The organism is Massilia eburnea (assembly GCF_050709955.1).
GTDB lineage: Bacteria > Pseudomonadota > Gammaproteobacteria > Burkholderiales > Burkholderiaceae_D > Rugamonas > Rugamonas eburnea_A.
In genome coordinates, this window is the sequence record NZ_JBNZFX010000030.1 from 171,374 (window position 1) to 283,944 (window position 112,571).

Sequence of the window (112,571 nt, forward strand, 5' to 3'; positions counted from 1 at the left end):
CGGTGGCGGTGTTCGTTGGCCACCTGTGGCCGGTGTTCTTCAAGTTCGTTGGCGGCAAGGGCGTGGCCACCGCGCTGGGCGTGCTGCTGGCACTGAACCTCTGGCTGGGCGTTGCAACACTGGTGACCTGGCTGGTGGTGGCGTACGCCTTCCGCTATTCCTCGCTGGCAGCCCTGATCGCTTCCGTGTTTGCGCCGTTCTATTACGGCCTGCTGTTCGGCGCCGAGCCGCAATTGGCTGCGGTGCTGGCAATGAGCGGTTTGCTGATTTGGCGCCATGCCAAAAATATTGCTAACCTTATTGCTGGCAAAGAAAGCCGTATCGGCAGCAAAGCCAAGAAAAAGGCCTAGAAAACCATGACTATCACCCCGATCCGCATCGACTTCGTCTCCGACGTTTCCTGTCCCTGGTGTGCGATCGGGCTGAATAGCCTGGAAGTGGCGCTGGGCCGGCTTGGCGACAGCGTCCAGGCACAAATCCACTTCCAGCCCTTCGAGCTGAATCCGCATATGGTTCCGGAAGGGCAGGACATCACCGAGCACCTGCGCCAGAAATACGGCGCCAGCCCCGCCCAGCAAGAACAAACCCGTGAAATGATCCGCCAGCGCGGCGCCGATGTCGGCTTCGACTTTGCCATGGGCATGCGTAGCCGTATTTACAACACTTTTGATGCCCACCGCCTGCTGCATTGGGCTGGCGAGCACGGCAAACAAAAGGAGCTGAAAAAGGCCTTGTTCGACGCCTATTTTACGCGTGGCCAGGATCCCAGCTCGCGCACCCTGTTGGTGCAGGTGGCTGGCAAGGTCGGCCTGGATGAAGCCGAGGCGGTCCAAATTCTGTCATCCGGCCGCTACGCGCAGGAAGTGCGCGATATGGAGCACTTCTACAACCGAAACGGCATCCAGTCGGTGCCGGCAGTCATCATCGATGAAAAGCACCTGATTTCCGGCGGGCAACCACCTGAAGCCTTCGAGCGGGCGCTGCGGCAGATAATGGCCGCCAAATAAAGACTATTATCTTGCTAACAACCTTGTTACACTTGGCATCGTAACAAGGAGAGAGCATGTCTGCCGCAGAAAAAATCACCACCCTGTACCCGCGGCAGTCGGACGACCAGCAGCGCCTGGCTGCATTGCACCGCTACGATGCCCTCGATGCCCCCGCCAGCGAGGATTTCAGCTTCCTGACCGAGCTGGCCGCCAAGGTCTGCGACGTCCCATATGCCTTCATCACGCTGGTCGATACCGAGCGCGCCTTCGTCAAATCCTGCACCGGGCTGGCGCTGGACTCGCTGCCGCGCAGCCAGTGCTATTGCGCGCTGGCGGTTCTGGGCGACAACGCTACCGAGATCTGCGACCTGAGCAAGGATGCCCGCACGGCGGCGATGCCGCTGACGACCGCAGCGCCATTCATGCGCATGTACAGCAGCGTGCCATTGACCAGCAGCGAAGGCTTCGCGATCGGCACCCTGTGCGTGATGGACAGCAAGCCCGGCTGCCTGTCGACATCGCAGCGCGACATGCTGCGCAAGCTGGCGCGCCAGGTCATGGCACTATTCGAACTGCGCGCCAATGACAGGGCGCTGAAGGCCTCGGTGGATGAGCTGGCAACCCTGGCCACCACCGATGAGCTGACCGGGCTGCATAACCGCCGCTCGCTGATGAACCGGCTGCGTTTTGAGGTGGCCCGCACGCGCCGCTTCCGTACGCCGCTGTCGGCGGTGATGGTGGACCTCGACCGCTTCAAGAACATCAATGATGAGTTCGGCCACCAGTTTGGCGACGAAGTGCTGGCCGCCATCGGCCGGCTGGTGCGCGAAAATGTGCGGGTGATCGACGTGGCTGGACGCTACGGCGGCGAGGAATTGTGTATCCTGTTGCCGAACACGCCGCTCGAAGGAGCGCGCAAGTTCGCAGAGACGTTGCGGTCGCGGATCGAAGCCCAGGTGCACAGCACCGGGGCCCGCGCGGTAACGGTGACGGCCAGCCTTGGCGTCGGTTCCTTCAATCATATGGATATTGATGATGCCGACATGCTGCTGAAGCAGGCCGACGCCGCGCTATACCGGGCCAAAGCCAATGGCCGCAACTGTGTTGAAGGTTGAACAGGACAGGAGTTTGCATGCCGAAGGCAATGTGGAATGGCGCCGTGATCGCGGAAGCCGATAGCAGCGAAGTCGAGATCGTCGAGAACAATATCTATTTCCCGCCAGCGCGGGTCAAGCAGGACTATCTCCAGCCGAGCCAGCACACGACGATGTGCCCGTGGAAGGGCGTGGCCAGCTATTACAACGTGGTGGTGGACGGCAAAGTGAACGCCAACGCCGCCTGGTACTACCCATCGCCGAAGGAAGCGGCAAACAACATCAAGGACCGCATCGCCTTTTGGCACGGCGTGGAAGTCCAGCATTAATTGGACAATATCACCCACTCGGTAGTTGGTCTCGGCATCGGCGAGCTGGTTCAGCGCTCGCTGCCGCCGGAGGCCGATCCGGCGCGGCATACAACGCGCCATCGTTTGCTGTTGACGGCGTGTGCAGTCGCCAGCAATTTCCCCGACCTTGACCTGATCTTCACACGCCTGGCGCCGGCGCCACTGGGCTATCTGCTGCACCATCGGGGCCACACGCATACCTTGCTTTTCCTGCTGCCGCAGGCTTTGCTGCTGCTCGCCCTGTTGTGGCTCTTGTGGCCGAATGCGCGCTCGCTGCTGCGCGAAAGCCGCGATGCACGGCGTGGCTTGCTGCTGGTGCTGGCTGCCGGCTTCCTGCTGCACATCGGCATGGACTTCATGAACAACTACGGCGTCCATCCTTTCTATCCATTCAGCGGGACCTGGTATTTCGGCGATATGGTCTACATCATCGAGCCTGTGTTCTGGGTAGCGTTCGGGGTGCCGCTGGCGATGGTGGCGCCTTCGCGGCGGATGCGCATCGTGCTGCTGTCCGTGCTGCCGGTAATCCTGCTGTACGTGACGCTGCACGGCTTCCTGTCGTGGGCTTCGTTGGCAGCCCTGGTCGCGCTGGGCGCGGCGGTGGCGGCGCTGCGCTTCATGCATATGCACAGTCGGCGCGCGCTGCTGCTGGCGCTTGGCGTCGCGCTGGCATTTGTCGGGGTCCAGATGTCGGCGTCGGACAAGGCGCGCCAGGCGGTGACGGCGGCACTGGTACTGCAAGACCCGCAGGCGCGCGTGCTGGATGTGGCGCTGACGGCCTTCCCGTCCCAGCCACTGTGCTGGAGCTTTACCTCGATCGAGTCGGATGGAAAAACTTACCAGCTGCGGCGCGGGCATCTGAGCCTGGCGCCTGCATTGCTGTCGCCGCGCGATTGCCCGGCGGCGCTGACGGCCGATGCTTCGCAGGAAATGGCCGGTACCGTGCCCGGCGTACTGGTCTCCGACTCGTGGCAGGGCGACGTGGCGGCTTTGCGCGCCCGCGCGGCGGCCGATTGCCAGCTCGCTGCGTGGCTGCGCTTCGCCCGCATGCCGGCGGTGGATGGGGCCCAGGCCACCGACCAGCGCTTCGCCAGCGCGCCGCGCGGCAACTTCACCACGCTGCTGCTGGCGGCGCGGCCGGCATGCCCGTTCGGCGTGCCGGCCTGGGGCATGCCGCGCGCCGATCTGCTGGGGCGCGCGCAATGAAGACCTACGATCCGCATCAACGGTTTGGCCGCCCGCAAGGGGGCTGGCGCGAGAAGCTCTATGCCGTGATCTTCGAGTCCGACACGCCGGCCGGCATGGCCTTCGACCTGGCGCTGATCGGTGCCATCCTGCTTAGCGTGACCACGGTGGTGCTGGCCAGCGTGTCCGAGGTGGCACGCGATTACGGCGATTGGCTGTTCGCGGCGGAGTGGTTCTTTACGGCGCTGTTCACTCTCGAATACGTGTGCCGCCTGCTGTGCGTGCGGCATCCGCTGCGCTATGCCCGCAGCTTCTTCGGCATGATCGATTTGCTGGCGGTGCTGCCAAGTTATATGGCGCTGATACTGCCGGGGGCACATGTGCTGCTGAATGTGCGAATCCTGCGCCTGCTGCGCATGTTCCGGATCCTCAAGCTCACACTGTATATCGAGGAGTACGGCATGCTGGGCCGCGCCCTGCTGGCCAGCCGCCGCAAGATCCTGATCTTCCTGTCGGTGGTGTTCATGATCGTGTTCCTGCTGGGGGACCATCATGTATGTGGTGGAAGGGCCGATGCATGGCTTCACCAGCATCCCGACTTCGGTCTACTGGGCGATCTCCGCGGTGACCACGGTGGGCTTCGGCGACCTGGTACCGAAGACCGACCTGGGGCGCGCCATTGCTTCCGTCATGATGCTGCTGGGGTGGGGCATTCTTGCGGTCCCGACCGGCATCATCAGCGCCGAAATCAGCCAGCAGCGCCGCTCGAGCCGTACCTGCGCCGGCTGCCTGGCCGGGGACCATGAGCAGTCGGCGCGCTTCTGCAAGAGCTGCGGCAGCAAGCTGCCGGGCACTTAAGCGGCCTGCCTGGGCGCTGCTTCGAAGTCGGTCGAGAGCGCCAGCTCCTTCCATTGCGCCAGCTCCTGTTCCACCTGCTGGTGCTTGGCGTAGGCGCGGGCCGCCGCATCGCTGCCCAGTTGCAGGCGCAGTGGCGGTTGCGCTGCGTCGGCCAGTTTCAGCAGGGCTTGCGACAGCTTGGCGGGATCACCCGGCTGCGCGTGATTGGCGCCGGCCGCGAAGCTGCGCATGGCGCCCACCGTGTCCTGGTAGTCATCGATGCGGGTTGCGGTCTGCACCAGCGAGGTGGCGTCGAGGAAGTCGGTGCGGAAGAAGCCCGGCTCCACCACGGTGACGTGCACGCCCAGCGGCGCCAGCTCCTGCGCCATCGCTTCACTCAAGCCTTCTATCGCGAACTTGGTGGAGCCGTAGACACCCCAGCCGTAATAAGCCTGGTAACCGCCCAGCGAGGAAATGTTGATCACATGGCCGCTGCGCTGCTGGCGCATGACCGGCAGCACGGCGCGGCTGACGTTCAGCAGGCCGAAGACATTGGTCTCGTAGTTGCGGCGCACTTCTTCCGCGGAAGTCTCTTCGACGGCGCCAAGGGATGCCGTAACCGGCATTATTCACCCAGCACGTCGATGCGGCCGAAGCGTGCGACTGCGGCCTGGGTGGCGGCGACGGCAGCGGCTTCCCTGGTGACGTCCAGCTGCACCGGCAGCAGCTTGGGATGCACGCCCAGGGCGTCGACGATCGCTTGCGGGTTGCGGGCGGCAGCCACCACCGAGTCGCCGCGCGCCAGGGCGTCGCGGGCAACCAGCAGGCCGAAGCCGCGCGACGCGCCAGTGATGAACCAGACTTTGTTTGCCATGATATTGCTCCTTCAGTTAGGTGGGTTGGTGAAGGCAATATTAGGCTTCGGGAAGCTGCTACACTAGACAGTGTAAAGATGATTGATCTTCAACCAATGGTTGTAAATGATGGATAAGGCGCGCGTCATCACATTGTTCATCGGCGTGGTGCACGCCGGCAGCTTCAGCCAGGCGGCGGTGGATGCCGGCCTGTCTGCGCAGGCGGTCAGCAAGGCGATCCGCCAGCTGGAAGACTATCTCGGCGTGCGCCTGTTTCACAGGACCACGCGCAGCCTGCGTTTGACCGACGAAGGCCAGCGCCTGTTCGAGCTGGCCAACCCCGGCCTGCGCCTGCTGGACGAAGCGCTGGACCATGTGCAGAACAGCCGCGAAGCGGTTGACGGCATGATCCGCGTCGCGGCGCCCACGTCGCTGGGCACGGTGATGCTGGCGCCGCTGCTGCGCGAGTTCCAGGAGCTGTACCCGAGCGCGCATTTCGACATGCTGTTCGACGACCATTTCACCGATCTGATCGAATCCAAGATCGACGTTGGCTTCCGGGCGGGGAATCCGCCGGAGCGCAACCTGGTGGCGCGCCAGTTGGGCAGGATTCCGCTGTATATCTGTGCCTCGCCCGGCTATATCGAACGCCATGGGGCGCCGCGCACGGTGGAGGAGCTGCAACAGCATCGCTGCACCGGTTTCCGCCAGCCCAATACTGGCCGCGTCATCCCGTGGGAGCTGAAAGGGCAGGGCGGCACGGTGTTCCAGGACGTGCCCTGCGTGGCGACCTTCAATACGGCTGAAGGCGAGGTGGAGGCGGTACGCGCCGGCGTCGGCATCGGCCAGCTGGCGCTGTACATGGTGGAGCGCGACCTGGCCGAAGGGCGGCTGGTGCACCTGCTGCCGACCCACGTGACGGCGAATGCGGCCGTTTACATGTACTATCCGCAGCGCAGCCGCATGCCGATGCGTGTGCGGCACTTTATCGACTTCATGGTGAAACGCAAATGGACCGCCTTTACCTGATGACCGTCTACGTTGCCGTCGCCGAGGAGCAGGGCTTCGCGGCAGGCGCGCGCCGTCTCGGCATGTCGCCGCCTGCCGTTACGCGTGCGGTGGCAGCGCTGGAAGAAAGGCTGGGCGTCAAGCTGCTGGACCGCACCACGCGCCATGTGCGGGTGACGGAGGCCGGCCAGCGCTACCTGGATGATGCGCGCCGCATCATCGCGGAAGTAGATGAGGCCGACGATGCCGTGGCCGGCATCAACGCCGAACCCCGCGGCCACCTGGCCGTGACGGCGCCGGTGCTGTTCGGCCGCATCTATGTCGTGCCGGGAATCGTCGATTACCTGCAGCGCTATCCGGCGATGGATGTTTCCACCGTCTTTGTCGACCGCGTGACCAACCTGCTGGAGGAGGGCATCGACGTCGGCATCCGCATTGGCGAACTGCCCGATTCGAGCATGCGCGCGCTTCCCGTCGGGCGGGTACGGCGCATGATCGTTGCCTCGCCCGCCTATCTGGCCGAGCATGGCGCCCCGCGCACGCCGCAGGAGCTGGAGCAGCACACCATCGTTGCTTCGTCCGGCTCGAGCGTGCCGCCGGACTGGCGCTTCCAGCATGGCGGCAGCACGCAATCGCTGCGCGTCAAGGCGCGCCTGGGCGTGAATAACAATGACTCGGCAATCGAGGCGGTGCGCAGCGGCTTTGGCATCGCACGCCTGTTGTCCTACCAGGCGGCCGCCTTGCTCGATAGCGGCGAACTGGTGGAAGTGCTGCAGGATTACGCCACACCGGCAGTGCCGGTCCATATCATTCACCGCGATAGCCGACAGGGCGCGGCCCGTATCCGCAGCTTCGTGGACTTGATGGCCGAGCGCTTGCGCACCGATCCGAGGCTCGCTCCGGTGCGTTGACGGCGCTAAGTTGGTGCGGCGCACAATCGCAGTGCTCCATTTTCACAGCCTTCCCCCCTGGAAGCGGGGTGGCACGGCGCTTGCAATATCCCCATTATTTACTCACCGGGGATCGAGATGGATGGCACGTTCAGCCTTACCCGCCGTCGCTTGCTTGCTGCAGGCGCTGCGACCGCGTTATCGAATTACGCCTGGGCTGCAGGCTCCGACAAGCCGGAGAAAGAGGAAGTCAAGGTCGGCTTCATTCCCCTTACCGATTGCGCCTCGGTCGTGATGGCGTCCGTGCTGGGCTTCGACAAGAAATACGGCATCAAGATCGTCTTGAGCAAGGAAGCCTCATGGCCCGCCGTGCGCGACAAACTGGTGAACGGTGAACTCGACGCGGCCCATGTGCTGTATGGCCTGGTGTACGGGGTGCACCTGGGCGCTGGCGGTCCGAAGAAGGACATGGCGGTGCTGATGAATCTTAATCACAACGGCCAGGCGATCACTTTGTCGAAGAAGCTTGCCGACAAGGGCGCTGTGGATGGCGCATCGCTGGCCAAGCTGATGCGCACCGACCGGCGCGAATACACCTTTGCGCAGACATTCCCAACCGGCACGCATGCAATGTGGCTGTATTACTGGCTGGCGTCGTACGGCATCAATCCAATGCAGGATGCGAAGATGATCACCGTGCCGCCGCCGCAAATGGTAGCAAATATGCGGATCGGGAATATGGATGGCTACTGCGTCGGCGAGCCGTGGAATCACCGCGCCATCGTGGACGGCATCGGCATCACGGCCACCACCACGCAGGATATCTGGCGCGACCATCCGGAGAAAGTGCTGGGTACCAGCGCGGAGTGGGTGAAGCAGCATCCGAATACTGCCCGCGCACTGATCGCAGCGGTGCTGGAAGCGGGGCGCTGGATCGATGCGTCGTTGTCGAACAAGGTGAAGATGGCCGAAGCCATTGCCGACAAATCCTACGTCAACACCACGGTTGACGTGATCGGCCAACGCATCATGGGACGCTACCAGAATGGGCTCGGCAAGACCTGGGACGACCCGAACTACATGAAGTTCTTCAATGACGGCGCGGTGAATTTCCCTTACCTGAGCGACGGCATGTGGTTCCTGACGCAGCAGAAGCGCTGGGGCTTGCTGAAGGCGGAGCCGGATTACCTGGCCGTGGCCACGCAGATAAACCAGATTGAGGCCTACCGGGACGCGGCCGGCATGGCGAAGGTAAGCCTGCCGAAGTCGCCGCTGCGCAGCGTGAAAATGATCGACGGCACGGTCTGGGATGGCAAGAATCCCAAGGCGTATGCCGATTCATTCAAGATCAAGGCGTGAAGGGAGGGCATATGAGTGCAGTCTACGAATCGATCGGGGCCGCGGGTGCTGCAGCGGACCAGGCGCGGGCACCTTCGCGCCGCGCGCGGCTGGAGGCAAAAGGCGTGCGCCTGGCGCCGGAGGGCGGCCGGCTGCGGCCCTTCGTGATGAAGGTTCTGCCGCCGCTGCTTGGCCTGGCGCTGTTGGTGCTGGCCTGGCAAATCCTGGCGGTACGCAACCCAGGTTTTCCGACGCCGCTTGAAACCTGGCATGAAGCAGTGAAGCTGTTTGCCGATCCGTTTTACCGCAGAGGCCCGAACGACCAGGGCATAGGCTGGAATATCCTCGCTTCGCTGCGCCGCGTAGCGCTGGGCTTTGGCCTGGCCGCGCTGGTCGGCATTCCGCTCGGCTTCCTGATCGGGCGATTCAGCTTTGTGTACGGTATGTTCAGCCCTTTGATCAGCCTGCTGAAGCCCGTATCGCCGCTGGCCTGGCTGCCGATCGGCCTGCTGGTCTTCAAGGCCGCCGACCCGGCCGCGATCTGGGCCATTTTCATCTGCTCGATCTGGCCGATGATCGTCAATACCGCCGTCGGCGTGCAGCGCGTGCCGCAGGACTACCTGAACGTGGCGCGTGTGCTGAACCTGTCCGAGTGGACGGTCGTGACGAAGATCCTGCTGCCCTCCGTGCTGCCCTACATGCTGACCGGCGTGCGGCTCGCCATCGGCACCGCATGGCTGGTGATCGTCGCCGCAGAGATGCTGACTGGCGGCGTGGGCATCGGCTTCTGGGTGTGGGACGAATGGAACAACCTGAACGTGCCGCACATCCTGATCGCGATTGGCGTGATCGGCGTGGTCGGCCTGCTGCTGGAGCTGGCGCTGGTCACATTGGCGAAAGCCTTCAGCTACGAGGAGAAATGAGATGGCATCGAAATTCATCGATATCAGCAAGGTCGACATGCGCTTCGGCCAGTTCCACGCGCTAAGCGACATCAACCTGGCGCTCGATCAGGGCGAATTCATTACCCTGATCGGTCACTCGGGCTGCGGCAAGTCTACGCTGCTCAACCTGATCGCTGGCCTGGACCGGCCCAGCAGCGGCGTACTGGTTTGCAGCGGACGCGAAATCGCCGGACCGGGCCCGGAGCGCGCGGTGGTGTTCCAGAACCATTCGCTGCTGCCCTGGCTGACCTGCTTCGAGAACGTCTACCTGGCGGTGCAGCGCGTGTTCGGCCGCAAGGAGACGCGCCCGCAGCTGGACGAACGCACCTGGGAGGCGCTGGAACTGGTCGGGTTGGCTGCGGCGGGCGGCAAGCGGCCCAACGAAATCTCGGGCGGCATGAAGCAGCGCGTCGGCATTGCCCGGGCGCTGTCGATGGAGCCCAAGGTGCTGCTGATGGACGAACCGTTCGGCGCCCTCGACGCGCTGACGCGTGCCCACCTGCAGGACGAACTGATGCGCATCGTTGGCGCCACGGGTGCCACAGTGGTGATGGTCACGCATGACGTGGACGAGGCGGTGTTGCTGTCCGATCGTATTATCATGATGACAAATGGCCCGGCCGCGACCATCGGCGGCATCGTCACGGTACGGCTGGAACGCCCGCGCGACCGGCTGGCATTGGCCCAGGACGCGCTTTACCTCGACTACCGGACCAGCGTGCTGGAATTCCTCTACCAGAGGCAAGGGCGTCCTGCACAACGTTTTGCTGCATAGCAATGTACAAAAGTGTGGCAGCAGAGCGGCTCTGCTGCTACATTTGTGGTCTATACAAATGGAGATGCCTGATGAGTACCGAAGTACAGCAGCACGAAGTTATCAAAGAAGCAAAGCGGGAAGATAAGCCGAACCGCCACGAACTGGTGCGCCAGCAGATGAATCACACCGGCCTTCGTACCGGTATTGCAGCCGGCCTGCTGGCCCTGGTAGGCCTGAGTGCCTGGCTGCTCGCCTGATCAAATGACCCGCAGTTCGTCCAGCGGCCAACGCGGACGGACATTGAAGGAATAATCCCGCTGCGCCGCCTGCGGATTGATCTGCAGGCGCATGGCGCCGGCGAAGGCAATCATTGCGCCGTTATCGGTGCAGAATTCCAGTTCCGGGTAGTAGACTTTGAAGTGCTTCTTCGCGGCTGCCGCGTTCAGCGACGCGCGCAGCTGCGCGTTTGCGCCTACACCACCGGCAATCACCAGGCGTTTCAGGCCGGTCTGCTTCAGCGCGGACAGGCATTTGGCCGTCAGCACGTCCACGATGGCATCGACGAAACCGCGCGCGATGTTCGCCTTGTCCTGCTCGCAGACGTTGGCGGCGCCGCCGTTGTTATTGACCACGGTCAGCACCGCAGTTTTCAGGCCGGAGAAGGAGAACATCAAATCCTTCGAATGCAGCATGGGGCGCGGCAGCTTGTAGGCTTCCGGATCGCCGAACTCGGCCATGCGCGAAATGGCGGGGCCGCCTGGGTAGCCCAGGCCGAGCAGCTTGGCGGATTTATCGAATGCTTCGCCTGCGGCGTCATCCAGTGTTTCGCCCAGCAGCTGGTACTGGCCGACGCCGTCCACCCGCATCAGTTGCGTATGGCCGCCCGAGACCAGCAGCGCCACGAAAGGGAATTCCGGCGGCTCGCTGGCCAGCAGTGGCGACAGCAAGTGGCCTTCCAGGTGGTGCACGCCCAGCACCGGCTTATCCAGCGCCAGGCCCAGCGAGCAGGCGATGGCCGAACCCACCAGCAAAGCGCCGGCCAGGCCGGGTCCTTGCGTGTAAGCGATGGCATCGATCGCGCTGGCCGGCATGTTGGCCTTGGCCAGCGCCTGCTCCAGCAAGGGAATCGCGCGGCGGATATGGTCGCGCGAGGCCAGTTCCGGCACGACGCCACCGTATTCCTCGTGCATCGCCACCTGCGAGTGCAGCGCATGCGACAGCAGGCCGCGCTGCGTGTCATACAGGGCCAGGCCGGTTTCGTCACAGGAGGATTCAACGCCGAGAACGATCATTGGAGTGCGCAAAGGGTAAAGTGCAATCCGCCATTGTAATTGAAAGCCTGCTTGCGATGATTGGTATGCGTGTATACAATTTATCGCATGAAGACACCCCCACCCCGTGCGCAAAGTGGTCCGGCCATCCTGGCGGCCCTGCGCGATGACATCAGCAGCGGCAAACTGGCGCCCGGCGCCGTGCTGCGCCAGGCCGAACTGGCCGAACAATTCGGCACCAGCCGCATTCCCGTGCGCGAGGCGCTCAACTCCCTGCAGGCGGAAGGCCTGGTGCAGATCGAGCCGAATCGCGGCGCCTTTGTCACCACCTTGAGCGCCGCAGAACTGCGTGAGCTTTTCGACCTGCGCGTGCTGCTGGAGACCGATGTGCTGCGGCGCGCGGTGCCCTTGCATACGGAGCGCAGCCTGCGCCGGCTGGAGGCGATCCAGCATGAACTGGATGGCGAGAGTGTGCCGCTGGAATGGCTGCGCCTTGACCGCGCCTTCCACGACGAGTTGTATGCACCCAGCGCGCGGCCGCGTAGCTTGCAGCTGGTGGGCAGCCTGCGGGCAGCGGTCGAACGCTTTTACCTGGCGCGGCTGGGGCCGGAGGCGCGCCGTCCCGAATGGAACGATGAGCACCAGCGTTTGATCGCACTGGTGAGGGCAGGGGATGCGGAGGGGGCTTGCGCCATGCTGGCCGGGCACCTGCGCGAAACTGAAAGGAGCATGGCATGAGTATTCATAGCGCGGAAGTCGCATGGCATCGGCACGATGCCAGATTCACCGATAACCGTTACAGCAGGCTGCACAAGTGGACCTTTGACGGCGGCATGGTGGTGCCTGGATCGTCGTCGCCGCATGTGGTGCGGGTGCCGCTGTCCGATCCTTCCGCGGTGGACCCGGAGGAGGCATTTGTGGCTGCGCTATCGAGCTGCCATATGCTGTGGTTCCTGAGCCTGGCGGCGCGCGACGGCTATGTGGTCGACAGCTATGTCGATGCGGCGCAAGGGAAGATGGAGGATGGCTGGATCAGCGTGGTGACACTAAAGCCGCTGGTCGCCTTCTCGGGCGAGAAGGCGCCGACGGATGCGGAGCTGGAGCGGCTGCACCATGAAGCACATGGAGAGTGCTTCCTGGCGCGTTCGGTCAAATCGGAGATTCGGGTCGAAGGTAGCTGGCGCTATTAAGGACGGGCGCGCAGTTCGCGATCCGCCTCTTTCAGCACGCGGACCGTGGTCTCCCAGTCGATGCAGGCATCGGTTACCGAGCAGCCGTATTTGAGTTCCGACAGGTTTGCCGGGATCTTCTGGTTGCCCGCCACAATGTTCGACTCGATCATAACGCCGACGACCGACTCGTTGCCGTGCACGATCTGGTTGACCACATCGGTCATCACCAGCGGTTGCAGTTCCGGCTTCTTGTAGGAGTTGGCGTGCGAGCAGTCGATCACGATATTGGCCGGCAGCTTGGCCTTCTGCAGCGATTGTTCCGCGATTGCCACCGATACGGAATCGTAGTTAGGGCGGCCGTCGCCCCCGCGCAGCACCACGTGGCCATGCGGATTGCCCCGCGTGCGCACCACAGACACAGTACCCTGGCTGTTGATGCCCAGGAAGGCGTGCGGATTTGCCGCCGACAGGATCGCGTTGATCGCAATGCCGATATCGCCGTCGGTGCCGTTCTTGAAGCCCACAGGGGTCGACAGGCCCGACGACATTTCGCGGTGGGTCTGCGATTCGGTGGTGCGCGCGCCGATGGCGGTCCAGGCGATCAGGTCGCCCAGGTATTGCGGCGAGATCGGGTCCAGCGCCTCGGTGGCGGTTGGCAGGCCCAGTTCGCAGACATCCAGCAGGAACTGGCGCGCTTTCAGCATGCCCTCGTCCACGCGGAACGAGTCGTCCATATACGGATCGTTGATATAACCCTTCCAGCCGGTGGTGGTGCGCGGCTTTTCGAAATACACGCGCATTACCAGCAGCATGGTGTCCTTGACTTCTTCCTGCAGCGCCTTCAGGCGGCGCGCATAGTCCAGGCCCGCGACCGGGTCATGGATGGAGCAAGGACCGACGACGACGAACAGGCGCTTGTCCTTGCGCTCCAGGATGGCGCGCAGGTCGGCGCGGCCCTTGGTGACGGTGTCGGAGGCCTTGTCGGTCAGCGGCAGTTTCGCATGCAGCTCCTCAGGGGTAGGCATGGATGCGAACGAGGTAACGTTAATGTTTTCGAGGTTTTGGGCAATCATGATCAGTCTGCTTTTCACTGTGTTTTTCTTGGGGGATCTAACAGTGTAGCCGAAATGCCGTAAACTGGCTGAATGACGACTAAACAACCTTTCCAGGCCGCTCCGTACATCAAGGAGATCGGCCGGGGCGCGAAGGGCGCCCGCAGCATGGACCGTGAGCAGGCGCGCGAATTGTGGGGCGCGATTCTTGACGGGCGCGTATCGGACCTGGAGCTGGGCGGCATCCTGCTGTCGATGCGCATCAAGGGCGAATCGGTGGAAGAGCTGGAAGGCTTCCTGGAAGCGTCTGAAGCTTCGTTCGACAAGCTGCGCGCACCGGCCGGCGGCTTCGCGCCGGTGGTGATCCCCAGCTATAACGGCGCCCGCAAGATGGCCAACCTGACCGCCTTGCTGGCGCTGTTGCTGGCGCGCGAAGGCGTGCCGGTGCTGGTGCACGGCGTGGCGCATGACGTGGGCCGCGTCGCCACCGCGGAAGTGTTCGAGGCGCTCGGCGTGCACGCTTCATCCGACCACGCGGCAGCCGAAGCGGCGCTGGCAAGTGGTCGCGTGGCCTTCATCACGATCGACGCACTGGCGCCGCGCCTGGCCTGGATGCTGTCGCTGCGCCGCATCCTCGGCGTGCGCAACTCGACGCATACGCTGGTGAAGATCATGCAGCCGTTCGAAGGCGCTGCGCTGCGGCTGGTCTCTTATACCCACCCCGAATACCTGGAATCGCTGGGCGAGTTCTTCACGCTGAACCAAGGCCACGCCTTCCTGATGCGCGGCACGGAAGGCGAGACCGTCGCCAACGCCAACAAGGCGCAGAAGATCGACTGGTTCCACGGAGGCGAGCGCACCGTGCTGGTCGAGAAGCAGACCCTGGTCGAAAAGCTGCCCGAACTGCCCGAAGACAAAAGCGCGGTAGCTACCGCCGCCTGGATCCAGGCCGTGCTGCGCGGCGAAATCCCGGTGCCGGACTCGATTGCCCAGCAGGTGGCTCACTGCAAAGATGTCGCCCGCGCTCTCGCTGCCGGCGCCTCCCTCCTGTAAAATGGTGGGTTTGGTCTCGAGGCAGGGCGGCAGGAAATGGCAAATCAGTACGATGTAGCGGTGATCGGCGCGGGCGCGGCGGGCATGATGTGTGCGGCGACGGCAGGCAAGCGTGGCAAACGCGTTGTGTTGCTTGATCACGCCGACAAACTGGCGGAGAAGATCCGCATCTCCGGTGGTGGCCGTTGTAACTTCACTAATATTAACGCCGGCCCCGCCAATTTCCTGTCCGACAACCCGCACTTCGCCAAGAGCGCGCTGTCGCGATTCACGCCGCATGATTTCCTGGCGATGGTGAAGAAGCACCGCATCGGTTTCCACGAAAAGCATAAGGGACAACTGTTCTGCGACGACTCCGCCGAGCAGATCATCCAGATGCTGAAGGATGAATGCTCCGACGGCAACGTGCACTGGCGGATGCCCGCGAAAGTGGACGAGCTGCAGCAGAACGGTGCCGGCTATATCCTGCAAACGGACGAAGGCGAAGCAATCCACGCGGCCTCGATTGTCGTCGCCACTGGCGGCCTGTCGATTCCCAAGATCGGCGCGACCGATTTCGGCTACCGGATTGCCAAGCAGTTCGGCCTCAAGCTGGTCGACCCGCGCCCCGCCCTGGTGCCGCTGACTTTCGACGCCGAGGAATGGGCGCCGTTCGTGCCGCTGTCCGGCGTATCGCTGGAGGTGGACGTGGAAACCGGCTCCCTGAAAGGCCGCAACCCGAGCGGCGCGCGCTTCCGGGAAGACCTGCTGTTCACCCATCGCGGCCTGAGCGGCCCGGCCATCCTGCAGATTTCCTCGTTCTGGCAGCCCGGCACCCCGATCACCATCAACCTGCTGCCGGAGATGGACCTGGCGCAGACGCTGATCGAAGGGAAGGGCACGCTGAAGAAGCAGCTCGGCAACCTGCTGTCGCAATGGCTGCCGGCCCGCCTGGCCGAAGGCTTGTTGCAAGTGCAAGGCCTGGACCCCGAAGCGCGCATTGCCGACATGAAGGACGATACCCTGCGCAAGCTGGGCCGCGCCGTCAACCAATGGACTATTACGCCGAACGGCTCGGAAGGCTACCGCAAGGCCGAAGTCACGCGCGGCGGGGTGGATACCCGCGAGCTGTCCCAGCAATCGATGGAATGCAAGAACGTGCCGGGGCTGTACTTCATTGGCGAAACGGTGGACGTGACCGGATGGTTGGGCGGCTACAACTTCCAATGGGCCTGGGCATCCGGGGTGGCTGCCGGCCTCGCAATCTGATATCATTCCACTTCCGGCAACGCATTTTTCGCCGGATTCATGATGTTAGCTCGGCTGAAATATTGCCCGTGAAAGACGTCGATATCCCCCTTCGGAACCGCCTGAGTGGCCGGTTTGGCGTCTATTGTCTCTTCCTTTTTTGAGCAAAACCTGCTAATATCGCTGTCTTTCCTGAACCCTAACGGTTTGAATTTTTACATGACTACTATCCGCCTTAAAGAAAACGAGCCGTTCGAAGTCGCAATGCGTCGCTTCAAGCGCACCATCGAAAAGACCGGTCTGCTGACCGAACTGCGCGCACGCGAGTTCTACGAAAAGCCAACCGCAGAGCGCAAGCGCAAGCTGGCAGCTGCCGTGAAGCGCCACTACAAGCGCATCCGCAGCCAGCAACTGCCTAAGAAGCTGTACTAATTCAGCTCTCGTCGGCATTCTTGCAGGCGCGTTGATCGCCACGGATGCCTACGCCAGAGTTCCAACCCGCTCCGGTCTCAACCGCAGCGGGTTTTCCTTTTTCCACGCACACTTTTGAGGTAGCTATGAGCTTGAAAGCCCAGATCACTGAAGACATGAAAGCCGCCATGCGCGCCAAGGAAGCCGGCAAGCTGGCCACCATCCGCCTGCTGCTGGCCGAAATCAAGCGCAAGGAAGTGGACGAGCAGATCGAAGTCAACGACGTGCAGACCGTGGCCATCGTTGAAAAGATGATCAAGCAGCGCAAGGACTCGATCACCCAGTTCGAAGCCGGCGGCCGTTCCGACCTGGCCGACATCGAGAAAGCCGAACTGGCCTTCCTGGTGGATTACATGCCAGCCGGCCTGTCCGACGAAGAGATCGCCGCCGAAGTGAAAGCCGCCGTAGCCGAGTCCGGCGCCGCCGGTCCGCAGGACATGGGCAAGGTCATGGCCATCGTCAAGCCAAAGCTGGCTGGCCGCGCCGACATGACCGTCGTCTCCGCACTGGTCAAGAAAGCACTGACCCCGGCATAATCTACAGCCGAGCAAAATGTCCGCTTTGGGGTCAGGAACGAAAGTGGACATTTCCAGGGGAAATGTCCGCATCTGTTCCTGACCCCAAGGTGGACATTTTGCTCGGCCATATCGTGGGCCGCGTGCGTTGAGGTGGATCAAATTCCCTTTGTGCGCGGCGGTATAGTCTGATTTATAACAAATACCGTCCAGCCTCGTGATTCCACAGTCATTTATTGCCGACCTGCTGAACCGCGTCGATATCGTCGATGTGGTGGGGCGCTACGTCCAGCTGAAAAAGGGCGGCGCCAATTTCCAGGGCTTGTGCCCTTTCCACAGCGAAAAATCCCCGAGCTTTACCGTCAGCCCGACCAAGCAGTTCTATCATTGCTTCGGCTGCGGCGCCCATGGCACCGCGATCGGTTTCCTGATCGAATACTCGGGAATGGGCTTTGTCGATGCGGTCAAGGATTTGGCCCAGAACGTCGGCATGGTGGTGCCTGAGCAGGATGACAAGATCCCGCCGGCCCAGCGCGCTGCCCAGCAGCAGCAATCCATGGCGCTGTCCGACGCCATGTCCAAGGCCAACGAGTTTTACCGGGCCCAGTTGCGCCTGGCGCCGCAGGCTATTGCTTACCTGAAAGGGCGTGGCCTGACCGGCGAAATCGCTGCCCGCTTCGCGCTGGGTTATTCGCCTAGCGGTTGGGATGGCCTGAAAGCCGTGTTCCACGACTATGAGAACCCGGTCCTGGTTGAAGCCGGCCTGATCATCCAGAACGTGGATGAGGACGGCAAACGCACCAAGCGTTACGACCGCTTCCGCGAGAGGGTAATGTTCCCTATCCGCAATACCAAGGGCCAGGTGATCGCCTTCGGCGGCCGCATCATGGACCAGGGCGAGCCAAAGTACTTGAATTCTCCGGAAACGCCTTTATTTTCAAAGGGCTCGGAGCTGTATGGCTTGTTCGAAGCGCGCCAGGCGATCCGCGATGCGGGCTATGTGCTGGTGACGGAAGGCTATATGGACGTGGTGGCGCTGGCCCAGATGGGCTTCCCCCAGGCAGTCGCGACGCTGGGAACCGCTTGCACCACGACCCACGTCCAGAAGTTGTTGCGTCAAACCGACACCGTGATCTTCAGTTTCGATGGCGACAAAGCCGGCCGCCGCGCAGCAAGGCGTGCACTGGAAGCCTGCCTGCCACACGTGTCGGACGACAAGACGATCAAGTTCCTGTTCTTGCCGGCCGAGCACGACCCGGACAGTTATATCCGCGAGTACGGCGCGCAGGCTTTCGAGCAGCAGGTGCACGAGGCGATGCCGCTGTCCCAGTTCCTGCTGCGCGAAGCTGCCGGCGAGCATGATTTAACATCGCCTGAAGGCCGGGCCCGCGTCCAGTTCGACGCCAAGCCGCTGCTGCAGGCAATGCCGCCAACCTCGCTGCGCCTTCAAATCGTGCGCGGCCTGGCGACCATGACGCAAAGCACGCCGGGCGAGATTGAGCAACTGTTCGAGCTGGCCAAGCCGGTGGCGGCGAATAAGGTGGCGCCGCCGAAGAGCAGGCGCGAACAGCCGGTTGGCTTGGAGTTGAAACTGATCCGCGTAGTGCTGACGCACCCGACGCTGGCGCTGGAACTGGATGACGAGGCATTGCTGGCCTTCAGTCATTTCGGCCAGGAAGCCGCCGAGCGCCTGGTATGGCTGATCGTGCAGGCGCAATCGCTGGGCGAGCACGGCAGTTTTGCCGCCCTCTGCCAGTTGGTCAAAGAAACCGGCAGCGATTATGATGCGCTCATCGGTGGCATCGCCGCCGCGCCGGAGCCGGATATTGAAGGCGAGCGCCTGTGGCTCTTAGCCACCGTGCGCCATCTGAAAATGGAGGCTGTAAAGCTTGAAATCGAGCATCTCACACAGCAATTCAGCTCAGGAATGCCGTCTGAGGAATTTGGCGTACGCTACCGCGAACTTACTGCTAGGCAAGATCAACTGCGGAAGGAAGCTGAAGCTGATTTAAGCGCGAGGTAATTGCCCGCACGCACGGAAACCTTCCCGTCTGGTAATTGTAAAGTGGCGTGCTATAATAAAATGCTAAATATTGCAATATTTAGCGGGTCTGTTTTTTCGTTTGTTTTCAGTAAGTTACAGTAGTAGTTGTTGCGGTTTGTAGTGGACTTAACTATTCCCGGAAAGCGCCTGTGCCAGCAAAGAAACCTGAAACCAAAGCGGCTGAAAAGCCTCGCAAAGTGACCGCCAAGCCTGCGACCAAATCGGCAGATAAACCGGCAACTCGCGTCGCGGCGCCGCCGGTGGTTAGTCAGACAACAGACGCAGCCGCCCTGGCTGCCATCGATACTTCCGGATATGTGCTGCCGTCCGTCAAGGTGCCGGGACGCCGTGGTCGCAAGCCGAAAGAATTCACACCGGAAAACGACGAGGTTGCAGCACTGAACGCTGTCGAGCGTGCCGAAATGAAGGCTGCGGACAAGGCGAAAGCCAAAGACCGCAAGGCCAAGGAAAAGGCTCTGCTGAAAGATGCGTTCTCGTCCGACACCGAGGCTACGGAAGAAGAACTCGAACGCCGCCGCCAGAAGCTCAAAACGCTGATCAAGTTCGGCAAGGAACGCGGCTTCCTCACGTACGCTGAAATCAACGACCACCTGCCCGAAAATATCGTCGATCCGGAAGCGATCGAAGGCATTATCGGCACCTTCAATGACATGGGCATCGCCGTGTATGAACACGCGCCCGATGCCGAGACCCTGCTGCTGTCGGATAACGTCGCCACTGTCACCAGCGACGACGAAGCCGAAGCCGCTGCGGAAGCCGCGCTGTCCACCGTCGATTCCGACTTCGGCCGCACCACCGACCCGGTCCGCATGTATATGCGTGAAATGGGTTCGGTCGAGCTGCTGACCCGCGAAGGCGAGATCGAAATCGCCAAGCGTATCGAGGACGGCCTGCGCGACATGATCCAGGCGATTTCCGCCTGCCCGGTGACGATCGCCGAGATCCTCGCCACCTCCGAACGCATCCGCATCGACGAGATCAAGATCGACGAGATCGTCGACGGCCTGGTTGATGAAGACGGCGAAAACATCGCCACGGCAGCCGCCGCTTCCGACGATGAAGAAACGGACGACGACGAGGAAGAAGAAGACCAGGAAGAAGAGGACGAAGCCGCCACGCCAGGTGGCGCCGCGGCCGGCTACACCGCCGAGCAGCTGGAAGCGATGAAGCAGCTTGCCCTCGAAAAGTTCGACAATATCGCCAACCAGTTCGACCGCATGCGCAAAGCATTCGAGAAGGATGGCTATAACTCGAAAGCTTACCTGAAAGCGCAGGAGTCGATTTCCGGCGAGCTGCTGGGCATCCGCTTCACCGCCAAAGTGGTGGAGAAGCTGTGCGACACCCTGCGCGGCCAGGTCGATGAAGTGCGTCATATCGAGAAGCAGATCCTCGACGTGGCAGTGAACAAGTGCGGCATGCCGCGCGCCCACTTCATCAAGGTCTTCCCGGGTAACGAAACCAACCTGGAATGGGTGGATGGCGAAGTCGCCGCAGGTCACGCTTACAGCGCGATCCTGGGCCGCAACATCCCGACCATCAAGGAACTGCAGCAGCGCCTGATCGACTTGCAAGCGCGCGTCGTGCTGCCGCTGCCGGACCTGCGCAACATCAACCGCCAGATGGCGGCCGGTGAAATGAAGGCGCGCAAGGCCAAGCGTGAAATGACCGAGGCCAACCTGCGCCTGGTGATCTCGATCGCGAAGAAGTACACCAATCGCGGCCTGCAATTCCTCGACCTGATCCAGGAAGGCAATATCGGCTTGATGAAGGCGGTCGACAAGTTCGAATACCGCCGCGGCTACAAGTTCTCGACGTACGCAACGTGGTGGATCCGCCAGGCGATTACCCGTTCCATCGCCGACCAGGCACGTACCATCCGTATTCCGGTGCACATGATCGAAACGATCAACAAGATGAACCGGATCTCGCGCCAGATCCTGCAGGAAACCGGCGCCGAGCCGGATCCGGCAACCCTGGCGATCAAGATGGAAATGCCAGAGGATAAGATCCGCAAGATCATGAAGATCGCGAAAGAGCCGATCTCGATGGAAACGCCGATCGGTGACGACGACGATTCCCATCTGGGTGACTTCATCGAGGACAACAACACGCTGGCGCCTTCGGACGCAGCGCTGCATGCCTCGATGCGCGGTGTCGTGAAGGACGTGCTGGATTCGCTGACGCCGCGTGAAGCGAAGGTGCTGCGCATGCGCTTCGGTATCGAAATGTCCACCGACCACACGCTGGAAGAGGTCGGTAAACAGTTCGACGTGACCCGTGAACGGATCCGCCAGATCGAAGCCAAGGCACTGCGCAAACTGCGCCACCCTTCGCGCTCCGACAAGCTGAAGAGTTTCCTGGAAGGTAACTAAACTTGACGAATAGGGCCGCTGGCCCTATCCTGCCGGGTTCTTAGGGCCCTTAGCTCATGCTTGGTTAGAGCAGAGGACTCATAATCCTTTGGTGCGCGGTTCGACTCCGCGAGGGCCTACCAATTCGCTTTATGCAGTGAAACAAGCCCCCACGAGCAATCGTCGGGGCTTTTTCTATTGGTGTCCCCCGATGCGCCTGATCGTGCATGAGGTTGGTTGCTTGTCTGGTAATATTTCCTTCATGCATATTTTTCGAATCTCTGGAACCATCCTCGCCGGCCTGGCGTTTTCCAGCGCCTTGGCCGCGCCGCTCCCTGTTGACGGCAAAAAGTTCTCTCCAACGCATATTGGGTTCGCTGCCGACAACGCGCGCGCTTGCCTTGTTGGGCAAAGCTTTGATCCCGATTTGGGCAACAGTACCGCCGAGCTGAAGCTGCTTGACCTGAAGCGCGACGCCGTCCTCGCCAAGGCGCAGATCCCGGTGCCAGATGATTACGCCGCCTTGCAGCCGGTGCAGTGCGCGATCGATGGCGACAATGTTTTCCTGCTGGCGAACGTGGATACGCAACTCCCGCGCTCGCTGAACCAGGGCATCGTCTACCTGTACCAGTTCAACGTGCAGGGCAAGCAGCTTGGCAAGAAGCAGCTCGTTGTGGAGGGCCGCAACAGCTACGGCCATGCGTTGGGCGTGTCCGCAACTGGTGTGCAAGTTGCCGGTTATATCAAGGATGAAGATGACTCCTCGGAGTATTACGCCTTCTTTACGCTTGCAGTAGACCGGCGCTTGAAGGAGGGCAAGCTGAATGTCCGGAAGACAGGGGCCTTTGTGAGCGGAGCAGAGGCGCGCTTTGTCGGCGACCACCTGCAGGTTGCGGGCCCATTTCGTCCCGCGAAACTGGCGAAGAACGATTGGGCCGATGACTATGCAAATTCACGTGTGATGGCGAATGGTGGTTATGCCTGGAGCATGCGTCCGTTCAAACAGGTGCCACGCAATGTGGTGGCCGGAATTTCCCAGCAAGGCGCAATCTACTCGCTGGCTTACGGAAAACCCGAGTCGACGCTGGCTGTGACCAGTGCCGAGGGCAAGCAGGTGTCGCTAAGCAGCTTCCAGAGCAAATTCTGCGAAACGAGTTCGCTTTCCGAATATGGCGTGAACGTGCTTGCCTTGCGTAAGCCTTGCGATGAAAAGCGCAAGGCGGCAGCGCTAACGCTCATTTCGCCTGCCACCGGAAAAGAGAGCTCCTTGCAACTGGCGCCGGGTGAGCCGGTGTTCGCGGCTACCAATTCGGGCCAGTGGTTCGTGATTTCCAAGGATGCTGCCGGCAAGATGGCCTGGTATTCAGGCGCGGTGGAAGGCGATACACGCTTCAGCCAGACTTCGGCGGGTGTAGAGCATTCCTTGAGCCTAGGCCGCATCAATATCGATAAGAAGGGTGAGCGCTCTTTCGACTACGTTTATGAGCAGCGTGCCGGCGAATGCCGTTTCAGCATGAATGGTCATGCGGTTGAAGTGGACGTCTTTAATCCTCAAGGAGATGATGGCAAGGAGCTGCCACAGATCGTGATGTACGAAAGTGGTGGCATCGCCCTTACGCTGCCACTGGACGGGCCGCCACGCAACGTTTCCTTTGCCGGGGCGCTGTCGCCGGAGCAGGCGAAGCGTAGCTGCGGTGGGAACAACGGCGGCAAGCTGTCCTTGACGTTCACTGCTGCAGGCGCTCGCCGCTAAAAGCCGTCCATCCGTTCAATCCTGCAGCCTGTCGGATAGTGCGAGCGCGCACGCGCGCGCGATCCTAGAATCGGCCTTCCTATCAACCGGCAGGGGAGTGCAATGGGCATGTGGAAAAAAGCGGTATGGGGGCTGGCTGCGGCGTCGCCATTGATGGCGCAAGCGCAGGTGGATTTGACCAAGCTCGATCGCGATATGGCGGGGCCGAAGTCGCAGGTACTGGTGCTTGGCACAGTCCATTTGAGCGAAATGCCGGCTGGCTTCAAGCCCGGTTCTCTAGATAGCGTCATTGGCCGTCTGGCTGCTTACAAGCCAGACATCATCACCATTGAGCACGAACCTGGCGAGGACTGCGACCTGGCGGCGCGGCATCCGGCGAAGTATGGGCCGGACTGGTGTCCCGCGACCGACGCTGCGAAGGCTGCGACAGGACTCGACATGCCGGCCGCGCTGGCGGAAGTCGATAAGACGCTGAAGGCCTGGCCCGCTCAGCCGTCGCCGTCACAGCGCCGACGGCTGAGCGCGGCGTTCCTGGCAGCCAACGATCCGGCATCCGCGCTCGTGCAGTGGCTGCAATTACCCGCAGCCGAGCGGCGCGCCGGCGATACGCTGGATGCGGTGCTTGTGGCTACGCTAGAGAAGCTCGAGAAGCGCAAGAACGAAGACAACCTGATCGCAGCCCCGCTGGCTGCGCGGCTTGGCCTGCAGCGGGTCTATCCTGTCGATAACCATACTGGCGACCGTATCGATGTGCCGGACATTAAAGCCTTCGTCAAGTCGATCGAAGCGGCTTGGGCGTCTGGAAACAGCGAGATGAAAACGCTGGAGAAGCGCAAGAACGAAATGGTGCTGGCAAACGATATGCTGCCGCTATACCGCTTCATCAACAGCCCGGAGAGCGTGCGTATTCACGCCGAGTCGAACATCGTCGGGCCGATGCGTGCGAAATCTGCGGAAGCTTATCCTCAGATCTGGGTGGGAGGCTGGGAGATTCGAAACCTGCGCATGGTGGCGAACATCCGAGAGACCTTCCGCGAGCGTCCAGGCGCTCGCGTACTTTCCATTGTCGGCGCATCGCACAAGCCCTGGTTCGACCAGTGGCTTGGGCAATTGCAGGGTGTCGAAATTGTCGACGTGGCCGAAGTGCTGAAGTAGTTCACTCGAAGGCGGCGCGTATTTCGACGCTGGTTTGATGCGCTGCTTGCAGGTGGGGGTAATGGCCAAGCTTGGGCAGGACGGTGATCTGGTTGCCTGACCTGGTTGCAAATTCTTCGCCCATCTTTTTGTCGATGTAGATGTCCTGCTCGCCCCACACAACCTGCACCGACGTTTTCAGGAGCGCCAGATTCGCTTCGAAGTATTGCTGGTCGCGTGTGAAGTGCGAGTAGTAGTGGTAGAAGGCGTCGCCGGTGCTTATGCTGCCCCGCGTCCAGCTGGTTTGCATGTCTTCCTTGAAATCTGCCGGCACATTGAATTGTTCGCTCGCTTCCAGGCCGCGGTGAAAGGTGTTTTCGATGATCTCGCGGCGGTTCTGGTTGAGTGCGTTGCGGGTTGCTTCGGCGGTCTGCGGTGCTTTCAGGCTGCGCAGGCGCTCGGACATGTATTGCGGCCGGTCGAACGGGGCGAAGTCGCCGACGATGACCTTCTTTGCGATATCCGGCTGCTCCAGTGCGAGCAACAGCGGCGGCAGGGCGCCGATGTCTGTGGCGTAGATCACGAGCTTTGATTTGTCGATGCCGGCCTGGTCGATGTAGGCCTTTACGACCTGCGCATAGTCGCGCGGCGCGTAGGCGAACTTGTCGACGGCAGGGCGGGATGATTGGCCATAGCCTGGCCAGTCGAATGCGTGGACTTCGTAATCGCGGCCAAGGTCCAGTGCGAGTGTGCGCCAGGTGAGCATCGTTTCAGGGAAGCCGTGCAGGAGCAATACCGTGCCATTGGAGGCGGCATTCTTGAGCACCATCCGGCGCAAGGTGATCTCGGGGCTGAGCTTTACGTAGCTGATTTCCTGGGCTGCGGCGCCCGATAATGCGAGGGTGCTTGCGGCGGCAGCGGCTAATTTCTTGAGCGTGGACATATTGAGGATCCTTGGCGGAGGGTTCGGGATGTCTTCAATATAGGTGTCTGCGCTTATGGCGTAAATGACGTATTTCCCTCCTTTTATGCCATTCGTGCTATGCGGCGGAGTGCTTGTGGCGGCTGTCCGTAGGCGCGCAGGAACGCGCGCCGCATGCGTTCTGTATCGATGAAGCCTGTCTCCGTGGCGATTTCTTCGATAGTGTGACGGCTTTGCTCGATCATCAGTCGCGCAGCTTCCAGGCGCAGGTGTTCGATCGCCTTGGCTGGGGATTGGCCGGTTTCGGTCGTGAAGGCGCGGCTGAATTGGCGCGGGCTGAGGTTGGCGACACCGGCCAGTTCCTGCACCGTTAGCGCTGAGTTCAGGTGATTGCGCGCGTATTCGAGCACGCGCTGGATGCGGTCCGATCTGGCGCCGAGTTCCAGCAGGGCGGAATGCTGGGACTGGCCACCGGCGCGGCGATGGTAGACCACCAGTTTTTTCGCCACTGCCGCAGCGAGTTCGCTGCCGTAATCGGCCTCGATCAGCCCGAGCGCAAGGTCGATGCCGGTGCTCATGCCGGCGGAAGTCCAGACCGGGCCGTCGTTGATGAAGATGCGATCCGCATCGACTCGTGCTGCGGGAAATTGCTGTTGCAGCGCGCGGGCGTACAGCCAATGTGTTGTTACGTGCCTGCCGTCGATCAAACCCGCTTCACCAAGCAGGAAGGTGCCGGTGCAGACGGAGGCGGTGCGGCGGGCGAGCCTGGAGGCGGCGCGCAGGCGATTTAATGTCAGACTGTCGGTCGGCGCGGGGGCGATCAGGCCGCACACGAGCAGGGTGTCCAGCCGGCGTCGGGCGAGCGGCTGGGTTTCCACTGACGCGCCGAACGAATTCACGACTGCGCCACCGTGTGCGGAATAGAAGCCGATGCCGTACAGGTGCTCGCGCGCTGTGGTGTTGGCCAGTTCGAAGGCGGAGGCGGCGGCCAGTCCCATGATCTGGAAGCCCGGCGGCAGCAGGAAGCCGATTTTCAGCAAAATGGAACCTTTGGCGTAAAAGGAGGTATATAGATCATACGCGCCATGCGCGGTCACTGCCTGCGACCAGTGTTATGCTCGTCAATCGCGCTACAACTCGTGAGCGCATTTCGTCATGCAAGTTTGAACAAGGAGATCGGAATGGCAATCAAGAAGATCCTGTTTTTGACGGGTGATTTTGCGGAAGACTATGAAACCATGGTGCCGTTCCAGGCGCTGCAGATGGTTGGGCACACGGTGCATGCGGTTTGCCCCGGCAAGAAGGCGGGCGAAAAGATCAAGACCGCGATCCACGATTTCGAAGGCGACCAGACCTATACCGAAAAACCCGGCCACCAGTTCGCGCTGAATGCGAGCTTCGACGATGCGCGTGCGTCGGCTTACGACGCGCTGATGATTGCCGGCGGGCGGGCGCCGGAATATTTGCGGCTCAATCCGCGCGTGCTGGAAACGGTGCAGGAATTTGCCAAAGCGGGCAAGCCGATTGCAGCGATTTGCCACGCTGCGCAGATCCTGACTGCGGCTGACGTCATCAAGGGCAAGCGCATCTCGGCGTATCCAGCGTGTGCGCCTGAAGTACGCTCGGCGGGTGGCGAATATGTTTCGGTTGAGATGGACCAGGCGGTCACTGATGGCAATTTCGTGACGGCGCCAGCGTGGCCGGCGCATCCGCAATGGATGGCGCAGTTCCTCAAGGTGCTCGGTACTGAGATCAAGCCTTAATTCGTACCCAGCAGCGCCAGTGCCGGATCGTCGGTGGTGCGGGCCAGCACCATGCCGCCGACGCATAGGGCTAAGCGCCGCCTCGGTGACCTGGAAGCATGGCTGTCAGGTAGCGAATATCTGGCTGGCACGTTCAGCGTTGCCGACATCATGATGTCGACGGTATTGCGCCTGCTGGACTCGAGCGGGCTGCTGGAGCAATTCCCGGCGGTCAGCGCCTACCAGGCGCGCTGCATGAATCGTCCAGCCTACGCGCGGGCAATGGCAGCACAGGTGGCGCTGTATGCACCGAAGCAGGCGGCGGCCTGAGGTTAGCCGCCCGCTCGCCGGATAAACCCTCATTCAGCGCGGCACAATGGCGAACTGCGGCCGCTCGCTGTAGTTCGGCTTGACGCTACGGTTGATGAAGCGCGTCCATGCCTCACGGGCGTTGGGGATGCCGGTAGCGGCGGCCATGGCCAAGGCCGGCTGCATATTCGAAGGATAGCCTTCCGGTGAGGAGGAGTAACCGGTCATCTCGCCGGCCAGCCATGGAGAGCGCCAGACTTTGGCATCCTTGTCGACCTGGGTGCGCCAGTTGGCCTGGGCCTGGCTGCCGCAGGGCTGGTCCAGGTAGCGTGCGCCGGTGCTGTTAACCATTGGTGAGCCGTCGTTATTGCGCATGGTGGCCTGGTAGGCTTCGGCGAAACTGGTGAAATAGCCGGAGGTGGCGCTGGGCCGCACCATGAGGGCGTAGACCGCACCGTCAATCCAGCAGTAACCGCTGGCCATCATGCGCCCGACCGGGAAGCGTGCTTTCCAGGTCAGGATCGGCTGCGCTGCGGTAAATCCCATTTCGTCCAGATGGCCGACCGTCGATGTGAAGAAGTCGTCCATCCAAGGGGCGACGCCGGTACTCGGCCCGGTTGGGCCGCTGTAGGCCACGGCGTAGCTGGTGGCAGTATTGTCGATGAAACCTAGTTGATTGGTGGCGCTGCCGGCGAAGGTGGTGTTGTAAAAGTCCAGGTTGTCTTTCAGGACCTGGTTGAAATAGGCCTTCATTGGATGTGCGTCTGGCGTGATGTAGGCGGCGTGTCCCAGCGTGCGCAGCGACCAGGCCTGGCCACGTACCTGGTTGCCCTTCACCAGGCCTTTGGAAAGCGAGCGGTAATGCGGATTCATCGTGACCAGGTTCCAGTTCGCCCAGAACTGCAATTCGTCCAGATAATAGGCATCCCCGGTGAGGAGATAGGGCAAGTAGGCGAACGAGGGCTGGTGGGCTGAATCGGGCGTATAAGGCGTGCTGCATGCGCCGGCCACGGTCGAAGTACAACGCGGCATATCTTCGTGCTTTTTGGTGAGCGGATTGTAGCTGTCGGAGCCGATGCGCTGGTCGCGCACGTAAGGATACTCAATGATCGATACCACCTGGTCCGTGTTCTTGTCGCGATAGTGGACCGGCCAGCTTCCCGCCAGGTCGCCTAGCCCGACTGTCACCTGCCTGGCGCGGGCATCCATGCTGAGAAGGTAGGTTGCGGCCCAAGCGTGCTGCAGTCCGATATCCGGGCGGCCGCCAGTCGACGGCATGTATTTGTTCACCAGCGGCATGGCCATCGGGCCACTGTCGGCCGCCTCCCAATCGGTCTTCATCCGGGCAAGGCCGGTTTGCGAGGGCACTACAGTCCGATCGTAATTGGGCAGGGCGCGTGTGCCAAGCAGATAGGCGATGTCGTGTTTGACGTGCACTTTCGGTTCGGCGCCGGACCAGAGCACCTTGCGCCAGCGCGCGTGATGGAAGTGGTTTAGCGCGGCTTTGGTATACACCACCTGGTTGTTTACCACGACTTCGGCATCGTAGGTCACATTCTTGGGATCGGGTTCATAAGCCCAGTTGTTCTCGACGGTCACGTCCACCCGTGTCGGGCCGGGGCTGCCGCTGCCTGGCAAGCGGTAGCTGCGGATTGCGAAGCGCACGGCAAGGTGCGGGTGCGCAGCTCCGTTGGCCAGCACGGGGCCGGTTACCTGCCATTCGTCGACCAATGGCCCGGCAAGCCAGATCTTATACGGCTTGCTGGCCAGTAGCTGTGCAGCGTCCGCACTGTAAATGACGCCTCCGACGTTGAGCCGCACCGCGGCTTGGAAGCCGCTGGCCAGCAGGGTTCCAGGGCCGGTGCCACCTGACGGAGCCTGGATGGGCACCGTCGCCAGCGCTACATCGGCAGTTTCGCCGCTGGCGAGTTGCGGCAGCACGGCAGTAAGCACGGCATGGCGCATCGAGCCATCGGCGTGCGTCGCCTTGACGTCGGCTTGCAGCGGTATTGCGACACCCCTGAACGTGGCGGCGATCGTTTCGCCTGGCCTCACATCCCCTTTTGCGAACACGTGGCCGACAGTGACTGGCAGGCCTGTTTGCGCTTGCGCCGAGGTGTCGCTCACTTGAAGGGGCGGCAGTTGCGCCGCCGCGGCGGCGCCTGAGGCCAGGAGGGCGGCAAGGCAGGGCAGTAATGATTTCATGGGCAGATCCTCTCAAATTGAAAGCGCTTGACTTGAATCAATTTAATTAACCGGCAAACTCCGTACAGTCCTGCACTGGAATAACACAGAGTAGGAGTATTGAAACATGGGTAGCGACAATGAGGTAAACGATGTGCAAACGAACAGCCGTCGTCGATTCCTGGGTAAGAGTGCTGCGTTAGGCTTGGCCGGCGCTGGCGTGCTGGCAGGCTGCAAGGAGAACGGTGCGGGGGCGCCCGGTTCTGCTTCGGCATCGGCAGCAGCAGCGGGCAAGCCGCATGGCGCCAGCAAGGCGCATGTGGAGCCTGGCCAGTTGGACGACTATTACCTGTTCTCCAGCGGCGGCCACTCCGGCGAGGCGCGCATTATGGGCGTTCCTTCCGGGCGAACTTTACGCCGCATCCCTGTTTTCAATATCGATCCTATGGTTGGTTGGGGTATCACCAACGAGTCCAAGGCCATCATGGGCACCAAGCCGGATGGCAGTCTGAAATACACCACCGGCGATACCCACCACGTACACGGCAGCTACAAGGACGGCACCTACGATGGCCGCTTCCTCTGGGTAAACGACAAGATCCACTCGCGCCTGGCCCGCATCCGCATGGACACCATGGAGTGCGACAAGATCACCGAACTGCCTAACGTACAAGGCTTCCACGGCATCTTCCCGGACAAGTGCGACCCGGTCGACAAGTCGATCAACCACACCACCCGCGTGTTCTGCGGCGCGGAATTTGCCATTCCCTTCCCGAACGATGGCCGCGACCTGGACGATCCCTCCAAATGGGGTTCGCTGTTCACCTGCGTGGATGCGGAAACCATGGACGTGCGTTGGCAGGTGCGAGTGGATGGCAACATGGATCTGACGGCGACCTCCTACGACGGCCGCTTTGCCTGCTCCAATCAGTACAACACCGAGAATGCGCCGATGCAGGCGGGCATGATGGCCGCCGAACGCGATGCTTGCGTGTTCTTCGACGTGGCCCGCGTGGAAGCGTTGGTCAAGGCCGGCAAGTTCACCACCATCGGCTCGTCCAAGGTACCTGTGGTCGACGGCCGCAAAGCCGCCAATGCCGATCCCAAGACTTCCGTGACCTGCTACGTCCCGGTCGGCAAGAACCCGCACGGCGTCAACGCTTCGCCGGATGGCAAGTACATGGTCTGTTCCGGCAAGCTGTCGCCGACTGCGACCGTGATCGAAGTGGCTCTGGTGGCCAAGTGGTTCGACGGCGAGCTGAAAACCGAACGCGATGCCGTCGTGGCGGAGCCGGAAATCGGCCTGGGCCCGTTGCATACCGCCTTCGACGGCAAAGGCAACGCCTTCACCACCCTGTTCCTGGACAGCCAGATCGTCAAGTGGAACGTGGCTGCCGCCATCGCGCAGTTCAAGGGCGACAAGACCGTCAAGCCGGTGGTGGATCGCGTGGACGTACACTACCAGCCGGGCCACGGCTACGCTTCGATGGGTGAAACCAAGGAAGCGGACGGCAAGTACTTCAACTCGGGTAACAAGTTCTCGAAAGACCGCTTCCTGCCGGTCGGCCCGCTGCACAGCGAAACCGAGCAGCTGATCGACATCACCGGCGACAAGATGGTGATCATCTCCGACCACACGGCCTATCCGGAACCGCACGACGCAATCATCGTGCGCCGCGATCTCGTGAAGACGCGCCAGATCTACAACATGGACGACTTCGCGAACAAGGTGACCGCGGATAACGCCGGCATTACGCGCAATGGCAACAAGGTACACGTGCGCCTGATGTCCCAGGCGCCGGCCTTCAGCATGCCGGTCATCAAAGTGAAGAAGGGCGACGAGGTAACGATCACGCTGACCAACCATGACAAGGTGGAAGACCTGACTCACGGTTGCGCGATCCCGACCTACAACATCAACTTCATCGTCAACCCGCAGGAGACCAAGTCGGTCACCTTCAAGGCTGACCATGCCGGTGCGTTCTGGATGTATTGCACGCACTTCTGCCACGCGCTGCACCTTGAAATGCGCAGCCGGTTCCTGGTGGAGGCTTAAGCCCGCGAGGGTGGTTTATTCATGCTGTATCGACTGATTTCCCTGCTTTGGGCAGCGCTGCTGGCGATGGTTTGCGCAGCGCCTGCCTCGGCCACTTCGATGTACGACACCGTGCTTTCCGCGGGGTTGATAGGTGGTCCAGATTTGTGTGCCGAAGCGCCATGCAGCGATGTGCTGCCTGCCGCGACGGCGTTTTCCAAGCGCAAAGGCGCGCCGGCCTACGTCGAAGGCTACGCGCTGGAGCAGGGCAAGCAGAAGGTGGTGGGCTATGTGTTCCTGTCCACCGACGTGGTGGACATTCCGGCTTACTCAGGCAAGCCGGTCGTCACCCTGATCGGCATGGATGCCAAAGGTTTGATTACCGGAGTGCGCATTCTCAAGCACTCCGAACCGATTTTGTTGGCGGGCATTCCGGAAGCGGTGTTGACGAAATTCGTCCGCCAGTACCTGGGCAAGCCCGGCGACGCCAAGCTGGAACTCGGTCTTGGACGTGATGGTGGTGATCTTGATGCGATCAGCGGGGCCACCGTTACTGCCATAGCCGAGAACCAGACCATTGCGCAAAGCGCGTATGAGATTGGCAAGCAGGTGGGCATCTTCAAGGGGATGGTCAAACCGCGCGCCCACTTTACGCAGCTGCGCGAACGTCTGGACTGGGCCGCGCTCGTCAAGGAGGGCGCGGTCCAGCACATGCGCGTGGAAAGCGCGGATGTCGGCTTGCCTTCTGGCGGCAAGCCGTATATGGACCTGCATTTCGGCTACCTGAACGTGCCGACAGTCGGTACCAGCCTGCTCGGCGAGCGCAATTACCAGCGCCTGATGCAGGACCTGAAGGAAGACGAACATGCGATCTTCATCATCGGCACCGGCCTGGAATCGTTCAAGGGCTCGGGCTTTGTACGCGGCGGTATCTATGACCGCATCCAGGTGCGCCAGGATGCGGATCGCTTTACCTTCCGCGATACCGACTACCTGAACCTGTACCATCTGGAGCCGGTCGATGCGCCGGAATACAGGGAATCGGCGATCTTCATCGTCCGTTCCGCAAACTTCAATCCCGCCTGGCCGTGGCAATTGAGCTTGTTGGCCAACAAGCTTGACATGCAGACGCATGCCAAGGTGTTCGTGCACTTCGACGAAGAGTACTGGACACCGGCGCGCTACCTGGAAGGCGGCCGTCCGAAAGTTGAGCGTCCGGTGCCGGCGTGGAAGTCGGCCTGGCTGTCGCGCAAGGGCGAGATCGCCCTGTTCGTGCTGGCGCTGCTGGCGACTGCCGCGCTGTATTCCCAGCGCGACCGCCTGGTCCGCGCCTCCAACCGCAAGAGCAAGCCGCTGATCAGCATTCCACGCACCATCCTGTGGGTGATCGCGGTCGGTTTCTTTGGCCTGTACCTGAAGGCGCAGCCTTCGATCACGCAGGTGATGACCTGGTTCCATTCCCTGATTTATCAGTGGAAGTGGGAGCTGTTCCTGTCCGACCCGTTCATCTTCATCTTCTGGTGGTTCATGGTGGTCACCGTAGTGCTGTGGGGACGTGGCTTGTTCTGTGGCTGGCTGTGTCCATTCGGCTCGCTGCAGCACCTGGCTTACAAGCTTGGCACGCTGCTTGGCCTGGGCCGCTTCCAGGGCCTGCTGCCCAAGCGCGTGCACGACAAGCTGAAATGGGTGAAGTACGGTGTGTTCGCTGTGCTGGTTGGCGTGTCCTTCTACTCGATGGAGCTGGCCGAGCATCTGGCGGAGATCGAACCGTTCAAGACGACCTTCCTGGTGGGCGTGCTGAATCGCAGCTGGTCGTTCGCTGCCTTTGTGGCGGTGATCCTGGGGATCTCGATCCTGAGCGAACGCCCTTACTGCAAGTACATCTGCCCGCTCGGTGCCGGCCTGGCCGTGCCGAGCTTCTTCCGCCTGTTTGGCCTGAAGCGCAAGCAGGAATGCGTGACCTGTACCGCTTGCGCCAAGGGTTGCGGTTCGCACGCTATCGATGCGCAGGGCCGCATCGACCAGAAGGAGTGCCTGCTTTGCCTGGACTGCATGGTGATGTACTACGACGACCACGCCTGCCCGCCACTGGCCAAAGAGCGCAAAACGCGCGAGAAGAACGGCCAGCCGCTGACGCCTATCGATGAACGCGGCTACTTTATTTCGCTGGATGCGGTGCGCAGTGAACTGAAAAGGAAGGCAGGGTAAAACCATGAGTGTCCTCAGGGTTTGCGCGGCCGCCCTGGCCGCGTCTTTCACCGCGATGCTGGCCTGTGCCTCGGCAGGTGCGCACGCGGCCGTGCTGCAGGTGCGCGCCGGTGAATCGATCGCCGCAGCCGTCGGCCGGGCACACCCCGGCGACACCGTCCAGGTCATGGCCGGTACCTACAAAGAACGCATCCTGATAGACAAGCCGCTAAGGCTTGAGGGCATCGACAAGCCGACCATCGCCGCCGGATACGAAGGCGACGTGATCCGCATCAAATCGGCCGACGTCTCGATTCGAGGCCTGATTGTGCGCGACAGCGGCACCGACCTTGGTTTGCAGAATGCCGGCATTTACGTGATGCCGGGTTCCGATCGCGTGGTTATCGCCAACTGCGACCTGGTCACCAACTTGTTCGGCATCTGGCTCGAGCAATCGCGTGACGCCATCCTGCAGGGCAACCTGGTCACCGGCCGCCGCGACCTGATGTCGCAGATGCGCGGCAACGGCATCCAGGTCTACGACACCGACGACACGCAAGTGATCGACAACACGGTCAGCTATGTGCGCGACGGCATCTACGTCGACTACTCGCGCCGCGCCACCTTCCGTGGCAATACCGTACACCACGTGCGCTACGGCACGCACTATATGAACACCCACAACAGCACGTGGGAAGGCAACACCGTGTACCAGAGCCGTGGTGGCCTGGCGCTGATGGAGGTACGCAACCTCACTGTCCGCAACAACGTCGCCTGGGGCAATGAAGACCACGGCATCATGCTGCGTACCATCCAGGACTCGCTCATTGAAAACAATATCGTTGCCGGCAACGGGCGCGGGTTCTTTATCTACGATGCCGAATTCAATACCCTGCGCGGAAACCTGGTGATTGGCAACCGCACCGGCGTGCACCTGACGGCCGGTTCGAGCAATAACGCTGTGGATGGAAACGACTTTATCCACAATGCCGAACAGGTCAAGTTCGTGGCATCGAAAGACGTCGAGTGGGGCCGCAGCAAGGGCAACTACTGGAGCAATTACAGCGGCTGGGACCAGGACAACGACGGCAACGGCGACATTCTCTACCAGGCCAACGACGTGGTCGATCGCCTGCATTGGCAATACCCGCTGCTCAAGCTCCTGCTTAGCAGCCCCTCCGTACAAACCCTGCGTTTCGTGTCGCGGCAATTCCCATTGCTGCGCGCGCCAAGCGTGATCGACAAACACCCGCACATGCAGCCCTGGAACATCGATTGGAGAAAATGGCATGGACGACAAGCTGATTGACTTGCGCGCCGTGGGCAAGCGCTATGGAGCGCTGCAGGCGGTCGACGGCGTCGACCTGTGCGTCGGGCGAGGCCGCATGGTTGGCCTGATCGGGCACAACGGCGCCGGCAAGAGCACTCTGTTCAAGATGATGCTTGGCCTGCTGGAGCCGACTTCCGGCGAAGTACGCATCTGCGGCGTGCGCACCGATGACGGCGCGTTCCGTGATGTGCGTCGCCGCATCGGCTATCTGCCGGAGAGCTTTGTCGCCTACGACAACCTGAGCGGCATGGAGCTGCTGCACCTGTTCGCGGATCTGAAGAAAGTCGCGCGCAGCGCCTGCGGCAATGTGCTGGAGCGGGTCGGCCTGTCGGCGGCAGCGGATCGCCGTGTTGGCGGCTATTCCAAGGGCATGCGCCAGCGCCTGGGCTTCGCCCAACTGCTGCTCGGCGCTCCGGAACTGGTATTCCTCGACGAGCCGACCAATGGCCTCGATCCGGACGGCATCCACGATTTCTATCGCATCCTGCACCAGCTTCGCGAGCAAGGCGCAACCATCGTCATCACTTCCCACATCCTGGCCGAGATCCAGGAACGGGTCGACGAGCTGGTGATCCTGAGCGGCGGACGCATTGCCGCGCAGGGCACCCTGGCGCAATTGCGTGCCGGCGCGGCGATGCCGGCTGAAATCCGGCTGGTGGCGCGCGCTGGCGGGACCGGCCGCGTGATTGCCGCGCTGCGCGGTCACCAGGTGCGTGTGGAGCGCGATTGCATCCGCGTTCCATGTGCTGCGCGGCAGAAGATCCAGATGCTGCAGCTCATTTCCACCCTCGGCGATGCCATCGATGACGTGGCGATCCACGAGCCGTCGCTGGAAGACCTGTTCTTTGGCATGGGAGGCCGTCATGCACGCGCGGCTTGACTGGTCGGCGGCTGCCACCATCGCCTCGCGCGAATTCCGCGACCGGCTGCGCAACCGCTGGGTGCTGGCGGTGGCGCTGGTGTTTGCCGTGTTTGCGCTGGCGATTGCCTGGTTCGGCATGGCGCAGCAGGGCAGCGTGGGCTATCGCGGCATCGATGTCACCATCGTCAGCCTGTCCAGCCTTGTCACCTACCTGGTGCCGCTGATCGCGCTGCTGCTCGGCTACGACGCGATTGTCGGCGAGCGCGAACGCGGTTCGCTGGAGTTGCTGCTGTCGCTGCCGATCACGCGTTTTGAACTGCTGCTCGGGAAGTTCATGGGCCTGGCTGCCGCACTTGCCGCGTCGACCGCGCTGGGTTTCGGCGCGGCGCTGTTGGCGCTGTCCAACCAGCTCGATGGGCGCGACGCCATGCATTTCTTCGGCTTTGCCGGCAGCGCTATCCTGCTGGGACTGGCCTTCCTGAGCATGTCGCTGTGCCTGTCCGTGCTGACGCACAACCGCATCCGCGCCAGCGGGCTTGCGATCGGCCTGTGGTTCCTGTTCGTGCTGGTGTTCGACATGGTCCTGATGGGCGCCCTGGTGCTGTCGCAGGGAGCCCTGGACAGCAGTGTGTTCGGCGCATTGCTGATGCTGAATCCCGCCGACGTGTTCCGCCTGCTGAATATCTTCAGCTCCGAGCAGGTGCAGGGCCTGTACGGCCTGGCCACCGTGATGCCGGAGCATATGACCAACCCGGGCCTGCTGGCTGGCGTGATGCTGGCCTGGATTGCGGTTCCCTTTGCCATTGCCACCTGGAGATTCAAATGAGGATCAAGCGGAACGCCGCCGCCATTGCAGTGATGCTGTTGCTGGCTGCCTGCGGCGACGCCGCGCGTTCGACGTCGGCAGCCGAGCCGGCCGACGATGCGGTGTGCGCGCTGGATGGCATGAGCCTCAAGGACTATCCAGGTCCCAAGGCGCAAATCGTGTTCCTGGACGGCCGCATCGATTACTTCTGCAGCCTTGCGGAATTGTTCGAAGTCCTGCTCGGCGGAGACGGCCAGCGCGGCATCGGCGCCAGCTACGTGCAGGACATGGGCAAAGCCGACTGGAACAAGCCGCGCGGACATTGGATTGAAGCGCGCGCCGCGTTTTACGTCATCGATAGCCGCGCCCAAGGCGCCATGGGTCCGACCATCGGCACCTTTTCCAGCAAGGACGATGCGCAAGCGTTTGCTGGACGCGAAGGCGGCCGCGTGCTCGATTTCAGCCAGATCCGGCCGGAAGTGCTCAAGCTGGGCACCAAGCCGGCGCATGACGCGCATGACGATTCCATGCGCTGAGTATTTTTCACCCACCAACCAAGAGGAAGACAACATGAAAGCATTTACCAAGCTGACCGTCGCTATCGCCGCCGCCGTCCTGGCGCCAGCGGTTATGGCCGCCGCACCCGCCAAAGGCGCCGGCGTCAATGGCGAAAAGATCTACTCCGCCAACTGCTCGTCCTGCCACGCCGCCGGCGTGCTGGGCGCACCGAAAGTCGGCGACAAGGCCGCCTGGGCCCCACGTGTCAAGCAAGGCAAGGAAGTGCTGTACACCCATGGGCTGAACGGCTTCAAGATGATGCCTCCGAAAGGCGGCAATCCCGGCCTGAAAGACGACGAGGTGAAGGCTGCCATCGACTTCATGGCCAAGAGCTGATGATGCAGCGCCGACGGCTGTTGGCTTGCGCCGTGCTGCTGCCCTTGCTGGCGGCATGCACGGCCAGGGATGAAGTGCACCATGTGCAAGGGCATGTGTTCGGCACGCAGGTGGAGGTCAGCATTTACGGTCCTTCCGAGTCGCAGGCGAGCGAGCAAGGCGCCGCCGTGCTGCGCGAATTCGACCGCTTGCATCACAAATACCATGCCTGGCAACCAAGCCAGTTGACGGCGCTGAACGAAGCCATCGCCCGTGGCGAGCCTTTTGAAGCTGACGAAGAGATGGTGGGGCTGTTGCGCTCCGCCGCCGAACTGTCGACCCGCTCGGGCGATACTTTCAACCCCGCCATCGGTCGCCTGATCCGGCTGTGGGGTTTCCAGAAGAACGATATTTCGGCCGGTGGTCCATCGGCAGCGGAGATCGACCGCCTGGTGAAGGCCAACCCGCGCATGGCGGATCTGCATTTCGATGGCAAGCGCATCACCAGCAGCAACCGCACCGTTATGCTGGACCTGGGCGGATATGCCAAGGGCTATGCACTGGACCGGGCGGCGCAGATCCTGCGCCAGGCCAAGGTCAAGGCGGCGCTGGTGAACGTGGGCGGCAATGCGATTGCGCTGGGCCAGCCCGGTTCGCGGCCGTGGATGGTCGGCATCCGCAACCCGCGTGGGCCGGAAATGGTGGCGCGCGTTGCCTTGCACGACAATGAAGCGATCGGCACCAGCGGCGATTACGAGCGCTACTTCATGAAAGAGGGCAAGCGCCACGCCCATATCGTCGATGCCCGCACCGGGCAGACGGTGGACCTGGTGGCTTCCGTTACCATCATTACCTCCGGCGGCGCCGACGCGGGCTTGCGCTCGGACGGTAATTCCAAGCCGCTGTTCGTGGTCGGACCGCAGGGCTGGTGCGAGATGGCGCAACGGCTCGAGCTGAAGGAAGCCATGCTGATCGACGCGCAAGGCGAGGTGTATGCTACGCCTGCCATGATGGCACGCACTGACCAGGGACAAGGAAATGGGAAATCTGTACGAGGATGCACTGCCGCCCGCAACGGGTGAACGCTTCGATACACTGCTGTCGCACCAGGGATTGGTGATCGAACGCATCGTCAGCACGTCAAGGATCGAATCGCAGGAATACGTGCAGGAGCAGGATGAATGGGTGCTGCTCCTGACCGGCGAAGCAACCCTTGAAGTGGCGGGCCGCAAGGTGCCGCTGAAGGCCGGCGACTATCTGTTCCTGCCGGCGCGCACGCCCCATACGGTGCAAAAGGTTTCCGATGGCGCCCTGTGGTTGGCGGTGCACCTTCATGGGCGTAATGCGTGACAAAGCGCGCATCTTTTAGCCGTTTCGATCTGCTACTCTTGGTAACTTTCGCCGTGGAGCCAAAAGAGTGCATTCGATGCAGCAGCAGGAAGCGATAGAGGAATTCTGGCAGCACATTTCGCATTGCGACCATGTGGTGCAGATGTATGAGAACGAAGACTCGTTCCTGGATACGCTGGAAGCTTTTGTCGTAGAAGGTTTCCGCAAGAACGACGCAGTGATCGTCATTGCCGCGCCGGAGCACCGGACTGCTTTGGCCGAACGCCTGGAGCGCAACGGCATCAGCGTAGCCACTGCGGCATCGAACGGCCAGTACATCGTGCGCGATGCCCGTTCCTGCCTGGCGCGCTTCATGTTCGATGGCTGGCCGGCCGAATCCCGTTTCAATGCGATGATCGAAGAATTGCTCGCCAAGGCACGCGAAAAGCACCCCACGGTGCGCGCATTCGGCGAAATGGTGGCTTTGCTGTGGGACGAAAAACTGTATCGCGCCACCATGCGGCTGGAGCATATGTGGACGCAGTTGTGCCAGCGCGAGTCCTTCCCGCTGTTCTGCGCCTACCCCAAAGCCAGTTTCGACTCCGCCGACCCGGCCGACTGCCGCGAGGTGCACAACGCACATACGAGGGCTTGCCCACCGCTATAATGGGGCGATGAAAATCGTCCTGGTCACTTTCGGCTGCCTGTTCATGGTCCTCGCGGTCCTGGGCGTGTTCCTGCCGCTGCTGCCCACCACGCCCTTCCTGTTGCTGGCGTCGGCCTGTTTCGCGCGCAGCTCGGACAAGCTGCACAACTGGCTGCGCAATCACGGCCGCTTCGGCCGCTACCTGCGCGACTATGAAGACGGGCGCGGCATCCCCCTGCGCGGCAAGGTGCTGGCCATGGTGATGATGTGGCCGTCGATGTTTTATTCGATGTACAGGGTGCCTTTTCTGTCGCTGAAGGTCATGCTGTTCGTGATTGCCTGCTGCGTGACAGTCTACCTGTGGCGCCTTCCCACTTCCCGCCCGCTGGATGAATAAGAAAAGTTTGATTACCGCCGCAGCCGCATTGCTGCTGTCCCATGCCGCCTTTGCCGCCAGGTGGGAAGTCATTGCGGGGGCGCCTATGGCCTTGCGCAGCGAATGGCTGCAGGCGCCGCGCGGTATCGCGGTGGGGCCGGACGACACGATCTATTTCACCGACGGCGCGACAGTGAGGGCGCTGAAGCCGGATGGGCTGCTGGTGAATTTGCCGGGACGTTTCATCGCCCCGGCTGGACTGGCCGTGGCTGCCGATGGAACGGTGTACGTGGCCGATGCCGGGAACCACGCGGTGAAAGCGATTTCGCCGGCGGGCGATGTGCGCACGGTGGCTGGCCAGGCCGGTACCGCCGGGCGCAACGACGGCAAAGGCATTGCGGCGCGCTTCGACCAGCCGGCCGGGCTGGCAATCGATGGGGCGGGCGAGCTTCTGGTGGCGGATGCAGGCAACAGCGCACTGCGGCGGATCTCGGCGGCCGGTGTGGTCAGCACGGTGGCCCAGGGGCTGCCTTTGCAGCCGCAAGGCATCGCGCTCGATGCGCGCGGCGGCGTCGTGGTGTCCGACGCAAGCAGTGCGCTGCTGGTCGATGCCGCCGGCAGATGGCAAGCGCTCGATTCGCAATCGGGCACGGCCCCGTCGCAGGAGGAATGCCAGCGCGGCAAATGCCTGCGGCGCTACCTGGCCCCGAGCATGCCGACAGCCGCCAAGGCGGGCGCCTTGCCTGCCGGGCAAATGGCCGCCGATTCCCAGGGACGGCTGCTGGCGACAGCGCCTGCCACCGGCACCATTTATCGCGTCGAACATAACGGCATGATTGTTCCGCTGCTGGGGACGGGCGACGTCACCGGCGAACTGTCCGGTGCCGCGCGCGACCGGGATGGCGGCATGCGTGTTCTGCTGGCCGAACGCCAGGCTGCAATGAGCTGGGATGCCAGCGGCAAGCCGCAGTCTTTCGCCCTGCAATACGCTGCCTCGCTCAACCGCGACGGCCCGGCAATGCAGGCGCGCTTCGGCGATATTACCCAGCTTGCAGTGGGGCGCGATGGCGGGCTGTATGTGCTGGACGGCGACCAGTTGCGCCGCATCGACAAGGAAGGCGTGGTGCGCACCCTGCTGGAGGCTGGAAGTTTCCGCAAACTGCGTGATGCGCACACGGCAGCCCAGGTCGATTTGCATGGTTCGATGGTTGCGCGTCCCAGCACCGGCGTATTCGTTACCGCCAACGGCGGCCTGGCAGGCGTCAGCACGGAGGGCATGATTTCCCTGGTGAGCGGTCCGCCGGGCATGACACCCGAGCAGACCGGTCTGCTGCCGGCGCTGCGGCGCATCTGGGCTTATGTCGCGCAGGATGCCGAGCCCTTCATGCTGCCCGGCCTGGGCCAGCATCGCATCGCGGCGGATGCGAGCGGCCAGGCATGGTATTGCGCCGATAACGTGCTGTGGCGAATCCGCCCGCGTGGCGTGGCGCGCAAGATCGAGTTGCAGGGGGCGGACGGCTGCGGCGACGTGCTGGTTGCCCCGAGCGACGATGTGTTCATGTTGCACGGCCAGTATGCGAGCAGGGTAGACGCCGATGGCCATCAATGGCTGGCGGCGGGCAGCCGCGAACGCAAGGGGAGCAACGACGGGGCAAGCTTGTTGGCGCGCTTCCGGAACATCACCCATGCGGCGCCGGACGCCGGTAACAATATTTACCTGCTTGACGACGGCGTGTTGCGCAAGATATCGGCGAACGGTGAAGTCACCACCGAAGGCAGGGACCTGCCGGCGGATGCCGGGAAACTGCGCGCCCTTGCCGTGGACAGGAAGGGCGCGCTTTACGTCGCTACTCAGCGCACGATTTTCAAGTTGAAGCCCTGATTCAAGGCTGCCAGTTCACATTGACAGTTGCCGTACCGCTGGCCGGTGTGGTGAAGGTGTGGTTGCCACCGCCTTCCCATACGGTCGGATTGGCGCTCTTCTTCAGGAATTTATAGCTGACGGTGGTGCCGGCCGGTACGCTGACATCGGTGTACCAGTTCGGGTAGCTGTAGACCACCTGGTTGAACAGGGCGCCAAGTGGCGCGGTCGCGCTCCAGTTGGCAAGTTCGAACTTATCCCCGGCCAGGTAGACGTTTTCACCGGAGACCGTGGTGGCGTTGCTGACCACAAAGCGCACAGTGACCTGCGGCCCGCTCAGGATCTCGAAGTTATTCCAGCTATCGCTGGCCACCGCACCGGCCGTGACGATGCTTACTCCGCTCATGCCTGCCGCCACGCTTGGCACCAGCGCCTTGATCTGTGTGTCTTCCCACGACACGATGTTGGCGCCGCTGACCACCGTGCTGCCGAATTTCACGGTGCCCTTGGTGGCGCCGAAGCCGCGGCCATCGATGGTGATGGTCTTGCCGGGCATCGACATGTTCGGCCCCACGTGCCCCAGCTTTGGCGAAGCGGCGGTGGCGGTGTACTGCCAGACGGCGATGGCGCCGGCAGCCAGCGTGAAGTTGCTGACCGCACCATTGGCTCCGACCGTGATGCTGTTGCCGTTGAAGCCCAGGCCATTCAGCACGTCGGTGTAGCTGCCCGCGGGCAGGCCGGCGATAAAGCCGCTGATCGAGGTGGCAGTGGACAGGCTGCGGTTGATCGCCACCACGGCCACGTTGTTGCCGAAGTTGCGCTCGTAGATCAGCACATCGTTATTGACCCAGCGCTGCTGCGTGCTGCCATAGGCGATGGCGGGATTGGATTTACGCAGCGGCGACAGGCGCGCCACCAGGCCGTACGCCGGCGTGGTGGTGGCAAAGGAGGTCATCATCGCGCGGTTATCCGGGTCGCCGGTACCCTGCATGTATTGCTCGGTGCCGTAATAGATGGCCGGCACGCCGCGCGAGGTGAGGGTAAAGGCCAGTGCCTGTTCCAGCTTGCGGCCGCTGGCGCCAGACACCTGGAAACGGGGCATGTCGTGGTTGTCGATGAAGGTGACCTGGTCGCCCACGTGGGAGTACTGGCCGGCGGTATCGCTCACCATCTGGTTCAGCGAAGTCATGTTCGCCGAACCGTCCTTGAAGACCTGGCGCACTTTCTGCGCGAACTGGAAGTCCAGCAGGCTCATGCCGCTGCGGTTGGCGAAGTAATGATTGGCCGGATCGACTTCATTCTCGCTCAGGTACCATTCGCCGAAGGTGAACACTGGCTTGTAGCCGTGGATATAGGACATCAGGCTCTTTTGCCAGCCGAAAGGCATGTGCTTGACCGCGTCCATGCGGATGCCGTCGATGCCCAGGTCCAGCCAGACCTTGATGGCGGCCTTCATGTAGGCATCCACGGTGGCGCTGTTGTGGTTCAGGTCCGCAAGGTCGAACAGGTTACGGTAAATGCCGCTTTCCAGTGTGGAGAAGTCGGTGCCGCCATTGTGGTGGAAGTAGCCGTTCGGGTCGGAGCCGTAACCGGCCAGCAGCGCGCCGTTGTCAAACAGCTTGCCGTTCTCGCCAAAGGTGGTGTCGCTGGCCGAAGCAGGGGAGGTGTGGTTAGGCGCAAAGTCGATGATCACCTTGATGTTGCGGGCGTGGGCCGCGTTGATCATGCTGGTGAAATCGCTCATGCTGCCGAAGGCTGGATTGGCGCGCTTGAAGTCGCGCGCCCAGTAGCCGTGGTAGGCGGTGCTGTTGGTGCCGGAGTAGTTCAGCACCGCGGTGATGTTTTCGACCGGCTGCGAAATCCAGATGGCGGTGATGCCCATGCCGGTCAGGTAGCCATCTTCAAGCTTGTTCTGGATGCCCTTCCAGTCGCCGCCACAGAACAGTTTTTTCTGCGTGCAGCCGGAACTGAAGGCGCTGCCGGTGGGATTGTTCGCGCTATTGCCGTCCGCCAGGCGGTCGGTCACGATCTGGTAGATCACATCCGTGTTGAAGCCCTGCTTGTTGCCGACCGAGGTGTCCGGCGCGGCTTGCGCATGGACGGTGAAAGCGGCCAAGATGGCTGCCAACAGGGCGTTGCGTTGAGTCTCCATCGTCTTTCCTTCCTTTGTTTTGGTCGACAAAGTATGGAGTAGTTTTACTACGTGCACGCTTGTGCTGTGGCGTAAACGCAGCAGAAAATGCGATTAAATTGAAGTATTCTGACTACAGAAAATCCTGTAGTCGGTGCCCAAGGCGCTTGCCGAGTGCAAGCAGCGTGAGGGTCGGCGGCAAGCCCCAGGGAGCGGGCAGGACGGAGGCGTCGCATACGTAGAGGCCCGCGGTGGCGCTGCGCAAATCGCTGTCCACCGCCGCCGGCCCGCCGCCGCCGACGGCCAGCGCGCCGCCTGGATGGGCGGCGAAATGCCAGCTCTGGAATACGTGACGGGCGCCGGCCTGTGACAGGATACGGCGCGCCAGCGCGGTGCCGTGGCGGAAGCGCTCGCGGTCCGCTGCTTGCAGCGTCTTGTCGACCCAATGCGGGCCGATGCCGCCGCCGGCCAGGTCCCGGATCTTGACCATGATGCTGAGCGTTCGGCGGTGAGCGAACAGGCGGTCAACGCGGCCGACCTGTAGCGCGAACGCTTGGTACATCGGTTTGGGTAGTGTCAGGTCGGCGAAGGACAGGCCTGCATCCGGCAGCGCCATGCCGGCTGCCATAGGCACTTCGGCGCCGCCATCGATATCGTCCACCACACCCATCACCGCTACCACGGGATCGCTGATGAAGGGCAGGCTGCGCGGCGCCAATCCGGAGGCATGCAGCAGGCGTGGGCTGCCGATGCCGCCGCCCGCCAATATCACCGCGCTGGCGTAGACCATATGGGACGCGCCCTCGCGTACATACTCGACGCCAACTGCACGGCCTTGCTCGAGCAGGACGCGCCTGGCTTGCGCGTTGTCCAGTATATGCGTGCCGCACAGGCGTGCTTCATCCAGAAGGTCGCGCGCAGTCCACTTGGCGCCATACGGGCAGCCGTAGACGCATCGCCAGCAGCCCGTGCGGCAGATGGCGGGACGGATCATTTTGTCGAGTTTTTGCCAAGGCAGGCCGCAGGACAGCGCAGCCTGCATGATGCGCAGGGCCATAGGGCCGAGCAATTCATCGGGCAGTTGGCCGATCGGTAACCCGGCACGGCATTCAGCCAGCGAAGGGGCCAGGTCGATGCCAAGCGCCGCAAAGCGTTCCAGCGGCGGCGCGGCGGCCGTAGCGAAATTCAGGGTCGAGCTGCCGCCGGTAGCCAGTCCGCGCACCAGCAGCGATGCATCGCGGTGGAAAAAGGCACCCTTGCCGGGAATGGCGCCGATGCTTGCCATGTGGGCCAGGGTGCCCCGCAAGGGGGCGCTGCTACCCTGTTCTAGAACCAGGACGCGCTGCCCATGCTGCGCAAGAGTTTGTGCGACGCTGGCGCCACCCGGGCCGCTGCCGACAACAATGACGTCATAGCGATGAGCGGCCGGCCCGTCTGCCATAAGAAATCTCCTGCTCCAGATCGAATATGCCGTCTACTCTAGTTGAGACAATAGTATTGTCAACTCATACCGATTTCTTTTGGGGGAGGCTGAATGGAGCAATTAAGGAAAGCGGCAACCGCGTATTGGGTAATGTTTGAGCATGTAGGTCTTTGTTATCACCTTCGGGACTGGAATTATCGAATCGCGCTACTTGCCGGACTAGGATTCCTGGCGTCGGTTGCATTCTGCTTCGGCGCTCTATGGGAGACAGATGAAAGGTGGTGGAAGTTATTCTTGCTCGCCCTGGGAGTGGAAGCAACGGGGCTCTACTTTCTATTCCGTTTCGAGAAAGCGAGAAAAGCATTTGTTCTTGAACGACTGAACCGGCAATTCGGAGTGAAGTTTGCAGCGTTGGACTCGCACAGGAAATTGATGCTGACCAAACACTTCGGCCGAAAGCCGAGTGACTTTCTTGAGTTTGCCAAGCAAATGGACCAAATGAGAGAGCAATATGAAAAGCATTACCCGCGAAGCAACACAATACTGGACCTGCTGCGCTACATCTATCATCCCGAGTCCAAGGCCAGGATATACACCTTGTTGCTGGCGATTGCGTCTGCGGTACTTGCACTCGCAATTCACCAGGGTGCCAGTCTCGATAATCTCTTCCAGTTTTTCGAAGGGATGGGGTTGGCACAAGGACTGATGTTTAACGTTGCCGTTGCCATGATGATTGGATACTTTCTTTACATGCTGGGCATCGTGGGTGCAGATTTTCTGGGAGTGGTAGAACACCTCGGCTCCCGTTTCTCGTTCAGCAAGAAAGTGGGGCCGGATTTCGCCCTAAGGTATGTTCAGAAGGATTTGGTCAGGCTGGCGAGCGTCATCCATTTACCGTATGAGTCGCTCAGATAGTGGCAGGGTGCGCAGTGCCGCGCAGGCATGGGCGCGGCACCGGCGAACGGTATTGTTGGATCAGCGGGTTTGCTTGTCGTGCTTCTGCTGATGGATGGCGGCGCTGTTACGGTCAGCTTCGCGCTGCAGTTTGTGGCGTTCTTTGCGGGTGACTTTACCGTCGGCCTTGGCCATTGCTTCGTCGTTGGCCAGCTTGGCTTCGCGCGCTTCCAGGTGCTGCGCTTCTCTAGCGGTCAACTGGCCGGACTCGATACCTTGGGCGATGCGGGCTTGCTGGCGGTCTTCGCGCTTGTCCAGGTTCGGGGTGGATTGGGCAAAGGCTGGCAAGACAAAGGCCGATACCAGGACGGCAGCAAACAGCTTGGTGGTTTTCATGGCGTTCCTTTTCATGGGGTGGTTTCCGCAAGTCGCGTGGCTGCAGTATATGGCTGGCGGAGCCGGCGAAAAACATCGTCCCGTGTAATCGGTGTAAGCATTTGCAACCGTTTTGTTAATGAATTTCAGGGCGCAGGTGCTGCATCAGGCCTTTCAGCGCAGCCTGCGACAGGCCGTTCAGCTCCGGAGAGCGGCGCTCGATTTCATTGGCCAGGTCGGCCAGCAACCAATCCATTTCATCAAGCATGGAGCGCAATTCGGCCAGCACCTCAGGATCGTCCTGTATCCAGGCCAGCATGCTGGTCATATCGTCCGGATTGAAGCCGGCCTGCAGAACCAGCGAGCGGACCGATGCCATGCGCTTGAACAGGAAGGCCAGCGGCGAGCCCGGCGCATCGGCGGAGGCGCGTTGTTCCAGCATTGACCTGAGGTCGAACCAGGCCTGCAGCAAGTCCGATAGATGGTTCAGGCGCGCTGATGGATCGGCGACCGGGCCGGTGTCGACCGGCTGGCCGGCCTGCGTTTGCAGCAAGTCGCGCAGGATAGCCAGCACATCGCCGTCGTAACGCGGCTTGTTAATCCGGTACAGCATTTCCAGGCGCTGCATGTCGAGGCGGCGCAGCACCGTTTCGGTCACGTCGGCTGCTGCGACGATGCGCGCCAGCCGGTCAATCTGCTCACCGTGCAGTGCGTGCGGGTAGCCGCTGCCATCCAGTCGCTCATGGTGTTGCAGCACCGCCTTGCTGGCAGCGGCGGGGAAGCCCGGCAAGTCCTTCAGCAGGACGTAGCCGGTGACGGGATGCACGTGCACAAAGCGACGTTCCTCGGCCGTGACCTGGTGCGACTGGTCGAGGATGCGCGGGTCGGTATGCATTTCGCCGAAGTCGTGGCACAAGGCTGCCATCAACACGGCGGGAAAGTCGGCAGCAGGGATTCCCATGCGCTGGGCGCAGGCAAAGGCGATGATGGCTGTGCGCAGCGTGTGCTCGAACATTTCGGTGTGCTTGTCCATCATGACGGTCAAGCGTAGCTCGATGGTCGAATGCAGGCGCAGGTTGGCGGTGCAGTGCTTCAACTGGCGCGGATCCCCGGCACGCGAGAGCAGTTGGCGATAAGTTGCATCGTGTTCGAGGATGCGGTCGAATTCAATCGCCAGCATGGCTGCATCGACTGCCCTGTCGGACGACAGCACCTGGTCGAGCGGGGCGGAGAGTTTGTAGCGGGTGAGCTTCTCGAACTGCTTGCTGTCGATGCGGGCGCCCTTGGCCAGCAGCTTGGTGCCGTTGCTGGCGTAGATATCCTCGCTGGCGATGACATCACGCGTATCGCCCATCTCAGTGACCGAACGGACGAAATGCGGGCTCTCGCCGGGAACATCGGTCAATTGCATTTCGCTAGCCAAAATGTCCACCTTGGGGTCAGGAACGAATGTGGACATTTTCGCAGAAAAAAAAGGCCCCGCACTAGGCGGGGCCGGAAGCAGAGGCGGAGAGACGCCTTTGAAACACCTTAGAACTTGTAGCGCAGGCCGGCCAGGAATTCGCGGCCGGTCACGTTGTTGACCACGACGCTGTTGCGCCCGCGGCTCACGAACTGGTCGTTTTCCTCGTTGGTCAGGTTCACGCCTTCCAGCGTGAGTTCCAGCTTTTCGTTGACTTTGTACGACAGGGACAGATCCACGTTCAGCGACTTGTTCTTGCCTTCGACATCGTTGTTGTTCTGGCCCGGTACGCGGGTCACGAAAGAAGAGCGGGAAGATGCCGAGACGCGGGCACTGAGCTTGCCGTTGTCGTAGTACAGCGTGGCGTTCCAGGAGCGCGGCGAGAGGTTCAGCAAGTCGTCGGTGATGCGGGTATCACTGGTCGGCGAAACCACGTACTCGATCTTCGACTTCACGTGCGTGTAGTTCAGCAGCGTGCCAAAGTCCTTGCCCCATGCCGGCAGGAAGGTGAACGGCTGCTGGTAATTCAGCTCGAAGCCTTTCAGCTTGCCGCCATCGGTGTTGATCGGCGCAGTCACCTGGAACACTTCTTCGCCGGTGAAGTTGGCCGGCAGCAGCGACATCGGCAGCCCGGTGTCCTTATACGCCATATTGGTGCGCAGCGACTGGATGTAGGTGCTGATGTTCTTCTGGAACAGCCCCAGGCCGACAAAGGCGTTCTTGCCGAAGTAGTATTCGAGGCTGGTGTCGAAGGTCTTGGCGCGGAAGGGCTTCAGCAGCGGATTGCCAGTGGTTATGCTTGGCGTACCGGTGGTAGCGATGGTGCCGCCAGGCGACAGGTTGTTCAGCTGCGGGCGTGTCATGACCTTGGCCGCGGCGAAGCGGGCAATCAGGTCCGGCGTCAGCGTGGCCGCGATGTTCAGCGATGGCAGGGTGTCCGAGTACTCATTGCTGACGGTAACCGCAGTGCCGCCGCCGGCAGCCTGGTAGCCAGTGGCCGAAAGCTCAGTTTTCACATAGCGGGCGCCGAAGTTGCCGCGCAGCGGAATGCTGCCCAACTCCGTCTTGAATTCGCCCATCAGGTAGAAGCCTTTGTCTTCTTCGTTGACAGAGCGGTTGTTGCCGCGTGCATTGCCGTTGGTGACGGAGGACAGGGTGAAGTCGCCCGGGCCACCGGCAGGACCGCTCTTGATGCAGTTGCAGTAAATGTCGTATGCCTTGGCGATGGCATTCAGGTCTGGAATCAGCCAGGTGGTGTAGGTACCCGCCGGCAGGTTCTGGCCTTTGCCGAAGCCGCTCAGGGTGGTGCTCAGGTTGCCGGAACCAGCAGGCGGCGCGAAGATCGTGTCGTTCTGGTTCACACGGCGCGACTCATAGGAATTGAAGTCGTACTTCTTGCGATTCAGGCCGCCCTTGATGGTCAGGGCGTCCGCCGCTTCCCATGACAGGTCCAAGGTCGCAGTGTCGTTGCGATTGGTGGCGCCCTGCGGACGGATGCGGATTTCGCTGGTGGTGGTATTGGCGACGGTGGTCGGCTGGGTGCCGCTGCCAACCTGCGGCACGCCGACAATGCCCATGCTGCCGCTGGCCGCAGGGTCGAACGGCAGTGAAATGACCGGATGGCGATCATCCTGGCGGAAGTCGATGGTGTAACCGTTCACGTTCAGTGCGTCGAGCGTGGTGGTGGTCTGTACCGGGTTGCGGAACTTCGAAGTGGCGCGGCCAACGCGAGCCTGCAGTTGCAGGGTATCGGTCAGGCGCTGGTCGATGGTCAGGGTAGGCTGGGTGAAGGTGGTGGTCAGCTCGTCGAAGCGCGATTCGGCGCGCATGTCGACTCCGTTGAATTTACCGTACAACAGGTTTCCGTTCGGCGCGTACTGCGCTTCCACCACCGAGGTTTGCGGCTTGCCGCCCTGGCTGGCGGAGCGGCTGAACGAAATCGCTTCCAGGAAGTCTTCCTGGCGCGTTGCATCGAGCTTCGCGTACAGCATGTCGAAGGTCACCAGCGAGCCTTGCATCGGGCGCCATTGCACGGCACCGGTCAGGCCCACGCGGTCCTGGTCGTGGGTCAGACGGCCGTAGCGCGGCAGGCGCGGATGGAAGTTGTTGGCGTTGCTGGCCAGGTTGTAGGCATCGGTGGCCGCTTGCGATGCAGGCAGGCGCGCCACGCCTTGTGCGGCAGGACCGCAAGTCGTCGCGGTGGAATTGGCCGGGTTGGCAGCCATGCCTTGCGGTGCGCACCAGCCGCCGCTCGATGGGCCGTTATCCCAGCGCACGGTGGAGAAGCCTTCCTCCAACAACTGGCGTTTCGAGAAGGCGCCGGACAACAGCACACCGACCTTGCGGTCGGCGAAGGTATCGGACAGCAGGAAGGCGACGCGCGGGTCGGTCTTCTTCGACAGGTCGTTGTACTTGCCCTTGGCCGTGATGGTGGCGTTGAAGCCTTTCAGGTCGAAGGGGCGCATGGTTTGCAGGTCGACGGTGGCGCCCAGCGAGCCTTCATCCACGTCGGCGGAGGAGCTCTTGCGCACGGTCAGCGACGAGAACAATTCGGAGGCAAACACGTTGAAGTCGAAGCCGCGCGAACGGTTGGTGCCGCCGGAGCTGTCGGTGCCGCCGGTGGTGGCCAGCGCTTCCAGGCCGTTGATGCGTACCCTGGTGAAATCCTGGCCCAGGCCACGCACGGTGATGCTGCGGCCCTCGCCGGCATCGCGGTCGATCACGACGCCCGGCACGCGCTGGAGCGATTCGGCCAGGTTGGTGTCGGGGAACTTGCCCATGTCTTCGGCCTTGATGACGTCGACGATGCCGTTGTCCTCGCGCTTTTTGTTCAGCGCCGATTCCAGCGCGGCGCGCAGGCCGGTGACGACCACCTTCATTTCCGGTTCCGCCGCTGGCGCGGCCGGTGCGGTGGACTGTGCCTGGGCCAGGCCCATGGCCAGCGCGGTGACTGAGTAAGTGCCGACGAGACGCAGCGCGAACTTGCGCAAGGCCTCGGATTGATCCGTAAACTTCATGCCATCTCCTGTTTTATTATGCCGCCGGCTCTTGTAATTGGTCAGGCCGGTTTCAGTATTTTATGCTAATGTTTTTGCGATGTGGTCAGTCCAAATGTATTTATTTCAAAAAATTGGCCTGTCCACATTAGGCGTCGGCGGCAAATTCGCCGCTGTAGCGCTTTTCGCCTATAGTGACGTTGTCGAGCACGAGTCCGCGGACGTTGTGCAGAAGCCACGGTTGCCCGGTATTGCGTGGCGTTCCGAAGTCGCAGTCGCGGATTTTGACGCGCGTGATCGGCGCAATCGCGGCGCCGGCGGCGCCGTTGTAGCTGCTGGCGACGGGGCCGAGCAGCACCATGGCCTGGTAGCAGGAAACCTTGCCAGCGGGCGTGGCGACGTTGCCGACCTTGAGCCCGGAGATTTCAATGTCCGATACTTGCGGCGGGCGATTGCGCACCGCGTCGTCGGCTGGCGCGTAATCGCAGTCGATGGTGATTACCGCGCCGGCGCCGGAAGCGATCTGGCCGGATGGCCTGGTGGTGCCGGGCAGCGGCTTGTATAGGCCCGGGCTGGTCTGCACGCCGTTCGGCAGCGTGCAGTTGCGCACGTAGAGATGGCGCAGGAAACCGCCGCGGTTCATATTGGTCTTAAGGCGTATGGCGGTGTTGAGAGCGTCGCTGGCCCAATGCAGGTTCCTGAATTCGATCTGCTCGGCGTAGATGTGCTCTATGCCGCCGGCCATTTCGCTGCCGAGCGTGACGCCGCCATGACCGCTGTTCATCACGCAGTTGCGGACCAGGATATTGCGGGTCGGGCCGTAGTGCGTGTCCTTGTTTTTTCCTGCCTTGATGGCGATGCAGTCATCGCCGTTGTTGAAGGTGCAGCCTTCCACCAGCACGCCGTCGCAGGCCTCGGGATCAAAGCCGTCGCTGTTCGGGCCGAGGCTTTCCAGGTTCACGTCCTTGAAGTGGACGTTGCGGCTGGCAACGGGATGGTGTACCCAGAATGGCGCACCGACGATGTGATAACCCTGGAGCAGGACGTTTTCGCATTCGATCAGTTCTACCATGCAGGGGCGCAGGAAGTGGCCGTGGCCGAATATGCGTTCCATGGCCGGGATGCCTGCTTCCGACAATGCGGGCAGGTAGCGCGAATCTGTCTGCCAACGATTGCCCGGGCCTTCGATCAGGGCGCGTTCATCGGGCGTGATGCCGGGCGCGCGCAGGGCGAGCGGGGCGTTGCTCGGGTTGGGGGGCGATTTCGGTGCGCTCACGCGCGGGCTTGCCGCGGCCTTTCCAATCCCACCAGCATTCGTTTGGTTTGTTTTCGAACGGGACGCCGCCCTGGCCGTCCAGTACCGAGGTCCAGTCTTCGCCGGTCAGGGCGATGTTTTTCTGGCCGTGTGCGTGGACCAGCGGGGAGAAGTTCAGGCAGTCGTTGCCTTGCCAGCGGCTGCGAACCAGTTTACCGTTCTTGCCGCAGTCGATGTCGCCGTATTTGGCGTAATCATCCGGATTGGCGCTGAACATCAGGCGCGCGTTTTTTGCCAGGTGCACCTGGACGTTGGAGCGCAGTACCAGCGGCCCCTTGATGTACCACACGCCTTCGGGAATGACTACGCGGCCGCCGCCGGCCTTGTGCGCGTCGGCGATGGCGGCAGTGATGGCTGGGTAGCAGTCATGGCTGCCTTGCTTTGGCGTTTGCAGCATGCCCGGTTCCAGGGATGCGACCTGGCCTTGCACTTCGACCAGCTTGCAGGGTTTGGCGCCGTATTTCGTCACCAGGAAGTCCTGCTTGCGGAAGGCTATAGGCGTGGCAAAGCGTGCCGCGATTTCCAGCGCCCGCAGCCATGGATCGCCTGCAACCGGATCGCTTGCGCTGGCGCCGGCGACGGCTGCTGCGATGCGTGCGAGCGCAGGCTGCGAAGCGACCAATGCGCTCGCGGCGAGGGTTGCGCGGAGCAGGGCGCGGCGCTTGGGCACTGTTGGGCTCGGCGGTGGGGCGTCGTGCGGGCCGCTCATTTGCTGGCCGCCAGGCTGCTACGTACCGGGTTGGCGGCGCGGGCGGCGGCGTTGGCGATGTAGCTTTCCCATTGCGCGCGGGTGGTGATTTCGCCGGCGCGGCTCCAGGCGCCGCCGGCGTAGTAGCGCAGCGGCTTGCCTGCCGTTGCCGGGGCGAGGATCAGTTCATTCAAGCTGTCTTCTGCAAAGCCTTGTGCGGCCGGCACGATGACGGCGGTGCCGAAGGCGCCGTTGCCGGACTGTTCGACCCATTGCAGCAGTACCTTGCCTTCGCGCCTGGTGGCGATTTGCGGGCTCTGGCCTTTGTCGCTTGGGGTCTTGTTCAGGCCTACGGCAATGGTCAGCGGCTTGTCGCCGGCATACGAGAAGGTGGATTCGATCATGTCGAGCTGGTGGCCGGCGTCGACGGTGAAGCGCTTGGTTTCCGTGACCGGCAGGCCGGCGGCATCCCACGCGGCATACGATAACTCGAACACCGAACGCAGCGGCCCATTGGCCAGCACTTTCCAGCTTGCGTAGTTGGTCGACACGTACAGCTTGCCGCCGTCCCACACACCGGTTCCGCCGGCGCCGCGCGAGCGGCCCACGTTGTACATGTCCATGCCTTCGCCTTCGTCATGGTGGTAGTGGTCGTGGCCCTTGTTGTACCAGCGGTCGACGATAGGGTAGGGCACTCGCTTGAACCACAGGTCCAGGCCGGATGTCACCAGCACTTCCTTCACAACGCCTGCCGGGGCGGGGGCGGCCAGCGCGGGACCGTAGGTGCGGTGGCCGATCTTGTCGTTCTCCCAGCCGAAATCGTCCAGGCGCTCGGGCACGTAACGGGCGAAGGTTTGCGCGGCGAACACGGGCGCGACGCTGTCGATCCTTTCAACCGTGTAGGTGGCGGATTTTTCGCCTGCCTTGAAGCTGTGCTGGAAAATCAGCTCGCCATATGCAATGCCGACATTCTGTGGATCTTTCGCCTGCGGCGCCACATTGGTGACCTGGTGCGGCACCACTCGGCCGGAGGAGTCGCGTACGGCGATCTTCTGCACCAGGGCGTGCGGCAAGGCCTGGTTCACTTCCGGCCAGGGCACGGTTATGGTCTCCGAAGGGCGCGCGATATCGAGGTCGTGCTGCAGCGTGATGGTCAGGCGCTCCGCTGCGCAGGCGGCAATAGCAGGCAGGGCGGCAGCCAGCGCGGCAAGGATGCGGATGGTCTTCATGGCTGCTCCTCAATGGTGTTCGCGGTAATCGGTTTCGCCGCCTTTCGGCAGGTAGTGATAGGTGCGCACGCGGTACTGTATGTCGAGCTTGGGATTGGTGACCAGCTTGATCATCTCGGCGCCGGCCAGCAGCATTGGGCCATAGCCGTGCAGGGCGTGCTTGCTGGTTGGGCGATTGTAGTAGTAGACCTGGTCGCCGGCCAGCGTGGTACCGACGCAGATGCCTTCCACTTCTCCAGGTTCGGTGACCTTGGTCTGGAGGCCTGCCCAGCCAGCTTGGGCGATCGAGCCGTAAGGCGCAGGCGAGATCCAGCCCTGGTTGACGGCGTGTGCAATCACGTAGGTGAAGATGGCGGAGGCGGAGGTCTCGAGGTAGGAGTCATTGCGGTCGATCATCTGGTGCCACAGGCCGCTGCCGGACTGGCGTTCGGCGATGCCTTTCAGCGACAGGCGCAGTTGCGCCAGCACTTTCGGGTAACCCGGGTGGTCTTTCGGCAGGACGTCGAGCACGTCGGACATGGCCAGCACCGCCCAGCCGTTGGCGCGGGACCAGTAGAAGTTCGGCGCGTCCTTCATGCCTGCATGCCAGCCGTGGGTGTAAAGGTTGACCTGTGGATTGAACAGGTAGCTCGACATGTTCAGCACATTGTTCACGGCGTCGTCGTAGTAGGCGCGCTTGCCGGTCATGCGGCCCATCTCGGCCAGCGCCGGTACGCCCATGTACAAGTCATCGCCCCACAGCGAGACCGCTTGCGGGCGTTTGCGGGCCAGGGTGCCGTCCTTCAGGCGGAACTGCTTGTTGGCGACCCAGTCGCTGCAGGTGGCGATCATGTCCGACAGGTCGGGGCCAACCTTGGCGGCGCGTGCGCGCATCAGGGCGGCGCACATCGAGCCCGAATCATCGAGCGAGCGCGGGTCGAGGAAGCGCGAGAAGCTGTTGGCGCGCTCCAGCTTGAACTGCTTTTCCTGCGCGGTGAAGTAAGGCTTGGTGGCCTTGAAGAAGTTGAAGTGGCGCTCCGTCATGGCGGTGAAACCGCGGTCGCCGGTTGCTTCGGCGGCACGCAGCAGGCCTGAATGAACCAGCCCCATTTCGTACACCTGGATGCCGAAGTCGCCCTTGCTCGGTTCGAAGATCGCGTCGGCCACCGGGGTATTCAGGTCGGTGATTGGCTCACCGGTCTTCTTGTTGATGATGCGGGTCGGGGTCACGCTGTCCATGTAGCCGCGTACCTTTTGCAGCGTGCCGGTGATCTCGGCGACCGTCGGCATCTTGTACGGCACGGGGTAGGTGCCTTCGGAGATGTCGTTCGGGTTTTTGTTGTCGGGATTGCGGTACGGGCCTTCAGCGCGGGCAGGGCTGAGGGCGAACAGGCAGGCCAGGGTGGCTGCCAGCAGGGACGATGTCGGCTTCATAGCTCTCCGGTGGGACGTTTCAAGTGTGGTGAAAGTGCGTCATCTGGTCAGACCATTCTAATTTGGTCAGGCCAAATATGCAAGGTGGACTAGCCAATCGAGTTTTTTGTGTGGCATACTGAAAACGAAGGCAAGGAACAATGCAGGTACCCAAAGGATTTCTATGAAGATTGCACGCTACATCAAGATGCATGAGGCAGACAATGTCGCCATCGTGGTCAATGACGGCGGCTTGCCGGCCGGCTCCGTATTCCCGGACGGGCTGGCGCTGGTCGAAGGCGTGCCGCAGGGGCACAAAGTCGCGCTGCTCGACCTGGCTGAAGGCGATCCCGTAACGCGCTATAACGTGACCATCGGTTACGCAGACCAGGCCATACCACGCGGCTCCTGGGTGTCGGAGAAGGTGTTGCGCATGCCCGGTGCCCGCTCGCTGGATGGCCTGCCGATCGGCACCCGCAAGCCGGCGCCGCTGCCGCCGCTGGAGGGCTACACCTTCCAGGGCTACCGCAATGCCGATGGTTCGGTCGGCACGCGCAATATTCTCGCTGTAAGCACCACCGTGCAGTGCGTATCGGGCGTGGTCGAGCACGCGGTCAAGCGCATCAAGGAAGAACTGCTGCCGCGCTATCCGAATGTGGACGACGTGGTGGGGCTGGAGCATATCTACGGCTGCGGCGTGGCGATCGATGCGCCGGGGGCCGAGGTGCCGATCCGCACGCTGCGCAATATCAGCAAGAATCCGAATTTCGGCAACCAGGTGATGGTGGTCAGCCTTGGCTGCGAGAAGCTGCCACCGACGCGCCTGTTCCCGTCCGGCAGCATTCCTATCGCGTCGGCCAACCTCAACGCGCCGGCCGGCGAGCCGGACGTGGTGTGCCTTCAGGACGGCGCGCACGTCGGCTTCAATTCGATGATCGATTCGATCATGCGCACGGCCGAGCATCACCTGAGCGCGCTCAATGCGCGCCAACGCGAGACAGTACCCGCTGCGGAACTGGTGGTGGGCGTGCAGTGCGGCGGCAGCGACGCCTTTTCCGGGGTGACGGCCAATCCGGCGGTTGGATTTGCGACGGACCTGCTGGTGCGCGCTGGCGCCACTGTGATGTTCTCGGAAGTGACTGAGGTACGCGATGGCATCGACCAGCTTACCTCGCGCGCCGAGACCCCCGAAGTGGCACAGGCGATGATCCGAGAAATGCAGTGGTATGACGATTACCTGAAGCGCGGCGGCGTTGACCGCAGCGCCAACACGACGCCGGGTAACAAGAAAGGCGGCCTGTCGAACATCGTGGAAAAGGCTATGGGTTCGATCGTGAAATCCGGCTCGGGCGCGATCAATGGCGTGCTGTCGCCGGGCGACAAACTGACGCAGAAAGGCCTGATCTACGCTGCGACGCCGGCCAGCGATTTCATTTGCGGTACGCTGCAGCTGGCGGCCGGCATGAACATCCACGTCTTTACTACCGGCCGTGGCACGCCGTACGGCCTGGCGGCGGTACCGGTAATCAAGGTGGCTACCCGCAACGACCTGGCGCAGCGCTGGCATGACCTGATGGACGTGAACGCCGGACGCATCGCCAGCGGCGAAGCCAGCATCGAGGACGTGGGCTGGGAGCTGTTCCGCCTCATGCTGGAAGTGGCAAGCGGCAAAGAGACCTGGGCCGAACACTGGAAGATCCATAATTCACTGGCGCTGTTCAATCCAGCGCCGGTAACCTGATGACGGAGTAAGAGACATGACGCAAACCGGAAAACCATTCAAGCGTATCCTGATGACCGGCGCCGCCGGTGGCCTGGGCAAGGTGCTGCGCGACCGCATCAAGCCGTGGGCTGAAATCGTACGGCTAAGCGATATCGCCGACATGGGCGAGGCGCGCCCGGGCGAGGAGCTGGTGCAGTGCGACCTGTCCGACAAGGCCGCTGTCATGAAGCTGATGGAGGGCGTGGATGCGGTGCTGCACTTCGGCGGCATCTCGACCGAAGCGCCGTTCGAGGCAATCATGCAGGCCAATATCCTTGGCGTGGCGAACCTGTACGAGGCGGCATACAAGCAAGGCGTGAAGCGCCTGATGTTCGCCAGCTCGAACCATGCGATTGGCTATTACAAGACCACCGATATGCTGGATGCGAACATGCCGACGCGGCCGGACAGCATGTATGGCATCTCGAAGGTGTTCGGCGAGCAGATGTCGCGCTATTACTACGATCGCTTTGGCATGGAGACGGTTTGCATCCGTATCGGCTCAAGCTTCCCGCAGCCGGCCAATAAACGCATGATGTCGACCTATCTGTCATACGACGATCTGACGGAGCTGCTGCGCTGCTCCCTGTTCGCACCGCGCGTTGGTCATACCATCGTGTTCGGCATGTCGGACAACGATTCGGTCTGGTGGGATAACCGTTATGCGGCGCACCTGGGCTACCGGCCGAAGGATTCGTCGGCTGGTTTTGCGCACCTGTTCCCGGATACTTCCGACTTCCCGGAAAAGGACGATGTCACCACCATCTACCAGGGCGGTAAATTCCTGCTCGACGGCCCAATGTTCAAATGATTGAGCTGCGCAGCGGCAGCCTGCGGGCGCTGGTGCTGCCCGCGGCCGGCGGCGGCCTGGCGCGGCTTGACTGGCTAGGTGGCGCTGCGCCGGCACCGGTGCTGCGCCCCGCTCCCGACGATGTCGCGCGGCCGCTGCCCGGCCAACTTGCCTGCTTCCCACTTGTGCCCTGGTCCAACCGGATCGCGCCTGACGGCTTCGAATTCGAAGGCCGCCGTATCGCGCCCGCGCCAACGCGCGAAGGCGAGCCCTGTCCGATCCACGGCGATGGCTGGCGCTTGCCTTGGCACGTCGAGGCGCAGGACGAAAGCAGCGTAGTGCTCTCGCTGTACCGCCGCGACGGTTCGCCATTCGCGTTCACCGCCCATATCGCTTACACGCTGTCGGGCAACGCTTTGCGTGTGACGCTCAAGGTCACCAATCACGGCCGGCATGCGCTGCCGTTCGGCCTGGGGCTGCATCCATGGATGCCAAATCCGGAAGACGCGCGCCTGCGCGCCGTAGCGGATGGCGTGTGGCTGTCTGGCGTCGATAAGTTGCCCGCCGAGCGAGTCGCGCTGCCGCCGGCGTGGAATTTCGGCGGTGAGGTGCCGTGCTCATTGCCGATTGAAGGCGTTGATAACGCCTTCACCGGCTGGGATGGCCGTGCGCAAATCGACTGGCCAGGGCGTCGCCTGCGCTTGGGCATCAGCGCAGATATGGGCTATTACATCCTGTATGTCCCACCAGGCAAAGAATTCTTCTGTTTTGAGCCGGTCGACCATCCGATCAATGCGCATAACCTGCCGGGTGGCGCGGTAGCCAATGGCCTTACCGTGCTGGCGCCGGGGCAGGACTTGCGGCGCACTGTGCGTTTCACCGTTGAGGAGATTGCGTGAGGAAGCTGCAAGCCGTGCTGGGTTCCGCCTGGCTTGCCGCAGGTGCGAACGTTCTGGCGGCTTCCGAGCTGCCATACAACGCTGAAACGACTTACGCCAAGCTGGTTGGCCAGTATCCGTACATCGCGATTGCCAGCGCGGAGCCATCTGCGCCTGTGCGGATGCTGCGCAACCTCACCTATGTCGAGCGCGGCGAGCATGCGTTGAAGCTTGACCTTTACCTGCCCGGGCCGAACGCTGTCGGCCGCGAGCGTCCTGCGCCGCTGGTTGTGCTGGTACATGGTGGCGGATGGCGTAGCGGTACGAGGGAGAATATGGCACCGTTGGCCGCGCGCCTTGCGGCTCGGGGTTTTGCAGCCGCCACGGTCGATTATCGTTTGTCTGGTGAGGCGCAATATCCAGCGGCGGTCCACGACGTAAGGCAAGCGGTGCGCTGGCTGCGTGCGGCGGCGCCGAAATTTGGCCTGGACGACAAGCGCATTGCCGTCGCTGGCGGATCTGCGGGCGGCCAGATTGCGGCGCTGGTCGGCATGACGAACGGCGGCGACGACACCGGTGCGGTGCAAGCGGTCGTCAATATCGATGGTCTATCCGACTTCACCTCCGAAGAGGCTCGCCAGCATGAAGACGACCCGGCCAAGAGTCCATCTGCGGCTGGCGCCTGGCTCGGAGGCCGCTTTGCGGAACAGCAAGCGCGTTGGAGCGACGCTTCGCCCTTGAAGCACGCGGGGGCCGGTAGCTCGCCGATACTGTTCATTACCAGCGCCCAGCCACGCTTCAGCGTTGGGCGTGAGGCGCTGGCGGAGCGGTTGAACCAATACAGGATATCGGCGGAGCACGTGCACTTGCCTGGGACGCCGCACTCATTCTGGCTGTTCGAGCCTTGGCTGGCACCCACCGTCGACGCCATGCAAAGCTTCCTGGAGCGCACGCTTGGTGTGCCGCAGATTGCGCGAGCGCCTTGGTCTGCGGATTTGGGTGATGGCCGCTACCGCAATCCGATCCTGCACGCGGACTATTCGGACCCCGACGTGATCCGTGTCGGCAAGCGCTATTACATGACCTCGTCGAGCTTCAGCAACGTGCCTGGCCTGCCGCTGCTGGAGTCCGATGATATGGTGAACTGGCAACTGGTCGGCCACGCCTTGCCGCGGCTGGTGCCGGAAGATGCATTCCGCCCCCCACAGCATGGGAAAGGCGTGTGGGCGCCATGCCTGCGCCACCATGATGGCAAGTTCTGGATCTTCTATCCCGACCCGGATTTCGGCATTTACGTCATCACCGCGAAACACTTCGCCGGACCATGGAGCAAGCCCCGGCTGCTCATGGCGGGCAAAGGACTGATCGATCCCGCGCCGCTGTGGGACGACGACGGCAAGGCTTGGTTGCTGCATGGCTGGGCCAAGTCGCGCGCAGGCTTCAATAACGTTCTGAGCTTGCGCCCGATGGCGCCGGACGGCAGCCGCATGCTGGACGATGTGAGCCGCGTGGTCATTGATGGCAACGCGCTGCCTGGCTACAAGACCTTGGAAGGCCCCAAGCTCTATAAGCACAACGGCTGGTATTACGTGTTCGCGCCGGCGGGCGGAGTGGAAACGGGATGGCAGTCGGTGTTCCGCTCGCGGAACGTCGACGGCCCGTATGAAGCGCACATCGTGATGGAGCAGGGCAGCTCCCCGATCAACGGGCCGCACCAGGGCGCCTGGGTGCGCGCGGAAGATGGGAGCGACTGGTTCTATCACTTCCAGGACAAGCGGGCGTTCGGCCGCGTAGTGCATCTGCAGCCAATGCGCTGGCAGGATGATGGGTGGCCGATCATCGGTGAGCCCTCGGCCAAGCCGGGCGTGGGCCAACCTGTGTTCGAGTGTGCGAAGCCGATAACGCGGTCGGCGCAGGCCTGGCCGGCAAGCGGCGACGAGTTCGTGGCAAAGGGCCTGGCACCGCAATGGCAATGGGTCGCAAACCCGGCGCCCGATTGGTACTCACTGACTGCACGTACTGGCTTCCTGCGGCTGTATGCGCAAGCTGCACCAGTGCCGGCGGGCGGCGAGGCCTCCATTGCACCGCTGCGATCCTTGCCTGCAGTACTGACCCAAAAACCACCTGCGCCAGGCTTTTCCGCGACGGCAAAGCTGGATCTGCACGCCATCGCCAATGGCGACACGGTCGGCCTGGCCATGTACGGCCAGAATTACGCCTGGCTGGGGCTGCGCCGCGAGCATGGCGCGCTGCATGTGATCTATGTGCGCTGCGAAGCAAGCAATGACAAATGCAGGGAGCGACAGGAAACATCGGCGCCGTTGCCGCTGAAAACGTCCGCCCACTTGCGCATTGACGTCGGTGCAGGCGGCCAAACCGCCTTCTCTTACAGTCAGGACGGCGTGAACTTCGCTCCTGCCGGCACGCCGTTCACCGCCGCCATGGGCCGCTGGGTCGGCGCCCAGATCGGCCTGTTCGCCACTGGCGCCAAGGGCGCCTACGCCGACATCGACTATCTGCGCATTACTCCCTAGCGGGCCGCTGGACGAAGCTTCCCGAGGCGGCCGGCGCCGGCGTTGCTCATGACGTTGGACTGTACGTCGGCGGCGGGGAGGGCGGCGAAGGTGTAAGGAACGTTCCAGCCGACATCAGCGGAGAAGCCGCATTCGCCCAGCGCCTTGCCGTTCAACTGCGAGCCCCTGTCCAGCACACTGCCCGGCTCGGATTTGCCGGGATTGCGCAACACGTCGCCGCAGCCACGCGCGCCTTCGATGTCGTAGGCATTGGCGTCAATGATCACGTGCGCCTGCCTGGCGATGCCGACACTGTATTCATGCGGGTATTCCGTGTGCTTGCGCGACCCCTTGTGGAAGTTGTTGAACAAGTGGACTTGCCCGAAGCGCACGCGGGGAGTGCGCGCCGTCACGTGCTCGAAAAAGTTGTTGGAGAAGGTCATGCGCAGGTGGCTTTCGTCGCCGCTGGCGCGGTCGCTGGCGCCAACCAGCGTGTTCTTTTCGTGCAGCGAGAAGTGGTTGTACGAGACGGTGACGAAGTCCGCAGCTGCCGTGATGTCGAGCGCGCCATCGTGGCACTGTTTCAGCATGCCGTTCTCCTTCGGCGATTGTCCGTCGGTGCGCGGCGCATCGGTGAAGCTGTTATGGTCGATCCAGACATGATGCGAACCGGTGACGGTGATGCCGTCGTAAATCGAATTCCAGTTGCCGTGCGCGCCATCCTGCGGATCCCATTTCGGTTCGGGATCGCAGGGATTGCTGATCGAGAGATTGCGGATGATGACCTGGCTCACGTTGGCGACCACGATGCTGGCGTTGATGAAGCCGGCATCTTCGCCAAGCCCGATCAAGGTCGTGTTGGAGGGCAGCCGTACTACGCCGGGTTTCGCTCCATCGGCCATGTCGAGAGTGCCTCGTACTTGGATAATGCGTGCATCCGCAGCGCCGCCAAGCGCAGACCGCAGTTCGGCCGGTGTGGTGGCAGTGTATATGGCGGAAGCGGGAGCCGCTGCACCGCCATGCGTGCCGCCTTGCTCGCCGGCCCAACCATCGGCGGGCGCGCGTTCGCGCGCGGCTTGTCGCGCGGTGTCTGCGGGATCGGTGAGCGGGCCCAGTGCAGGGAACAGCCGCACCAGTTCGCGCGCAGCCATGTCGCCGAAGAAGCGCCCGCCCTTCGGTCCGAGGTGAGTGTAGTCGAAGCCAGCTCCTTTGGGCTGGGCCAGCGTGTCCGCCTCTGCCGGCCCCATGGCCTGCACGGCGGCCAGCGACAGCGCATTCAAGTCCAGTACTGCCACGCTTTCGCGTTGCGCCACTTCGCGCGCTGCCGACGCCCACGGCGCCAGGTCATTCCACACGTAGCCGCTGCGGAAGCTGCGGCGGGTGAGGGAGGTCACCAGCACTGGTACCCCGCCGCCTGCCTTCACGTCGGCCACATATTGCGCAAGGTTCGCCGGATACTCTTTGATCAGGTCCGTCGAACGGCCAGGCTTGCCCGGCTGGTCGTTATGACCGAACTGCATCAGCACATAAGTTTTGCTGAAGCCGGCGCTATTGCGCAGCAAGGCTTGCACTTCATCCCAGCGCCCCTCGGCGCGGAAGGATCCGGAGCTGCGGCCATTCTTGGCGAGATTGAGGCAGGTGGTGTCGGAGCGCTGGCGTCGGCACAGGTAATCGCCATAGCCGCCGCCACTGGCGACTGTGGAGTCGCCGACCAGGATGATGCGCTCGGCAGCGTAAGCCGGCAAGGTGGCCGCGCAGGCCAGTGACAAAAGGATGTGACGCAGCATGAGGCTCCCCCTGAAGTTCGCCTCATTCTATTTTGGCCTGACCGCGTACGCAAGTGGTCAGGCCGAAATTATTTCAACCGCGCGAGAAGGTCTTGGTCACCCGTTCCAGGTGGGCGCGCATGGCTTGGCGGGCTCCAGCCGCATCGTGCGCCGCGATGGCCGCCACAATATTGCGATGGTCGTCCAGCGTGTTCTGGCGCAGTTCTTCCGTCTGGAAGTGCTCTTTCAGCTTGTGCCACATGGTGCCGCGCTGGTTCCACAGTGTTTCGACCACGCCCACCAGCGCCGTATTGCCGGTAGCACGTGCGATCGCCAGGTGGAAGTTGCGGTCGGCATTTTCGTTGGTGGCGCGGTCGGAGTGGTGCTGCTCCATCTCGGCTGCCGCGCGCAGGATCGCATCGATCGCTGAATCGGTCGCCATCTTTGCCGCGATTGCCGCGACTTCGGATTCAATCAGGCGGCGCGCCGCCAGCACTTCGAACGGCCCCGGGCCGCCTTCGGCCACGTCGGAAGGGGACGAAGCCTTTTCGCTGACATATACGCCGGAACCGCCGCGCACCTCGACGATGCCCGACAGCTCCAGCGCAATCAAGGCCTCGCGCAGCGAAGCGCGGCTGACACTGAGTTTGGCGGCCAGGTCGCGTTCGGCCGGCAAACGGGTGCCGGGCTTGATACTATCTTCGCGGATCAGGTCCTGGATCTTGGCGGCGACCACGCGGTACAGCCGTTGTTCGGCTGCTGGATGCGGCTCCGTTGCAACGATTTTTTTGTTCATGCGGCCAGGGCCTTCTATATAGGGGAAGATGGTCGCCCGATTTTAATTTGGTCCGACCAATTTCGCAAGAAAGCATGCAGCGCGAAGCGCTGAAGATGTATCTGATAAGATGTCTGACATCTTTTTCGCATGTATAATGAGGCCATGACTATCCTCCCTCGCAAGCGACACACCCTGGCCCAGGGTGTGATCGAACAGATCAGCGGCAGCATCAATAGCGGCGTGCTGAAACCCGGCGACAAGCTGCCCACTGAATCGGCCATCATGGAGCAGCACGGGGTCAGCCGCACCGTGGTGCGCGAAGCCATTTCGCATCTGCAGGCGGCCGGCCTGGTGCAGACCCGCCATGGCATCGGCACCTTCGTGCTGGAGAAGCCGCGCCATACCGGCAGCCTTGGCATCGACGCCGAAAGCATCGTCACGGTGCGTGACGTACTGGCCATCCTCGAACTGCGCATCAGCATGGAAACCGAAACCGCTGGCCTGGCCGCAACCCGCCGCAGCGACGAGCAAGTGGCTGAGCTGGCGCAGGCGCTGGCCGATATGCGGCAGGCGATGGAGCAGGGCCGCGCTTCGGTGGAAGGCGATCGCCGCTTCCACCTGGTAATCGCCAAGGCCACCGGCAACCGCTATTTCGTCGACATCCTCGGCCAGCTTGGCCAGGCGATCATTCCACGTGCCCGCGTGAACACCGCCAACTTGTCGCAGGACCGCCCGGCCGACTACCTTGAGCGCGTGCAGCGCGAACACGAAGACATCTTCCGCGCCATCCAGCGGCAGGACCCGGAAGCCGCTCGCGCCGCGATGCGCACCCACCTCTCCAATTCCCGCGAGCGCCTGTTGCAGGCACAGCAGCGTTTCGAAAACGCGGCATAAAAATGGGGTACGTCCCCATTTTTTCGCTTGCGCTGTTTTAAACTAGGTTGTACGATGACTTACAACTGAGCTCACGCTCATTCGTGCAAAAACCACACTTAGGAGTCAACGATGTCCATGTCCCCGCAGGAACTCAAGAAAGTCATGTCGTCCGGCCTGCTGTCCTTCCCGATCACCGACTTTGACGCAGAAGGCAACTTCAACGCCAAAACCTATGCCGAACGCCTCGACTGGCTGGCTCCTTACGGCGCGAGCGCACTGTTTGCCGCCGGCGGAACCGGTGAGTTCTTCTCGCTGACCGGGCCTGAGTATGCGCAGGTGATCAAGGTCGCCGTTGAGTCCTGCCGCGGCAAGGTGCCGTTGCTGGCCGGTACCGGCGGCCCGACCCGCCAGGCCATCGCCTACGCACAGGAAGCCGAGCGCCTGGGCGCCGACGGCTTGCTGCTGCTGCCGCACTACCTGACCGAAGCAAGCCAGGATGGCCTGATCGAGCACGTGGCCCAAGTGTGCGAGTCGGTGAAAATCGGCGTGATCGTGTACAACCGCGCCAACTGCCGCCTGACCGCCAACTCCTTGGCTATCCTCGCAGCACGTTGCCCGAACCTGATCGGCTTCAAGGATGGCGTGGGCGAGATCGAACTGATGGTGCAGATCTACCGCAAGCTGGGCGACCGTTTCTCCTACCTGGGCGGCCTGCCGACCGCGGAAGTCTATGCCGGCGCCTACAAGGCCCTTGGCACGCCGGTGTACTCCTCGGCCGTGTTCAACTTCGTGCCGAAACTGGCGATGGACTTCTACCACGCCACTGCTGCCGGCAACACGGCCGAAACCGACCGCTTGCTGGACGAGTTCTTCCTGCCATACCTGGAGATCCGCAACCGCAAGGCCGGCTACGCCGTGTCGATAGTCAAGGCTGGCGCCCGCCTGGTTGGCCATTCCGGCGGCCCGGTGCGCGCTCCGCTGACCGACCTGACCGCGGAAGAAGATGCAATGCTGCTGGCGCTGATCAAGAAACAAGGTGCCCAATAATGCAGATCACCGGTGAAATGATCATCGGCGGGCAACTGGTGCGCGGCGCAGCCGGCACGCAGTTGGCCTTCAACCCGGCCACCAGGCAAAACCTGCAACCGGCGTTCGGCCAGGCCGAACTGGCTGACGTGGAGCGCGCCTGCGCGCTGGCTGAACAGGCCTTCGATGCCTACCGCGCCACCACGCCGCAAGTGCGGGCCGCTTTCCTGGAAGCGGTCGCCAGCAATATCGACGCGCTGGGCGCTAGCTTGACCGAGCGCGCCATGGCCGAAACCGGCTTGCCGCAGGCTCGCCTGGAAGGGGAGCGTGGCCGCACCGTCAATCAACTGCGCCTGTTCGCAAAAGTGGTGCGCGACGGCCACTGGCAACAGGCCACGCTGGACTCCGCGCTGCCCCAGCGCACGCCGCCGCGTCCCGACCTGCGCCTGCGCAGGATCGCCATCGGGCCGGTGGCCGTATTCGGTGCTTCCAACTTCCCGCTGGCGTTCTCCGTGGCTGGCGGCGACACCGCGTCGGCACTGGCTGCCGGCTGCCCGGTGGTAGTCAAGGCGCATGGCGCCCACCCAGGCACGTCGGAAATGGTCGCGCGCGCCGTGCAGAAAGCGGCTGCCGATTGCGGCATGCCGGAAGGCGTGTTTTCCATGATCCACGGAGATGGACGCGTGGTCGGCCAGGCGCTGGTGGCCAACCCTTCGATCAAGGCTGTCGGCTTCACCGGCTCGCGCCTGGGCGGCACAGCCCTGATGCGCACCGCTGCCGCGCGCCCTGAACCGATTCCGGTCTACGCCGAGATGAGCAGCATTAACCCGGTCTTCATGCTGCCTGGCGCGCTGACGGCGAACGCCGAAGCACTGGGCGCGGCTTTCGTTGAATCGCTGACCATGGGCGTCGGCCAGTTCTGCACCAACCCTGGTCTGGTGATCGGTGTGGCCGGTCCGGACTTCGACCGCTTCGCTGCTGCCGCTGCTGCGGCGCTGCAGGCGAAGGGTGCGGGCACCATGCTGACCGCCGGCATCCACAAGGCTTATGAATCGGGTGTCGGCCGCTTGTCTGATGTCGCTGGCGTCAAGCTGCTGGCACTGGGGCAGGAACAGGGCGCCGGTTGCGCCGCGCAGGCCGCGCTGTTCCGCGTTGACGCGGAAACTTTCGTCGCCAGCCACGCGCTGCAGGAAGAAGTGTTCGGCCCGGCCTCGGTCTTGATCGCTTGCCGCGACGAAGCCGAAGTGCTGCGCCTGGCAGCCAGCCTGGAAGGGCAGTTGACCGCCACCGTGCACTGCGAGGCCGACGACCATCCGCTGGCGGCAAGGCTGCTGCCGACACTGGAGCGCAAGGCTGGCCGCGTGCTGTTCAACGGCTTCCCGACCGGCGTCGAAGTGTGCCACGCAATGGTGCACGGCGGCCCGTTCCCTGCCACCTCGGACAGCCGCAGCACGTCCGTCGGCGCCACGGCCATCGAGCGCTTCCTGCGTCCGGTAAGCTACCAGAACGTGCCGGCGGCCTTGCTGCCGGCGGCCCTGCAGGACGATAATCCACTGCGCCTGGCGCGCCTCGTGGATGGGGAGCTGCGCACGGCAGTTTGATTATGTAGTACGGCCGGGGGAGACACCGGCCGCTTTCGACTATAAGAAACTATGAATCAGCCTAACCCGCAAGCCGTCGGCCTGGCATCCGATCCGGCTGCCGCCATCGGCAAATACCGCTGGACCATTTGTGGCCTGCTGTTCTTCGCCACCACCATCAACTACCTCGACCGCCAGGTGCTGTCGCTGCTGGCGCCCGCGCTGTCGAAAGAGTTCGGCTGGTCGAATACCGACTACGCCAACATCGCCGCCGTGTTCCAGTTCGTTTACGCGATTTCGATGCTTTTCGCCGGCCGCGTGATCGACAGGATGGGCACGCGCCGCGCCTTCGTGCTGGCAATCGTGGTGTGGTCGTTTGGCGCCATTCTCCACGCTTACTCCGTGGGAATCGGCACCACGTTCTCGACTATCCTCGCTTCAGTGGGCATTGCCGCGGTGCCGGTCTCGGTGGCCGGCTTCATGGTGGGACGCGCCGTGCTGGCGCTGGGCGAGGCGGGTAATTTCCCGGCCGCCATCAAGGCTACCGCTGAATACTTCCCGAAGAAGGAACGTTCTTTCGCAACCGGCATCTTCAACTCGGGCGCGAATATCGGCGCGATCCTGGCGCCGATCACGGTGCCGCTGATCGCCGAAGCCTGGGGCTGGCAATCGGCCTTCATCATCATCGGTGCGATCGGCTTTGTCTGGATGGGTTTCTGGCTGCATTTTTACGATGTGCCGTCGAAGCAGAAGCGCTTGTCGCGCGCCGAACTGGATTACATCAATGGCGACGCGGCTGATACTCCGGCTGCGGCGCCGGCCGCCGACGCTGTCCCGCGCAAGGCATCCTGGTTCAAGCTGCTGGCCTACCGCCAGACCTGGGCTTTCACGGTCGGTAAATTCCTCACCGACGGCGTGTGGTGGTTCTTCCTTTTCTGGCTGCCGAAATTCATGTCGGCGCAATATGGCATATCGGCTACCGAAATGGTGGTGCCGCTCGCGGTGCTGTACTCGATGACCATGTTCGGCTCCATCGGCGGCGGTTGGTTCCCTACCTTCTTCATCAACCGCGGCGCCAGCGTCTACCACGGCCGCATGCGCGCCATGCTGACGATCGCCTTCTTCCCGTTGGCGGTGCTGCTGGCGCAGCCGCTTGGCTACCTGGGCATCTGGGTGCCGGTGATCCTGATCGGCATCGGCGCCTCGGCGCACCAGGCCTGGTCGGCCAACCTGTTCACCACTGTGTCGGACATGTTCCCGAAACACAGCGTCGGCTCCGTGGTCGGCATCGGCGGCATGGCTGGTGGCCTGGGCGGCGTGTTGATCACCAAGGTTGCCGGCAGGTTGTTCGACCATTACAGCGCGCTGGGGCAGATCCAGACCGGCTATATGATCATGTTCACCTTCTGCGCGCTGGCTTACCTGATCGCCTGGTGCATCATGAAGGCGCTGGTCCCCGCACACAAGGAAATCACTGATCTCTGATGGAAAAAGTAAGCGGTGTTCATTGCACGGTGGGTGAAAGCCCCACCTGGCACGCGGGCGAGGGCGCCTGGTATTGGGTCGACATTCCGGCGCGCCGCATCTGGCGCCTCGATCATGCCAGCGGCGCCACGCGCTTCTGGGAGGCGCCGGAGATGGTGGCCTGCGTGTCGCCTGCCGCGCGCGGTGGCCTGATTGCCGGCATGGAGAGCGGCATCTTCCACCTTTCGCTGCAAGAGAACGGCGGCGTATCCGCCGCACGCCTGGCTGCGCCACCGGCCGCGGAGTTGGGCGAGGGCATGCGCTTCAACGATGGCCGCTGCGACCGGCAGGGGCGCTTCTGGGCCGGCACCATGTTCATGGACATGGCGGCGGAACGGTCGCTCGGCCAGCTTTACCGTTATACCGCTGGCGAAGGGCTGTCGGCGTCCTTCGTCTCCGGCTTGTTGACCCAGAACGGCACCGCATTCTCTCCACGCGGTGATGTGATGTACCTGTCCGATTCGCACCCGAAGCGGCGCATGGTGTGGGCCTTTGATTACGACACCGACAGCGGCACGCCGCACAACAAGCGCATCTTCCTCGACCTCGGCACTCAGAAAGGCCGTCCCGACGGCGCCGCAGTCGATGCCGAGGGCTGCTACTGGACTTGCGCCAACGACGGCGGCCTGCTGCAGCGCTACACGCCAGCCGGTGTGCTCGATCGCGAGATCGCACTGCCATTCGCCAAGCCATCGATGTGCAGCTTCGGCGGTCCGGACCTGTCCACGCTGCTGATTACTTCGATCGACCCCGGCAACGTCAAGGACGGTTGGCCCGGCAGTGTCGTGCTACTGCAACCCGGTGTGCATGGCGTCGCCGAAACCCTGTGCGCAGACAATTAATCTGTTGCAAGCTTGTCTCAAGGAGGTTTTCTTTTTATTAATTTCAATGCATACTTTATATTTTGTTAATTCATATAAAGTATGAAACTTCTCGTTCTGTCCGTCGTGCTGCTGGCCTTCGGCGGGTCGGCGCAAGCCGGCATCGCGACGACCTTTGCGGTCGACTCGGGCAAGCATTGGGCCGCCAAAGACGATGTCCTCAGTTATGACGCACAGGCCTTCACCGCATTTGGTGGCACTTTGCGGTCCAACCTGACCTCCCTGCGCGACTGCCGTCACCGCGACCTCGGCACGGCGCATAGCTCGACCTGTTTTTTCGACTTTGACCAGTCGGGTATCCAATCGCCATATGACAACGGCTATCTAAGCCGGTTTGATTCTGCGCTACCTTCCGATCAAATCCTGTATGCCAATATCCAGGTAAAACGCGATGGCAGTTACACGGGTCACTTCATCTTTGCTCTCGAGAGGAATGAGTTCAACTGGCAAGACAGGATGGCTCTCTCTTACAGCTCCAGCTACTATTTCCGTTTCAAGGGGACGGGGATGGATTGGACGACGTCAATGGACGCCGGCTTGGCGGAAACGCTGTGGAACCGGGAGTCGCTATCCGATTTGATGTTCGGCACCCAGTGGAGTCGTGTCCAGTACGACTCAAGCAGCGGCGCCGAAACCTGGCTGGAGTTTGAAGGTTGGGAGGGGGGCTTGAAGCTGGCTGCCGTCCCGGAACCAGCGGCGCCTGCGCTGTTCGGTATCGGCCTGGCTGCCATCGCCGTCCAGCGCAGGCGCAAGCGCAGCTAAGCAGCCTGCGTTGACGAATGCAGGAGCTCCCGCACTTCGACAGTGCCGCCTGCGTCGTAATTCGGATTCCCGGCCAGGAAGCGTTGCGCCGCTTCCAGGCTCTCCGCGCGCACGCGGATATAGCCGTTCACGTGGCTTGGCGCCGGTACGATGGTGCCATCCCGCCTGGCCAGCACACCCGGACCGATTGAGCTGCCGCCATCGAACTGCCCCGAGGCGCGCAGCTTGGACAGGTACTGCTCCCAGCGGGCGACGTCATCGGCAATGCTTGGGTCGACGGCATCGTCGTGCATGAAGAGGATGTATTCGTTCATGGTTCGCTTTCAAGTGATCGGCAGAACGCGGCACTGGCTTCGTCGGCCGGGAAGCAGGATTCGATGTGCAGTTCTTCCAGCGTGACGTCGCGCGGCGTGCCGAAAGTCGTGATGGTGGAGAAGAAGGCCACGCGTTGGCCGTCGCGCTCAAACACGGTTTCAAGCAGCGGCGCCGGTATGGCGCGCAAGTCGCGCTGGCGCCATTTTTCAGGCACGCCGGGATAGGCTAGGACTTCATCGAGCAATGCGCGCGCCTTGCCGTCGTTCGGTGCGGTCGCAACCAGCTTGTGCAGGTGGGCCAGCAGGCTGCCGGCGATCTCTTCCCAGTTCACGAGCACGGCCCGCAGGTCCCGCGGGTCAAAGGCGTGACGCAGCATGTTGCGGTGCGGGCTGTCGCGGCCGCCCAATAGCCAGCGGTTCATGCGGACGGCGGCGTCGTTGGCCATCACGATATCCCAATGGCGGTTCATCAGGAAGGCAGGGTAGGGCTCCTGCTGCTTCAGCATCGCTTCGATCGCGCGCCGCATTGGCGCCAGTTCGGGGTTGGCCAGCGCGGATTCTGAGTAGCGCGGGGCATAGCCCGCTGCTACCAGGAGCGAATTGCGGTCGCGCAGTGTCATTTCCAGCGTGTCAGCCAGGCGGGCCAGGATGTCGCGGCTGGGCTGGGCCTTGCCGGTTTCGATGCAGCTCAAATGGCGGGTCGAGAGGCCGGCGTCCAACGCCAGGTCCATCTGGCTCAGGCGGCGGGCGGAGCGCCACTCACGCAGCAGGGCGCCGACATGGGCGATAGGGGCAAGGTTTGCGTTCATGTGGCCATATTAGCAAGGTTTGGTGCTGCGCTTCCATGACCTTGGAGGTCATTGCTTCGCGTCGGGCTTGGACCGATCATGCATTCCATCGAAGACCTGTCTGCAAGGAGATGAACATGATCCGCCGTGACTTTCTGAAATTGAGTTTTGCCACTACTGCACTCACCGCCATGACGAGCATGGGACGCTTCGCCAGTGCCGCGCCGGACGTCGCGGCTGGCGACGCTGCGCTGCGCGCCGAGGCTGCGCGGGATGCAAAGGCGTGGCGTGCGGCGCGGCGCTTCGTGGCGACCAGCGCCGGGCGCGTAGCAGTGGTGGAGCGGGGCCGCGGCCCGCAGGCAGCGCTGTTCCTGCACGGCCTGCCGCTGAACAGCTTCCAATGGCGCGGCGCCGTGGCGCGCCTGGCGCCGCATCGGCGCTGCATCGCGCCGGATTTCCTCGGCCTTGGCCACAGCGAGCCTGCGGCAGGCGCCAGGCTCGACCCGGAAGGGCAGGTCGCCATGCTGGTCGAACTGCTCGACAAACTGGGTGTCGATAAGGTCGACGTGGTGGCCAGCGACAGCGGCGGCGCAGTGGCGCAACTATTCCTGGTGCTGCATCCGGAGCGCGTGCGCAGCCTGCTGCTGGCCAACTGCGACACCGAAATCGATTGCCCGCCGCCGGCCATGCTGCCGGTGATCGAACTGGCCAAGCAAGGCAAGTTCGCGCAGGAATGGCTGGCGCCCTGGCTGGCCGACAAGGCCAAGGCCCGCTCCGCCGAAGGCCTGGGCGGCATCTGCTACGCCCGTCCCGCCGCGCTGGCGGACGAGGTATTCGAAACCTATCTGCGTCCCCTGGTCGATAATCCGCAGCGCCTGCATGGCTATATCACCGCGCTGGAACGCAATGCACTGCACGGCATCAAGCCCGCGCTGAAAGCCAGCACGGCGCCGGTGCGGGTGCTGTGGGGCATGGCGGACGATATCTTCCTGCCGCGCGGCGCCGACTATCTCGAACAGGCTTTCGGCAATAGCAAGGGCGTGCGCCGCATCGAAGGCAGCAAATTGTTCTGGCCTGAGGAGCGCCCGGAGCTGGTGGCGCAGGAGGCGCTGGCGCTGTGGCGCAGCGCCTGAGGCCTATCGCTTGCGGTAGATGCAGACCATGATATCGCTGGGGAAGAGCCGCATCAGCGGCAGCACCACCCAGCGCATGCCCAGGTAGCGCAGTGGCGCCTTGAACGGATAGACCTGGCCAAACACTGTCATCCAGCGCCACATGCCTTGCTTCTTCACGGCAGCCAGTTCGGTGCTGTGGCGCAGGGTAAATCCTTCGCGCTCCACCAGCCTGGTGAGGTTGGCCGGATTGAAGTAATGCATATGCGGCGAAGGCATGCCTTTTTGCCACAGCCGGTCGAATAGACCGTGCAGGCCGAATCGCGCGAACAGTTTGGACAAGCGGTAGCATAGCCCGTGGCTGCTCGGCAGGTTCAGCACCAGCGTTCCGTCCGGTGCCAGGCGCTGATGGCAGTCGCGCAGGGCAGCGCGGATGTCGGGAATATGCTCGATCACTTCGTTCAGCACGATGATGTCGAACTGCTCCCCCTCCGCCAGCGCCTGGGGGAAGTAGCCGATGCGTACCGGCAGCCCGCGTGCGGCCGCTTGCCGCGCCAACGCTTCATCCGGCTCGACACCCAGCACGTCGAAGGCGCAGGACGCCGCTTCCAGGAACCAGCCATGGGCGCTGCCCACGTCAAGCAGGGTATTGGCGCGCGGCGCTGCGAACTGGCGGGTGAGTGCAACGATGGTGCGGGAATTCTCCTGGCGCAGCGCATTCAGCGACGCTTCGCGCAGGTCTTCGTCGTTTGCCGAAGGCGCGACGGAATGGGCCGCGCCTTCGTAGGCACAGCCAGGACAGGTACGATGCCAGCCTGAGAGGCCGGCTTTCAATGGGGCGTAGCAAATAATACAAGTCATGCGCGCCACGATAGCATGCTTACATTGTTGCGATATTCACAAATACTCACTTTGCAGACTGCGGTAGAATCGCAGGTTTGGATCTTTCCGAGGTTTCGCAATGAAATGGGCTGTTGTCGGCTTTTACATCCTGTCCGTGCTGCACATTCACTTCCGTGGCAGGGTACGTCTCCCGTTCGGCCGCCAATTGTTCGATCACTCGTCGTTCATGGCCCCAATCAATATCTTCATGCATTGGTTCTCGCGCGTGCCATCCACGCCTTACCTGCCGGTTGACACCTTCAAGGAACTCAAGCCGCTGGAAGACAATTGGCAAGTGATCCGCACCGAAGCGGAAAACCTGCTGCGTCTGCAGAAAATCAAGGCTTCGGAAAAGAACGACGATGCCGGCTTCAATTCCTTCTTCAAGGCTGGCTGGAAGCGTTTTTACCTGAAGTGGTACAACGCCAGCCACCCTTCGGCCCAGGAACTGTGCCCGCAGACCTATGCCTTGCTGGCCTCGATCCCTTCGGTGAAGGCTGCCATGTTTGCCGAACTGCCGCCGGGCGGCAAGCTCAATCCGCACCGCGACCCGTTCGCCGGCTCGCTGCGCTATCACCTGGGCTTGGCCACGCCGAACGACGACCGCTGCTTCATCGACGTCGACGGCGAGCGCCATAGCTGGCGCGATGGCCAGGGCGTGATCTTTGACGAAACCTATATCCACTGGGCCATCAACGGCTCCGAGAGCAACCGCATCATCCTGTTCTGCGACGTGGAACGCCCGATGCGCTATCGCTGGGCGCAGGCAGTCAACCGTTTCCTGGGCCGCACCATGATGACCGCCGCCGCTTCGCCGAACGAGCAGGGCGACCAGGTCGGCCTGGTGTCGAAGCTGTTCCGCGTGTCCTTCTACGCCGGCAAATACCGCCGTGCCTTCAAAGCCTGGAACAAGACCGTCTACAAGATCACCAAGTTTGGCCTTATCATCGGCGCAGCAGCAGCAATCTATTACATCTGAGACGCGGCTACCTCCTCATCCCGATCAATAGCCGCATGCTGCCCGATGCCGATCCGCTTGAGCAGGCAAACTGCCGGATCTAGCGGCAGGCGGCGGCGTCGGCGACGGTAAACTGGTAGCGCAGGGCGATGCGGCGCCACTCGCGATCGCAGGGCATGGCGGCTGCGATATTGTCCAGTTCCGCTGCCAGCTCGCGGGCCTCGCGTGCCAGCACGAAATGGCGGCCGAACTGGCCGAAGGGCTTGTCGCCCACATGCAACTGCCCGATGGGCAGCTTCTCCCGGTCCATCTGGCGCCGCAGGTAGCGAAATGAGCTGAGCGGCATCACGCTGAAGTCGGCCTGTCCCTCCACCAGTTTGCGCAGGTTGGCCATCGCGTCGGGGGCGTTGGTGCGCGTCAGGCTCTTGCCGACGTATTCGTCGATGCCGGGATACCGGTTGCCGTAAATGCCGGCAAAGCGCAGGCCCACCAGCGATGCCGGGCCTTCATAGCGCACCGGATTATCGATGCGCGACACGATGGCATTGCTGTCGTCCAGGAACGCCGGGCTCCAATGAAAGCGCTTGCGCGGCACGTCGCCAATGAAGGCCGGCGACAGGAACAGCGCTACGCCGTCGAAGCCGGCAGGCGCCTCCATCAACTGGTTCAGCTGGCGGCGCTGCAGCGACACCAGCTGCAGCGTGTAGCGGCCTTCCAGCTTGCGGTTCACATAGTGCACCAGTTCGGGCGCAAGGCCGCTTTTGCCGTCGATGTAGGGCGGTCCGCGATAACTGTTGTAGGCTTTGACGATGGTGTCGGCGCCGGCCGGCGCCGCAGCCGCAAGCAGCAGGGCGAAGGCAAGGCGGCGCCGCAGCATAGGTCAGCGCGTGTTGGCTGCCGGCAGGCGCATTTCGTCCTGCGTCAGGATCCAGATACGGTCGATATAGCCGTTCATGTCTTCCGTGTAGTTGACGATGAAGGTCGCATCGGCCAGCATATTCGGCACAACGGTCAGGTTCTCTTCACTGAAGATGCGCGCCGCAGGCGAGAGCTGGCGCAGCTTGCCGTCAATAGCGATGTCGGGCGCATAACCGAACTTGATCTTGCCGCGCTTGGCGGTTGCCGGGAATGGGCGGACATCGGCGGCCAGCGCCGGCAGGGAGGGAAGGGCGATTGCTGCCGCAAGGGCCAGCAGGAAGTGTCGTTTGTTCATGCGCGCTAGCTTACCATGCTGGCGAACATGGCCAAAACAGCCAAGGCCATCACTGTTGTACAGGACCAGCCCAGCACACGCAGGCGGCGTGACAGGACCACCTCGCCCATCACGCCGCGCCGGCTCGACAGCAGCATGGTCACCACCATTACCGGCACCGCCACCACGCCGTTGATGACGGCGCTCCAGAACAGGGCCCGCATCGGGTCCATGGGCAGGAAGCCGATGCCGACGCCGGCCAGGGTGGCGGCGATGATGATGCCGTAGAACTTGCGCGCAGCGCGGGGCTGCAGTTCCAGGCTGCTGCGCCAGTTGAAGGCGCCGGCCATGGCGTAGGCGGCGGAGCCGGCCAGCACCGGAATCGCCAGCAGGCCGGTGCCGATGATGCCCAGCCCGAACAGCGCGAATGCCAGTTCGCCAGCGATCGGACGCAGCGCCGCCGCAGCCTGCGCCGACGAGCCGACATGGAAAATCCCGTGCGCATGCAGCGTGACCGCGGTGGTCAGCATGATCGACCACGCCACCAGGTTCGAAAAGCCCATGCCGATGGCTGTGTCGAGCTTGATGCGGCGCAGTTGCGGGCGTACCTGGCGCGGCGCGCGCTTGAGCGGCTCGGCCGCCGGATCGGCCTGCAGTTCCTCGACTTCCTGGGCGGCCTGCCAGAAGAAAAGGTAGGGGCTGATGGTGGTGCCGAACACCGCCACCATGGTGGTCAGGTACGCCTTGTTCCACTCGATATGCGGCGACAGAGTGTGCTTGGCCACTTCGGGCCACGGCACCTCGATCACCAGTACCGTGGCGAGATAGGCCAGCAGCGCCAGCGTCAGCCACTTCAGCAGGCGCGCATAGCGCTGGTAGGGGATGAAGACTTGCAGCAGCACCGACAGCAGGCCGAACGCCAGTGCATGCCACTGCGCCTTGCCGCCTGCCACCAGGTGCAGCGCGTCACCCATGGCAGCCAGGTCGGCGGCGATATTGATGGTGTTGGCAAACAGCAGCAGGCTGACCGTGGCATACAGCGTCCAGGCCGGAAAGCAGCGGCGCATATTGGATGCCAGGCCGCGTCCGCTGGTGCGGCCGATGCGGGCACTGGTTTCCTGGATGCCGACCATCAGCGGATAGGTGAACAGCCCAAGCCACAGCATGCCGAAGCCGAACTGGGCCCCGGCCTGGGAATAGGTGGCGATGCCGCTGGGGTCATCGTCGGCGGCGCCCGCGACCAGGCCCGGGCCGAGCTTGTCCAGCCATGATTGGCTCTGCTGTTCCATGCCACCGATGCTAGCGGCGGCGTGCTTTTCCTTCTGTTCGCGCACTCACATGGCGTTTTTCCCAGGCAGCAAGGTCATTGCGGTAGCGTTCCAGGTCTTCGTAGTAGAGATCGAGCACGCACCAGGTGCAGCCGCTGTGGCAGCAGGCGTCGGGGCCGGGTTCGGCCGGCGGTTGCGGCCTGGGATCGTCTGGCGGGTCCACGTCCATTATTCTTCCATTGCCAGCAAAGCCTGGTTGCGGCCGCGCTGCTTGGCCCGGTACAGCGCTTCGTCCGCCAGGCGCACCAGCTGTTCCGGGCGGCCGTGCTCGGTTGGCACCAGCACCGCCACGCCGATACTGATGGTGACGTGGCCCAGCGGCGAGGCATCGTGCGGCAGTTGCAGGCGCGCCAGTTCGCTGCAGATGGTCTGCGCCACGCCGATCGCGTCGGCGCCTGGCGTGGCGACCGACAGCAGCGCAAACTCTTCACCGCCGTAGCGCGCCACCAGGTCGGAGCTGCGCCGGCCGTGTTCGGTGATCACCCGCGCCACCGCGCGCAGCGTGGCATCGCCGGCCAGGTGTCCATAACGGTCATTGTATTTCTTGAAGTAGTCCACATCCAGCATCGACAGCGCCAGCGGCTGGCCGGTGCGCTGGGCGCGCCGCCATTCCGCTTCCAGCGCCAGGTCGAAGCCGCGCCGGTTGCTGACGCCAGTCAGGCCGTCGGTCTGGCTCAGCGCTTCGAGCTTGCGGTTGGAGTCTTCCAGCTCGACGGTACGGGCGGCGACTTGCTGTTCCAGCACGGCCTGCAGGCGCGTCAGGCGCCGGATGCGCCAGCGGTACAGGCTCCACAAGCCGCCCAGGATCAGGGCAGCGGCAGCCAGGCGGAACCAGGTGGTCTGCCAGAACGGTGGCGTGATGGTCACCTCCAGCGTGGCGGCATGTTCGCTCCAGCTGCCGTGGTGGTTGGCGGCGCGCACCCGGAACACATAGCGGCCCGGGTCGAGGTTGGTGTAGGTGGCCACGCGTCGCTCGGCGTCGGTTTCCTGCCAGTCCGGGTCGAAGCCTTCCAGTTGGTAGGCGTAGCGGTTTTGCGACGGTTCGGTGAAATGCAGGGCGGCGAATTCGATGGTGAAGGCGGTTGCCTGCGACGACAGCACTAGGCCGGTCGGCGCCGTCAGCGGGCCTTCCAGCCGGGCCTGCTCGCGGAAGCGGCCTTCGCTCAGGGAGTGGCTGAACAGCTTGATGTCGGTGATGGCGACCTGCGGCGGCACCGAGTCGCTGCGCACCTGTTCCGGTTCGATGCCGGTCATGCCGTGTACGCCGCCGAAGTACAGCTTGCCGTCCGCGCCGGGCGCCGAGGCATTGGTGGTGAAGCCGTCGGTCATGCCGTCGGCCACGGTGTAGAGCTGGGCCGAACCATTGCCGGGATTCAGGCGGAACAGGCCGGCCAGCGTGCTGACCCAGATCCTGCCCTTGGCGTCGGACTGGATCGACAGCGTTTTCAGGTGCTGCACGGCCGCCGCGTGCGAGCGCAGGCGCAGGCCGCCGCGCGCGGTTTCTTCCACCTGCACCAGGCCGCGCGAGGTGCCGACCCACAGCCGGCCGTCGGCGTCTTGGTGCAGCGCGGTGACGTTATCGTCGATCATGCCTTCCGGGCCGCCGGCGCGCAGGTGGCGGAACTTGCCGGTGGCCGGGTCCAGCAGGTCGAGCCCGCCGCCGTTGAATTCCGAACCCATCCAGACGCGGCCTTGCTTGTCTTCCAGCACCACGCTGGCGCCGCCGACGCTGCGGCTGTCCGGGTTTTGCGGGTCGTGGTAGAACAGCAGGGAGCGGTCGCGCTGGGTGTCGTAGCGCACCAGGCTGTTGCCGGTGCCGAGCCACAGCACGCCATCCTTGCCGGGCGCGATGGCGTTGATGAAGTCGCTCGCGGTGTTGCCGAAGCGCACCAGCTGGAACTTGCCGTCCGGCGCATCGAGCCGGTTCAAGCCGTTGGCCGTGCCCACCCACAGCGGGCCGCCGGGCTGCTGGTACAGGCTGTACACGATATTGCTGTTGATCGAACCCGGGCGGCCGTCGGCCTGGTAGCGCCGCAGCACTTCGCCCTTGGCCGGGTCGAACTGGCCGACGCCGAGGTTGCCGCCGACCCAGACCGTGCCTTTGGGGCCGCTTTGCAGGCTCAGCAAAGCGTTGTTGGCGCGCCCGTGCCGTCCGTCCAGGCGGTAGGGCAGGTAGCGCGTGAAGCCGCTGCTGCTCAGGTTGACCAGGGCAACGCCGTCGGTGAAGGAGGCGATCCATAACATGCCGCCGCGGTCCTGCAGCATGGCGCGCAGGTTATCGCCCGGCAGCGAGTATGGGTCGTCGCTGTTGTGGCTGTACTGGTCGAAGCGCTGGGCCAGGGCATCCCAGCGCAGCAGGCCGGCCGACAGGGTGGTGGCCCATAGCGTGCCGTCGCGGTCGAAATAAAAGCTGGTGACGCGGCTGTCGGGCACGCTCACGCTGGCGCGCGTGTCCCACGGCTGGCTGCTGTCCCAGCGCCACACGCCGCCTTCGGTGCCGATCCACAGCACGCCGTTGCGGTCGAATTTCAGGGCGCGCACGATGTTGGCGCGCGCGTTCGGGTCCTGGCCCTTGTCGACGCGGCGGTGCTCGAACTCGCTGCTGCCGGCGGGCAGGTAGTCCAGGCCGCCAGGCCAGGTCGCGGCCCAGACGCCGCCCTTGCTATCGACCGCCAGCGCGTTCAGGTCGTTGCCGCCCAGGCTGCCGGGACGGGCCGGATCGTGCAGGTGGACGGTGAACTTGCCGGTGCCCGGCTCAAAGTGCTGCAGCCCGCCCCAGGTCGCCAGCCACATGCCGTCTGCACCATCCGCCACAATGGCGCGGACGATGCGGCCGCTATGCGGGGCATTGCCGGGCACGAAGGCCGTGAAATCATTGCTTTCCGGATTAAAGCGCGCCAAGCCATTCTGGGTGCCGGCCCACAGCCTGCCCTGCTTATCCTCAAACAGCGCGGCGACGCGGTCATGCGGCAGCTTGCGCGGGTCGCCGGCCTTGCTGCGGTATTTGGTGACGCGGTAGCCGTCGTAGCGGTACAGGCCGTTCGCTTGGGTGCCGATCCACATGAAGCCGCGCTGGTCTTGCAGCAGCGATAACATTGACGGTTCATCATTGCCGAGCGGCCCGAGTTTGCGGAAGCGCAGCGATGGCGCGGCGGCCTGGGCCACAGCCGCGAACAGGCTGCTGGCCAGGACGATCAGCAAGATATAGCGGCTCAGATGCCAGCCGCGAGCGTTGATAGCATTCATTTAGTTACATTATAGCTTCCATCTCAGCAATAATTTCCGCTCCGCAGCCGCAATCCATGCGCTTTACCACAGTTCTCGGGTATCATGCGGGGTTGGCCGCTGTTAACTAAAGAATTGTATGTCTGACATTGAGAACACCCCTGTGCAAGTAAAGTTCGCCGATTTCGGCCTGGCGCCGGAAATCCTGCGCGCACTGACCGACCAGGGTTATGTGCACCCAACGCCGATCCAGGCGCAAGCGATCCCGATCCTGCTGCAGGGTCGCGACGTGATGGGTGCCGCCCAGACCGGCACCGGCAAGACGGCGGGGTTTTCCCTGCCGATCATCCAGCTGCTGCTGGCCCAAGCCAACACGTCGATGAGCCCGGCGCGCCACCCGGTGCGTGCCCTGGTGCTGGCACCGACCCGTGAACTGGCGGTGCAGGTGGCGGAAAACGTGGCGGCGTATTGCAAGCACACCCCGCTGCGCTCCACCGTGGTCTTTGGCGGCATGGACATGAAGCCGCAGACTGAAAAGCTGCGCAGTGGCGTGGAAATCGTGATCGCCACCCCGGGCCGCCTGCTGGACCATGTGGAGCAGAAGAATATTTCGCTGGGCCAGGTGCAGATGCTGGTCATGGACGAAGCCGACCGCATGCTCGACATGGGCTTCCTGCCCGACCTGCAGCGCATCATCAACCTGCTGCCGAAGAAGCGCCAGAACCTGATGTTCTCGGCCACCTTCTCGCCGGAGATCAAGAAGCTGGCCTCCAGCTTCCTGACCGACCCGATCACGATCGAAGTGGCGCGTTCCAATGCGACCGCCGAACGCGTGACCCAGGTGGTGTACAAGGTGAATGAAGACCATAAACGCGATGCCGTGGCCCATATCCTGCGCCAGCGCGAGCTGAAACAGGTGATCGTATTCTCCAACACCAAGATCGGCGCCTCGCGCCTGGCGCGCGGTTTGGCGGCAGAAGGCATGAAGGCCTCCGCCATCCACGGCGACAAGACGCAGCAGGAGCGCATGCAGGCGCTTGACGCTTTCAAGAAAGGCGAGATCGATGTGCTGGTCGCCACCGACGTGGCGGCGCGCGGCCTGGATATTTCGGACCTGCCGTGCGTGATCAACTTCGACCTGCCATATAACGCGGAAGATTACGTGCACCGCATCGGCCGTACCGGCCGCGCCGGCGCTTCCGGTGACGCGATTTCGATCTTCTCGGACAAGGACGAACGCCTGCTGCTCGATATTGAGAAGCTGATCAAGCAGACCGTCCCGCGCGGCACGCTGGAAGGCTTTGTGCCGGGCGGTTTCCGCAGCGACGAGCGCCACGGCGACCGCCGCCGCGACCGCACCCAGGCGGACCGTTCGGCGCCGCGCAGCGGTGAGCGCCGTGAAGGCCGTGGCGACGGACCGTCGCTCTCGCCACGCCGCGAGAAAGTCGATCCATGGTTCCTGAAACCGTATGAGCCGACCCGCAGCAATGGCGCGGCGGCAGCTGCGGTGGCGGCCGCTCCGGCCAAGCCGAAGCAGAAAATCGCTGCCCTGCTGGGTGGACTGCCGAAAGGCTAAGATGTAAAAAAGGCCCGTTGCTCAACGGGCCTTTTTCTTATCGCTTGCCGCTTAGTGCTTGCCGAAGCAGGCCGGGCACGAAACCCCCGCCACGTATTCCGGCGCCAGCTGCTGGCGCGGGGTAACCACGGCGCGGCAGGCGAAGCACTGCCTGGTTTCCGTCGGTTCGAGCTGCGGGTTGAGCGCGGTGCGGTAGTCGAACACGAAGCAGTCGCCGGTGTAGTGCGCGCCGCCGACTTCCTCGAAGTACTTCAGGATGCCGCCTTCGAGCTGGTACACATTGTCATAGCCGATATTCTGCATGTGGATCGCCGCCTTTTCGCAGCGGATGCCGCCGGTGCAGAAGGTCACCACGGTCTTGCCTTCAAAATCGGCCTTGTGCTTCTCGATGATTTCCGGGAATTCGGTGAACTTGGTCAGGCGGTAGTCGACCGTGTTGTTGAACGTGCCAACATCCACTTCGTAGTCGTTGCGGGTTTCGACCATCACGACCGGCTTGCCGTTGTCGTCGTGGCCCTGGTCCAGCCAGCGCTTCAGGTCTTTTGCCTGCACATGCGGTGCGCGGCCGTCCTCCGGACGGATCAGCGGGTGGCGCATGGTGATGATTTCTTTCTTGATGCGCACCAGCATGCGGCGGTGCGACTGTTCAGTCGACAGGCTTTCCTTCACTTCCAGGTCCGCCAGGCGGGCATCGCTGTGCACCCAGGCCAGGTACTCGTCGATATTGCCGCGGGTGCCGGACAGGAACATATTGATGCCTTCCGGGGTCAGCAGAATGGTGCCCTTCAGGTCCAGGCGGGCGCAGATGTCCTGGTATTGCGGGCGCAGTTGGTCCAGCTGGTCCAGGGTGATGAATTTGTAGGCCGCGATATTGACGTAAACGGCTGGTGCCGCGTCTGGGGTCGCAGGCGCGTTGTCGATGGTTGCTTGCATGGGATTGGTAATCGATTGAATCCGGAACAGTCGACATTATAGCCGCACTCGGCGGAATGCCCAAATAATAGGCAGGGATTGTCAAATGCTTAAATGGTGTGAAATAATTGCCATCAACTGATGCAAAATAGAAAGATCAATCCAATGCAAGATGGCGCAGCAATGAATCCCACGCACGAATTCCTGGCCCGTGCGGTGGCCTACCTGAAAAGCACGGCCGAAGCAGGCGGCGAGGCGGCGATTGCCTTGCCTGAGCCAGATAGCCCGGTACTACGCCCGGTGGGTTCCGGCCTGATGGCGGCCTATGTAGTCGATCAGCCGGAAGGGCTGGTCTACGTGCAGCATCGCCATCTGGCTGAAGCCGGCATCGATGCGGCGCAGCTGCACCGCTTGGCTATCGCCAACCTGGACCAGCTGTGCAGCCAGCATCTGCGGGTCGAGCAGCACGGTCCGGTCTTTGGCGTTTTCGTCGATGGCAATTTCGAGGCCAGCATGTTCCTGCTGCAGGCGCTGTGGCAGCGCGACCTGGCGGACCTGGTGGACGAAGGGTTCATGGTCGCCGTGCCGGCGCGCGACGTCCTGGCCTTCTGCGACATGGCGTCGGAGGAAGGCGTCGCGGCGCTGAAGGAAATGGTGGAACGCGTCCATGCGAACGGCGACCACCTGATCAGCAGGAATACCTTCCGCCTCCGCAAGCCTGCGTGAAGGTGGCCCCGGTTAGCGCTTACTTCTGCGCCAGGACCCAGCGCACCAGCTGGTGCGCCTCAGCGTCGGTCACCTGATTGGGCGGCATCGGGACTGCGCCCCAGACCCCGGAGCCGCCCTGCAGGATTTTCAGGACAAGCTTGTCTTCGGCGCCCTTGTCGCTCTTGTATTTGGCCGCGACATCCTTGAACGACGGCCCCACTAGCTTTTTGGCCATGGCGTGGCAGGCAAAGCAGCTCTTCGACTTGGCCAACTGCTCAGATTCTTCCGCATAGGCCGCCAGCGAGGCGGTCATCAGCAGGGCAGCAGCAACAATTTTCATCTTCATCTCCAAGGGTGGATTGGTAAGGGTGATTCTAGCCGCGCCATGCGGGCGTGACGGGCTCATTTGTAAGCAATTATCGCGCGTCCCGCACTGAACCACACTGCATTCGCGCCGGCGAGCGTCGCGGGCCGCACCGCTGGCGATGCCGCCCACGAATAGCAGTCCAGGCAGCTCAGGCGTTAAAATAGGGGGATATTCGACTTAAAAGCCGCCCGCCCATGAGCATTGAAACAATCGACCAGCCAGTAGACGCCACGCCAGCCGCAGCGCCCGTGGGACCGCAATTCGTCCACCTGCGCGTGCATACGGAATATTCGATTGTCGACGGCCTGGTGCGCTATGACGACATGATCAAGAAGGCGGTCAAGGATGGCCAGGGCGCCCTGGCCATCACCGACCTGGCCAATATGTTCGCCATGGTGCGCTTCTACAAGGCAGCGCGTGGCAAGGGCATCAAGCCTATCGTCGGTGTCGATACCTGGATCACCAACGATGAAAACCGTGACAAGCCGCATCGCCTCATGCTGTTCGCGAAGAACCGCATGGGCTACCTGCAGCTGTGCGAATTGTTGTCGGAAGCGTGGCTGAACAACCAGTGGAAGGGCCGCGCGGAGATCCGCACCGAGTGGCTGCGCGACTTGCCGAACCGGCAGTACCCGCTGCTGCCTGGCGAAGATCCGCGCAACTGCCTGATCGCCCTGTCCGGCGCCCATTTCGGCGACATCGGCCAGGCCATCGAGCATGGCAACCTGGAACTGGCGGAAGCCAATGCCCGCAAGTGGGCCGGCATTTTCCCGAACGGCCATTTCTACGTTGAGATCCAGCGCGCCGGCCAGGCCAACCAGGAAGCGCAGGTGCGCCAGTCGGTGGCGCTGGCCGCCAAGCTTGGCTTGCCGGTGGTGGCGACGCACCCGGTGCAGTTCCTGTCGCAGGAAGAATACATCGCCCACGAAGCGCGCGTCTGTATCGCCGAAGGCGAGATGCTGGCCAACGCCAAGCGCGTCAAGCGTTTCAACGAGCAGATGCGCTTCCTGACCCAGGCGGAGATGGCCGAGCTGTTCCACGACCTGCCGGCTGCGCTGCAAAACTCGGTGGAGATCGCCAAGCGCTGCAACCTGTCGCTGGTACTGGGTAAGCCGCAGCTGCCGAACTTCCCGACTCCGGGCATGACCATCGACGAATTCTTGGTCGCCGAAACCACCAAGGGCCTGGAAGAGCGCCTGATCCAGCTGTTCCCGGATCCGGAAAAGCGCGAGAAGGAGCGCCCGCGCTACGAGGCGCGCCTGAAGTTCGAGAACGACACCATCATCAAGATGAAGTTCCCTGGCTACTTCCTGATCGTTGCGGAGTTTATCCAGTGGGGCAAGAACAACGGCGTGCCGATTGGACCGGGCCGAGGCTCCGGCGCAGGCTCGCTGGTGGCCTATGCGCTGAAGATTACCGACCTGGACCCGCTCAAATACAACCTGCTGTTCGAGCGTTTCCTGAACCCGGAACGGGTATCGATGCCCGACTTCGATATTGACTTCTGCCAGGAAAAGCGCGAACTGGTGATCCAGCACGTGAAGGACCTGTACGGGCGCGAGGCGGTATCGCAGATCGCCACCTTCGGTACCATGGCGGCCAAGGGCGCGATCCGCGACGTGGGCCGCGTGATGGACTTCGGCTACAACTTCTGCGACGGCGTGTCGAAGCTGATCCCGTTCAAGCCGGGCAAGCCGGTCTCGATCGCGGAGGCGATCGAAGAGGAGCCGCTGCTCAAAGAGCGCCAGGAAAACGAAGAGGAAGTGCGCCAGCTGCTCGATCTGGCGCAGCAGGTGGAAGGCATCACCCGTAACATCGGCATGCACGCCGGCGGCGTCCTGATTGCGCCGGGCAAGCTGACCGACTTCTGCCCGCTGTACACCCAGTCCGGCGATACCGGCGTGGTGTCGCAGTTCGACAAGGACGACGTGGAGGCGATCGGCCTGGTGAAGTTCGACTTCCTGGGCTTGACCACGCTGACCATCCTGGACCGCGCCGTCAATTACATCAAGGACCTCGACCAGGAACTGGCTGAATTCGACCTGGCCAAGCTGCCGCTGAACGACCGCCCGACGTACGAGCTGCTGACCAAGGCGAAAACCGTCGCCGTGTTCCAGCTTGAATCGCGCGGCATGCAGGGCATGCTGAAAGACGCGCGTCCCGACCGCTTCGAGGACATTATCGCGCTGGTGGCGCTGTACCGTCCGGGCCCGATGGACCTGATCCCGGACTTCTGCAAGCGTAAGCACGGCGAGAAATTCGATTATCCCGATCCGCGCACCGAGGGCATCCTGTCCGAAACCTACGGCATTATGGTTTACCAGGAACAGGTTATGCAGATGGCGCAGATCATCGGCGGCTACTCGCTGGGCGGCGCGGACATGCTGCGCCGCGCGATGGGTAAGAAAAAAGCCGAGGAGATGGCGGAGCACCGCGAGTTGTTCCGCAAGGGCGCGCAAGAGGGTGGCCTGACCGTCGAGAAGGCCGACGAGATCTTCGACTTGATGGAAAAGTTCGCGGGCTACGGCTTCAACAAGTCGCACGCTGCCGCGTACGCGCTGCTGTCGTACCACACCGCCTACCTGAAGCATCACCACACCGCAGCGTTCATGGCAGCCAACATGTCGCTGGCCATGGACGATACCGAGAAGCTGAAAATCCTGGTCGAAGACTCGATCGACGTCTGCGGCCTGACCATCCTGCCGCCGGATGTCAACAAGTCGGCATACCACTTCCGCCCGGACGCTGACGCGGGCAAGAAGGCGACCAGGATCCGCTACGGCCTGGGTGGCGTGAAGGGCGCGGGCCAGAATGCGATCGAGGCGATCATCGCCGCGCGCATCGCGGACGGCCCGTTCACCAGCCTGTTCGACTTCTGCAAGCGGGTCGACAAGAAACAGATGAACCGCCGCACCATCGAAGCGCTGATCCGCGCCGGCGCGTTTGACGGCTTCGGCGTCGATCGTGCGGTGCTGTTCGCGTCGGTGAGCTTCGCCATGGAGTACGCCGACCAGGAAGCCAAGTCGGCCAACCAGGTCAGCCTGTTCGGCGGCGACGATTCCGACCTGGTGGCGCCGCCCGATTATGTGCAGGCTACGGCGTGGACGGACCGTGAAAAGCTGGCGGAGGAAAAGATCGCGCTGGGCTACTACCTGTCCGGCCATATGTTCGACTCCTACCAGCAGGAAGCGCGCCGTTTCGCGCGCACCAAGCTGTCCGAGCTGGAGCCGTCGCGCGAGCCGCGCATGATGTGCGGCGTGATTTCCGGCATCCGTACCCAGATGACCCAGCGCGGCAAGCTGCTGATCGTGACGCTGGACGACAAGACCGCCGTGGTCGAAGTTACCGTCTACAACGAAGTCTTCGAACCGAACAAGCATATGTTCAAGGAAGACGAATTCCTGTGCGTGACGGGCAAGGTGTCGGAAGACCGCTTCTCGGGCGGCCTGCGCATTTCGGCGGAAAAGGTCTACAACATCACCGCGGCGCGCACCCAGTTCGGCCGCCAGATCGGACTGGCGCTGCCGAAGGCCGTGCCGCCGGCCAAGCTGGCCGAGATCCTGGGCCCGCACCGCGACGAATACGGCCTGCCGGTGTCGATGCGCGTCAAGCCGCAAGGCATCGACTGTGTGTTGCAACTTGGCGACGAATGGCGCCTGGCGCCGTCGGATGCGCTGAAAATCGCACTGGAACAGGGCCTGGGAGCGCAGGAAGTGGCAATCGAGTATTGATGTGCTATTGCATGGGTGATAACATTTTCACCCATGCTATTCAATTCCTTCAGCTTCCTGTTGGGCTTCCTGCCGGTCACCCTGATCGGCTATTTTCTGCTCGCGCGCCGCCACCCTACCTGGGGCGTGGCATGGCTGGCGCTGGCCTCCCTGTTCTTCTACGGCTGGTGGGACGTGCGCTATGTACCGCTGCTGCTTGGTTCGATCGTCGCCAACTATGGCTGCGCCCAGGCCATTCGGCGCGCCCGGGGCAGTGCGCGCAACTGGTGGCTGGGCGGCGCCGTGGCGGCCAACCTGGTGCTGCTCGGCTACTACAAGTACGCCAACTTCTTCTACACCAGCCTGACCGGCCAGCAGGCGGACGTCTTGCAGGTGGTGCTGCCGATCGGCATATCGTTCTTCACCTTCACCCAGATCGCCTTCCTGGTCGATACGGCGCGCGGCTTCGTGCAGGAAGGGCGCTTCATCCACTACCTGCTGTTCGTCACCTATTTCCCGCACCTGGTGGCCGGGCCGGTGCTGCACCACAAGGAAATGATGCCGCAGTTCGCTGACCCGCGGAATGCATTGCCGCGCGCCGAGAACTTCTCGGTCGGCGCCACCATTTTCATCATTGGCCTGGCCAAGAAAACGCTGCTGGCCGATACGCTGGCGCCCTACGCCAACGCGTTGTTCGCGGCACCAGGCGAGCCGACACTCCTGATGGCATGGGGCGGCGTGTTGGCGTATGCGTTCCAGCTCTATTTCGATTTCTCCGGCTACTCGGACATGGCGATCGGCTTGTCGCGCATGTTCGGCGTGCACCTGCCGCTGAACTTCAATTCGCCCTACAAAGCGCGCAATATCGTCGAATTCTGGCGGCGCTGGCACATGACCTTGTCGCGCTTCCTGCGCGACTACCTGTACATTCCGCTGGGCGGCAACCGCCACGGCGCCGTACGCGCCAAGGTGAACCTGGTGGCGACCATGCTGCTGGGCGGCCTGTGGCACGGCGCCAGCTGGAATTTCGTGTTGTGGGGCGGGCTGCACGGCGCTTACCTGGTCATCGCCCACGCCTGGCAGATGCTCAAGGCGCGCCTGGGCTGGCAAGGCGGCAGCAGGGCCGGGGCTGTCGCGGCCTGGGCGCTGACCTTCATTGCCGTGGTTTATGCCTGGGTCTTTTTCCGCGCGGCGGACCTGCCTTCCGCCTTGCGCATCGTGGCCGGCATGTCGGGCCAGTACGGCGTGGCGCTGCCGGATGCCATCGGCCGCCCGCCTGGGCGGGCTGCGCGAGGCGCTGGCGCCGCTGGGAATCAAGTGGTCGCTGGGTGGCGCCACCCAGTTCATCGAAACCTGGTGCTGGGTTGTGGTTGCCGCGCTGGTGGCTTTCTGCGCGCCCAATACCCAGCAAATCATGCATCGCTTCGAGCCCGCGCTGGACCATGACGGCACGGCGGCGCCGGCGCGCCTGGCCTGGCTGCCTGCACCGCGTCCGGCACTGGCGGCCGGCATGCTGGCCGTGCTCTGCCTGCTGGCCCTGTCGCGGCCAAGCGAATTCCTTTATTTCCAGTTCTGACCATGAGCAACGCTTCGCACCATCATTACTTGCGCAAACTGGGCCTGGCCATGCTGGCGGGCGTGCTGCTGGTGGCCAGCGTGGTCGTGCTGGCCGACCCCTATGGCCTGTACGGCGTGGTGCGCAAACCTGGCCTGAACGCCGACAAGCCGGTGCCGCAGCACTTCCGCAACGAGATCAAGCTGACGGGGGCCAGGCGCCTGGGCGCCAGCCAGTTCCTGCTCGGGAATTCGCGGGTGGAAGTCGGCTTCGATCCGGACAGCCCGCAGCTGGGCGGCGGCGCCTACAACCTGGGACTGGCGGGAACCGGCACCATGGTGGCGGTCGGGCAGTTGCGCTATCTGCGCAGCCTGGGCGTCAAGCCTTCGCGCGTGATTGCCGGCATCGATTTCCATGATGCCTTGCTGGCGCCGGGCCAGCGCGGCGGCGCACGCCAGGCGCCGGTGGCGGGAGCCGCCAAACTGGGCTGGCGCGTAGAGAGCCTGTTCTCGCTGGCCGCCTTGCGCGATGCGGCAACCACCTTTGCCATGCAGGGCGACCGCGAGGCCGAGACCATGACCGAGCGCGGGTTGAATCCCTTGAACCAGTACGTCAAATTTGCGCGCTACGACGGCTATTACAAGATCTTCCGCCAGCGGGCGGAGGAGAACGCGGCGTCGCTGGTTAAGAAAGCGCCAGGCGGCCTTGACCGCGCAGGACTGCGGGCGGAATTGCGCGCCCTGGTCGACGCGGCGGCGGGCGATAATCCCGGTGTCGACATGCACCTGATGGTGTACGCTTACCATGCGCAGTTGCTGGCGCTGTACGAGGCGAGCGGCATGTGGCCGCGCTTCGAGGAGTGGAAGCGCATCGTGCTGGAAGAAGCCGAGGCCGCGCGCGCCCGTTATCCACAGGCGCGCATCGTGGTGAACGACTTCAGCGGTTTCGGCGCATTCAATTGCGAGGCCATTCCGGGGCCGAACGAGAAGGGCACAACGCAGTGGTATTGGGAGGCCGGGCACCAGAAGCCCGCGCTGGGCGAGGAAATGATGCGGCGCATGCTGGCCGGCGCGCCGGAAAATGGCTTCGGCATGGCGCTGTCCTTGCAAAACCTGGAGCAGGACCGGCAGCGTATTGCCGCCGAGCGCACGGCTTGTGCTGCCGTACAACCGGCCCTGTTCGCCGAAGCACAAGAGCTGGTGGCGCGCGCGGCGCGCCGCCTGGAGCAGGGGCAATAAGGGAGCAATGAGATGGAAATGAAACGCATCAACGCAGGCAAGCTGCGCGCCATCGGCTACGACGAGCGCGCACGCATGCTGCGCATCGAGTTCGACGACGGCAGCGCCATCGATTACGAAGGCGTAGGGCGCGATGTCTGGCAGCGCCTGTCCACATCGGGCAGCGCGTGGAGCTTTTATCGCGACAACATCGAGGAAGAATTCAGCGGCCGCAAAGGGCGCGCCAAGCCGCAGGCGGGATCGCGCCCCGCCGGACTTGACGACTTGTTCGGCGACTGACGCCGCCGGCCCGCTTACATGTCTTTCAATCCGGTGATGGCGTAGCCTTTGCTGCCCATCTGCTGGGTCAGCCGGTCGATGTGGTAATCAGGCAGGCCTTGCACATCATCATCGACTTCCAGCGATTGCTCGGCTGGCAGCCAGTCGGTATTGATGGCTTCCTGTGGGATGGGTTTGCCCTCGGGCACGGCGAGGTAGGAAAAAATGCCGTCATGTTCGGCACGGCGGTAGATATCCAGGCGCATCTTCATCTCCCTTCAACTAGTCCTACGCACAGGCTGGCGTAACGCCTTGATTCTACTCCGCTTGCATGGCCGTGGCCATGCAAGATTGCTGGGCCAGTGAAGCGAGGCAGTAAAATTAACCAGGATCAACAAATTGCCGTGAAGCCCGCGAATTTCTCTATGCGTTTTCCGTTTCTGCTGCCGGCCGCCGGATTTTTCACCGCCTACCTGCTGTTCGACTGGATCACCTATGTCGAGCCGCTGCTTGGCCTGAACATCACTCCCTGGAATCCGGACACCGCACTGGGCCTGGTGTTCTGGCTGGTGTACGGCCGGCGCGCGGCGCTGACCTGGTTCGCGGCGCTGGTGGCCGGCGACGTCCTGGTGCGCGGCGTGCCGGGCGGCTTGGCCGGCACCCTGCTGACGGCCGCCTGGCTGACCTGCGGCTACGGCCTGCTGGGCGAGATCCTGCGGCGGGCCTTGGGCGGCGGTACCATTTTCAGTTCGCGTACCAGTTTCTACCGCTGGCTGATGATTGTAGCGGCCGGCACCATGCTGAACGCGGTCGGCCATATCAGCCTGCTGGCCTGGCTCGGGCTGGTGCCGTGGGGCGACTGGCTGCGCGCCGTATGGCGCTTCGGCTTCGGCGACATGGTGGGGGTGGTGGTCAGCATGCCGCTGCTATGGAAGCTGGTCAACCCGCAGGACCGGGCGCGCCTGCGCGAGGCGACCTGGAAGCCGGAAACCGTGGGCTACCTGGCGCTGGCGATTTTCGTGCTGTGGGCGGTGTTCGGCTACATCATGACGGCCGAGTTCAAGCACTTCTATTTCCTGTTCCTGCCGCTGATCTGGGCCGCTTCGCGCCAGGGCGTGCATGGCGCGGCGCTGGTGGTTTTCGTGCTGCAGCTGGCGATCGTGGCGCTGGTGCGGGCCAACCACGCCGATAACATCACCGTGTCCGAATTGCAGATGCTGGACGCGGTGTTGGCGCTGGTGGGTTTCTTCATCGGTATCGTGGTCGATGAGCGGCGCCAGGTGGCGGAGGAATTGAAGCAGACCTTGCGCCTGGCCGCAGCAGGCGAAATGGCGGCCGCGCTGGCGCATGAACTGAACCAGCCGATGACGGCGCTGGCGGTGTACGGCAAGGCGTGCGAGCACCTGCTGGCACGCGGCGATGCGGGCGAACTGCTGAAAAATGCCATTGGGCAGATGATCAATGAATCGGCGCGCGCGGCGGAAGTGGTGCGGCGCCTGCGCGACTTCTTCCGCACCGGCGCCATGCAGCTGGAGTCGGTCGCCGCCGCTACCCTGCAGGCCGGCATCGTGCAGCAATTCCGGCCGCAGTTCGCCGAACACGGGGTGGTGGTCAGCATCGCCGAAGCACCGGCGCTGGCGGTGCAGGTCGATCGCCTGCAGGTGGAACTGGTGCTGCGCAACCTGCTGGCCAATGCCCTGGATGCGGTGCGCATGCGTCCTGCCGGGCAGCGCAGCATCAGCCTCACGGCGGAAAATATCGGCGGCAAGCTGCGCTTCACGGTGGAAGACAGCGGCGACGGCCTGACGCAGCAAGCGGCGGGGCGGCTGTTCGAGCCTTTCGTGTCGACCAAGGCCAGCGGCATGGGTTTGGGACTGGTGCTGAGCCGCTCCATCGTGGAGGCGCACGGTGGAACTTTATGGGCAGAAGTTGCCGATCACGGCATCTTTCGATTTATACTGCCGGCGCTGGACTCTGGAGAATAGCCTTGTCAAATCTTACTGTTTTCATCGTCGACGATGATCCTTCACTGCGCGATGCCCTCGGCCTGCTGCTGGGCGTGCGCGGTTACCGCACCGCCGTTTTTGCCAGTGCCGAAGCCTTCCTGCAGGCCTGGCTGCCCGAATGGGCCGGCTGCCTGGTAGCCGACATCCGCATGGACGGCATGGACGGGCTGACCTTGCAGCGCAAGCTCAATGAAATGAACTGCCTGCTGCCGGTGATTATCGTGACCGGCCATGGCGACGTCAGTTCGGCGCGCGAAGCCTTCAAGGCGCGCGCCGTCGATTTCCTGGAAAAGCCGTTTGACGACGACAAGCTGATTGCCGCCATCGAAGAAGCGTTCTCGATGCAGTTGCGCCAGCGCCAGGACCAGGACCGCCGCCAGCAGCGCGACCAGTTGCTGGGCGAGCTGACCCCACGCGAGCGCGAAGTATTCGAACTGGTGGTGATGGGGCGCCACAACCGGGAAATTGCGCCGCAATTGAATATCAGCGTGCGTACCGTGGAAGTGCACAAGGCGCGCCTGATGGCCAAGTTGGGCGTGGATAACGTGGCCGACCTGGTGCGCGTCGCGCTGCGCGAATGAGCGCCGGCTAAGCCCCGACTAAACTCCGGCCAAGCCTCGATTCCGCGCCGATCAGGCGGCAGTGCCTGCGCCCAGCTCGCGCAGGCCGGCGACGGCTTGCGTGGTCTTGTCTTCGGCCCGTTTCAGCACCACCGAGCGGTTGCTCGATTCCTGGTCGCGTTTCGCTTCGCGGTGCCACAGGTGGTACACCTCGGTGGCGAAAGCGCCGCTCTTGCGCATGACGCCGGCATTGAACAGGCGCACCACCAGGTCGGAATCTTCATGGCCCCATCCGGTGAAACTTTCGTCGAAGCCGTTCACCAGCTCCAGGTCGCTGCGCCAGACCGCCATATTGCAGCTCTTGATCCGGCGCCAAGTAAAGCGCTTGCTTTCGCGGCCCAGGTCCGGCAGGGTCAGCATCGTCTGCAGGAATTTATTGGCGCTGCCGGCCAGGTACAGCTTGAATTTTTCCAGCGGCCCCAGGCGCTGGATGTCGAGGTGCTGCTCCAGCAAACGGCGCGTATAGGCTTCGCTCAGCAGCACCCGGCTGCCGGTCACCACGAAGCCGGGTTTGGACAGGCGGCGGTGGTTGGCAATGAAGTCCTGCTGCGGCACGCAGTCGCCATCGATGAAGATGATGTATTCACCCTGGGCCGCCAGGGTGCCCAGGTTGCGCGCGCGCGCGGCGCGAAAGCCGATATCTTCCTGCCATACGTGCTTCATCGGCACCGGCGAGCGCGCCTGCAGGGCCGCTATGGTTTCCCGCGTGTTGTTGGTCGATCCGTCATCGGCGATAATGATCTCGAAGTTTTTGTCGTCCTGCGCAAAACAGGCCTGCACCACGGCCGACAGAGCGTCCGGACGATTGTATGTGGTGATAATTAACGAGATGGTTGAAGCTTGTCGCATGGATGCTAAAAAATTAAGAAGAATTGCCGTCCTGCTGGCAGGCGCCAATCCGCCAGTATATCAGCGCCTGATCGCCGGCACCGCTTGCGGCGTACCGGAGGCTCGCCCGTGAGGACCCTGGTGATCTCTCCCAACTGGATCGGCGACGCCGTGATGGCGCAGCCGCTGCTGCAGCTGCTGAAGGCAGCCCACCCGGAGCGCCCGATCGACGTGCTGGCGCCGCCTGCGGTTGCCCCGGTCTGGCGCCAGATGGCGGAAGTGGCCGAAGTGCTGGAGACCCCGTTCCGCCATGGTGCGCTGCAGTTGAAGGAGCGCTGGCGCTTTGCGCGCCTGCTGCGCCAGCGCGGCTATGCCGACGCCTATATCCTGCCCAACACGCTGAAATTCGCCCTGATCCCGTGGCTGGCCGGTATTCCGCGCCGTGTCGGCTACAAGGGCGAGAGCCGCTATGGGCTGATCAACGTGATGCACCATGACGACACGCCGCCGCGGCCGATGGTGCCGTTCTATGCCGCGCTGGCCGATGCGCCGGCGGCGCCGCTGCGCAGCAGCCTGCCCAAGCCGCGCATGGCCGCCAGCAGCGAGCAGATGACCGCTGCCTGCGCCAAGGCCGGCCTGGATCCGGCGCGCCCGCTGGTGGTGTTTGCGCCGGGCGCCGAATTCGGCGCGGCCAAGCGCTGGCCGCCCGCGCATTTCGGCCAGTTGGCGCAGCAGATCCTGGCACGCGACCCGCAAGCCCAGGTTGCGCTGCTCGGTTCGCCCAAGGACGGCCCGGCATGCGATGAAGTCATTGCCGCTGCCGGTGCGCCGGCCGGCCTGGCCAGCCTGGCCGGCAAGACCAGCCTGGCCGATGCCGTGGCCCTGATTGCCCGCTCGGCGGCCGTGGTCAGCAACGACTCCGGCCTGCTGCACGTGGCTTCCGCGCTGAACCGGCCGGTGATTGCCATCTACGGCCCGACCGATCCCGATCACGCGCCGCCATTCTCCGACCTGGCGGCCTCGATCTCGCTGCGCCTGGAATGCTCGCCATGCCGCCAGCGCGAATGCCCGCTCGGCCATCAGAACTGCATGCACGGCATCAGTGCCGGCCAGGTGTGGCAAACGCTGGAGCCCATGCTCAACCGTTGACGATGGGCTGGGCGATGATCCAGAGGCTGAGCAGGGTGTAAGCCACCATCAGCGCCAGCATCGGCAACTGGCTGCGGGTGGCGCGCGTCCCGAACTGGCGCAAGGCCGTCTGGTGCCCCAGCCATACCGCCGCCACATGTCCCGCCACGATGGCGAACAGCGACACGTACCAGACCATGCGCGCATCGACCAGGCCCAGCCGGACGAAGTAGAAGCGGGTGCCGAACAGGTCCCATCCGAGGTTGAGCGGATCGGAAGCGAGGGGAATCAGGTATTGCCCCGCCATGGCCAGGAACGACAGGTAATGGGCGAAATGGTAGGCGATCGCAATCGGCACCAGCGTCAGCACATACCAGCCGGCCGTCGGCGCCAGCGTGGCACCGCCGCCGCAGCAGGCGATCGCTCGGCACACTGCCAGGTAAGCCAGCAGGAACACGGCCGGCAAGATGCATAACGCCGCGCAGCGCAGCAGGGCGGGCGGCAACGCCACCGCGTCTTGCAAATCCAGCCACGGCTGGGTCTCCAGCAAGCCATCCAGGCTGACGGAGGCCAGCATCAGCATCACCAGCACGATATGCGACCAGCCCAGCGGCGCCCGCACCAGCAGCCCGGCGCCGAAAGGCCGCAGCTGCCAGCGGCCCCGCCGCACCTGGTTGGGCGCAAAGCGCGCCAGCATGCCGAATACCACGGCAAACACCTCGCCATGCGCCAGCCAGGTGCGGCGACCGAACAGGAACATGCCCAGCCAGGACAGGCAGGAATAGGCCAGCATGGCGGCGGCCAGGCTGGCCGGCTGCTCGCTGCCTTCCCAGTTGAGCTCCATGTTCACGAAGGCGAAGAACAGGAGGGCTGCCGGCCACACGCCGGCCCAGCGCGGCCAGGCCAGGACGGCGCGGCGCTCGCCCAGCGTCCAGCGGTACATGGTATCGAGCGGATTGACCAGCGCCCACAGGTCGCCCAGCAGGGCCGATACGAAAGCCAGGCCAACCCACCAGACCGCCCATACCATGGCGGGCGCGATATTCTTGAACGGATTCTGGGTCCCGAAAAAGCCGGCGCAGAGCACCAGCAGGTACAGCGCCAGTACCGCCAGCCGCAGGCTGGTCGCCAGTGCGCCGGCCAGCGGTATGTGTTGCAGCAGAGTGAAAGCCTGTCCCGGCGCGCGCGGCTGCAGATGGCGCTGGCGCGCCAGCAACAGGAAGGTGACGGCGACAGTGGCGCCGGCGCCGGCCATGAACATCCATAAAGGCAGCGGCAGGTCAAAGCGCTGGCCGAATCCATGCGCCAGCGCCGGCAATGGAATGGCAGCCAGCAGCCAGCGCTTCATCTGGGAGTGACTTCCACGTAAAGCAGGGCAGGCGCATGGCGCTGGCCTTTGCCATGCGCCGCAAGGGGGAAGCGGCCGGCAGTCTGCGCCTGCAGTTGCAGGCGCCCGGGTTTGCCGGGCTTGAGCGACAACATCAGGTCATAGCCGTGCAGGTGCAGCTCGAGCGGCGTATCGCTGCGCAATTGCAGCACCAGCGTGTCGCCCTGCGCAAGGCGCAGCGTGGGCGCGGGACTGGCAATGCGCTGCTGCCTTATTTCGAAACTGGCACTCTGTTGCGCGGCACCCACAGGTGCCCCCGCCAACAGCGTTAGCGTTGCAATCAGCCAGTATTGGCGGGGCAGGCGCATGTGGAGATTCTACTCCGGCAGGCGTAGTATTCAACGACTGACCCTGCAAAAGAAGGAGTGGACCATGCGTATCCGTTTCCTGCTTCCCCTCGCAGTCGCCCTGGGCGCTCCGGCCCTGGCCAACGCCGAGATCCTGGCGATGATGAATTATGAAAGCAAGTCCGCCGAGTCGCTCAAGGCGCTCAAGAACCCGGTGGCGCCGGCGGCACGCAAGGAGGGCATTGCGATTGTCGATGTCGATCCCAAGTCCAGGACCTTCGGCAAGATCGTCAAGGACATGCCGCTGCCGTCCGACCTGGTGGCGCACCATATCTTCTATAACCACGATATGAGCAAGGCCTATATCACGGCGCTGGGCAAGACCGAACTGCGCGTGATGGATATGAAGTCCAGGGACTACGCCATGACCACCGTCAGCATCCCCGAATGCAGCGTAGGCGAGGATATGGCATTCTCGCCCGACCACAAGCGCTGGTATGTCAGCTGCATGGGCAGCCAGGCCATGGTGGTGGGGGATGCCGTCAGCGACAAGGTATTGTCGACCATCAAGGTGGCGGCACCGTATCCGCACGGCCTGGCAGTTTCCGGCGCCGCCGACCGGATCCTGCTGACATCGACCGTGCGCGCTTCCGACCTGGGCGACGCGGGGGAGGTGATCAGCGCGGTGGAAGCCAGCACCGGTAAGGTGCTGGGCACCTACAAGGTGTCCAGGAAGGCGTCGCCGGCCGGCGAGGCGCCGGTGGAAATCCTGTTCGTGCCGAATGCCAAACCCGCCGTGGCCTACATCACCAATATGTATGGCGGCACGCTGTGGACGGCCAGCTGGAACAAGGACAAGAAGGATTTCGAGGTGGCGCAGGTGTATGACTTTGCCGAAGCCAAGGCAGGGGTGCCGCTGGAAATCTACTTCAACAAGGCTGCCACGCGCCTGTATGTGAGCAGTGCCAAGCCGGGCCAGCTGCACATCTTCGACATTTCCGCCAAGGTGGGGGAGCCGAAGCTGCTCAAGTCAATTCCCACAGCGGAAGGCGCGCACCACGTTGCCTTCACCAAGGACGGCAAGTATGCCTTCGTGCAGAATGCCTTGCTTAACCTGCCGGGCATGAGCGACGGCTCGGTCACCGTGGTCGACCTGCAGTCCGGAACCGTGGTTGCCAGCATGGATACGCTGAAGAACGCGGGCCTGAACCCCAACAGTATCGTGCTGCTGCCGCAGTGGAACGAGATGATGGGGCATTGAGCTTGCCGGCGGCACCGTTATACTCGCGGCATGACACCGCTGGTCCTGATTCCCGGCTACATGCTGGACGACGCATTGTGGGATGGCATGCTGCCATTCCTGCCGCCCGAACTACCGCTGCATTTCGCCAGCCTGGCCGAAGGCGATTCCATCGCCGCCATGGCGCAGGCAGTATTGGCGAACTGCCCGCCGCAATTCGCCTTGCTTGGCTTCTCGATGGGCGGCTATGTCGCGCGCGAAATCGTGCGGCTGGCGCCCGGGCGTGTGCAGTCGCTGGCGCTGGTCGCTACTTCCAGCCGGGCCGACTTGCCGCTGCAGGTTGAGCAGCGCAGCAGGGCGGCGCGCGCCAAACCTATCGGCGCCTTCCGTGGACTGGGGCGCGCCGCCATCGCGCAATCGCTGCACCCGGATAATTCAACGAACGAAGCGCTGGTGGCGCAGGTGCGCCTGATGGGCGAGCGCCTTGGCCGCGAAGTCTTCATACGCCAGTCGCTGATCGTGCGCGATGCCGATACCGCCCGCCTGCCTGACGTCCAATGTCCTACCCTGGTGGTTGCGGCAGCCGACGACCAGTTGCGCAGCCCGGAAGAGGCGCGCGAGCTGGCCGACGGCATTCCCGGCGCAAAGCTGGTGACGGTGCCGAACGCGGGTCACCTGATTCCCCTCGAACAGCCGCAGGCGCTGGCCAATGCCATTTCGGTGATTTTTCGATAGCATGTTGCCGAAACATTAACGCTATACTCGGCCCGTATGGGCTATCACATTTCCATTTTGCGTGCGGCTTCCGATCCCATCGGGTTGGAGGAAGTGACGCAGGCCATCAGCCGGATGTCCGGACGCCTCGCATTCGACCAGGATGCGCAGCCGGACCCGCTCATCTGTCGCCCCGAGCAAGGCGACGAGAGCGAAATCATGCTGCTGGAGGATGGAGAACTCTGGGCCAAGAACCCCAGCGTGGAGTTCCTGCGCCTGATGATTGAACTTGCCGGCTTGCTGGGTGCCCGCGTGCGAGGCGATGAACTTGAAACCTATCGCACGCCGGACGAAACCTACCAGCATCCCGACGACAGTGAATTGATTGCGGAGGCGGCGGAGCTATCGCGCAAGATGGCCAGCCGGCAGCAGAGCAGGGATTGGTTCGCCCGCTTCGTGATGATCGGGGTGTTTGTATTGATCGGGTGCGTCTACGCCCGTTTTATCAAATAAGGCACCGGCATCGATGACAGTTCAGCGACTGGCGATTGCCCTCTGTTCTATTTGGCTGGCCTCCTGCTCATCCTTCGCGCCAGGCGATCTCCGGCTCAAGTCGGTTGAAGTTGCGTATCTGGACCGGGCTAGCTTCAAGCCTGAAGAAGCAGGTGAGGTGAGCCCCGGCCCGGCGCAGGCGCAAGACGCGATCGAAGTCCTGAAAATCAGCTTTTATTCAAAGAAAAATCTGTTCGAAGTGCGGCGCACGACGGGGTTCAATATCGGGGCCCAGGCCGCGTCCTGCCAGCCAATCAGGGGCAAGTTGCTTGAAGTACCTGCGGGATATGTTTACGGGAAGGGGCGCTCCGTCAATGCGAAGCTTGAAGGGCTGGCGGAACTGGCCGCAACGCAGGACTTTACCTATGCGGTGTATACCCCGGTCAGGCGCGAAGCATTGATAGGAGCGCGAATAGGGGAACCGCAATTCGACTTGCAGCGCGAGCCGTTTGACATGTGCTTGGCGGTACATGGGGGTAATATGCTCGGCATGGAATTCACATCGAATGTGCTGCTGGTTCCGCAGGATCTGATTGCGTCCGCGTTCCGCAAAAATTCACCTTAAAAAACCAAGAGAGAGCGACGCATGAAGAAGCTTCATTTGCCTGGATTGCTTGTTGCGCTGGTATGCGCTGTGCCGAGCGTTCAGGCGAGTTGCCATGCCGCCTTGAAGGAGCGCTTGCCGCAGTCGGGTACTGTTATCTTCGGCGAGATGCACGGCACGAACGAGATTCCGGCATTCTTCTCGGCCTGCGTGCGCGAGTTCGTCGAGCGCGGCGAGCCGGTCAAGGTATTCCTGGAATTCGACGCTTCTGACACCGAGCACACGGGGCAATATCTTCGCGGCGAGATCGACGAAGCCGCTTTGCTGTCGTCGCCGCGCTGGCGCCGGCTTGATGGACGCACCAGCCAGGCCATGCTGGAACTGCACCGTGCGCTGAAAGGCGTACAGGTGGCCGGTTTCGTGCCCTTGTATGGCGCCGCCGACATCAATGCCGGGATGGGCGAGAGCTTCCTGCGGCAGCGGCTGGAAACCGGTTACAACCTGGTCCTGGTAGGTGGAGTCCATGCACAACTGGCGGCGGGGAAGGGCGATATTTATGCGTCGGTGCCGTTCGGCCAGTATATCCAGGCCAGGTCGAAAAATGTCCTCAGCCTGCACGCTCGCTACACCGGCGGGAAAGCATGGGCTTGCGCGCCATATTGCGATGCCAATCCGCTTGACGGCAATGAGCCTACCGGCGCCACGCTGGCCAGGCGCATCGGCTTCGGCGGCAAAGACCGCCGCTTCAGCGGCTATTTCAGTGTGGGCGCCATCAGCGCGTCGCCGCCGGCGTTGCAGGACTGATCAGGCCAGCTTGAAGCGGCCGACCTGGCCGGTCAGGCGGCCGGCCTGGTCCTGCATCGCGCTGGCCGCCGCTGCCGCCTGTTCCACCAGCGCGGCATTCTGCTGCGTCACATTATCGAGCTGCACGATCGCCTGGTTGACCTGCTCGATGCCGACCGTCTGCTCGCTGCTGGCCGAGGCGATTTCCGACATGATGGAGGTAACGCGCTGGATGCTGGACACCACTTCATCCATGGTGCTGCCGGCCTGGTTCACCAGCGCACTGCCGGCCTGCACCTGCTGCACCGTGTTGTTGATCAATTCCTTGATTTCGCCTGCCGCCTGCGCGCTGCGATGCGCCAGGCTGCGCACCTCGCTCGCCACCACGGCAAAGCCGCGTCCCTGTTCGCCGGCGCGCGCCGCTTCCACCGCAGCGTTCAGCGCCAGGATATTGGTCTGGAACGCGATGCCGTCGATGACCGCAATGATGTCCACGATCTTGGCCGAAGCCGCATTGATCGAACCCATGGTGTGGACCACCTCGCTCACCACGCTGCCGCCGCGCGCCGCAACGTCGGAGGCGGTGGCTGCCAGCTCGCGCGCGGCGCGCGCATTGTCGGCATTGGTGCGCACCGCGGACGTCAGTTCCTCCATTGACGATGCGGTCTGTTCCAGCGTGCTGGCCTGGTGTTCGGTGCGCGCCGACAGGTCATGGTTGCCGGAGGCGATCTGCTGCGAGGCGGTGGCGATGCTCTCGGTGCCGTGCCGCACTTCGCTGACGATGCCGGCCAGGCTGTCGTTCATTGACTTCAGGGCTTTCAGCAACTGGCCCGATTCGTCCTCGCCATGCGCCTCGATGCGGCGGCTCAAGTCGCCGTCCGCCACAGTCTGGGCAATCTGCACCGCTTGATTGAGCGGCTTGACGATGGAGCGGGTGGTCAGCCAGGCAAAGCCCACGCCCAGGGCGACAGCCGCCACGCCCAGCATGATCAGCAGGTTGCGGCCACTGCGGTTGCCGGCCTGGATTTCAGCGGCAAGCGCATCGAGGTTGCGGTGCTCGGCGTCCGTGACTTCATCGAGCGCGCCCAGGTAGCTCACGCGGCGCGCTTCCATGTCGACGAACAGGCGCTGCGCGGTTTGCATATCGCCGTCGGCCTTGGCTTTGTAGACCGCCTTGCGCTGGTCGACATAGGCCTTGCGGTTATCCAGCACTTTTTCGTAAGCGCTGCGCGAAGCGGGATTGGTCAGCAGCTTGGCCAGCAAGTCCTGGATCTCGGTAGCGCGGCCGGAAGCGGACTTCATCTGCGCTTCGATGGACTTCTGCTGCTCCGCGTCGGACACCATATAGGCAGCCGTGGTGCGGGCCGCATTCACCTCAACCACTTTCTGCCACTCGGCGACCAGGCGCTCGTTGCGCACGTTTTCGGCCACCAGTGCCTCGGTTTTTTCGCTGGCGCTTTGCAAACGCATGATGCCGACCAGCGTCATCGCCGCCAGCAGCAGCAGCACAACGGCAAAAGCCAAGCCAAGGCGCGCACCAATTTTCATGTTTTTCATCGCGGTCTCCCCAGATGTATGACAGCCGGTCTCTGCCGTTTGTTTCACGATGGTAACGCGAAATAGGTCCGCTTTAGAAAAATAAGTCGCGCGATGTCAAGTGGGCATCTGGCAAATTAAATAAAATTAATAATAAAACACCAATTTACCTACCGTGCCAGTTGGCTTGAGTTAAAATTCCCGCGTTGTGCGGTAGCGGTCGAGCGTGCCTGTCCACATCCGATGGCACAAAGTGAATGTTCAGCGGGCTTTTCGAAGGATGCGGAATGATTTTAGAGACGGACGGGATGACAGCCGGCGGCGCACTTTACTGTTGCCCGGGCTCGGAAAGGATGGGCTGATGTCCGTTGAAGACGTGGCCATCTCGGTCCGCGACCTGAGCAAATGCTTCCAGATTTATGACAAGCCGCGGGACCGTTTGCTGCAGATGTTCGTGCGCGGCCACAAGAAGTTCTATCGTGAATTCTGGGCGCTGAAGAATGTCTCGTTCGACATCCGGCGCGGGGAAACGGTCGGTATTGTCGGTCGCAATGGCAGCGGCAAGTCGACTTTGCTGCAGGTCATTTGCGGCACGCTGAACCCGACTTCCGGCAGCGTGACCACGCATGGCCGGATCGCCGCCCTGCTCGAATTGGGCTCCGGCTTCAATCCCGAGTTCACCGGCCGCGAGAACGTGTACCTGAACGCCTCGGTGCTCGGCTTGAGCGATGCCGAAATCGACGCCCGCTACGATGAAATCGTCGCGTTTGCCGGTATCGGCGATTTCATTTCCCAACCGGTCAAGACCTATTCCAGCGGCATGCTGGTGCGCCTGGCATTTGCGGTGGCGATCAACGTCGACCCGGAAATCCTGGTGGTGGATGAAGCGCTATCGGTCGGCGATGAACTGTTCCAGCGCAAGTGCTTTGCCCGTATCGAAGCGATTCGTGCCAAGGGTGCGACCATCCTGTTTGTTTCGCATTCGGGCAGCACGATCGTCGATTTGTGCGATACCGCGATCTTGATGGATGGCGGCGACAAATTGCTGGAAGGCGTGCCAAAGCAGATTGTCGGGCGTTACCAGAAACTGCTGTATGCGCCGCCCGACAAGCAGGCGGAAGTGCGTGAGCAGATCCAGCGGGCCGAAGAGTCCAGGCTGAACCTGGGCGTGGACAATGTGCACAGCGAGCATGCCCAGGCGCTGCTGCCGGAAGCCGAGGAGCAGGAACGGTTCGACAGCAGCCTGAAGCCGAGCAGCACCATTGAATACGAATCGAACGGTGCCCTGATCGAATCGGTCGAAATCCGCACGCTTGGCGACCGGCGCGTCAACATCCTGCTGCGCGGCCGGGAATACCGTTATGTGTATGCCGTGCGCTTCCTTGAAGCGGCCAGCAATGTCCGGTTCGGCATGCTGATCAAGACCCTGAACGGCATCGAACTGGGAGGGGCGGTATCGTCGCCGACAAGCCAGATCGCCTTGGAAAGGGTCGCGGCAGGCACTGTCTACAAAGTAGAATTTCGCTTTTCCTGCTCGCTGAACGCGGGCCTGTATTTCCTCAATGCCGGTGTCGCGGGCGCAATCAATGGCGAAGAACGCTACCTGCATCGCCTGCTCGACGTTTCCATGTTCCGCGTGCAGTCAAGCGAACATGATATGGCAACGGGCATTGTGGATTTCAATTGCTATCCAGAAATAGAACTGCAGTAGTTAACGATGAAAGCAGACCGATATGTCAGGAGCAAAAACAAGCAAGGTGCTGATCGTATTGGGCATGCACCGCAGCGGTACCAGTGCCATTACGCGCGGCTTGCGCGTGATGGGCGTGGAGTTGGGCAACCGGCTCATTCCACCGATTGAAGGCAATAACGACAAGGGCTTTTGGGAGGATATCGACCTCAACGCCTTTGATAATGAAATTCTCGCGGAACTGGGGCAAAGCTGGTTCAGCCTGACTCCCATTGACGAAGCGGATATCGCATTGCTGAAAAAGCGCGGCTATTTCCTGCGCGCGTTGGAGCTATTGGGAGCCAAGATCGGCGATGCAGAAGTATTCGGCTTCAAGGATCCGCGCGTGGCCAAGTTGCTGCCGTTCTGGCGCGAAGTCTTCGCCCACTGCGAGCTCGATGTTTCGTACGTCATCGCGCTGCGCCACCCGCTGAGTGTTGCGCAGTCGCTGGTCAAGCGCGATGCGATGGATAGCGAGCAGAGCTACCTGCTCTGGCTGGGCCACATTATTCCCGCGCTGGTCCAGAGTGCGGGCAAGCCACGCATCGTCACCGATTACGACCAGATCATGGCGGCGCCGGAGCAGGAACTGCAACGCGTGGCAAATGCGTTCGGCCTGCAGCTCAGCGCAGAAGCCATGGCGGACTATCGCAACGAATTCCTGGACCCTAAGCTGCGCCATACGGAGTATGTTCCGGAGGACCTGCTGCTGGACGTTCGCTGCCCGCCGCTGGTGTACGAGATCTATTCGGTACTGAACGACCTGGCACACGGCCGGCGCAGCTTCGCAGAACCGGACCTGGAGCAACGGATCGGGCGCTGGGCCCAGGAATTCGAGCGCATGAACGTCGTCATGCAGCTGGCGGATCGCCTCGCAACGCGCGTACAGGCTGCACTGGCCGAGGTCAAGGAGCGCGAGGGCGAGATCGGCGCGCTGCAGCAGAGCAGCGCTGAGTTGCAAGGCGTCATATCGGGACTGGAAAAGCGCTGTACCGAATATGACCTGCGCTGTTACGATTATGACCGGCGCTGTGCGGACTATGACCAGCGCATTGCGGACCATGACCAGCGCTGCATGCAGATGGAGCATGCCGTCATGGCGCAGAGCGCACACATCATTCATCTGGAACAGCATATCCAGGCGCGCGCCGATGAATACCAGGCCTTGGCTGGCGAACACCAGGCGCTGTCGGCGGTACATCACGCTCTCGGCCAGCGCGCGGACGCCATGCTGGCGGAGCATACGATGCTGCAGTCGGAGCATAGTGCCATCCGTGACGACAACCTGGCGATGAAGGGCCACATTGAACGCCTCCACGCCTCCAACAGCTGGCGCGTTACTGCGCCGCTGCGCAAGATCAGCGCCGTGCCGCGTGCCGGCAGGCGGGTCTTGGTCGGCGCTGCGATGGCCTCGTACCGTGCATTGCCGGTCTCGCCATCGGGCACACAAAAGCTGAAGAGCGGCGTGTTCAGGTACTTCGGTTTCGCCTTCAAGCGCGTGCCTGCCTACCAGCGCTGGATGGAGTACCAGGAAATCCAGCGCAACTGGGAGGTCCCGGAGCCCGATGCATTGCTGGCCCAACCGGCCATCCCGGCGCCCAGTGGCGCGGCCCTCAATCCGCCGCTGCCGATGGCGGACGGTGTCTGGGAATGGCAGGACTATGCGCAGGTCAAGGCCAATATCGCGCAGGCCAAGGCAAATCGTCTGGCCAATGCCGAAGTCATGCCGTACGAGATGATCAAGATCGCGAAAGGCAACCTGCGGCGCACTGCCGAAGCGCTGGCCTTGCCGCCGTTGGTGGCAAGCCCTGAGGTGTCGATCATCCTGCCGGTCTTCAACAATATCGCGTTGACCCTGGAATGCCTGGCATCGATCGCCAGGCACGTGGAGCCGGCGCATACCTTTGAAATCATCGTGGCGGACGATTGTTCGACCGATGAAACCGGGCAGTTGCTGGCGCTGGTCAAGAACATCCGCTACAGCCGCGGCGACAGCAACCTGGGCTTCCTGCGCAATTGCAACCGCGTCCTGGGCGAAGTCAATGGCCGCTACGTCCTGTACCTGAACAACGATGTGCAGGTGACTGCCGGCTGGCTCGGCGCGCTGCTGGCAACCTTCTCGCAGAAGCCGAATGTCGGCGCCGTCGGCCCGCGCTTCGTCTACCCGAGCGGCCACCTGCAGGAAGCCGGCGTGGCGTTCACGCCGGACGGTGCTGCCAGCATGATTGGCCTTAACGACAATCCGAAGCTGGCGCGCTACTCCTACCTGCGCCGCGTCGACTATGTCTCGGGCGCCTGCCTGCTGCTGCCGACCGGGCTGGCTATGAAGATCGGCGGCTTTTCCGAAGAGTTCCTGCCGTGCTATTGCGAGGATGCCGACTTGTGCCTGAGCGTGCGCGATGCCGGTTTCGACGTTTATTACAATCCGGCTGCCACCATCATCCATCACCTGTCAAAGACGACGGCGCACAGCGATGCCAGCTTCAAGATGCGCGCCATTAGCGCCAACCTCACCCGGCTGCGCCAGAAATGGACGCCGAGGCTGGAAAGCCATATGGACCCACGCTTGATCGCCTTCTTCCTGCCGCAGTTCCATCCGATCCCGGAGAACGACCAGTGGTGGGGCAAGGGCTTCACGGAATGGACCAATGTCAGCAAGGCGCAGCCTAACTTTGTCGGCCACTATCAGCCGCGGGTTCCCGCCGACCTGGGCTATTACGACCTGCGGCTGATTGAAGTGATGAAGCAGCAGGCCGAACTCGCCCAGCGTTACGGCGTGCACGGCTTCTGCTATTACTATTACTGGTTTGACGGCCACCGCCTGCTTGAACGTCCGGTCGAGCAATTGCTGCTGTCGGGCGAACCGGCGATGCCGTTCTGCCTGTGCTGGGCGAACGAAAACTGGAGCCGCCGCTGGGACGGGCAGGAGCACGAAGTGCTGATGGCGCAGTCGCATTCGGCCGCCGACGATATCGCTGTGATCACGGACCTGATCCGCTTTTTCAAGGACAAGCGCTACATCCGCATCGACGGCAAGCCGCTACTGCTGATCTATCGCGTTATGCTGTTCCCGGATTTTGCAGCAACGGCCGAGCGCTGGCGCACCGTTTGCCGTGAACAGGGGATCGGCGAGATTTACTTGGCCATGGTCGAATCGTTCGAGATGGTGCATGCCAATGTGCACCCTTCGACATTCGGCTGCGATGCGGCCGTCGAATTCCCGCCGCAGGGGTTGGCTGAACAGAAAGCGCCAAGCGGTGAAATCCTGAACCCAGGCTTCGCCGGTAGCGTGGCCGACTACCGCGACATAGCGGTGCGCTATGCTACCCGTGAAGCGCCGGCCTACACCCGCTTCAAAGGCGTGATGCCGGGCTGGGACAATACCGCGCGCCGCGGCGGCAACAGCTTCTGCTTCGAGCACGCCACCCCGGGCGCGTTCCAGGGCTGGCTGGAAGAGACCATCGACGAGACGCGCAAGCAGCATCACGGCGACGAGCGCCTGGTCTTCGTCAACGCCTGGAACGAATGGGCGGAGGGCGCTTACCTGGAGCCGGACCGCCGCTTCGGCCACACCTACCTGGAAGCAGTGCGCAATGCGCGCGAGGCCGGCCGTTTGCTGGCCAAAAGTTAAGAAAGCCATGTAAAGCATGATTACATCCACACAAAACGACGTTTGCCTGGTGGGACATCCGTACACGCCGATCGGTATGGGCGAGCATGTACGCGCCACTTTCCGTTCGCTGCGCGCGGCAGGGCAGGCACCCCGGCTGCTCGATATCTACAAGCTGGAACAGCCGTCGGCAGCGGATCACTCCGAAATGGGGGCATCATTGCAAAACAAGCTGTCGCCGATCAACGTCTTCCATATCAATGGCGGCGAAGTCGAACAAGCGTGGCAGCACCTCAGCTACCACGGCCAGTGGGACGGCTACAACGTGGTCTACCCGCTGTGGGAACTGCCGCGCTATCCACAGGAGTGGGCCCAGCAGCTGGACCGCTTTGACGAGATCTGGGCGCCATCGCGCTTCATCCAGGCGAGCCTGGAGAAAGCGTGCAGCAAGCCGATCCATTACATGCCGATGTCGTGCGAAGTGGCGCTGACCGGCTTCATGGGCCGTCGCTTCTTCGGCATCCCGGAAAGCGATTACACCTTCCTGTTCTTCTACGACCTGCGCTCCTACTCGACGCGCAAGAATCCGGCCGGTGTACTGAAAGCCTTCCGCGGCCTGCTGGCCAAGCGCCGGTACGCCAAGGCGCACCTGGTGATCAAGGTCAACGGCGTCGACACCAACCCGGACGCCTTCGCCGAACTGCAGCAGGAAGTGGCCGACCTGCACGCCAGCGTTACCCTGATCCAGCGCGTCATGTCCGGCGATGAAGTGAAGAACCTGGTGCGGTGCTGCGATTGCTTCCTGTCGCTGCACCGCTCGGAAGGCTACGGCTTCGGCTGTGCCGAGGCCATGTCGCTCGGCCACCCGGTGATTGCCACCGCCTATTCCGGCAATATGGATTTCATGGCGCCGGAAGTGTCGTTCGGCGTTGATTACAAGCTGATTCCGGTATTGGAAGGCGAATATCCGCATCATGAAGACCAGGTATGGGCCGAGCCGGACTACGAGCAGGCCGTGCGCTACATGGTCGAACTGGTCGACGCGCCGGAACGGGGCAGGGCGCTGGGCGCACTGGCGCGCCAGCACATGCAAAGCCGGTTCGCCTACCGCCCGATCGGATTGAATTACATAAACCGGCTGGATGCCATTCGTCGTACCCTTGGCTGAACCTGGCTGGCAGCGCGCCTGGCAGGCCAGCCTCAGGCCAGGCCTTCCTGCATCAACAGCGCGACGCTCTGCTCGATGGTCTGCTGGCCGCTGTCGATCGTGACCTGGGGCGCCAGCGGCGCCTCGTACGGGCTGCCGATGCCCGACATGTTCGGCAGCTGGCCGGCGCGCGCTTTCTTGTACAAGCCTTTCGGGTCGCGCTGTTCGCATACTGCCAGTGGCGTGCTGATATACGCCTCGACGAAATTGTCGCTGCCGATCAGCTCGCGTGCCATCTCGCGTTCGCGGCGGAAGGGCGAAATGAAGGCGGTGATGACGATCATGCCGGCATCGAGCATCAGCTTGGCAACTTCGGCAATGCGCCGGATGTTCTCAACGCGGTCGGCATCGGTGAATCCCAGGTCGCGGTTCAGGCCCTGGCGCACATTGTCGCCGTCCAGCAGGTAGGTGCGCTTGCCTTCCGCATGCAGCGCTACCTCCAGCGCGTTGGCGATGCTTGATTTGCCGGCGCCGGACAGGCCGGTAAGCCAGATCACCTTGCCGCGATGGCCATTCAGTTTTTCACGCGCCGCACGGTTGATCGACAATGCCTGCTTATGCACATTCTGTGCTCGGCGCAGGCTATGGCGCACCATGCCGATGGCGACCGTAGCGTTGGTATAGCGGTCGATCAGGATGAAGCTGCCCAGCGGTTTCGATGTCCCGTAGTTCTCGAACACCATCGGTTTGCTGAGCGCAAGGGTGCAGACCGTGATGCTGTTCAAGGTCAGCTGATTGATGGCATGGTGCGCCAGCGTATTGACGTCGATCTCGTGCTTGATCTTGGTGACCGAAGCGGCGCCGCTTTGCGTCGCCAGCTTGATGTGATAGCTGCGCCCCACCAGGCCGGGCTCGGGATCGGTCCAGATCAGCGTGGCTTCCAGCTGGTCGGTCAGTTCGAGCGGCGCCTTGGCCAACGACAGGATGTCGCCGCGCGAGGCGTCGATTTCGCTGGCCAGCCGCAGCGTGACGGCATCGCCACGCGCGGCGCGCGGCAGCGAGCCGTCCATGGTGACAATCTCTGCGATGCGGCTGGTCTGGCCTGACGCGCTGACGCGGATCTCGTCGCCGACACTGAGCGCGCCTTGCGCCACCGTCCCGCTGAATCCGCGGAACGATGCGTCCGGACGGTTTACCCACTGCACCGGGAACACCGGTTTATCGGCGGCAGGCAATTCAATCTTCACCGTTTCCAGGTAGCCAAGCAGGGTCGGTCCGGCATACCAGGCCATGTTCGGCGAACGTTCGCATAGGTTGTCGCCCTTGAGCGCGCTGAGCGGGATCGCCGTGACGCCGGCAAACTTGAATGTGGCGGAGAATGCCGCGAAATCCTCGCTGATCCTGGTGAACACGTCCTGCGCGTAGCCGACCAGGTCCATCTTGTTAATTGCCAGCACAATGCGGCTCACGCCCATCAGCGACGCCAGGAAGGCATGGCGCCGGGTCTGGGTCTGCAAGCCGTTGCGGGCGTCAACCAGCAGCACGGCGACATCGGCAGTCGACGCTGCCGTCACCATATTGCGCGTATATTGCTGGTGGCCGGGCGTGTCGGCGATGATGAAGCGGCGCTGGCTGGTGCCGAAGAAACGGTAGGCGATATCGATGGTGATGCCTTGCTCGCGCTCGGCCGACAGGCCATCGACCAGCAATGCGAAGTCAATCTGTTCGCCCTGGGTGCCGAACTTCCTGGACTCCCTCTGCAGCGAATCGAGCTGGTCATCGAGCAGTTGCTGCGATTGCCACAGCAGGCGGCCGATCAGGGTGCTTTTCCCATCGTCGACGTTGCCGCAGGTGATCACGCGCAGCAGATCCTGGCCGTCCTGCTGGCGCTGCAGCGTTTCCAGGCTGGTGAGCGGGTGGATGCCGCGCGGCGGCTGGCTCTGTGCGGCGCGTGATTTCTTTGGACGGGCCATCAAAAATATCCTTCCTGTTTTTTCTTTTCCATGCTGGCCGATGCATCGTTGTCGATGGCACGGCCTTGCCGTTCCGAGTTGCGCGCATGAACCAGTTCCATGATGATCTCCGGCAGGGTGGTTGCGGTCGATTCGATCGCGCCGGTCAGCGGGTAACAGCCCAGGGTGCGGAAGCGGACGGTTTTCTTGAAAATCTCCTCGTCCGGGCCGATCGGCATGCGGGCGTCATCGACCATCAGCCACATGCCGTCGCGCCGGACCACCGGGCGTTCCTTGGCAAAGTAGAGCGGGACCACGGCAATGCCTTCCTGGTGGATGTATTGCCAGATATCGAGCTCAGTCCAGTTTGACAGCGGGAACACGCGCACGCTTTCACCCTTGTTCTTGCTGGTGTTGTACAGGTTCCACGGTTCGGGGCGCTGGTTCTTCGGATCCCAGCGATGGCTGGCCGAGCGGAAGGAGAAGATGCGTTCCTTGGCGCGCGACTTTTCCTCATCGCGCCGTGCACCGCCGAATACCACGTCAAACTGGTGTTGGTCCAATGCCTGCTTCAGGCCCGCCGTCTTGGTGATGTCGGTATGCAGCGCCGAGCCATGGTCGAATGGGTTGATGTTCTTTTCGATCGCCTCGGGATTGGTGTGGACCAGGATCTGCATGCCGCTCTCGCGCACCATCGCATCGCGGAATGCATACATTTCCTGGAACTTCCAGCGCGTGTCCACATGCAGCAGCGGGAACGGCGGCAGCGATGGATAAAAGGCCTTGCGCGCCAGGTGCAGCATGACCGAACTGTCCTTGCCAAGCGAGTACAACATGCAGGGCTTGCCGCCGGCGGCGACCGCTTCGCGAATGATCTCGATGCTTTCTGCTTCAAGGCGTTTCAGGTGCGGCGACATGCCCAGCACAGGACCGCGGCTGACCTTTGGCCTGGTTGCCCGGTAGCCAAGCAGGCAGAACTGGATTTCCTTGCTGTCCGGCAGGCCTCGGCACATGGCGCTCAACTGGCCATGCGGGATCAGCGCCAGCGGTTTGCCGATGTGCGCCTGCAGCCTGGCAATGCCGGCTGCCACCGTTGCGGTGTCGGCTTCCTTGCCGCCCAGCGGCAGCCAGTAGCGCGCACCGCGCGCGTCATTGAAATGCAGACAGGATTGTCCGCCTGGCAGGCTGGACAGTTGCGCGAATATGGCCAGGATGCGCTTGCTGCGTGCCTGGTTGATCTCCCATTCCAGCACTGCCGGTGTCGGCTGCTGTCCTTCTTCATCGCGCAGCATTGCGGGCCCAAGCGACTCCGGCAGCAACGCGAGTTTGTGCAGCAGGCGCTCGGCGGTGCGCTTGGTGTCGGCCACTCCCAGCTCTTGCAGGTGACGGTAGGCGCGTTCGGTATCCCAGGGACCATCCGAATCCAGGTTGAGCAGCGGGGCGTGCGACGTCGTCATGCATTCCTCGGTTGTCGTAATTTGTTGTATTTGGTTTTTTGATTTGTGTTTTCGTAGTTTGATGATAGCATAATTGAAACATATTAAATCGAACTGCATAATGCGACAAACCCTTT

General features: G+C 62.8%; 101 protein-coding genes, 1 tRNA gene and 2 pseudogenes (2 of these 104 running past the window's edge). 70 read left to right on the top strand and 34 right to left on the bottom strand.

Features of this window, described 5'->3' with window-relative positions; translation table 11 throughout:
- The 7 genes and pseudogenes from plsY to ACQ4MM_RS16450 all read left to right on the top strand — a co-directional run.
- Positions 1-350: the 3' portion of a glycerol-3-phosphate 1-O-acyltransferase PlsY gene (plsY, locus tag ACQ4MM_RS16420; RefSeq protein WP_431478347.1), read on the top strand. 274 nt of this gene lie to the left of the window's left edge; only the last 350 of its 624 coding nucleotides appear in the window; the start codon falls outside the window, past its left edge; its stop codon occupies positions 348-350.
- Between the two features lie 6 nt (positions 351-356).
- The gene (locus tag ACQ4MM_RS16425; protein ID WP_431478348.1) at positions 357-1,007 is read left to right on the top strand and encodes a DsbA family oxidoreductase; all 651 of its coding nucleotides are present in this window, start codon (positions 357-359) and stop codon (positions 1,005-1,007) included.
- A gap of 56 nt (positions 1,008-1,063) precedes the next feature.
- A complete protein-coding gene (locus ACQ4MM_RS16430) occupies positions 1,064-2,104 on the top strand; it encodes a sensor domain-containing diguanylate cyclase (protein WP_431478349.1) in 1,041 nt (346 codons plus the stop codon).
- Between the two features lie 17 nt (positions 2,105-2,121).
- Positions 2,122-2,412 carry a DUF427 domain-containing protein gene (locus ACQ4MM_RS16435; RefSeq protein ID WP_431478350.1) on the top strand — a complete coding sequence of 97 codons (291 nt, stop codon included), beginning with the start codon at positions 2,122-2,124 and terminating at the stop codon, positions 2,410-2,412.
- A complete protein-coding gene (locus ACQ4MM_RS16440) occupies positions 2,413-3,639 on the top strand; it encodes a metal-dependent hydrolase (protein WP_431478351.1) in 1,227 nt (408 codons plus the stop codon).
- Between the two features lie 95 nt (positions 3,640-3,734).
- A pseudogene (locus ACQ4MM_RS16445) lies at positions 3,735-4,097 on the top strand (ion transporter); the annotation flags it as partial.
- 94 nt (positions 4,098-4,191) lie between these two features.
- Complete coding sequence (locus tag ACQ4MM_RS16450) at positions 4,192-4,476, top strand: potassium channel family protein (RefSeq protein WP_431478352.1); 285 nt, start codon at positions 4,192-4,194, stop codon at positions 4,474-4,476.
- Here ACQ4MM_RS16450 and ACQ4MM_RS16455 read toward each other — a convergent pair.
- A pseudogene (locus ACQ4MM_RS16455) lies at positions 4,473-5,329 on the bottom strand (oxidoreductase). The gene ACQ4MM_RS16450 and the pseudogene ACQ4MM_RS16455 sit on opposite strands and share 4 nt — an antisense overlap.
- 106 nt (positions 5,330-5,435) lie before the next feature.
- Here ACQ4MM_RS16455 and ACQ4MM_RS16460 point away from each other — a divergent pair.
- The 6 genes from ACQ4MM_RS16460 to ACQ4MM_RS16485 all read left to right on the top strand — a co-directional run bounded on the left by ACQ4MM_RS16460 (position 5,436) and on the right by ACQ4MM_RS16485 (position 10,503).
- The gene (locus ACQ4MM_RS16460) at positions 5,436-6,338 is read left to right on the top strand and encodes a LysR family transcriptional regulator (RefSeq protein ID WP_431478353.1); all 903 of its coding nucleotides are present in this window, start codon (positions 5,436-5,438) and stop codon (positions 6,336-6,338) included.
- Positions 6,320-7,228 (top strand): LysR family transcriptional regulator, encoded by a 909-nt coding sequence (locus ACQ4MM_RS16465; protein ID WP_431478354.1) that lies wholly within the window; start codon positions 6,320-6,322, stop codon positions 7,226-7,228. Before ACQ4MM_RS16460 ends, ACQ4MM_RS16465 begins: the two co-directional genes overlap by 19 nt.
- Positions 7,229-7,345: 117 nt before the next feature.
- Entirely contained in the window at positions 7,346-8,566 is a 1,221-nt protein-coding gene (locus tag ACQ4MM_RS16470) for a CmpA/NrtA family ABC transporter substrate-binding protein (protein WP_431478355.1), read from the top strand.
- An 11-nt stretch (positions 8,567-8,577) separates the two neighbouring features.
- Positions 8,578-9,468: a nitrate ABC transporter permease gene (gene ntrB, locus ACQ4MM_RS16475; protein WP_431478356.1), complete on the top strand. Its 891-nt coding sequence runs from the start codon at positions 8,578-8,580 to the stop codon at positions 9,466-9,468.
- 1 nt (position 9,469) lies between these two features.
- Positions 9,470-10,264 carry an ABC transporter ATP-binding protein gene (locus ACQ4MM_RS16480; RefSeq protein ID WP_431478357.1) on the top strand — a complete coding sequence of 265 codons (795 nt, stop codon included), beginning with the start codon at positions 9,470-9,472 and terminating at the stop codon, positions 10,262-10,264.
- 71 nt (positions 10,265-10,335) lie between these two features.
- Complete coding sequence (locus tag ACQ4MM_RS16485; RefSeq protein WP_431478358.1) at positions 10,336-10,503, top strand: hypothetical protein; 168 nt, start codon at positions 10,336-10,338, stop codon at positions 10,501-10,503.
- Here the strand turns inward: ACQ4MM_RS16485 and tsaD are convergent, their stop codons facing one another.
- Entirely contained in the window at positions 10,504-11,538 is a 1,035-nt protein-coding gene (tsaD, locus tag ACQ4MM_RS16490) for a tRNA (adenosine(37)-N6)-threonylcarbamoyltransferase complex transferase subunit TsaD (protein ID WP_431478359.1), read from the bottom strand.
- An 87-nt stretch (positions 11,539-11,625) separates the two neighbouring features.
- On the opposite strand from tsaD, the gene ACQ4MM_RS16495 reads away from it, so the two are divergent.
- Entirely contained in the window at positions 11,626-12,255 is a 630-nt protein-coding gene (locus ACQ4MM_RS16495) for a GntR family transcriptional regulator (protein ID WP_431478360.1), read from the top strand.
- Positions 12,252-12,707: an OsmC family protein gene (locus ACQ4MM_RS16500; RefSeq protein ID WP_431478361.1), complete on the top strand. Its 456-nt coding sequence runs from the start codon at positions 12,252-12,254 to the stop codon at positions 12,705-12,707. Before ACQ4MM_RS16495 ends, ACQ4MM_RS16500 begins: the two co-directional genes overlap by 4 nt.
- On the opposite strand, the gene ACQ4MM_RS16505 is transcribed toward ACQ4MM_RS16500, so the two are convergent.
- Positions 12,704-13,762 (bottom strand): 3-deoxy-7-phosphoheptulonate synthase, encoded by a 1,059-nt coding sequence (locus ACQ4MM_RS16505; protein ID WP_431478362.1) that lies wholly within the window; start codon positions 13,760-13,762, stop codon positions 12,704-12,706. The genes ACQ4MM_RS16500 and ACQ4MM_RS16505 overlap by 4 nt on opposite strands.
- Before the next feature lie 72 nt (positions 13,763-13,834).
- Between ACQ4MM_RS16505 and ybiB the strand changes: the two genes are divergently transcribed.
- The 9 genes from ybiB (at position 13,835) to ACQ4MM_RS16550 (ending at position 24,331) form a co-directional block, all read left to right on the top strand.
- Positions 13,835-14,794: a DNA-binding protein YbiB gene (gene ybiB, locus ACQ4MM_RS16510; RefSeq protein WP_431478363.1), complete on the top strand. Its 960-nt coding sequence runs from the start codon at positions 13,835-13,837 to the stop codon at positions 14,792-14,794.
- A 36-nt stretch (positions 14,795-14,830) separates the two neighbouring features.
- Positions 14,831-16,042 carry an NAD(P)/FAD-dependent oxidoreductase gene (locus ACQ4MM_RS16515; protein WP_431478364.1) on the top strand — a complete coding sequence of 404 codons (1,212 nt, stop codon included), beginning with the start codon at positions 14,831-14,833 and terminating at the stop codon, positions 16,040-16,042.
- Positions 16,043-16,240: 198 nt separating this feature from the next.
- Complete coding sequence (rpsU, locus tag ACQ4MM_RS16520; protein WP_005665410.1) at positions 16,241-16,453, top strand: 30S ribosomal protein S21; 213 nt, start codon at positions 16,241-16,243, stop codon at positions 16,451-16,453.
- A 125-nt stretch (positions 16,454-16,578) separates the two neighbouring features.
- Positions 16,579-17,028: a GatB/YqeY domain-containing protein gene (locus ACQ4MM_RS16525; RefSeq protein ID WP_431478365.1), complete on the top strand. Its 450-nt coding sequence runs from the start codon at positions 16,579-16,581 to the stop codon at positions 17,026-17,028.
- Positions 17,029-17,224: 196 nt separating this feature from the next.
- Entirely contained in the window at positions 17,225-19,030 is a 1,806-nt protein-coding gene (gene dnaG, locus ACQ4MM_RS16530; RefSeq protein ID WP_431478366.1) for a DNA primase, read from the top strand.
- Between the two features lie 170 nt (positions 19,031-19,200).
- Positions 19,201-21,444, top strand: coding sequence for an RNA polymerase sigma factor RpoD (rpoD, locus tag ACQ4MM_RS16535; RefSeq protein WP_431478367.1), 2,244 nt, complete (start codon positions 19,201-19,203; stop codon positions 21,442-21,444).
- 43 nt (positions 21,445-21,487) lie between these two features.
- Positions 21,488-21,566: transfer RNA gene (locus ACQ4MM_RS16540), tRNA-Ile, on the top strand.
- 68 nt (positions 21,567-21,634) lie between these two features.
- Positions 21,635-23,176 (top strand): hypothetical protein, encoded by a 1,542-nt coding sequence (locus ACQ4MM_RS16545; protein WP_431478368.1) that lies wholly within the window; start codon positions 21,635-21,637, stop codon positions 23,174-23,176.
- A gap of 102 nt (positions 23,177-23,278) precedes the next feature.
- On the top strand, positions 23,279-24,331 hold the full coding sequence (locus ACQ4MM_RS16550) for a DUF5694 domain-containing protein (RefSeq protein WP_431478369.1): 1,053 nt from the start codon (positions 23,279-23,281) through the stop codon (positions 24,329-24,331).
- Position 24,332: 1 nt separating this feature from the next.
- Here the strand turns inward: ACQ4MM_RS16550 and ACQ4MM_RS16555 are convergent, their stop codons facing one another.
- Positions 24,333-25,253, bottom strand: a complete 921-nt coding sequence (locus tag ACQ4MM_RS16555; protein ID WP_431478370.1) for an alpha/beta fold hydrolase — start codon at positions 25,251-25,253, stop codon at positions 24,333-24,335.
- A gap of 83 nt (positions 25,254-25,336) precedes the next feature.
- Positions 25,337-26,272, bottom strand: coding sequence for a GlxA family transcriptional regulator (locus tag ACQ4MM_RS16560; protein ID WP_431478371.1), 936 nt, complete (start codon positions 26,270-26,272; stop codon positions 25,337-25,339).
- A 141-nt stretch (positions 26,273-26,413) separates the two neighbouring features.
- On the opposite strand from ACQ4MM_RS16560, the gene ACQ4MM_RS16565 reads away from it, so the two are divergent.
- Positions 26,414-26,995, top strand: coding sequence for a DJ-1/PfpI family protein (locus ACQ4MM_RS16565; RefSeq protein ID WP_431478372.1), 582 nt, complete (start codon positions 26,414-26,416; stop codon positions 26,993-26,995).
- A gap of 51 nt (positions 26,996-27,046) precedes the next feature.
- Complete coding sequence (locus ACQ4MM_RS16570) at positions 27,047-27,304, top strand: glutathione S-transferase family protein (RefSeq protein ID WP_431478373.1); 258 nt, start codon at positions 27,047-27,049, stop codon at positions 27,302-27,304.
- Positions 27,305-27,337: 33 nt separating this feature from the next.
- Here ACQ4MM_RS16570 and ACQ4MM_RS16575 read toward each other — a convergent pair whose 3' ends face one another.
- Positions 27,338-29,488 (bottom strand): hypothetical protein, encoded by a 2,151-nt coding sequence (locus tag ACQ4MM_RS16575; protein WP_431478374.1) that lies wholly within the window; start codon positions 29,486-29,488, stop codon positions 27,338-27,340.
- A gap of 106 nt (positions 29,489-29,594) precedes the next feature.
- On the opposite strand from ACQ4MM_RS16575, the gene nosZ reads away from it, so the two are divergent.
- The 12 genes from nosZ (at position 29,595) to ACQ4MM_RS16635 (ending at position 41,792) form a co-directional block, all read left to right on the top strand.
- Positions 29,595-31,523, top strand: coding sequence for a TAT-dependent nitrous-oxide reductase (gene nosZ / locus ACQ4MM_RS16580; RefSeq protein WP_431478375.1), 1,929 nt, complete (start codon positions 29,595-29,597; stop codon positions 31,521-31,523).
- Positions 31,524-31,559: 36 nt separating this feature from the next.
- Positions 31,560-33,710, top strand: a complete 2,151-nt coding sequence (locus tag ACQ4MM_RS16585; protein WP_431478464.1) for a 4Fe-4S binding protein — start codon at positions 31,560-31,562, stop codon at positions 33,708-33,710.
- A gap of 4 nt (positions 33,711-33,714) precedes the next feature.
- The gene (nosD, locus tag ACQ4MM_RS16590; protein WP_431478376.1) at positions 33,715-34,998 is read left to right on the top strand and encodes a nitrous oxide reductase family maturation protein NosD; all 1,284 of its coding nucleotides are present in this window, start codon (positions 33,715-33,717) and stop codon (positions 34,996-34,998) included.
- On the top strand, positions 34,979-35,899 hold the full coding sequence (locus tag ACQ4MM_RS16595; protein ID WP_431478377.1) for an ABC transporter ATP-binding protein: 921 nt from the start codon (positions 34,979-34,981) through the stop codon (positions 35,897-35,899). Before nosD ends, ACQ4MM_RS16595 begins: the two co-directional genes overlap by 20 nt.
- On the top strand, positions 35,883-36,707 hold the full coding sequence (locus ACQ4MM_RS16600) for an ABC transporter permease (RefSeq protein WP_431478378.1): 825 nt from the start codon (positions 35,883-35,885) through the stop codon (positions 36,705-36,707). The genes ACQ4MM_RS16595 and ACQ4MM_RS16600 overlap by 17 nt, the downstream gene beginning before the upstream one ends.
- Positions 36,704-37,222 (top strand): nitrous oxide reductase accessory protein NosL, encoded by a 519-nt coding sequence (locus tag ACQ4MM_RS16605; RefSeq protein WP_431478379.1) that lies wholly within the window; start codon positions 36,704-36,706, stop codon positions 37,220-37,222. Before ACQ4MM_RS16600 ends, ACQ4MM_RS16605 begins: the two co-directional genes overlap by 4 nt.
- A gap of 34 nt (positions 37,223-37,256) precedes the next feature.
- Complete coding sequence (locus ACQ4MM_RS16610; RefSeq protein ID WP_431478380.1) at positions 37,257-37,580, top strand: c-type cytochrome; 324 nt, start codon at positions 37,257-37,259, stop codon at positions 37,578-37,580.
- Positions 37,580-38,641 carry an FAD:protein FMN transferase gene (locus ACQ4MM_RS16615; RefSeq protein ID WP_431478381.1) on the top strand — a complete coding sequence of 354 codons (1,062 nt, stop codon included), beginning with the start codon at positions 37,580-37,582 and terminating at the stop codon, positions 38,639-38,641. The genes ACQ4MM_RS16610 and ACQ4MM_RS16615 overlap by 1 nt, the downstream gene beginning before the upstream one ends.
- Positions 38,598-38,909 carry a cupin domain-containing protein gene (locus ACQ4MM_RS16620; protein ID WP_431478382.1) on the top strand — a complete coding sequence of 104 codons (312 nt, stop codon included), beginning with the start codon at positions 38,598-38,600 and terminating at the stop codon, positions 38,907-38,909. The genes ACQ4MM_RS16615 and ACQ4MM_RS16620 overlap by 44 nt, the downstream gene beginning before the upstream one ends.
- 76 nt (positions 38,910-38,985) lie before the next feature.
- Entirely contained in the window at positions 38,986-39,555 is a 570-nt protein-coding gene (locus ACQ4MM_RS16625; RefSeq protein ID WP_431478383.1) for an MEDS domain-containing protein, read from the top strand.
- A 7-nt stretch (positions 39,556-39,562) separates the two neighbouring features.
- On the top strand, positions 39,563-39,931 hold the full coding sequence (locus ACQ4MM_RS16630) for a YbaN family protein (RefSeq protein ID WP_431478384.1): 369 nt from the start codon (positions 39,563-39,565) through the stop codon (positions 39,929-39,931).
- 7 nt (positions 39,932-39,938) lie between these two features.
- Positions 39,939-41,792, top strand: coding sequence for a hypothetical protein (locus ACQ4MM_RS16635; RefSeq protein WP_431478385.1), 1,854 nt, complete (start codon positions 39,939-39,941; stop codon positions 41,790-41,792).
- Between the two features lies 1 nt (position 41,793).
- Here the strand turns inward: ACQ4MM_RS16635 and ACQ4MM_RS16640 are convergent, their stop codons facing one another.
- Together ACQ4MM_RS16640 and ACQ4MM_RS16645 are read right to left on the bottom strand one after the other, a co-directional pair.
- Entirely contained in the window at positions 41,794-43,923 is a 2,130-nt protein-coding gene (locus ACQ4MM_RS16640; protein ID WP_431478386.1) for an alpha-amylase family glycosyl hydrolase, read from the bottom strand.
- Between the two features lie 112 nt (positions 43,924-44,035).
- A complete protein-coding gene (locus ACQ4MM_RS16645; RefSeq protein ID WP_431478387.1) occupies positions 44,036-45,343 on the bottom strand; it encodes a GMC family oxidoreductase N-terminal domain-containing protein in 1,308 nt (435 codons plus the stop codon).
- A gap of 93 nt (positions 45,344-45,436) precedes the next feature.
- Here ACQ4MM_RS16645 and ACQ4MM_RS16650 point away from each other — a divergent pair, with 93 nt between their 5' ends.
- Complete coding sequence (locus tag ACQ4MM_RS16650; RefSeq protein WP_431478388.1) at positions 45,437-46,240, top strand: hypothetical protein; 804 nt, start codon at positions 45,437-45,439, stop codon at positions 46,238-46,240.
- Positions 46,241-46,300: 60 nt separating this feature from the next.
- On the opposite strand, the gene ACQ4MM_RS16655 is transcribed toward ACQ4MM_RS16650, so the two are convergent.
- The 7 genes from ACQ4MM_RS16655 to ACQ4MM_RS16685 form a co-directional block, all read right to left on the bottom strand.
- The gene (locus ACQ4MM_RS16655) at positions 46,301-46,615 is read right to left on the bottom strand and encodes a hypothetical protein (protein ID WP_431478389.1); all 315 of its coding nucleotides are present in this window, start codon (positions 46,613-46,615) and stop codon (positions 46,301-46,303) included.
- 115 nt (positions 46,616-46,730) lie between these two features.
- Positions 46,731-48,005 carry an HD-GYP domain-containing protein gene (locus tag ACQ4MM_RS16660; protein WP_431478390.1) on the bottom strand — a complete coding sequence of 425 codons (1,275 nt, stop codon included), beginning with the start codon at positions 48,003-48,005 and terminating at the stop codon, positions 46,731-46,733.
- 119 nt (positions 48,006-48,124) lie between these two features.
- A complete protein-coding gene (locus tag ACQ4MM_RS16665) occupies positions 48,125-51,073 on the bottom strand; it encodes a TonB-dependent receptor (RefSeq protein WP_431478391.1) in 2,949 nt (982 codons plus the stop codon).
- Between the two features lie 127 nt (positions 51,074-51,200).
- Positions 51,201-52,328, bottom strand: coding sequence for a glycoside hydrolase family 28 protein (locus ACQ4MM_RS16670; protein WP_431478392.1), 1,128 nt, complete (start codon positions 52,326-52,328; stop codon positions 51,201-51,203).
- Positions 52,252-53,076 (bottom strand): hypothetical protein, encoded by an 825-nt coding sequence (locus ACQ4MM_RS16675; protein WP_431478393.1) that lies wholly within the window; start codon positions 53,074-53,076, stop codon positions 52,252-52,254. The genes ACQ4MM_RS16670 and ACQ4MM_RS16675 overlap by 77 nt, the downstream gene beginning before the upstream one ends.
- The gene (locus ACQ4MM_RS16680; protein ID WP_431478394.1) at positions 53,073-54,284 is read right to left on the bottom strand and encodes a DUF4861 family protein; all 1,212 of its coding nucleotides are present in this window, start codon (positions 54,282-54,284) and stop codon (positions 53,073-53,075) included. Before ACQ4MM_RS16680 ends, ACQ4MM_RS16675 begins: the two co-directional genes overlap by 4 nt.
- Before the next feature lie 9 nt (positions 54,285-54,293).
- Complete coding sequence (locus ACQ4MM_RS16685) at positions 54,294-55,697, bottom strand: glycoside hydrolase family 88/105 protein (RefSeq protein ID WP_431478395.1); 1,404 nt, start codon at positions 55,695-55,697, stop codon at positions 54,294-54,296.
- Positions 55,698-55,860: 163 nt separating this feature from the next.
- Here ACQ4MM_RS16685 and garD point away from each other — a divergent pair, with 163 nt between their 5' ends.
- Genes garD through ACQ4MM_RS16705 form a run of 4 tightly spaced genes read left to right on the top strand, consistent with a single transcriptional unit; the run spans position 55,861 to position 61,640 of the window.
- Positions 55,861-57,417 (top strand): galactarate dehydratase, encoded by a 1,557-nt coding sequence (gene garD / locus ACQ4MM_RS16690; protein WP_431478396.1) that lies wholly within the window; start codon positions 55,861-55,863, stop codon positions 57,415-57,417.
- A 16-nt stretch (positions 57,418-57,433) separates the two neighbouring features.
- A complete protein-coding gene (locus ACQ4MM_RS16695; protein ID WP_431478397.1) occupies positions 57,434-58,249 on the top strand; it encodes an NAD-dependent epimerase/dehydratase family protein in 816 nt (271 codons plus the stop codon).
- Entirely contained in the window at positions 58,246-59,127 is an 882-nt protein-coding gene (locus ACQ4MM_RS16700; RefSeq protein WP_431478398.1) for an aldose 1-epimerase, read from the top strand. Before ACQ4MM_RS16695 ends, ACQ4MM_RS16700 begins: the two co-directional genes overlap by 4 nt.
- Complete coding sequence (locus ACQ4MM_RS16705) at positions 59,124-61,640, top strand: family 43 glycosylhydrolase (RefSeq protein WP_431478399.1); 2,517 nt, start codon at positions 59,124-59,126, stop codon at positions 61,638-61,640. The genes ACQ4MM_RS16700 and ACQ4MM_RS16705 overlap by 4 nt, the downstream gene beginning before the upstream one ends.
- Here ACQ4MM_RS16705 and ACQ4MM_RS16710 read toward each other — a convergent pair.
- Both ACQ4MM_RS16710 and ACQ4MM_RS16715 read right to left on the bottom strand, forming a co-directional pair.
- Positions 61,637-63,406 carry a GDSL-type esterase/lipase family protein gene (locus ACQ4MM_RS16710; protein WP_431478400.1) on the bottom strand — a complete coding sequence of 590 codons (1,770 nt, stop codon included), beginning with the start codon at positions 63,404-63,406 and terminating at the stop codon, positions 61,637-61,639. The two genes, ACQ4MM_RS16705 and ACQ4MM_RS16710, sit on opposite strands and share 4 nt — an antisense overlap.
- 73 nt (positions 63,407-63,479) lie before the next feature.
- Positions 63,480-64,181: a FadR/GntR family transcriptional regulator gene (locus ACQ4MM_RS16715; protein WP_431478401.1), complete on the bottom strand. Its 702-nt coding sequence runs from the start codon at positions 64,179-64,181 to the stop codon at positions 63,480-63,482.
- A 144-nt stretch (positions 64,182-64,325) separates the two neighbouring features.
- Between ACQ4MM_RS16715 and ACQ4MM_RS16720 the strand changes: the two genes are divergently transcribed.
- From ACQ4MM_RS16720 to ACQ4MM_RS16745, 6 genes are all read left to right on the top strand, one after another.
- A complete protein-coding gene (locus ACQ4MM_RS16720; protein ID WP_431478402.1) occupies positions 64,326-65,057 on the top strand; it encodes a FadR/GntR family transcriptional regulator in 732 nt (243 codons plus the stop codon).
- 117 nt (positions 65,058-65,174) lie between these two features.
- Positions 65,175-66,086, top strand: coding sequence for a 5-dehydro-4-deoxyglucarate dehydratase (kdgD, locus tag ACQ4MM_RS16725; RefSeq protein WP_431478465.1), 912 nt, complete (start codon positions 65,175-65,177; stop codon positions 66,084-66,086).
- Positions 66,086-67,666, top strand: a complete 1,581-nt coding sequence (locus ACQ4MM_RS16730) for an aldehyde dehydrogenase (NADP(+)) (protein WP_431478403.1) — start codon at positions 66,086-66,088, stop codon at positions 67,664-67,666. The genes kdgD and ACQ4MM_RS16730 overlap by 1 nt, the downstream gene beginning before the upstream one ends.
- A gap of 51 nt (positions 67,667-67,717) precedes the next feature.
- The gene (locus ACQ4MM_RS16735; RefSeq protein WP_431478404.1) at positions 67,718-69,130 is read left to right on the top strand and encodes an MFS transporter; all 1,413 of its coding nucleotides are present in this window, start codon (positions 67,718-67,720) and stop codon (positions 69,128-69,130) included.
- Positions 69,130-70,011, top strand: coding sequence for an SMP-30/gluconolactonase/LRE family protein (locus ACQ4MM_RS16740; protein ID WP_431478405.1), 882 nt, complete (start codon positions 69,130-69,132; stop codon positions 70,009-70,011). Before ACQ4MM_RS16735 ends, ACQ4MM_RS16740 begins: the two co-directional genes overlap by 1 nt.
- An 81-nt stretch (positions 70,012-70,092) precedes the next feature.
- Positions 70,093-70,812 (top strand): PEP-CTERM sorting domain-containing protein, encoded by a 720-nt coding sequence (locus tag ACQ4MM_RS16745; protein ID WP_431478406.1) that lies wholly within the window; start codon positions 70,093-70,095, stop codon positions 70,810-70,812.
- On the opposite strand, the gene ACQ4MM_RS16750 is transcribed toward ACQ4MM_RS16745, so the two are convergent.
- Together ACQ4MM_RS16750 and ACQ4MM_RS16755 are read right to left on the bottom strand one after the other, a co-directional pair.
- A complete protein-coding gene (locus ACQ4MM_RS16750; protein WP_431478407.1) occupies positions 70,809-71,126 on the bottom strand; it encodes a YciI family protein in 318 nt (105 codons plus the stop codon). The two genes, ACQ4MM_RS16745 and ACQ4MM_RS16750, sit on opposite strands and share 4 nt — an antisense overlap.
- Positions 71,123-71,935: a helix-turn-helix domain-containing protein gene (locus ACQ4MM_RS16755; protein WP_431478408.1), complete on the bottom strand. Its 813-nt coding sequence runs from the start codon at positions 71,933-71,935 to the stop codon at positions 71,123-71,125. The genes ACQ4MM_RS16750 and ACQ4MM_RS16755 overlap by 4 nt, the downstream gene beginning before the upstream one ends.
- A gap of 116 nt (positions 71,936-72,051) precedes the next feature.
- Here ACQ4MM_RS16755 and ACQ4MM_RS16760 point away from each other — a divergent pair, with 116 nt between their 5' ends.
- Complete coding sequence (locus ACQ4MM_RS16760) at positions 72,052-73,047, top strand: alpha/beta fold hydrolase (RefSeq protein ID WP_431478409.1); 996 nt, start codon at positions 72,052-72,054, stop codon at positions 73,045-73,047.
- Between the two features lie 3 nt (positions 73,048-73,050).
- Here ACQ4MM_RS16760 and ACQ4MM_RS16765 read toward each other — a convergent pair whose 3' ends face one another.
- A complete protein-coding gene (locus tag ACQ4MM_RS16765; RefSeq protein ID WP_431478410.1) occupies positions 73,051-73,887 on the bottom strand; it encodes a methyltransferase domain-containing protein in 837 nt (278 codons plus the stop codon).
- Between the two features lie 100 nt (positions 73,888-73,987).
- On the opposite strand from ACQ4MM_RS16765, the gene lpxO reads away from it, so the two are divergent.
- Positions 73,988-74,887 carry a lipid A hydroxylase LpxO gene (gene lpxO / locus ACQ4MM_RS16770; protein ID WP_431478411.1) on the top strand — a complete coding sequence of 300 codons (900 nt, stop codon included), beginning with the start codon at positions 73,988-73,990 and terminating at the stop codon, positions 74,885-74,887.
- A gap of 79 nt (positions 74,888-74,966) precedes the next feature.
- On the opposite strand, the gene ACQ4MM_RS16775 is transcribed toward lpxO, so the two are convergent.
- Genes ACQ4MM_RS16775 through ACQ4MM_RS16795 form a run of 5 tightly spaced genes read right to left on the bottom strand, consistent with a single transcriptional unit; the run spans position 74,967 to position 80,632 of the window.
- Positions 74,967-75,743 (bottom strand): substrate-binding periplasmic protein, encoded by a 777-nt coding sequence (locus ACQ4MM_RS16775; RefSeq protein ID WP_431478412.1) that lies wholly within the window; start codon positions 75,741-75,743, stop codon positions 74,967-74,969.
- A 3-nt stretch (positions 75,744-75,746) separates the two neighbouring features.
- Positions 75,747-76,079 (bottom strand): hypothetical protein, encoded by a 333-nt coding sequence (locus ACQ4MM_RS16780; RefSeq protein WP_431478413.1) that lies wholly within the window; start codon positions 76,077-76,079, stop codon positions 75,747-75,749.
- A gap of 5 nt (positions 76,080-76,084) precedes the next feature.
- Entirely contained in the window at positions 76,085-77,347 is a 1,263-nt protein-coding gene (locus ACQ4MM_RS16785; protein WP_431478414.1) for an NRAMP family divalent metal transporter, read from the bottom strand.
- A gap of 10 nt (positions 77,348-77,357) precedes the next feature.
- A complete protein-coding gene (locus ACQ4MM_RS16790; RefSeq protein ID WP_431478415.1) occupies positions 77,358-77,549 on the bottom strand; it encodes an oxidoreductase-like domain-containing protein in 192 nt (63 codons plus the stop codon).
- Between the two features lie 5 nt (positions 77,550-77,554).
- Complete coding sequence (locus ACQ4MM_RS16795; protein ID WP_431478416.1) at positions 77,555-80,632, bottom strand: two-component regulator propeller domain-containing protein; 3,078 nt, start codon at positions 80,630-80,632, stop codon at positions 77,555-77,557.
- A 118-nt stretch (positions 80,633-80,750) separates the two neighbouring features.
- On the opposite strand from ACQ4MM_RS16795, the gene ACQ4MM_RS16800 reads away from it, so the two are divergent.
- Entirely contained in the window at positions 80,751-82,187 is a 1,437-nt protein-coding gene (locus ACQ4MM_RS16800; protein WP_431478417.1) for a DEAD/DEAH box helicase, read from the top strand.
- Positions 82,188-82,238: 51 nt separating this feature from the next.
- Here the strand turns inward: ACQ4MM_RS16800 and ACQ4MM_RS16805 are convergent, their stop codons facing one another.
- Positions 82,239-83,120: a sulfurtransferase gene (locus ACQ4MM_RS16805; RefSeq protein WP_431478418.1), complete on the bottom strand. Its 882-nt coding sequence runs from the start codon at positions 83,118-83,120 to the stop codon at positions 82,239-82,241.
- 162 nt (positions 83,121-83,282) lie between these two features.
- Here ACQ4MM_RS16805 and ACQ4MM_RS16810 point away from each other — a divergent pair, with 162 nt between their 5' ends.
- Positions 83,283-83,825 carry a DUF1444 family protein gene (locus ACQ4MM_RS16810; protein ID WP_431478419.1) on the top strand — a complete coding sequence of 181 codons (543 nt, stop codon included), beginning with the start codon at positions 83,283-83,285 and terminating at the stop codon, positions 83,823-83,825.
- A gap of 19 nt (positions 83,826-83,844) precedes the next feature.
- On the opposite strand, the gene ACQ4MM_RS16815 is transcribed toward ACQ4MM_RS16810, so the two are convergent.
- On the bottom strand, positions 83,845-84,147 hold the full coding sequence (locus tag ACQ4MM_RS16815; RefSeq protein WP_431478420.1) for a c-type cytochrome: 303 nt from the start codon (positions 84,145-84,147) through the stop codon (positions 83,845-83,847).
- 221 nt (positions 84,148-84,368) lie between these two features.
- Here ACQ4MM_RS16815 and dnaE point away from each other — a divergent pair, with 221 nt between their 5' ends.
- The 5 genes from dnaE to ACQ4MM_RS16840 are packed head-to-tail and all read left to right on the top strand — an operon-like array spanning position 84,369 to position 90,956.
- Positions 84,369-87,905 (top strand): DNA polymerase III subunit alpha, encoded by a 3,537-nt coding sequence (gene dnaE / locus ACQ4MM_RS16820; protein WP_431478421.1) that lies wholly within the window; start codon positions 84,369-84,371, stop codon positions 87,903-87,905.
- A 33-nt stretch (positions 87,906-87,938) separates the two neighbouring features.
- The gene (locus ACQ4MM_RS16825; RefSeq protein WP_431478422.1) at positions 87,939-89,330 is read left to right on the top strand and encodes an MBOAT family O-acyltransferase; all 1,392 of its coding nucleotides are present in this window, start codon (positions 87,939-87,941) and stop codon (positions 89,328-89,330) included.
- On the top strand, positions 89,299-89,460 hold the full coding sequence (locus tag ACQ4MM_RS16830) for a hypothetical protein (protein WP_431478423.1): 162 nt from the start codon (positions 89,299-89,301) through the stop codon (positions 89,458-89,460). The genes ACQ4MM_RS16825 and ACQ4MM_RS16830 overlap by 32 nt, the downstream gene beginning before the upstream one ends.
- Before the next feature lie 2 nt (positions 89,461-89,462).
- The gene (locus tag ACQ4MM_RS16835) at positions 89,463-90,677 is read left to right on the top strand and encodes a hypothetical protein (RefSeq protein WP_431478424.1); all 1,215 of its coding nucleotides are present in this window, start codon (positions 89,463-89,465) and stop codon (positions 90,675-90,677) included.
- An 18-nt stretch (positions 90,678-90,695) separates the two neighbouring features.
- On the top strand, positions 90,696-90,956 hold the full coding sequence (locus ACQ4MM_RS16840; protein WP_431478425.1) for a KTSC domain-containing protein: 261 nt from the start codon (positions 90,696-90,698) through the stop codon (positions 90,954-90,956).
- A gap of 14 nt (positions 90,957-90,970) precedes the next feature.
- Here ACQ4MM_RS16840 and ACQ4MM_RS16845 read toward each other — a convergent pair whose 3' ends face one another.
- On the bottom strand, positions 90,971-91,201 hold the full coding sequence (locus ACQ4MM_RS16845) for a DUF6139 family protein (RefSeq protein WP_055931772.1): 231 nt from the start codon (positions 91,199-91,201) through the stop codon (positions 90,971-90,973).
- 159 nt (positions 91,202-91,360) lie between these two features.
- Between ACQ4MM_RS16845 and ACQ4MM_RS16850 the strand changes: the two genes are divergently transcribed.
- Positions 91,361-92,920, top strand: a complete 1,560-nt coding sequence (locus tag ACQ4MM_RS16850) for an ATP-binding protein (RefSeq protein WP_431478426.1) — start codon at positions 91,361-91,363, stop codon at positions 92,918-92,920.
- 2 nt (positions 92,921-92,922) lie between these two features.
- Positions 92,923-93,522, top strand: a complete 600-nt coding sequence (locus ACQ4MM_RS16855; protein ID WP_431478427.1) for a response regulator transcription factor — start codon at positions 92,923-92,925, stop codon at positions 93,520-93,522.
- Positions 93,523-93,573: 51 nt separating this feature from the next.
- Here ACQ4MM_RS16855 and ACQ4MM_RS16860 read toward each other — a convergent pair whose 3' ends face one another.
- Positions 93,574-94,410 carry a glycosyltransferase family 2 protein gene (locus ACQ4MM_RS16860; protein WP_431478428.1) on the bottom strand — a complete coding sequence of 279 codons (837 nt, stop codon included), beginning with the start codon at positions 94,408-94,410 and terminating at the stop codon, positions 93,574-93,576.
- Between the two features lie 117 nt (positions 94,411-94,527).
- Between ACQ4MM_RS16860 and waaF the strand changes: the two genes are divergently transcribed.
- Entirely contained in the window at positions 94,528-95,538 is a 1,011-nt protein-coding gene (waaF, locus tag ACQ4MM_RS16865) for a lipopolysaccharide heptosyltransferase II (RefSeq protein ID WP_431478466.1), read from the top strand.
- Here the strand turns inward: waaF and ACQ4MM_RS16870 are convergent.
- Together ACQ4MM_RS16870 and ACQ4MM_RS16875 are read right to left on the bottom strand one after the other, a co-directional pair.
- Complete coding sequence (locus ACQ4MM_RS16870) at positions 95,528-96,865, bottom strand: hypothetical protein (protein ID WP_431478429.1); 1,338 nt, start codon at positions 96,863-96,865, stop codon at positions 95,528-95,530. The genes waaF and ACQ4MM_RS16870 overlap by 11 nt on opposite strands.
- The gene (locus tag ACQ4MM_RS16875) at positions 96,862-97,212 is read right to left on the bottom strand and encodes a hypothetical protein (protein ID WP_431478430.1); all 351 of its coding nucleotides are present in this window, start codon (positions 97,210-97,212) and stop codon (positions 96,862-96,864) included. Before ACQ4MM_RS16875 ends, ACQ4MM_RS16870 begins: the two co-directional genes overlap by 4 nt.
- A 64-nt stretch (positions 97,213-97,276) precedes the next feature.
- Between ACQ4MM_RS16875 and ACQ4MM_RS16880 the strand changes: the two genes are divergently transcribed.
- Genes ACQ4MM_RS16880 through ACQ4MM_RS16900 form a run of 5 tightly spaced genes read left to right on the top strand, consistent with a single transcriptional unit; the run spans position 97,277 to position 101,045 of the window.
- Positions 97,277-98,452 carry a YncE family protein gene (locus ACQ4MM_RS16880; protein WP_431478431.1) on the top strand — a complete coding sequence of 392 codons (1,176 nt, stop codon included), beginning with the start codon at positions 97,277-97,279 and terminating at the stop codon, positions 98,450-98,452.
- A 30-nt stretch (positions 98,453-98,482) separates the two neighbouring features.
- A complete protein-coding gene (locus tag ACQ4MM_RS16885) occupies positions 98,483-99,166 on the top strand; it encodes an alpha/beta fold hydrolase (protein WP_431478432.1) in 684 nt (227 codons plus the stop codon).
- Positions 99,167-99,202: 36 nt separating this feature from the next.
- Complete coding sequence (locus tag ACQ4MM_RS16890) at positions 99,203-99,658, top strand: hypothetical protein (protein WP_431478433.1); 456 nt, start codon at positions 99,203-99,205, stop codon at positions 99,656-99,658.
- Between the two features lie 13 nt (positions 99,659-99,671).
- Entirely contained in the window at positions 99,672-100,262 is a 591-nt protein-coding gene (locus ACQ4MM_RS16895) for a hypothetical protein (protein WP_431478434.1), read from the top strand.
- A gap of 21 nt (positions 100,263-100,283) precedes the next feature.
- Positions 100,284-101,045, top strand: coding sequence for a hypothetical protein (locus ACQ4MM_RS16900; protein WP_431478435.1), 762 nt, complete (start codon positions 100,284-100,286; stop codon positions 101,043-101,045).
- Here the strand turns inward: ACQ4MM_RS16900 and ACQ4MM_RS16905 are convergent, their stop codons facing one another.
- The gene (locus ACQ4MM_RS16905) at positions 101,046-102,581 is read right to left on the bottom strand and encodes a methyl-accepting chemotaxis protein (protein WP_431478436.1); all 1,536 of its coding nucleotides are present in this window, start codon (positions 102,579-102,581) and stop codon (positions 101,046-101,048) included.
- Between the two features lie 340 nt (positions 102,582-102,921).
- On the opposite strand from ACQ4MM_RS16905, the gene ACQ4MM_RS16910 reads away from it, so the two are divergent.
- From ACQ4MM_RS16910 to ACQ4MM_RS16920, 3 genes are read left to right on the top strand one after another with little or no spacing between them, the layout of a single operon-like run.
- Positions 102,922-104,271 carry an ABC transporter ATP-binding protein gene (locus ACQ4MM_RS16910; protein ID WP_431478437.1) on the top strand — a complete coding sequence of 450 codons (1,350 nt, stop codon included), beginning with the start codon at positions 102,922-102,924 and terminating at the stop codon, positions 104,269-104,271.
- 22 nt (positions 104,272-104,293) lie between these two features.
- Positions 104,294-107,920: a glycoside hydrolase family 99-like domain-containing protein gene (locus tag ACQ4MM_RS16915; RefSeq protein WP_431478438.1), complete on the top strand. Its 3,627-nt coding sequence runs from the start codon at positions 104,294-104,296 to the stop codon at positions 107,918-107,920.
- Positions 107,921-107,936: 16 nt separating this feature from the next.
- Positions 107,937-109,067, top strand: coding sequence for a glycosyltransferase family 4 protein (locus ACQ4MM_RS16920; RefSeq protein WP_431478439.1), 1,131 nt, complete (start codon positions 107,937-107,939; stop codon positions 109,065-109,067).
- A 32-nt stretch (positions 109,068-109,099) separates the two neighbouring features.
- Here ACQ4MM_RS16920 and cysN read toward each other — a convergent pair whose 3' ends face one another.
- Positions 109,100-111,019, bottom strand: a complete 1,920-nt coding sequence (cysN, locus tag ACQ4MM_RS16925; RefSeq protein ID WP_431478440.1) for a sulfate adenylyltransferase subunit CysN — start codon at positions 111,017-111,019, stop codon at positions 109,100-109,102.
- Complete coding sequence (gene cysD / locus ACQ4MM_RS16930; RefSeq protein ID WP_431478467.1) at positions 111,019-111,915, bottom strand: sulfate adenylyltransferase subunit CysD; 897 nt, start codon at positions 111,913-111,915, stop codon at positions 111,019-111,021. Before cysD ends, cysN begins: the two co-directional genes overlap by 1 nt.
- A 640-nt stretch (positions 111,916-112,555) precedes the next feature.
- On the opposite strand from cysD, the gene cysQ reads away from it, so the two are divergent.
- A protein-coding gene (cysQ, locus tag ACQ4MM_RS16935; RefSeq protein ID WP_431478441.1) for a 3'(2'),5'-bisphosphate nucleotidase CysQ crosses the window boundary here: on the top strand, positions 112,556-112,571 show its 5' end (the start). 833 nt of this gene lie beyond the right edge of the window; 16 of the gene's 849 nt are visible here — the first part of the coding sequence; the start codon lies at positions 112,556-112,558; the stop codon falls past the right edge of the window.

Coding starts and splice junctions, on each gene's coding strand:
- ACQ4MM_RS16625 (WP_431478383.1), top strand. CDS start 38,986: ATGCAGCAGCAGGAAGCGATAGAGGAATTCTGGCAGCACATTTCGCAT.
- ACQ4MM_RS16695 (WP_431478397.1), top strand. CDS start 57,434: ATGACGCAAACCGGAAAACCATTCAAGCGTATCCTGATGACCGGCGCC.
- ACQ4MM_RS16905 (WP_431478436.1), bottom strand. CDS start 102,581: ATGAAAAACATGAAAATTGGTGCGCGCCTTGGCTTGGCTTTTGCCGTT.
- ACQ4MM_RS16665 (WP_431478391.1), bottom strand. CDS start 51,073: ATGAAGTTTACGGATCAATCCGAGGCCTTGCGCAAGTTCGCGCTGCGT.
- ACQ4MM_RS16645 (WP_431478387.1), bottom strand. CDS start 45,343: ATGGCAGACGGGCCGGCCGCTCATCGCTATGACGTCATTGTTGTCGGC.
- ACQ4MM_RS16750 (WP_431478407.1), bottom strand. CDS start 71,126: ATGAACGAATACATCCTCTTCATGCACGACGATGCCGTCGACCCAAGC.
- ACQ4MM_RS16680 (WP_431478394.1), bottom strand. CDS start 54,284: ATGAAGACCATCCGCATCCTTGCCGCGCTGGCTGCCGCCCTGCCTGCT.
- ACQ4MM_RS16780 (WP_431478413.1), bottom strand. CDS start 76,079: ATGAACAAACGACACTTCCTGCTGGCCCTTGCGGCAGCAATCGCCCTT.
- ACQ4MM_RS16515 (WP_431478364.1), top strand. CDS start 14,831: ATGGCAAATCAGTACGATGTAGCGGTGATCGGCGCGGGCGCGGCGGGC.
- ACQ4MM_RS16835 (WP_431478424.1), top strand. CDS start 89,463: ATGAGCAACGCTTCGCACCATCATTACTTGCGCAAACTGGGCCTGGCC.
- ACQ4MM_RS16650 (WP_431478388.1), top strand. CDS start 45,437: ATGGAGCAATTAAGGAAAGCGGCAACCGCGTATTGGGTAATGTTTGAG.
- nosD (WP_431478376.1), top strand. CDS start 33,715: ATGAGTGTCCTCAGGGTTTGCGCGGCCGCCCTGGCCGCGTCTTTCACC.
- ACQ4MM_RS16595 (WP_431478377.1), top strand. CDS start 34,979: ATGGACGACAAGCTGATTGACTTGCGCGCCGTGGGCAAGCGCTATGGA.
- ACQ4MM_RS16880 (WP_431478431.1), top strand. CDS start 97,277: ATGCGTATCCGTTTCCTGCTTCCCCTCGCAGTCGCCCTGGGCGCTCCG.
- kdgD (WP_431478465.1), top strand. CDS start 65,175: ATGTCCCCGCAGGAACTCAAGAAAGTCATGTCGTCCGGCCTGCTGTCC.
- ACQ4MM_RS16745 (WP_431478406.1), top strand. CDS start 70,093: ATGAAACTTCTCGTTCTGTCCGTCGTGCTGCTGGCCTTCGGCGGGTCG.
- ACQ4MM_RS16570 (WP_431478373.1), top strand. CDS start 27,047: ATGCCGCCGACGCATAGGGCTAAGCGCCGCCTCGGTGACCTGGAAGCA.
- ACQ4MM_RS16720 (WP_431478402.1), top strand. CDS start 64,326: ATGACTATCCTCCCTCGCAAGCGACACACCCTGGCCCAGGGTGTGATC.
- ACQ4MM_RS16700 (WP_431478398.1), top strand. CDS start 58,246: ATGATTGAGCTGCGCAGCGGCAGCCTGCGGGCGCTGGTGCTGCCCGCG.
- ACQ4MM_RS16470 (WP_431478355.1), top strand. CDS start 7,346: ATGGATGGCACGTTCAGCCTTACCCGCCGTCGCTTGCTTGCTGCAGGC.
- ACQ4MM_RS16565 (WP_431478372.1), top strand. CDS start 26,414: ATGGCAATCAAGAAGATCCTGTTTTTGACGGGTGATTTTGCGGAAGAC.
- ACQ4MM_RS16660 (WP_431478390.1), bottom strand. CDS start 48,005: ATGCAATTGACCGATGTTCCCGGCGAGAGCCCGCATTTCGTCCGTTCG.
- ACQ4MM_RS16860 (WP_431478428.1), bottom strand. CDS start 94,410: ATGCGACAAGCTTCAACCATCTCGTTAATTATCACCACATACAATCGT.
- ACQ4MM_RS16485 (WP_431478358.1), top strand. CDS start 10,336: ATGAGTACCGAAGTACAGCAGCACGAAGTTATCAAAGAAGCAAAGCGG.
- ACQ4MM_RS16760 (WP_431478409.1), top strand. CDS start 72,052: ATGATCCGCCGTGACTTTCTGAAATTGAGTTTTGCCACTACTGCACTC.
- ACQ4MM_RS16885 (WP_431478432.1), top strand. CDS start 98,483: ATGACACCGCTGGTCCTGATTCCCGGCTACATGCTGGACGACGCATTG.
- ACQ4MM_RS16610 (WP_431478380.1), top strand. CDS start 37,257: ATGAAAGCATTTACCAAGCTGACCGTCGCTATCGCCGCCGCCGTCCTG.
- ACQ4MM_RS16785 (WP_431478414.1), bottom strand. CDS start 77,347: ATGGAACAGCAGAGCCAATCATGGCTGGACAAGCTCGGCCCGGGCCTG.
- ACQ4MM_RS16620 (WP_431478382.1), top strand. CDS start 38,598: ATGGGAAATCTGTACGAGGATGCACTGCCGCCCGCAACGGGTGAACGC.
- nosZ (WP_431478375.1), top strand. CDS start 29,595: ATGGGTAGCGACAATGAGGTAAACGATGTGCAAACGAACAGCCGTCGT.
- ACQ4MM_RS16425 (WP_431478348.1), top strand. CDS start 357: ATGACTATCACCCCGATCCGCATCGACTTCGTCTCCGACGTTTCCTGT.
- ACQ4MM_RS16875 (WP_431478430.1), bottom strand. CDS start 97,212: ATGCGCCTGCCCCGCCAATACTGGCTGATTGCAACGCTAACGCTGTTG.
- ACQ4MM_RS16655 (WP_431478389.1), bottom strand. CDS start 46,615: ATGAAAACCACCAAGCTGTTTGCTGCCGTCCTGGTATCGGCCTTTGTC.
- ACQ4MM_RS16640 (WP_431478386.1), bottom strand. CDS start 43,923: ATGGAGACTCAACGCAACGCCCTGTTGGCAGCCATCTTGGCCGCTTTC.
- ACQ4MM_RS16915 (WP_431478438.1), top strand. CDS start 104,294: ATGTCAGGAGCAAAAACAAGCAAGGTGCTGATCGTATTGGGCATGCAC.
- dnaE (WP_431478421.1), top strand. CDS start 84,369: ATGAGCATTGAAACAATCGACCAGCCAGTAGACGCCACGCCAGCCGCA.
- ACQ4MM_RS16795 (WP_431478416.1), bottom strand. CDS start 80,632: ATGAATGCTATCAACGCTCGCGGCTGGCATCTGAGCCGCTATATCTTG.
- ACQ4MM_RS16815 (WP_431478420.1), bottom strand. CDS start 84,147: ATGAAAATTGTTGCTGCTGCCCTGCTGATGACCGCCTCGCTGGCGGCC.
- ACQ4MM_RS16600 (WP_431478378.1), top strand. CDS start 35,883: ATGCACGCGCGGCTTGACTGGTCGGCGGCTGCCACCATCGCCTCGCGC.
- ACQ4MM_RS16525 (WP_431478365.1), top strand. CDS start 16,579: ATGAGCTTGAAAGCCCAGATCACTGAAGACATGAAAGCCGCCATGCGC.
- rpsU (WP_005665410.1), top strand. CDS start 16,241: ATGACTACTATCCGCCTTAAAGAAAACGAGCCGTTCGAAGTCGCAATG.
- ACQ4MM_RS16605 (WP_431478379.1), top strand. CDS start 36,704: ATGAGGATCAAGCGGAACGCCGCCGCCATTGCAGTGATGCTGTTGCTG.
- ACQ4MM_RS16845 (WP_055931772.1), bottom strand. CDS start 91,201: ATGCGCCTGGATATCTACCGCCGTGCCGAACATGACGGCATTTTTTCC.
- ACQ4MM_RS16615 (WP_431478381.1), top strand. CDS start 37,580: ATGATGCAGCGCCGACGGCTGTTGGCTTGCGCCGTGCTGCTGCCCTTG.
- ACQ4MM_RS16920 (WP_431478439.1), top strand. CDS start 107,937: ATGATTACATCCACACAAAACGACGTTTGCCTGGTGGGACATCCGTAC.
- ACQ4MM_RS16800 (WP_431478417.1), top strand. CDS start 80,751: ATGTCTGACATTGAGAACACCCCTGTGCAAGTAAAGTTCGCCGATTTC.
- cysN (WP_431478440.1), bottom strand. CDS start 111,019: ATGGCCCGTCCAAAGAAATCACGCGCCGCACAGAGCCAGCCGCCGCGC.
- ACQ4MM_RS16435 (WP_431478350.1), top strand. CDS start 2,122: ATGCCGAAGGCAATGTGGAATGGCGCCGTGATCGCGGAAGCCGATAGC.
- ACQ4MM_RS16710 (WP_431478400.1), bottom strand. CDS start 63,406: ATGCTGCGTCACATCCTTTTGTCACTGGCCTGCGCGGCCACCTTGCCG.
- ACQ4MM_RS16450 (WP_431478352.1), top strand. CDS start 4,192: ATGCATGGCTTCACCAGCATCCCGACTTCGGTCTACTGGGCGATCTCC.
- ACQ4MM_RS16480 (WP_431478357.1), top strand. CDS start 9,470: ATGGCATCGAAATTCATCGATATCAGCAAGGTCGACATGCGCTTCGGC.
- ACQ4MM_RS16830 (WP_431478423.1), top strand. CDS start 89,299: ATGCATCGCTTCGAGCCCGCGCTGGACCATGACGGCACGGCGGCGCCG.
- ACQ4MM_RS16505 (WP_431478362.1), bottom strand. CDS start 13,762: ATGATTGCCCAAAACCTCGAAAACATTAACGTTACCTCGTTCGCATCC.
- ACQ4MM_RS16850 (WP_431478426.1), top strand. CDS start 91,361: ATGCGTTTTCCGTTTCTGCTGCCGGCCGCCGGATTTTTCACCGCCTAC.
- ybiB (WP_431478363.1), top strand. CDS start 13,835: ATGACGACTAAACAACCTTTCCAGGCCGCTCCGTACATCAAGGAGATC.
- ACQ4MM_RS16550 (WP_431478369.1), top strand. CDS start 23,279: ATGGGCATGTGGAAAAAAGCGGTATGGGGGCTGGCTGCGGCGTCGCCA.
- tsaD (WP_431478359.1), bottom strand. CDS start 11,538: ATGATCGTTCTCGGCGTTGAATCCTCCTGTGACGAAACCGGCCTGGCC.
- ACQ4MM_RS16775 (WP_431478412.1), bottom strand. CDS start 75,743: ATGCTGCGGCGCCGCCTTGCCTTCGCCCTGCTGCTTGCGGCTGCGGCG.
- ACQ4MM_RS16465 (WP_431478354.1), top strand. CDS start 6,320: ATGGACCGCCTTTACCTGATGACCGTCTACGTTGCCGTCGCCGAGGAG.
- ACQ4MM_RS16900 (WP_431478435.1), top strand. CDS start 100,284: ATGAAGAAGCTTCATTTGCCTGGATTGCTTGTTGCGCTGGTATGCGCT.
- lpxO (WP_431478411.1), top strand. CDS start 73,988: ATGAAATGGGCTGTTGTCGGCTTTTACATCCTGTCCGTGCTGCACATT.
- ACQ4MM_RS16805 (WP_431478418.1), bottom strand. CDS start 83,120: ATGCAAGCAACCATCGACAACGCGCCTGCGACCCCAGACGCGGCACCA.
- ACQ4MM_RS16500 (WP_431478361.1), top strand. CDS start 12,252: ATGAGTATTCATAGCGCGGAAGTCGCATGGCATCGGCACGATGCCAGA.
- ACQ4MM_RS16765 (WP_431478410.1), bottom strand. CDS start 73,887: ATGACTTGTATTATTTGCTACGCCCCATTGAAAGCCGGCCTCTCAGGC.
- ACQ4MM_RS16685 (WP_431478395.1), bottom strand. CDS start 55,697: ATGAAGCCGACATCGTCCCTGCTGGCAGCCACCCTGGCCTGCCTGTTC.
- ACQ4MM_RS16630 (WP_431478384.1), top strand. CDS start 39,563: ATGAAAATCGTCCTGGTCACTTTCGGCTGCCTGTTCATGGTCCTCGCG.
- ACQ4MM_RS16575 (WP_431478374.1), bottom strand. CDS start 29,488: ATGAAATCATTACTGCCCTGCCTTGCCGCCCTCCTGGCCTCAGGCGCC.
- ACQ4MM_RS16430 (WP_431478349.1), top strand. CDS start 1,064: ATGTCTGCCGCAGAAAAAATCACCACCCTGTACCCGCGGCAGTCGGAC.
- ACQ4MM_RS16545 (WP_431478368.1), top strand. CDS start 21,635: ATGCGCCTGATCGTGCATGAGGTTGGTTGCTTGTCTGGTAATATTTCC.
- ACQ4MM_RS16870 (WP_431478429.1), bottom strand. CDS start 96,865: ATGAAGCGCTGGCTGCTGGCTGCCATTCCATTGCCGGCGCTGGCGCAT.
- ACQ4MM_RS16895 (WP_431478434.1), top strand. CDS start 99,672: ATGACAGTTCAGCGACTGGCGATTGCCCTCTGTTCTATTTGGCTGGCC.
- ACQ4MM_RS16840 (WP_431478425.1), top strand. CDS start 90,696: ATGAAACGCATCAACGCAGGCAAGCTGCGCGCCATCGGCTACGACGAG.
- ACQ4MM_RS16810 (WP_431478419.1), top strand. CDS start 83,283: ATGAATCCCACGCACGAATTCCTGGCCCGTGCGGTGGCCTACCTGAAA.
- ACQ4MM_RS16755 (WP_431478408.1), bottom strand. CDS start 71,935: ATGAACGCAAACCTTGCCCCTATCGCCCATGTCGGCGCCCTGCTGCGT.
- ACQ4MM_RS16730 (WP_431478403.1), top strand. CDS start 66,086: ATGCAGATCACCGGTGAAATGATCATCGGCGGGCAACTGGTGCGCGGC.
- garD (WP_431478396.1), top strand. CDS start 55,861: ATGAAGATTGCACGCTACATCAAGATGCATGAGGCAGACAATGTCGCC.
- ACQ4MM_RS16825 (WP_431478422.1), top strand. CDS start 87,939: ATGCTATTCAATTCCTTCAGCTTCCTGTTGGGCTTCCTGCCGGTCACC.
- ACQ4MM_RS16555 (WP_431478370.1), bottom strand. CDS start 25,253: ATGTCCACGCTCAAGAAATTAGCCGCTGCCGCCGCAAGCACCCTCGCA.
- ACQ4MM_RS16910 (WP_431478437.1), top strand. CDS start 102,922: ATGTCCGTTGAAGACGTGGCCATCTCGGTCCGCGACCTGAGCAAATGC.
- ACQ4MM_RS16890 (WP_431478433.1), top strand. CDS start 99,203: ATGGGCTATCACATTTCCATTTTGCGTGCGGCTTCCGATCCCATCGGG.
- ACQ4MM_RS16675 (WP_431478393.1), bottom strand. CDS start 53,076: ATGAGCGGCCCGCACGACGCCCCACCGCCGAGCCCAACAGTGCCCAAG.
- ACQ4MM_RS16740 (WP_431478405.1), top strand. CDS start 69,130: ATGGAAAAAGTAAGCGGTGTTCATTGCACGGTGGGTGAAAGCCCCACC.
- cysD (WP_431478467.1), bottom strand. CDS start 111,915: ATGTCGCCGCACCTGAAACGCCTTGAAGCAGAAAGCATCGAGATCATT.
- ACQ4MM_RS16495 (WP_431478360.1), top strand. CDS start 11,626: ATGAAGACACCCCCACCCCGTGCGCAAAGTGGTCCGGCCATCCTGGCG.
- ACQ4MM_RS16715 (WP_431478401.1), bottom strand. CDS start 64,181: ATGAACAAAAAAATCGTTGCAACGGAGCCGCATCCAGCAGCCGAACAA.
- ntrB (WP_431478356.1), top strand. CDS start 8,578: ATGAGTGCAGTCTACGAATCGATCGGGGCCGCGGGTGCTGCAGCGGAC.
- ACQ4MM_RS16460 (WP_431478353.1), top strand. CDS start 5,436: ATGATGGATAAGGCGCGCGTCATCACATTGTTCATCGGCGTGGTGCAC.
- ACQ4MM_RS16735 (WP_431478404.1), top strand. CDS start 67,718: ATGAATCAGCCTAACCCGCAAGCCGTCGGCCTGGCATCCGATCCGGCT.